Source organism: Streptomyces sp. NPDC027672, assembly GCF_055566335.1.
In genome coordinates this window covers 169,452-284,794 of record NZ_JBVHSO010000005.1, presented here as the reverse complement: position 1 = coordinate 284,794, position 115,343 = coordinate 169,452, and the positions used below count along the sequence as shown (strand labels likewise).

Sequence of the window (115,343 nt, the reverse complement as noted above, 5' to 3'; positions counted from 1 at the left end):
GAGTGGGCGACCTGATGGTGGACGTCGCGCGGGCGTCCGGCTCCGAGGAGTTCTGGGACGCGGCCGGGACCGTCGCCCAGCTCATCCTGAGCCGCAGCGGCGGCACTTGGTCCCGGCCCGTGTTCCCGGACACCGGGCTCGCCGGGCCGGGTGCCGGCTGGGCCGGCGGCTCCGCGGGCGTGCTGGCCTTCTTCCGGCGCCTGCACGACCGGGGCGGTCCGCGGCTCGGCGTCGTCGCCTGACCGCCGCCGGCGGCACGGCCGCCCCCGCCGCCCGCGGCGTACCGCGGCGTGCCCGGCGACCGGGCGCGGCCGGCCGGCAGCCGGCCGCGTCACCAGTCTGTCCGGACGGCACGCCTACACCGTGCCGTCCCCCGTGTCCCGGGCGGCGGCGCTCAGCGGCGCCACCGCCTGCCAGCCCACGGTCTCGTACAGCGCCCGGCCTTCGTCGGTGGCGCCCAGCACGGCCGCTCGCGCGCCCTGGCGGGCCCCGGCCTCGGCGAGCGTCCCCATCACCACGCGCCCCAGGCCCCGGCGCCGATGGGCCGGGTGCGTCTCCACCTGGTCGACCACGGCGGCCCGGCCGGTGACCGCGAGCTGCCCGCGCGCGGCGAAGGAGCCGTCGGCGGCGCGCACCACCACGCGCGTGACGTCGGCCCGGTCCCAGCCGAGCAGCCGGTAGCCGTCGGGGAGGCGCGGCGGGGCCTCGACGCCGCCCAGCTCGGCGGCCATGAGCACGGCGTGGCCGTCCAGTAGGGCCCAGCCCGGCGGGAGCCACGCCGCCAGGGTCCGCGCCGGCACGAACGCCTTGAGGGGGATGCGGGGGGCGGTGGTGTTCTCGGCCAGCTTGCGCACGGTCGCCTCGTCGGCGGCGGTCACGACGTGCCGGGCCACTTCGCCGGCCAGGCCCACGTCCACGGTGAACCCCCAGGGCCGGGGCGTCGGCCGGGCCGCGCCCCGCGACACGGCCCAGCCCTCGACCCACGTCCGCACCGCCTCGGCTGTGCTCCTGAACGGCACGACCCCTCCCCGGATGGTAATAAGCACTAGCTAGCTGTAGGCATTACAGCATGGGCGCCGGGGCGGTGGCGACCCCGTCCGGCCGGGGTCCGGTCGCCTCAGCCGTCGGACTCCGGCGACGGGAGGTAGGCACCGGGCACGTCGCGCGGTGCGTAGATCTTCTTCTCACCGGGGTAGGGCCGTGTCCAGTTGTGCGTCTGGTACCAGGTGAGGTGGTCCATCTGCGCGGGGTTGGCGAAGTCGGGCACGGCGTGGGGTCCGGTCAGGCGCTGCTTCGCCTTCCAGGTGTCCCACTCCGCCGCGAGAGACTTCCGTGCCGCCGGCACCTTCGCCGACGGCACTGCCGCGGCCTTGGGGTTCTGCGCCGCGGGGGTGTCCGGGCCGCAGGGCGGCGGGGTCTTCAGGCCGTCGGTCAGCGGGGTCCGGTTGGGCAGCGCGCTGAACGGCGTGTAGTCCGGGTGCCGGGTGAACACGCCCCGCATGGGAGTCGCCGCGCTGTCCTTCTGGTTCATCGGGTGGATCCCGAGGATCTGCTCGATGGTGCGGATCATCGTGATCTGCGTGTAGTAGTGGTCGTCTACGACACCGTGCCGGGCCCAGGGGCTGATGATCTGGACCGGGGCGCGGTGGCCGTCGACGTGGTCCAGGCCCGCCTGGGAGTCGTCCTCGACGACGAAGATCGCCGAGTCCTTCCAGTACGGGCTGTGGGAGATCTCGTCGACGATCCTGCCGGTGGCGAGGTCGTTGTCGGCGACCTGGGCCGCCGGACTCGCCGGGCCGCCGGTGTGGTCGCTGGAGAGCCAGAACATGTTCAGGTTCGCCGGGCCGTTCTTCTCGAAGTCCTGTTTCCAGATCTGCTGGCGGTAGACGTCCGGAACGCTGGTGTCGAACTTCGGGAAGCCGGGCACCGACACGCTGTTGAGCGACGGGATCGGTGACGAGGAGTTCAGCGGGTAGGCGGTGCCCTGCCCGGTCGCGTCCATGTTCTTGGCGTCGCAGTACAGGTTCTGCCAGCTCGCCCCGGCGGGCTTGGTCAGGAACTGCTGGAACTCGCCGAAGTTCCGCACGGTCTTGCCGGCCGCCTGCGCGCCCGTCCACAGGAAGCCGGTCTTCTGGTGGCCGAGGGCGTCGTCCTCGGTGTCGTAACTGCGCGCGTACGCGCCGGCCGAGGACTCCGTGTACTCCGGATTGTCGGCCTGCATCAGCCAGTTGTGGCCCTCGGCGGAGTTGGTGCCGATGTCGTAGGTGTTGTCGTACAGCCCGAACCGCTGCGCCAGCGCGTGCTGGTTCGGCGTCACGTTCTCACCGAACTGGGTCAGCGAAGGGTCGCCGTCACCCTGGGGCAGGTCGCCGAAGACCTGGTCGTAGGTGCGGTTCTCCTTGACGATGAGGAAGACGTGCTTGATGGTCGACGGGTCGCCGATGCGTGCCGGGACCGGCTGCGGCTTCCCGTGGCCCCCGCCCTTGGCCAGCGAGACCGAGCCGGCCTTCCAGCCGTTCTGGCGGAAGACCTCGGCGGTCCGGGAGCGGATGACGCCGTCACGGGGCAGGGTGAACCGGGTCAGGCTGGAGGTCGTGTCGTGGGTGCCGTGGCCGGTGCCGCCGGGCCGGCGGGCGTCGATGCCGCGGGTGTGGGAGACGATCACCTCGTGCCCCGCGGTGGCGATCTCGGCGGGGAAGTAGTCCGCCGGGAGGAGGCCGACGTAACCGACCGGCTCCTGCGGGGAGGAGTAGCGGTAGACGGCGACGGCGTTGGCACGGCCGAGCGTCACCAGCAGGTGGCCGTCGTCGGTGAGCGTCACGGCATCGGGTTCGTAGCCGACCGTCGCCTCCGGCCACGGCTGGGTGGAGATGGTCTGCACGACCTCGTCCTTGGCGGTGTCGATGACCGACACGCTGTTGTCGGCGGTGTTGGTGACGAACACCGCGCCGTGCCGTGCGTAGACCGCGGTCGGGTGCAGCCCGACGTCGATGGTCCGGACGGCGGCGGCGGGGTCGGCCAGGTCGATGACGCTGACCGTGCCCGTGGTGGTGGCGCCGGTGCGCGGGTCGGCCGGCACCTGGGTGCCATAGGAGTTGAGGGTGGAGTCACCGCTCCGCGCGGGCCGTCCGCCCTCGTTGCCGACGTAGAGCGTGCCGCCGACCCGGGCCAGGCCGCGCGGGGCGTTGCCCACCCGCCAGCTCCGCTGGACGGCCCCGGTCGCGGCGTCGAGGGCGACGACCCGGTTCTGGCCGTTGACGGCCGCGTACACGGTGGAGCCGTCGGCCGAGAACACGGCCGCGGCGGCCAGGGCGTGCTTGCCGCCCTCGGCGGGGATCTTCACGGTCACCGGGTCGGCGAGGGTGCCGTCCGCGGTGACCGTGAACTTGGTGTAGCCGTCGGTCTGGCCGAGCCATAGCTGGGTGCCGTCGGGTGAGTACGCGGGGCCTTCCTGGCCGACGGAGCCGGCGGCGATCCGCAGGTCGTCCGCGGCGGAGGTGCCCACGCGCTGCTGCACCCGCCCGGTGGCGAGGTCCACCACGACCAGCGAGGCGTCGCCGTCGGCGACCGAGGCGGCGAGGTGACTGCCGTCCGGGCTGACCGTCGACGACATGATCTTGCCGTCGTCGATGACGAGGCGGTCGCCGTACGGGGCGAGGTACTGGTCGGCGGAGACGACCCGGCCCTTGCCGGTGACCTGGCCGACCTGCTCGGTGCCGAAGTGGCGGGTGTCGGCGAGGGCGGTGCCGGCGGCCAGGGCGGCCGTGGTGATGCAGGCCCCGACCAGGATCGCCCGGCGGCTGACCCGTCTGCCCAGCAGGACGTGACAGTCCTCACGGTCCTGCCGGCGACGGCGCGTTATCTGCATGACGTCATCCCTTCGGGGAGGTGGAGAGGAGCTCGACGGTGCCGTCGAACTGCCACAGCGGGTTCGGTGCGTCGCCGGCCGGGGTCCGGACGAGGAAGTAGCCGTTGACTTCCTTCGGCCCGTCCCCGTCGGCGACGAACCGCCCGTCCGCGGTGATGTCGAGCTGGTAGACGGCCGATCCGGTGGCCTTGACGCCCGGCAGGTGCCAGGAGACGACGCACCGCCAGTCGTTGCCCGGGCCCTCGGCGCCGTCCTGGACACCGGCCTTGGCGCACGCCGCCGTGGTCCTCGACCGCGCCTCCGTGACGGGAGGGCGGTGGAGCTGCCGGGTCTGCATGCGGTACAGATGGGCGAACTCGGTGGCGAGCGCGTGCTCCACCTTGGTCTGCCCGATGCCGGAGCCCGTGGCCCCGGCCGTCGCCGCCACCACGGCGACCGTCGCGCCGAGCAGCCCCGCCAGCGGCAGGACGCCCAGGGTGAACGCGCGGCGCACCGATCCGTCGTCGGTGGGGTTGGTGAAGTCCCGCCGCAGGAACAGGAGACAGGCGAGCGCTGTCGCGGTCACGGCCCACAGCAGGCTCACCGCGACACCGATCAGGAGCGGGGTGAGCTGCGCCGGGCCGGTGAACAGTCCCTTCCAGTCGATGAAGGCGTCCCCGGGCAGGGCGAGACGCACGGCGGCGGGGAGCGGGAGCATCTGGGCGAGCTGCATCGCCAGCGCGACGAGCGCCGGCAGCAGCAGCCCCATCGGGGAGCGCCCCAGTGCGACCGAGCCGAGGAACCCGATGCCGGCCAGGGCCAGGGTCGGGGCGAGCGCGCAGGCCCAGGCGAGAAGGACCATGCCGGCCGCGTCGCCCGGCGCGAGCAGGTGGCCGTCGAGGCCGGTCAGCGGCCGGTTGCCGGCGGTCAGCAGCCCACCGGCCGTGGCGGAGGCGGCCAGCCCGGCCACGAGCAGCAGGATGACGGTGAGAGCGGCCAGTGCCTTCGCCACGAAGATCCGCCGGGGCGAGCGGACGACGACGAGGAGGTGACGCCAGGTGCCGAGCCGGTCCTCGGAGGCGAACACATCGCCGGCGACGACCGAGGTGAGCAGTGGAAGCGCCCAACTGCCGGCGAAGCCGAGGGTCACCAGCGGCCCGGCCCAGCCGGTGGCGTGCATCCACCGGCCGAAGAGGGTGTCCGTGGGCAGCGTGCTCTGCTCGCCGACCCCGGCCACGAACAGCGCCGGCGCGGTCCAGCAGGCCAGGAGCAGCAGGCGGATCCGCCATTGGGCGACCAGCTTGACTACTTCGAAGCGATAGGCCCGGGCGACGGAGACCCGGCCTGAGACGGCGCGGTGTGCGGGGGCGGCTGGGGTGACCCGGGTTTCGTGCGCGGCGGCCGGGGTTTCGTGCGCGGCGGCCGGGGTTTCGTGCGCGAGGGCTGCGGTGGCCGCCGTTTCATGCGCGGTGGCCGCCGTTTCGTGTGCGGTGGCCGCGGTCTCGCGCGCGGTGGCCGCCGTTTCGTGTGCGGTCATCAGCCGGCCTTCCGCTGGACGTCGGTCTGCTGCGGAGTGGCGGCATCGTCCTGCCGCGACCGGCCCTCGTGGGCGCGGGCCGCCGACGGCTCGGTCAGGGCGAGGAACGCCGCTTCCAACGGGGAGACGACGGGCGCGAGTTCGCGCAGCGCGAGGCCCGCCTGGACGAGCCGGACCACGAAGGCGTCCAGGGCGGGCACCTCCGCGCGCACCACGAGCGCCTCGCCGCCCCGGCGTCCCGCGGTGTCGTCGGCCGGGTGGATCCCGGGCGCGCCGACGGCCAGCCGGCGGGCTCGCGCGGGGTCCGACGTGACGATCCGGTAGGCGAGTTCCCGGTTGCCGGCGGCCAGTTCGCCCAGCGGTCCGGAGAAGACGACCCGGCCGGTCGTGAGGATGGTGACCTCGGAGCACAGGGCCTCCAGGTCGTCCATGCGGTGGCTGGACAGCACGACCGTGGTGCCCTCCCGCGCCAGCCGCGTGAGCACCACGTGGACGTGCGTCTTGCCGGCCGGGTCCAGCCCGTTGGAGGGCTCGTCCAGGACGAGCAGCCGCGGCCTGGTGAGCAGGGCCGCGGCGAGGCCGAGCCGTTGACGCATGCCGAGGGAGAAGCCGCGGACGCGATCGTCGGCGACATCCGTGAGTCCCACTTGATCGAGCACGCCGTCGATCCCCGCCGACCGCGGGTCGTCGCCGCGCAGGGCGGCGAGCGCGGCGAGGTTCTGCCGGGCGGTGAGCGAGGGGTACAGACCCGGCCCGTCCACGAAACCGGCGACTCCGCCGGCGTCTTCGAACGCCCGGCCGGCCGGGGCGCCGAGGAGGTCCAGGCTGCCGCTGTCGGCCACGGCCAGGCCCAGCAGCAGTCCGAGCAGCGTGGTCTTGCCGGCGCCGTTCGGTCCGACCAGACCGTGGATCCGTCCCCGGCCCACGTCCAGGTCGACGCCGTCGAGAGCGACGACCTCGCCGAAACACTTGGTGATGCCGCGAGCCCGGATCGCGAGCTGTGAGTCCATGAGCCCCTTCTTTCGCAAGCCTCATGGACCCTAGGCAGCGCACACGACACCCACAGGGATCGTCGGCTGAACGCTCAAGGAACGGAACCCCAAACGGGAGTCAACAGTCCGCCGCCGCGCCGGGATTCCGCCGTAGCCGCCGTGGACGACCCACCACCGCGCCCGCTCCCCCGCCTCCGCCGTGTCCGGGCACGGGCCGGGCGGCGCGTCGCGCGGGCGTCTCTCACGTCCGCCGGCGCGTGGTGACCACCGCGACCAGCCCGCTCAGGAGCACACCGGCGACGAGCGCGGGCGCCGGGGACCACGAGGCGGACAGTATGCCGGCGGCGGTGACGACGAACGGCACGCTCTCGGCCGTCCGTTTCTGGTGCGGCCGGAGGTGGACCGCCCACACGGTGCCCAGGAACACGGTGGCCGGGACGGTGACCGCCAGCGCGGCGCCCACGGCCGACATGCCCGTACGGCGGGTGAGGTGATCGGCGTAGGCGGCCAGGCCCGCGCCCTCGGCGGTGGCCGAGGCGAAGATCAGGTAGTGGCCGTAGGCCCAGGGGAAACGTCTGCGGTGCGCCTGGTGCGTGGTGGCGAGCAGGGTGTGGGCGGGCCGGGTGAAATACAGCCACCACATCGCGAAGGCCATCAGCAGACCGCCGCCGGCCAGGGCGTACAGCGCGCCGGTGCCGTGGTGCCGGTCGAACGCTCCCCGTACGGCGACCGTGGCGGCCGCGACGGACTCACCGAGCACGATGAGGGTGAACAACTCGTAGCGTTCGGCGATGTGGTGCGGATGCCAGGGCGTCATTCCGGCGGACTGCGCCCACACGGGAACCAGGACCTCCGCGAGGATCATGACGCCGATGCCCGGCAGGCGGGCCTGCGCCGGGAGGAACAGCAGTGTGACCCAGCCGAGCTGGCAGACGGTCACCCCGGTGGCGAAGCGGAGTGTCGTCCTGCGCCGGGCGGGGTCGGCGAGCCCGGCCCGCAGCCACAGGGCCGCCAGCGCCGTGCGCAGCACCACGTAGCCGAGCGTGATGACGAGCAGGTCCCCGTGGTCGAAGGCCCGGCCCACGCCGGCGGCGAGCACGAGGGACCCGGTGATCTGCACCAGCACCGTCAGACGGTAGGGGGTGTCGTCGGGGTCGTAGGCCGAGGCGAACCAGGTGAAGTTCATCCAGGCCCACCAGACGGTGAAGAAGACCAGGGCGAAGCGCAGGGCGCCCGAGGCGTAGTGTCCGTCCGCCAGCGCGTGGTGCAGACTGCTCGACGCCTGCGCCACGGCGACGACGAAGCACAGGTCGACGAAGAGTTCCAGCGGGGTGGCGGTCCGGTGCGCCTCCCCCGGATCACGGCCCGTCATGGTGTGCCGCCGGCGCGAGGCGAGGACCGTCCCGGGAAGACCCCCGCGGCTCAACGGAGGGCCCCCGCGACCGCTCCGGCCGTCACCCGGGGCGGCCCGGCCGGGCGTCGCGCCCTCCGGAAGGGACGTACCGTCACACTCATCACCGCTCCTCGCCCAGCCCGTCCGCCATCCGTCGACGCCTGCCGAGGCTAAGGCCCCGGACCGGCGGCAGGAGTCCGCGAGCGCACGGCTGCTTGCACGAGAGCGCATGCCCGCGGTGAGCGCGGGACACCGTGCGCCCGTTCTGACGCGCAACCATCGGGGCCGGTGGGGAGTCTCTTCTTCACCATGCATCGGGTGATCCGGCGGGCAGTCCGCGGGAGACCGGTGCGGATCGTGTTTCGGGTTCGCGGGTGCCGGTCGGCGCCCGCGGGTGTAGGAGGCTTTCGTGCGTAACTTAGTCCGGTTCGTCCTGGCAGCGGCCGTAGTGGCTTCCGTGACCGGCGGCCTGCCGGCCGTCTCGGCGGACCGTGCCGTCGCCGCTCCGGCCCGGCCGGCCGATGACTTCAACGGCGACGGCTACCGGGACCTGGCCGTCGGCATGCCGTCGAAGACGGTCGGCGGCAAGACGGAGGCCGGTGCCGTGCTCGTCACCTTCGGCTCGGCGCACGGCCTGACCGGCAAGCACGTCACCCTCACGCAGAACTCCCCCGGCGTCCCCGGCGCGCCCGGCTACCAGGACCATTTCGGCGGCAGCATCGCCAGTGGCGACCTGAACCGCGACGGCTACGCCGACCTGCTCGTCGGCGCCGAGGGAGACCGGACCGCCGGCACCTCGCTCAACGGCTCGGTGACCGTGCTGTGGGGCGGTCCCTCACCGTTGCGCGGCGGCCTCGCCCTGCCCCCGGGTCCGGCGTACCCCTCACGCATGTTCGGTGCCTCCCTCGCCGTGGGCGACTTCACGGGCGACTCCGCGCCGGACGTCGCCGTGAGCGGTCAGTCCTCGCTGCGGCTCTACTCCGGCACGTTCACCCGCACCAAGGCCCCGGCCGGCCGTGAGGTGACCGGCCCCGGCCCCACCTCCGGCGGGCACCTCGCGGCCGGGGACTTCACCGGCGACGGCAAGGACGAACTGGCCGTCGTCCAGCAGAAGGACACCTTCGTCTACGGCCAGGCCCCGGGCACCGGCGACCCGAGCTCCTTCACCGCGGAGGCCCGCCTGGCCGGCGGAGACACCGTCGCGGCCGGAGACCTCAACGGCGACGGCCGCGACGACCTCGCCGTCGCCCTGTCCGACCCCCGCCTCAACCCCAACGGACTGGCCGACCCCAGCCACGGCTCCGGCTACGTCACCGTCCGCTACGGCAGTCGCTCCCTCTCCGGCGGCCTGGCCCCCGCGGGCCGCGTCTACCACCAGGACACCGCCGGCATCCCCGGCACGGACGAGAAGGACGACGAGTTCGGCGCGGCGCTGTCCATCGCCGACATCACCGGTGATCACCGCGCCGAACTCGCCATCGGCGTCCCGTACGAGGCCCTCGGCCGCCACGGCCGCGCCGGTGACGTGCTGGTGCTGCGCGGCGGCGCCGGCGGGCTCACCACCACCGGCGCCGCCCGCTACTCACAGGACACCGCCGGTGTCCCCGGCAGCGCCGAGCACAACGACGTCTTCGGCTCCCGGGTCCGCCTCGCCGACTTCGACCGCGACGGCAGAGCGGACCTCGCCGTCACCGCCCCCGGCGAGGACGTCTACCGCAACCAGGGCAGCGGCGGCCTCTGGCAGTTCCGGGGCACCGGCGCCGGAGTGAGCACGAGTGGCGTCCGTGTCTTCGGCCCCGAGGACTACGGTGTCGCGCCCGGGTCCGCCATCGGTGAGACCCTCCTCGGCTGAGACCGGGACCGCGGAGCGCGCGGCGACGGGACGCGAGGTGAGCGGGAAGGCAACGCCTTCCCCGGTCGCCGGTGTCCGCCACCGGACGCGGGTGGCGGACACCGGCGACACCAGCCCGCGGAGCACCTGTTCGCCCCGCACGGGCGGTGGGTCTCAGGTGACCGGGCCGGGCCGGGCGGGCTGCGGGTCGTAGGCGCTTGTCCGGGCGATGGTGTGCAGGTGACGGGCGGCGGCGAGCAGGTGCCGGTGGGTGGTGTAGAGGGCGTTCACGCCGAAGCGCAGCAGGTCCGGGGCGCGCATGTCGATGATCACGCCGCGGTCCGCCAGCGCCTGGGTCAGGCCGTGGGCGTGGGGATGGCGCAGGGCGACGTGGCTGCCGCGGCGTGCGGGATCGGACGGGGTGACGGGTTCGAAGCCGAGGGGGGTGAGGAGTTCGGTGGCGCAGTGCAGGAAGAAGTCCGTCAGTGACAGGCTTTTGGCCCGGACCTGGGCCAGGTCGACGCCGTCGAAGACGGTGAGCGCGGCTTCGAGGGCGAGCAGGGACAGGATCGGCGGGGTGCCGATGCGGGCGCGGGCGATGCCCGGTGCGGGTGTGTAGTCGCGGTTCAGCCCGAAGGGGTCGGCGTGGCCGGTCCAGCCGGCCAGGGGGGTCCGGAGCGCCTCGTGGTGGCGGCGGGCCGCGTACAGGTACGCCGGTGCGCCCGGGCCGCCGTTGAGGAACTTGTAGCCGCAGCCGACGGCGAAGTCCACGCCGAGGGCGTCGAGGTGCAGGGGGAGCGCGCCTGCCGCGTGGCACAGGTCCCACAGGGCCAGCGCGCCGGCGCGGTGCGTGGCGTCGGTCAGCGCCCGCATGTCGTACAGCTCCCCTGTGCGGAAGTCGACGGGCGAGTAGCTGACCACGGCGACGCGCTCGCCTTCGGCGGCGAGGAACGGTGCCAGGTCGGCCGGGGCGATCCGCCGTACGTCGAGGCCCTGGAGGTCGGCCACCGACTGGGCCAGGTAGCGGTCGGTGGGGAAGTGGCCGGGGTCGGTGACGAGCAGGGTCCGGCCGGGGCGCAGCGCGGCGGCGGCGCTGAGCGCGGTGAACAGCTGCACGCTGGTGGAGTCCCCCGCCAGGGTCTGCCCCGGCGCCGCGCCGAGGAGGCGGCCGACGGCGTCACCCACCCGCAGGGGGGCGTCCCACCAGCCGTTGGTGTTCCAGGAGCGGATCAGGTCGGTGCCCCACTGCCGGGACACGGCGTCGCCCAGGGCCTGGGGGACGGCGGCGGGCAGGGGGCCCAGGGAGTTGCCGTCGAGGTAGACGAGGTCGTCCGGGAGCAGGAACCGCTCGCGGAGGGGGGCCAGGTGGTCGTCGGCGTCGAGCCGGGCGGCCTGTTCGTCGAGTGCGGCGAGGGTGGTCGTCACGTCTGTGGGGCCTTCCGGCTGTCGTGGTGCGGGCGCCGTGCGCCGAAGGCGGCCGACATCTCCCCCAGGGTGTCGGCGACCGCCCGGGCACCGGGCGCGCCCGGTTCGATGAGTGTGTAGTGGCCCGTGCCGGGCAGCACGATGGTTCTCAGGTCACGGTGTACGGCCGCGTAGTCGGCGAACTGGGTGAGCGGGACCTCCTCGTCGACGGCGCCGTGCAGCAGCACGGTGGGCACGCCGGTCGTGCCCGCCTCGCGCAGCAGGGTGAGGGGGTCGACCGAGGGCAGCCGTTCCTCGAACACGTCCTCGCCGCCGAGGAGTTGCAGGGCGGCGCCGTTGCTGAGGCCGTCGCGGCGGGTGGCGGCGAGGTCGGTGAGCGGGGCGAGCGCCAGGACGCCGGCCGGCAGGCCGGTGGTGTGCCAGCGCGAGCCGGGCGGCAGCAGGCCGCGGGCCGCGCACCACAGGGCGAGGTGGCCGCCCGAACAGTGCCCCGCCAGGAGGTACGGCCGTCCCTGGGGCAGGGTGTCCACGATCCGGGCGATGTCGTCGAACGTCTCGGGGTAGCCGCCGGCGCCCCCGGACCGGCGGAAGCCCGGCAGCAGGACGTCGAAGCCCTGCTCCCGGAGGTAGGCCGCGAAGGGGGTCAGGTGCATCCGGTCGTAGCGCCAGTAGCCGCCGTGCAGCAGGATCACCAGCGGGGTGCCGGGGTCCCGGGCGGGCCAGGCGTCGTAGACCTGGTGGGGGTGGTCGCCGTAGGAGCCGTGCACCGGTGCCAGTACCGGCTTCAGGCTCAGCACCCGTTTCTCTTCCTCGGCCGCGAAGGCGGAGACGGTCCTAGAGACCACCGCGCACCTCCCACAGCTCGGGGAAGACGGGGCGGCCGGCGCGCCGCTCCAGCCAGGCCAGTCCGGTGGAGCCGGCGCTGCCGGACTTCGTGCCCATGGCGCGGCGTACGACCATGACGTGGTCGAAGCGCCAGCGCGTGACGAGTTCGGCGATGTCGGTGAGCAGTTCGCCCAGCGCGAGCAGCGGGTGGTACTGCGGGCCGGTATACACCCGCCGCCATGCCTCGGCCACGCCCGGGTCCGGGGTGTACGGGGCGGTGACGTCCCGGTCCAGGACGTGCCCGGGGACGGGCAGGCCCTCCCGGTGCAGGAAGCGCAGCACCTCGTCGTAGAGGGACGGTTCGCGGTAGGTCCGTGCGAGTCCCTCGTGGACCGCGGCGTCGCCCTGGTGGAGGCGGAGCATCCCGGCGGACTTGTCGCCGAGGAGGAACTCCATGTGCCGGTACATGGCCGACTGGAAGCCGGACGCGCGGCCGAACGCGGCGCGGAACCCGTTGAACTGGGCGGGTGTCAGGGCGGCGATCGGCGCCCAGGCAGCGTTGAGGGCGGTCAGGACGCGGCGGCTGCGCACCAGGGCGTCCATGGCCGCGTGCAGGTCGTCCTTGGCGAAGGCGTTTGCGGCGGTGCGCCACTCGTGGACGGTCAGGGTGAACCACAGCTCCATCACCTGGGTGGTGACCAGGAAGCCCATCTCGTCGGGGGCCTCGGTGAGGGGGTGCTGGAGTGTGTTGAGGACGGACGCGCGCACGTAGGTGTCGTAGGGGCTCGCGCCGGGGAAGGGCTGGGTCAGCGGGTCGGGGTCGTCCGCGAGGGGCGGGGCGGCGGACGTGCTGTCGTTCACGGCGTCTCCTGGTGCTGCCATGGGCCGGGAGCAGGGTCGTGCGGCCGGGGCGGGCCGCCGGCCGTGGGGAACGGGAGCGGGGGCGGGGTGGCCGGACGGCTGTCTCATACGCCGAGGTGGACGCCGCCGGAGGCGTCGATCCACTGGCCGGTCACCCAGCGGGCGTCGTCGCTCGCCACGAAGGACACGACGTCGGCGATGTCCACAGGCCGGCCGAGCCGCCCGAACACGGAGGCGTCCGAGTACCTCTGCCGGATCTCCGGGATGCTCAGCGTGGGGTTGATCTCCGTCTCGGTGTAGCCGGGGGCGACGCTGTTCACGGTGATGCCCCGGGGGCCGAGTTCCTGCGCGAGGGAGAGGGTGAGGTAGTCCAGGGCGGCCTTGGTCATGGTGTAGGCGACGATCGCGGGGAAGGCGACGCGGGTGGCCACCGAGGAGACGTTCACGATCCTGCCGCCGTCGCGCAGCCGGTCCAGTGCGCGCTGGACGATGAAGAACGGTGCCTTGGTGTTGATGGCGAACACCCGGTCGTAGTCCGCCTCGGTCACGTCGGCGATCCGGCGCGGGAGGGTGACGCCGGCGTTGTTGACGAGGATGTCCACGCCGGGGTGCGCGTCCTGGCCGGCCAGGGCCCGGTCGAACGCCTCCCAGAGCGTGTCGGCGTCCCCGGGGACGCCGAGTTCGGCGTGGACGGCGAAGGCGCGGCCGCCGTCGTCCTGGATCTCCTCGACCGTGCGCTCGGCCGCCGCCTCGTCGTGCCCGTAGTGGACGGCCACGAGGGCGCCCTCCCGGGCCAGGCGCCGGCTGATGGCCCGGCCGATTCCGCGGCTGCCTCCGGTGACCAGGGCGGTTCTGCCCTCGTGCCGCAGGGTGGTGGTCAACGTCGTCTCCTTCGGGCGAGTGGGCGGGGAGCCTGGGCGCACGGGATGTGCGCCGGGTCAGGCGTCGAAGTCGAGGGTGAGTTCGGTGCCGAGCGGCCGGGCCCTGCACACGAGCGTGTAGCCCGCGGCGATGTCCTCGGCGTCGAGGGCGTACTGGGGTGCCGTCGTCACCCGGCCGGACAGGACGCGGGCACGGCAACTGCCGCACACGCCCTCACGGCAGGCGTAGGGCACGTCGGGGTGGGTGCGCAGCAGGGCGTCGAGGACCGTGTCGTCCTCGGGTCCGGCGGTCGCCGGGCGGCGGCGGCCGCCGAGCAGCGCGGTGACGCGGGTCCGGGTCTCCTGCGCGGCGGTCTCCGGCGGGTCGGGCGGCGCGCCGTGCGGCGGGGTGCCGGCGGGAGTGAACGTCTCCCAGCGGGTCAGGGCCGCGTCGGCGCCCCAGGCCGTGAGCGCCCGGCGCACCGCGGCGACCAGGCCGGCCGGGCCGCACAGGGCGAACGTGGTGCCGGGGCCGGGGCGGGCGTCGACCGCGCCGAGCAGGCGCGGCAGCGTCGCGCCGTCGATCCGCCGGCCCGGCAGCCCGCTGCCGTGCTCCTCGCGGGTCAGGACGTACAGGACGGTGAGGCGGTCGACGAACGCGTCCTTGAGTTCGGCCAGTTCGTCGGCGAGCAGGGCGTCGGCGGACGTCGGGACCGAGTGGACAAGGGAGACGCGGCAGGCGGGGTCCTCGCGCAGGGCGGTGGCGGCCATGGCGGCGAGCGGGGTGATGCCGGAGCCGCCGGCGATCAGGACGTGATGGCCGCCGGGCAGCTCGGGCAGCGCGAACGCGCCCGTGGGCGACGAGAGTTCGAGGAGGTCGCCCGGTGCCAGCGCGGTGGCGGCGTGGGCGCCGAAGCCGCCGGGTGCGCCGCGTTTGATCACCAGGCGCAGCGCGTCCGGGTCGCCGGGCGGGGGGCACACCGAGTAGCTGCGGCGCAGTTCCGCGCCGGCGACGCGGTGCCGGACCACGACGTGCTCGCCGGGCCGGTGGGTGAAGACCTCGCGCAGGGTCCCGGGCACCTCCAGGGTGACCGCGACGGCGTCCCCGGGCAGGTGCCGGACCTCGGTGGCCCTGAGCCGGTACCAGCCGGTGCGCCGGGGGCGGCCGAGGGGGCGCGAGGAGGCTGCGGGGGCGGAGGTGCCCGAGGAGTCGATGGTGTTCACGGTCCGCCTCACAGCGCGCTCAGGTGGGGGAACAGCTCTTGGCATGCCGTGCAGCGCAGTACCGACTGGCAGCGGGTCGGTCCGAAGGCGCTGTGCGGCCGGGTGGCCCGGGAGCCGCAGTGCGGACAGGGCACCCGGGCCAGTGCGACGGGGACCGGACCGCCGGCCGGGGCGGGTGCGGGCGGGGCGATGCCGTGGGCGGCGAGTTTCTCCCGGCCGGCCACGGTGACGCGCTCCGTCGTCCACGGCGGGGACAGCACCTGCCGCACCCGTCCCCCGGGGTGGCCGTTCGCGGCCAGCACCTCCCGGATCGCGGAGACGATGGCGGGCAGTGCCGGGCAGCCCAGGTAGGTCGGGGTGATCTCCACTTCGAGCACTCCGTCGGCGGCCGGGCCGACCGAGCGGATGATGCCGAGGTCGCCGAGGCTCACCATCGGCAGCTCCGGATCGGGCAGTGCCTCCACCAGGTCCCGGACCCGCGCCACCGCGCCGACGGGACGCGAGGGTACGCCGGACCCGGAGGCCTCCGGCACCGCCCGGGGCGGTGCCACAGGCGCCGCGGGGAGGTTCCGGCCGGTCACCAGCGGCCCCCCGGGAACTGGCGGTACACCGACTGCATCTCGGCGATCAGCGGTCCGAACTCCTCGGTGTGCAGCCCCGCCCGGCCGCCCCGGGCCTGCCAGTGCGGGACCGGCGGGGTCAGGCCGGCCCGGGTCACGACCGCGCCGACCCGCCGTTCCCACTCCGGGCGCAGCGGGGCCGGCGAGGGCACCGTGCCCGCCGCCACGAGGTGGCGCAGTACCTCGTCCTCGTCGAACAGCTCGGCGGTGTAGGGCCACACCCGCTCCAGGCCCCGCTGCATACGGCCGGAACTCTCGGGGGTGCCGAGTCCCAGCCGCAGCGTCCAGGTGTCGGCGTGCATCCGGTGGAAGGCGACCTCCCTGGCGGCCCGTTCGCCGAACCCGGCCAGCCGGGCGTCGGCGCAGCCGGCCAGGGCCTCGTAGTACAGGACCGCGTAGTGGGTGTAGGCGAGCTGCCGGGCGACGGTCGCCGCGAAATCCCCGTTCGCCAGTTCGGTCAGCAGGACGTTGGTGAACTCACGGTCGCTGCGGGTGAAGGCGAACTCGTCCTCGCTGCGGCCGGTTCCGTCGACCTGTCCGCTCAGGGTGAGCAGCGTGCGGGCGTGGCCGATCAGGTCGAGGGCGATGTTGGACAGCGCCATGTCCTCCTCGATGGCCGGCGCCCGCGTGATCCACTGGCACAGCCGTTGCCCGAGGACGAGGGCGTCATCGCCGAGGCGCAGCAGATGCACGGCGAGATGGGCGTCGGCCCGGCCGGCTCCGGTGGCCGTGGCGAGGTCAGTCGAGAGGGTCACCGTCGGGGCCTTCCTCGGTCAGTGGCGCGAACTGCTCCGGGTACCGGTAGGGCTTGTGGCGGGCGCCCGCGAAGAACGGATCGCGTTCGTCCGGGGAGGCCGCGTGCACGGCGTCCGAGCGGACCACCCACAGCGACAGCGGATCGCCGCGCCGGGTGTACAGATCCCGGGCCCGCAGCAGGGCGGTGTCCGCGTCGGCGGCGCGCACGGACCCCACGTGCTGGTGGGCGAGGCCCCGGCGGGGTCTGAGGAAGACCTCCCAGGACGCCGGGGCGCCCTCCCGCTGCCGGCTCATCCGCGCTCACCCGCCCGTTCCCGCACCCCGCGGGCCGCGTCGGCACGCGGGTCCGTGCCCGCGTCCGTGCCGGTCTCCGGGTCCGTGCCGGCGTCCGGGGGCAGGGGCGCGCCGTCGGTGCCGAAGCGCGCGGCGTACGCCGCGGACGCCTCCCGTACCCAGGCTCCGTCGTCGTGCGCCGCGCGCCGGTGTGCGACGCGCTGCCGCGACCAGTGCGTGTCGTCCCCGAGCGCCGCGCGGTAGACGTCCCAGTCGACCGGCGTGAAGTCGTAGTGCCCGCGCTCCTCGTTCCAGCGGACGGCCGGGTCCGGGAGGGTGAGCCCGAGGCGTTCGGCCTGCGGGGCGCAGACGTCGACGAAGCGCTGGCGCAGCTCGTCGTTGGTGTGCCGCTTGATGCCCCAGGCCATGGCGCGGCGGGAGACCGCGGCGCCGAGTGCCGCGGTACGGGCGTCGGCGCCGCCCGCCTCGGTGTCGGGCGGGCCGAACATCAGCGCCACGGCCGGCAGCCACCAGCGGTTCACCGCGTCCTGGGCCATCGCCTTCTGTTCGGGCGTGCCCTCGCACAGGGCGCGCATGAGGTCGTAGCCCTGCCGCACGTGGAAGGCCTCCTCCTGGCAGACGCGGCGCATCGCCCGGGCGTACGGCCCGTAGGACGTACGGCACAGGGGGGCCTGGTTGATGACGGCGGCGCCGTCCGTCAGCCAGGCGATGGCGCCGGTGTCCGCCCACGTCAGCGCGGGGTGGTTGAACGTCGCCGAGGCCCGCTGCCGGCCCCGGTGCAGGGCGTCGAGCAGGTCGGCCCGGTCCACGCCCAGGGTCTCGGCGGCGGAGTACAGGTACAGCCCGTGCCCGGCCTCGTCCTGGACCTTGGCGATGAGCACCGATTTGCGGTGCAGGGAGGGCGCCCGGGTGAGCCAGGCGCCCTCCGGCTGCATGCCGATGATCTCGGAGTGGGCGTGCTGCGCGATCTGGCGGATCACCATGCGGCGGTAGCCGTCGGGCATCCAGTCCCGGGGCTCGATCGTCTCCCCCGCGGCGATGAGGCCGTCGAAATGCGCGGCCAGCTCGTCGGGCGCGGGGGCGGCCGGTTGTGCGCTCACGCGGCGCCTCCGCGGCCGGTCTCCGCCACGGCGGTCACGTACCGGCCTGTGGACCGGACGTCTGGCCTGGGCACTGGCATCACTCCTTCGGCGATTCCCGGGGTGCGGCACACCCGGCGGGTGGTGGCGCCCGTTGCGCCGGGCGGGCCGGGGGCGCGGTCTCCGTCTCGGAAAGAGGTCCCGCACGGGCCCGGCTATCCCCGCGCCGACCGGTGCGGGCGCGTGACAAAGCTCACGCCGGGCCGTGGGGATCGCCGTGCGCGGGGCGGGCCTCTTGTTCGGGTGACACCGCACCCACGAAGAGCGCCCGGCGGCCACCGGCTGCGGCGGAAGGGGAGAACATGAGCACCATCAGGCAGTTGCTGGTCGAACTCACCGGGACCGAGGAGTTCGCCGACGCCGAGCGGATCGGTGACGACGTCGACCTCGCCGCGAGCGGCATCGACTCCGGCGACCTGGTGCGTCTGGTCCTGCTCGTCGAACAGCGGCTCGGGGTGGAGATCACCGCCGACGACATGGAGGGGCTGCGTTCGATCGCCGACTACGAGCGGTTCACGGCGGAGCGGTCCGCCGTCGGCGCCGGCGGTGCGTGATGTGGCTGACACAGCTGCTGGAGCGCAACCGCCAGTGCCGGCCCGACCGGCCGGCGCTGGTCGACGAGCGGCGCCGGCTCACGTGGTCGCAGCTGTACGACCGCACGCGTGAACTCGCCCTGGGCCTGGCCGAGCTGGGCATCGAGCGCGGGGACCGGGTCGCGGTGCTGTCCAAGGACCGCGTCGAGGTCCTGGAGGCCTACTTCGCGCTCGCCCGGCTCGGCGCGCTGTTCGTCCCGCTGAACCACAGTCTGGCCGCGCCGGAGGTCACCGGCATCATCGAGCGCGTCGGGGCGGTGGCCGTCCTCGGCGAGTCGGAGCTGCTGGACCGCCATCGCGAGCTGCCGGCGTCGGTGCGGATCAGGATGGCTCTGGACAAGCCGGCGTTCGAGGCCCTGGGCACCCTGGCCGCCGAGCGCGACCTGCCCGAGGTCGCCGACACCGACCCGATCGCCGTGCTGCACACCTCGGCGACGACCGGGCAGGCCAAGGGCGTCACGGTCGACAGCGCGTCGTTCCGTGCCATCGCCCTGGGCTGGCTGGTCATGGCACGGCCCACCGACGACATCGTCATGGTCAACTGCTGCCCCCTCTACCACGGCAGCATGGTGGTGTCCCTGACCTACCTGGCCGCCGGCGCCACCCTCGTGCTCATGCCCGGGTTCACCCCGCAGCGCGCCCTGGCGGCGGTGGAGGAGCACCGTGCCACCCACATGTGGCTGGTCCCGCAGATGCTCCGTTTCCTGCTCCAGGCCAAGGGCGCCGAGCGCGCCGGCCTGTCGTCGCTGCGGGAGATCCTCTACGGCGCCGCGCCCATGCCGCTGGACGTGTACGCCGCGGCCGTGGAGCGCCTGGGCTGCGGTTTCCGGCAGGTCTACGGCATGACGGAGGTCGGCGGTCCCTTCGTCACCCTCGGTCCCGACGAGCACCCGGCCCCCGGGGACGTCACCGCCCGCATCCCCTGCGGACGGGTGATCCCGGGCATGTCCGCCCGCGCGGTCGACGAGGCCGGGCGGGAGGTGCCCCGCGGGGCGATCGGTGAGATCGTGGTGCGCGGACCGGGTGTCATGCAGGGGTACTGGAACGACCCGGAGGCCACGCAGGAGATCAGCCGCGACGGCTGGATCAGCACCGGTGACCTGGGGTTCGTCGACGACGAGGGCCGTATCCACCTGGTGGACCGCACCAAGGACGTCATCATCCGGGCGGGGCAGAACGTGTACCCCTCGGAGATCGAGCGGGCCCTGATGTCCCACCCGGCGGTCCGGGACGCCGCGGTCGTCGGCATGCCCGACGAGGACTACGGCGAGGTACCGCTGGCGTACGTCGCCGCCGAGCCGGGCACCGGGGCCACGGAGCTGCTCGCCCACGTGGGACAGTTGCTCGCGCCGTACAAGCGTCCGCGGCGGGTGGAGTTCATCGAGCAGGTGCCCCGCAACCCGGCCGGGAAGATCGTCAAGAAACTGTTGCGGGCCTGACCGGTGCGCCCGTCCGACCGCCCGGCGCCGGCCGGCCGCCGCCCCGTGGGCACGCTCCCCCGCGCGGCGGCCGAGTCCGGTGCCGTGGTGACCGCCCGGCTCCGCCCGCTGCGGCCCGCGTGGGCGGCGGCCGGGCTCGGGCTGGGCATCGCCGTCGTCTCGGACCCGCGGGCAGTCGCCGCGGGGCCCGCCGAGGAGGCCGCCGCCGCTGCCATGCCGGAGCGGCGGCGGCTCGAGTTCCTGGCCGGCCGGCTCGCCGCACGGCGCGCGCTGCGCGCGGTGGGACTGGACTGCGGGCAGATCCCGCGGGAGGGCCGGCTGCCGCGGTTCCCTCCCGGACGGGCGGCCTCGATCACGCACAGTGCGGGGGTCGCGGTGGCCGTGGCCCGGGCCCCGGGCCGTGACCTCCCGCTCGGCTGTGATCTGGAATTGCGCGGACTGCCGGCCGCGGCGGCGCGGCTGGTCCTGTGCGAGGACGAGGCGGACCTGCTGCGCGTTCCCGGACCGGACGCGGTGCCGTGGTCGGTGACCTCGCTGTTCTCGGCGAAGGAAGCGGCGTGGAAGGCCCTGCACACCGGGCCGGAGGCGCTGCCCGCCGGGGTGCTCACCAGCCTGCGCGACCTGCGGGCGCGCCCCCTCGCCCGCGGACTGCGGATCGCGACCCGGCGCGGCCCGGCGCTCGCCGTGCGCGTCGAGGTGGTGGCGGTGGGCGCGGGCGTCTTCAGTACGGTCCTCGGCTGGGCCGGCCGCTGACCGGCGGCCACCACGGCCCCCGTCCCCCGCGTCGGCGCGCGGGACGGGGGCCGTCGGCGTACGCCGGTGCGCCCGGTGCCCGGGGACACGCCCGCTCTCTGCCGCCGCCACGCGGGTCCGCCCGTCGCGGGTGCGCGCGGACGGTCGAGGGCCGACGGGTGGGAGACGAGGACCGAGGCACCGCCGCGCGCGCCTCCACCGCCTCCCCGTCCATGCCGGCTCGGGTCGTGCTCCCCGCCCGGCCGGACGTCCCGCACCTGTGGGCAGTACCCCCGCGCCATGCCCGGAAGGCCGGCGCCGCCGAGGCGTGACTCCTCGGTGGCGCCGGCCTTCCGCCGGGCGGTGCATCACGTCGAGCGGTCCCGGGGGCTCGCGGACGGCCGCGCGCCCCCGGGACGGGGAAGGAGCCGTCAGCCGGCCGGCCCGCGCAGCGCCTTGGCGACCGCGGCGCCGATCAGCGCGATGGGCTCGGGCTCGGTCATCTCGTAGTGGCCGCAGGGCACCCGGTGGTCGTGCAGGGTCCCCTGGACGTGGGGCCGCCAGCTGTCGGCCTTGCCGGACAGCACGGCCAGGTCGCCGGGGAAGCCGGTGGCCTCCTCCCGCGCGGCGCTGAAGAACAGCACGTCCCCGCGGAAGACACCGGGCGTGAACTGGTGCGCGAGGCTCAGGTTGTTGCGCATGACCGCGGCGATGGCCTCGGCCTCGGCCCGGGTGACCGGCGAACTCGCCGGGTCGGCCGCCAGGCCGGCGTCGATGCGGGCGAGGACGGCCGCCACGTCCGGCGCGTCGGCCGCGCCCGGTGCCCCGGCCGGGCCGGTCACCCGCATCAGCAGGGAGGCCACCTGCCGCTCCACCGCCGGCTCGTCGTACCGCATGCCCTGCGGCTGCGGGGCGTCCAGCATGGCCAGCAGCTCCACCCGCTCCCCGCGTTCCTGAAGGGCGCAGGCCATCGCGTGCGCCACGAAACCTCCGTAGGACCAGCCCAGGAGCCGGTAGGGGCCGCGCGGCTGCACCTCGCGCACCATGTCGACGTAGGAGGCGACCATGGCTGCCGCGTCCGGGGCGGGCGGGCGGGTGCCGTCGAGGCCGGCGGCCTGGATGCCGTAGACCGGCTGGTCACCGCCGAGATGGGGCAGCAGCCCCGTGTACCGCCAGGACACGCCCGCCCCGGGGTGGACGCAGAACAGCGGGGCGGCGCCGCCCCGCGCCCGCAGCGGCAGGAGCGGAGCCAGCGCGTTCGAGCCGCCGCCGGACGCCTGCGCCGAGGTGTCGTCGGCCGCCGCGAGGAGACCGGACACGGTGGGCGCGGCCAGCAACGCGGCGGCGGGCACGTCGAGCACGTCGGCCTGCCGCAGCCGGCCCACGAGCACGACGGCGCGCATGGAGTCGCCGCCCAGGTCGAAGAAGTTGTCGTGGACGCCGATGCCGCCGATGCCGAGGGTCTCCTCCCACACCCGGGTCACCGCCTGCTCGCGCCCGGTGCGCGGGGGCACGTGCTCGGTCGTCAGGCGCGGCCGGGGGCCGAGGGCCGGACCGGTCTGCGCCGCGGTCCCGGTGTCCGGCGTGCCGGGGCCCGTGCGGGCGCCCGGGGCGTCGATCCAGTGCCGGTGCCGCGCGAAGGCGTAGGGGTGCAGCGGGACGCGCCGGGGCGTGCCCGGCACCGGGGGCAGCGCGGTGTCCACGCCCGCGCTCCACAACCGTCCCAGCGCCTCGGCGAGGACGAACCCGTCGTCCGCTTCGGCCTTGGCGTGCCGCATGGTGGTGACCGTCACCGGCGCCTCCTGGGCGAGCTGGGCGGCGGCCAGCCTGGTCAGCGTGTCCCCGGGCCCGATCTCGACCAGGACGGGCCGCGTGTCCCACAGCGCGGTGATGCCGTCGGCGAAGCGCACGGTGTCGCGGGTGTGGTCGATCCAGTGCCGGACCGAGGTCGTCTGCGCGTCGGTGATCCAGGTGCCGGTGACGTTGGTGACGAACGGGATGCGCGGCGGGCGCAGGGTGACACCGCGCAGGTGCGTCTCGTACGCCTCCAGTACGGGGTCCAGGACGTGGGAGTGGGCGGCCACCGGTATGCGCAGCCGGCGGAACGGGACGCCCCGGCGGCCGAGTTCCGCCTCGAAGCGCGCGACGGCGTCCTCGTGTCCGGCGACGGTGCAGGCGGCGGGCCCGTTCACCGCGGTGAGGGACAGGTCGGCGCCGAGCAGGGGCAGCACCTCCTCGGCGGGTGCCGCGACCCCGACGGTCGCTCCCCCGGCGGAGGTGATGAGCCGGGCCCGCTCGGTGACCAGGGGCAGCATCTCCTCCAGGTCGAGGACCCCGGCCAGGCAGGCGGCCGTGTACTCGCCCAGGGAGTGGCCGATGAGCGCGTCCGGGCGCACTCCCGCCGCCATGAGGGTGCGGGCGAGGGCGTACTCGGTGACCACCAGGGCGAGGAACATGGTCGTGCCGTCGGCCTCACGCCGCTCCAGCAGGGCCTCGCGGACGTCGCCGCCGAGGGCGGGGCGCAGGATACGCGCGCACGTGTCGACGGTGTCGCGGTAGACGTCGTACTCGCGGTACAGGCCCGCGCCCATGCCCGGGTACTGGGTGCCGCCGCCCGGCAGCAGGAACGCCACCCGGGCCGGCTCGTCCGCCACCGGCGGGGTGCCGGGCACGGCGGTGCGCAGGGCGGACAGGGCCTCCTCCCGGGAGGCGGCGGTCACGGTCAGGCGGTGGCGCAGCGCGGGCCGGTCGGCGCGCAGGGAGTGCGCCGTGTCGTCCAGGCGCAGGTCCGGTCGCTTCTCCAAGTGGCGGGCGAGTGCCTCGGCCTGGCCGCGCAGGGCGTCGGCCGTGCGCGCCGACAGCGGCAGCACCAGACGGCGGCCGTCCGCGGGCTCCCGGGGCGGCGCGGACGGGGCGGACGGCGCCTCCTCCAGGATGACGTGGGCGTTGGTGCCGCCGATGCCGAAGGCGCTGACGGCGGCCCGCCTGGGGTGTCCGTCCGCGTGCCAGTCCTCGAGGGTGGTGGGCACCCGGAACGGGCCGGAGGCGAAGTCGATGTGCGGGTTGGGCCGTTCGAAGTGCAGGTTCGGCGGGATCTGCCGGTGTTCCAGGGCCAGGACGGCCTTGATGAGCCCGGCGATGCCGGCGGCCGCCCCCAGGTGGCCGATGTTGGTCTTCACCGAGCCCAGGGCGCAGTACCCGCGGCGCCGCGTGGACTGGCGGAACGCCTCGGTCAGCGCGGCCACCTCGATGGGGTCGCCCAGGCGCGTGGCGGTGCCGTGTGCCTCGACCAGGCCGATGGTGGCGGGGTCGGTCATCGCCTGGGCCTGCGCCGCGAGGATGACCTCGGTCTGTCCGGCGGCGCTGGGCGCGCTGAAGCCGACCTTGCGACGCCCGTCGTTGTTGACGGCGCTGCCCCGGATGACGGCGCGGATGCGGTCGCCGTCCGCGAGGGCGTCCTCCAGCCGTTTGAGGACGACGGCGCCGACGCCGTCGCCGGAGGAGGTGCCGGCCGCGTCCGCGTCGAACGCGCGGCAGTGGCCGTCGGGTGAGAAGGGGCCGCCGGGCACGTGCCGGTAGCCGAGGAACGCGGAGGGATTGAGGGAGACGGCTGCGGCGAGCGCGGTGTCGCACCGGTAGTCGAGCAGGTCCTGGCAGGCGGTGTGCACCGCGACGAGCGCGGTGGAGCAGGCCGTCTGCAGGGACACGCTGGGACCGGTCAGCCCCAGTTCGTAGGAGACGCGGGTGGCGAGCGTGCCCAGGGAGTTGGCGGTGGCCGCGTGCACGAGTTCCACCGAGCCGGGCCGCCCGGCGTAGCGCGGGTACACGTGGGACGGGTAGTAGCGGCTGTCACCGCTGCCCGCGTACACGCCGAACGCGCCGGTCCCGGCGCCGGGGCCGAGGCACCCGGCGTCCTCCAGGGCGTGGTAGGCCGTCTCCAGCAGCAGCCGCTGCTGGGGGTCGACGACGGCGGCCTCGGCGGGGCTGTAGCCGAAGAACCCGGAGTCGAAGCGGTCGATGCCCTCGACCACGGACACCATGCGCACCAGTGTGGGGTCCGTGAGGTCGCGCTCGGTTCCGCCCGCGGCCAGGAATTCCTCGTCGGTGATGGGCCGTACCGACTCGCGGCCGGCGGCCAGGTTGTCCCAGAACGCGTCCAGGCCGTCCGCGCCGGGCAGGCGTGCCGCCATGCCGATCACGGCGACGGCCGGTACCTGTTCGTCCTGCGGTCCGGTGGTCTCAGGCATGGCCTTGGTCCTTCCCGTGCCGGGCGGAGCGGCGGGCGCGGGCCGCACGCTGCCGCTGGGCTCGTTCCTTGGCGCGGTCCAGGTCGTTCGGCCCGGTCGCGGGGGGCTCCGGCGGCGTCTGCGGGTCCGCCGGCGCCGGGGCGTCACCGGGCTCGGGTCCGGTCCGCGCCGACAGGTGGCGGGCCAGGTCGCGCACGGTGGGGTGGGCGAAGAGGTCGACGACCGTCAGCTCGCAGCCGAAGGTCCGGTTGACGGCGTTCTGGGCGGCGACCAGGAGCAGCGAGTTGCCGCCCAGGTCGAAGAAGTTCTCGTCCCGCCCGACCCGGTCGCGGCCCAGGACGTCGCACCACAGGCCGGCGAGCCGGCTCTCCAGGTCGCGCAGCCGCTCCTCCGTGCGGGAGGCGGTCGTCGGCTGCTCGGTGCCGCCGGCCGCGCGCAGCACCCAGTGGTCCCCGCCGGCGGCGTCGGCGGCGGCCCGGTGGAGCGCGCCGAGGTCGGCGCCCTCCTCCAGGGCGACGCGTCCGGCCAGTCGCCGCACCTGCCGGGCGGGTTCGAGGACGTGGCTGCGGACCCAGGGAGCGCTGCGGTCGGCGCCGATCAGCAGGTGGGGTTCGTCCAGGGTGCGGGCCAGGTCGAAGGAGCGCAGCGCGGCGGTGGTGTCCAGGACCCGGTAGCCGCGGGCCTCGGTGAGCGCGGTGAGCCGGTAGCCGCTGCTCATGCCGCGCTCGCGCCACATGCTCCAGGCCAGACTCTGTGCGGGCAGCCCCAGGGCGCGGCGGTGCAGGGCGAGCGCGTCGAGGTAGGCGTTGGCGGCGGCGTAGGCGGTGTTCAGGGCGCCGCCGAAGTAGCCGTTCACCGAGGAGAAGGTGACGAAGGAGCCGACCGGGTGGTCCGCGCTGACGCGGTGCAGGGTCCAGGCGCCGCGCACCTTGGCGTCCAGGGCCCCGGCCCAGGCGGCGGCGTCCAGTTCGCCGACGGGGCGTTCGTCGAACGTCCCGGCCAGGTGGAACACCGACACCAGGGGCGCGCCCCAGTGTTCGCCGGCCGCCTGGACGGCGTCCCGCACCTGCCGCTCGTCGGTGACGTCGGCGCACGCGTACCGGATCTCCCCGAGTTCGCACAGCCGCCGGTACGCCTCGATGCGGGCGGCCAGGGGTCCGGAGGCGGCCAGGTGCCGCGGCCAGGTGTCCTCCGCGGGCAGCGGGGTCCGGCCGAGGACGAGGAGCCGGGTGCCGGGCGTCCGCAGCAGGTGGGCGGCGACTTCGGTGCCGACCCCGCCCAGTCCCCCGCTGACCAGGTGGAAGCCGTCGGCGTGGGACGGTTCGGCGCGGGGTGCCGGCTCGGGCAGCGGGGCCAGCCGCCGTACGAGACGCCGTCCGCCGCGGCGGGCGACCTCGGTGTCGGCGGGGGTGCCGGTCACTTCGGCGAGCAGCAGGGGTACGGGGTCCTCGTCGCCGTGCGGGTCGAGGTCGAGGTGGACGCACCGCAGGCCGCCGGTCTCCTCCCGCAGGGACTTCAGTACGGCTCCGGCCAGGGCGTGCGCCGGTGCGGGCCGGTCCTCGGCGGTGACCGCCTGGGCGCCCGTCGTCACGTACAGCAGGTCCAGGGGGCGCTGCTCGCCGGGCCGGGCGGCGAGGGCCCGGGCGAGCGCGAGCAGCGGCGCGGTGCGGGCTCGGGCGGACGCCGGATCGGCGGCCTCGCCGGTGTGCAGCGCGCCGAGGTGCACGAGGGCGTCGACCGGTCGCCCGTCGTCGGCCAGGGCCCGCAGCAGCGCCGCGTGGTCGGCCTCGGCCGCGGACCGGACCAGGTAGTGGGCGGCGTCGGTACGGGCGTACGACTCTCCCTCGGTGACCTCGGTGCACAGTCCGCCGGCGGCGCGCACCGACCGTGCCAGGCGCCGGGCGAGGTCCTGGGCCCGCGGGTCGCCGCCCGCGAGGACGAGCACGTGCCGGCCGGCTGCCGCCGGGTGCGGGCGGTGGCGCTCGGCCCGCTGCCACACCGGCCGCAGGAACCAGTCGGGCAGGGTGGCGGCGGAGCCCAGCAGCAGCTGGGCCTCGCGGACCGCGTCGTCGAAGGCGCCCGCCTCGAAGCTCTTGCGCAGCCTGGTCCGCTGGATCTTGCCGATCTCGGTCTTCGGGATGGCGCCGGCGTCGACCGGGACGAGGAAGGCGGGGGTGACGCCGGTCTCCCGGGTCACCTTGCCGGCGATCTCCCGCAGCGCGGTGGCGGGGTCGTGCCCGGGTGCGAGGTGGACGAAGAGGGCGAGTTCGTCGGTCGTCGCCGAAGGGTCGGAGCGCACCGCGCAGGCGGCGGTGAAACTGCGGACGGCGTAGGGCAGTTCCTCGACGCAGGCCTCGATCTCGTGGCTGTAGTGGTTGACGCCGTTGACGATGATGACGTCCTTGGCGCGGCCGGTGATGTACAGCTCGCCGTCGCGCAGGAAAGCCAGGTCGCCGGTGTCGAACCAGCCGTCGTCGGTGAACGCCTCGGCGTTGGCGGCCGGGTTGTCGTGGTAGCCGCCGGTCACGGAGGTGCCGCGGACCTGGAGCCGGCCGACCTCGCCCTCGGCGAGCACGGTGTGGTGCTCGTCGACGATCCGCATGGCGAAGCCGGGGTAGGGCAGGCCGCAGCTGACGAAGGTCTCGTCGGTGCCCGGCGGTTCGGCCGGCAGCACGGCGTCGGTGACCACCGAGCAGGTCTCCGACATGCCCCAGCCGGGGTGCATCACGTCCTGCGGCAGACCGAACGGCTCCAGCGTGTGCAGGAACCGGCGGGCGGCCGCGGCCACCACGACCTCGCCCGCGTTCATCACCAGCCGCATCGGGGTCAGGTCCCACTCGCGGTCCCGGAAGCGGTCGGCCTGCCCGGCCAGGAGTCCGAAGGCGAAGTTGGGCGCCCAGGTGACGGTGACCCGGTGCCGGTGAGCGAGGTCCATCCAGCGCGGCGGATCCGCGAGGATCCAGGAGGTGGGCGCGTGGATCTGCCGGCATCCCAGGTACACGTCGCGCAGATGGAACATCACCACGCCGGTGACGTGGTCGAGCGGGATCCAGTTCAGGGAGACGTCCCGCTCGCCGAGCCCGTTCATGGCCGCGGTGGCGGCGGACCGGGTCAGCACGTTGCGGTGGGTCAGGCGCACGGCCTTGGGCAGGCCGGTGCTGCCGGACGTCATCAGCATCAGGACGAGGTCGTCGGGCCGGGCGGCGTACCAGTCGCGGTCCTCGGGCGCGTCACGCAGCGCGTCGGCGGTCGTCAGCCGCAGCCCGGGCCAGGCCTGGCGGGCCGCCAGGTCGCGCAGTCCGGATTCCAGCCCCGCCGAGCACACCATCCAGGGCCGGCCGAGCATCCGCCAGATGCCCTCCAGCTTGGTCAGCGCCGCCGAGGCGGTGGCGTAGGAGGAGGGGACGGTCAGCGGGACCGCGACGAAACCGCCGAGGAGGCAGCCCCACAGCACGGCGAGGAAGTCCTCGGTGGCGTCGCACTGGAGGATCACCTGGTCACCGGGGCGCAGCCCGGCCCGCCGCAGTCCGGCGAGCACCCGGGAGGCCTCCGTGACCAGGGAGGCGTAGCTGCGCCGCGTCTCGCTGCCGTCGGCGTGCACGTGCACGATGTCGCCGTGGTCCCGCTCGGCGGCGCGGACGAGGGCCTGCGCCCAGCCGGACACGGCCGGTTCGGCCAGTTCCGGGCCCTCGCTCAGCGCCGGGACGGTCCCGGCCGCCGTGCGGGGGCCGCCGGCCGCCTGCGGCTCGGCGGTGCGGCGCGGGAGTCCGGCGTGCCGGCGGCCCAGTTCCCCGGGGGCGGCCTCCGCCACGGCCTCGGCCGTGCGCACGCCGGGAACCCGGGCGAGGTGCTGCCGCCAGGACTCGGCGGTGGCGCGGTCGGCCAGGGGCAGGGCGCGCAGCGCGTCGGTGTCGAGCGCGCCGTCGCCGGTGCGGGGCAGGGCGTTGACCGCCGTGACGTGGACGGTCCCGTGACCGGCCTCGTCGAGGACCTGTTCGACGCGTTCGGCGGCGTCCGCGCGGCCGGGCACCACGTACAGGTGCGGCGGCGTGCCGTCGGAGCCGGGCAGGACGGCCGCGTCGCGGATGCCGGGCACGGACAGGGCCGCGTCGGCCAGCTCGGCGGTGCCGGCCCCGCGGGGCGCGGCCGGGGTGCGCCGGGGCGGCGCGGGCAGGTCGCCGATCCTGCGGTCCGGGTCCGCGCTCACCGCGCGCAGTGCTTCCCGCAGGGCGCCGGCGAAGCCTTCGGCGGTGGCGGCGTCGTACAGGTCCGTGGCGTACTCGAGGTGCAGGTCGAGCCCGTCGGGCGTGCCGTCGGCGCCGTGCCGTTCGAGGACGTCGACGAAGAGGTCGAACTTGGCGGTGCCGGTGGCGGTGGGCCGCAGCGGCGCCTCGCGGCCGTCCAGCCGCAGGACGGCGGGTTCGTTGTTCTGCAGGGCGAGCATGACCTGGAACAGGGGATGGCGGCCGGGGCGGCGGGGCGGGTTGAGTTCGTCCACGAGCCGGTCGAAGGGCAGGTCCTGGTGGTCCAGGGCCGCCAGGTCGCGCGGGCGCACCCGGGCGAGCAGTTCCCGGAAGGCGGGGTCGCCGGAGGTGTCGGCGCGCAGGACGACCGTGTTGGTGAACAGGCCGATCAGGTCGTCCAGGGCGGGTTCGGAGCGTCCCGCGACGGGGGTGCCGACGACGATGTCCTCGCCGGCGCCGCAGCGGGTCAGCAGGGCGCTCACCACGGCGTGCAGCACCATGAACAGGCTGGTGCCCTCCCGGTCGGCCAGGCCGAGCAGGTCCCGGTGGAGGGCGGCGTCCACGGTCCGGGTGACATGGGCGCCGGCACCGCGCGGTGTCCGGGGGCGGGGCCGGTCGCCGGGCAGCGTGCACTCCTCGGGCAGCCCGGCCAGTGCACCGCGCCAGTGCGCGGTCAGCCGTTCGAGGCGTCCCGGACCGTCGGGTCCGGGGGCGAGCAGGGCGCGTTGCCAGACGGCGTAGTCGGCGTACTGCGCCGGCAGCGGTTCCCAGGCCGGGGCGCGGCCCGCCCGGCGGGCCGCGTAGGCGGCGGTCAGGTCGTCGGCGAGAGGGCGCAGCGACCAGCCGTCGGCCGCGCCGTGGTGCAGCACCAGCAGCAGCGTCCGCTCCTCCCCGGTCCCGAACAGCCAGGCGGCGAGGGGGCTTTCGCCGGTGAGGTCGAAGCGGTGCCGGCAGGCCGCGGTGATGTGCGCGGCGACCTCGTCGGCCGGGCAGTCCACCGTGCGCAGCCGGGGACACAGTTCCCCCGGTGGCAGGATCCGCTGGTGGGGGGCGCCGTCCCGCTCGGCGAACACCGTCCGCAGGCTCTCGTGCCGGCCGGCGAGGTCGCCGAGCGCCGCGCGCAGCGCCTCGGCGTCCACGGCGGAGCCGATCGGCACCACCAGGGGGATGTTGTAGGTGGCCGCCGAGCCGTCGAGCCGGTTGAGGAACCACATGCGTTCCTGGGCGTACGACAGCGGGACGCGCTCCGGGCGGCCGGCGGCGCCGAGGGCGGGGCGGGCGGGAGCGGCGGCGGGCCCGGTGGGGAGCCGCCGGGCGAGCGCGGCCGGTGTGGGGCCGTCGAACAGGGCGGTGATGGGCACCTCGGCGCCGTTCTCGTGCCGCAGGCGGGCCAGCAGGCGGGTGGCGAGCAGGGAGTCGCCGCCCAGGTCGAAGAAGTTGGCGTCGGCACCGACGGTGTCGCGGGGCAGCCGCAGCACGTCCTCGAACAGGCGGCACAGCAGCGCCTCCTCGGGGGTGCGGGGGCGGGCGCCGGCCGCGGCGGCGGTGAAGTCGGGTGCGGGCAGGGCGGCGGTGTCCAGCTTGCCGTTGGCGGTCAGCGGGAGCGTGTCGACGCTCACGCAGGCCGCCGGGACCATGTGGTCGGGCAGGTGCGCGGCGGCGTGGGCGCGCAGCTCGGCCGGGGCCGGCGGCTTCGGCCCGGCGGGCACCGTGTAGGCGACGAGCTGCCGGGCGCCGTTGTCGGCGCGGCGGACGACGACGGCGGCCCGGGCGACGTGCGGGTGGGCGGCGAGGACGGCCTCGATCTCGCCGGGTTCGACGCGGAAGCCACGCAGCTGCACCTGCTGGTCGGCGCGGCCCAGGTACTCCAGGGTGCCGTCCGCGCGGCGGCGCGCCAGGTCGCCGGAGCGGTACATCCGGCTGCCGGGCGGGCCGTAGGGGTCGTCGAGGAAGCGTTCGGCGGTCAGCTCCGGCCGGCCGAGGTATCCGCCGGTCACGCCCGCGCCGGCCACGTGCATCTCCCCGACGGCGCCCGGCGGCACCGGCCGGCCCGCGGCGTCCAGCAGGTGCACCCGCAGGTCCGCCAGGGGTCTGCCGATGATGCTCGTGCGGCGGGGGTCGCTCAGGTCGGCCGGGACGACGCGGTGGTGGGTGACGTGCACGGTGGTCTCGGTGATGCCGTACATGTTCACCAGCGCGGGGCTGTCCAGCCCGTGCCGGTCGGCCCACGGCCGCAGCCGGGCGGGGTGCAGTGCCTCGCCTCCGAAGATGACGTAACGCAAGGCGCCCGTCGGCTCCGGGGAGCTGCCCGTCGTCTGTTCGGCGTCCGCGTCCATGAGCTGTTCGAAGGCGGACGGCGTCTGGCTGAGGACGGTCACGCCCTCCTGGTGCAGCAGCCGCAGGAAGTCGCGGGGCGAACGGCTGACGGCGTACGGGACGACGACGAGCCGGCCGCCGTGCAGCAGGGCGCCCCAGATCTCCCACACCGAGAAGTCGAAGGCGTAGGAGTGGAACAGCGTCCACACGTCGTCCTCGCCGAGGTCGAAGTGCTCGGCCGCGGCGGCGAAGAGGCGGACGACGTTGGCGTGCGCCACGGGCACGCCCTTGGGCCGGCCGGTGGAGCCGGAGGTGTGGATGATGTACGCGATGTCCGACGGGCCGGTCGCGCCCCGGCGGTCGGCGTCGGTGAGCCCGCCGGCCGGCCGCGCGGCGAGGTCCGCCTCGACGGCGGGGTCGTCCAGGACGACGGCGGGGACACCGCCGGTGAAGCGCGGGGCGAGAGCGGTCTCGGTGACGAGGAGGACGGGGTCCGCGTCGTCCATGACCAGCCGCAGCCGCTGTGCCGGATGGCCGGGGTCCAGGGGGAGGTAGGCGGCACCGGTCTTGAGGACGGCCAGCAGGGCGGGCAGCAGCCCGAGGCCCCGGTGCAGGGCGAGGGCCACCACCCGGCCCGGACCCGCCCCGCGCTCGGCCAGCAGCCGGGCCAGGCGGTTGGCCCGGGCGTCGAGCTCGGCGTAGGTGAGCCGTTCGCCCTCGTACGACACCGCGACGCGTTCCGGCCAGGCTTTCGCCTGCCGCTCGAACAGGTCGGTGAGGGTCGCGGTGACCGGGAAGTCCCGCACCGGGAGGCCGCGCGGATGCTCGCCGGGCAGCAGCAGGTCCAGGTCCCCCACCGGTGTCGTGGGCCCGGCGTCCGCCAGCCGCCGCAGCAGGGTCAGGAACCGGTCGCGGTGCAGGGTGAGTTCGGCCTCGTCGTACAGGGCCGGGTTGGCGTCGAAGGCCAGCCAGAGGTCCCCGGGCCGGGTGCCGGGCCGGACGTTGATCTGGAGGTCGTCGACGGCGCCGCCGGACAGGTGGTGCCAGGTGGCGGGGTGGCCGCCGAAGTCGAGGGACTCGGTGAACGGGACGATGTTCAGCACCGGCCCGTACAGCCGGCGCCCGGTCCCCAGCAGGTTCAGGTCCCGGCGGATGAACTCGCCGCGGTACTGCTGGTGCCGGCGCAGTTGCCGCACTTCCCCGGCGACCGCCCGGACCAGGTCGGCGACCGTTGTCGCGGAGCCGGCGGCCACGCGCAGCGGCAGCACGTCGGAGGCGGTGCCCGGGGTCCGCAGGGCCGCGCTGCCCAGCCGGCTCATCGTGGCCATGCCCAGCACCAGGTCGTCGACGCCGGTCATGCGGTGCAGGTAGACGGCGACGGCGGCGGTCAGCAGATCGGTGCGCGTGACGTCGAGCCGGGCGGCCGCGTCCGTCAGGGCCCGGGCGTCGGCGCCCGCAAGCTCCGCGGTGCGCCGCAGGAACGGGGCGACGGGCGCGGCGGTACGGCGGGTGAGCCGCGCGGGCTCCGGCGCTCCGGCCAGCCGCCGCGTCCAGTGCTCCCGGTCGCGGACGCGGCGCTCGGAGGCGAGGTAGGCCGCCTCTTCCGTCTGGAGCCGGCGCACGGGCGCGAAGACGCCCGGGGCAGGCTCGCGCCCCTCGGCCAGCGCGTTGTAGGTGTCGGCGAGACGGCGGCCGAGGAGCTTGTAGCTGTATCCGTCGAGCAGGATGTGGTGGGCCCGCAGCAGCCAGAGGTGCCGGTCGGGGGCGAGGGTGAGCAGGGTGTGCGAGAACAGCGGCCCCTTGTCCAGGTCCACCGGCGTCGCGAGGTCCGTGCGGACCAGTTCCCAGGCGGCGGCCCCGGGGTCGGCGGCGGCGCTGACGTCGATCCGCCGCAGCGTCCAGTCGTCCGCGTCCGGTGCCCGGTGGCAGCGGGGGCCGTCGTCCGTGTCGACGAAGCGCAGGGCGAACGTGTCGGCCTCGTCCACGGTCCGGCGCAGGGCCGTCTCGAACAGGCCGGTGTCGAGGACGCCGTGGATCTCCACCGCCTCCGCGGTGTTGTACGCGGCGCTGTCGGACGCGAGCCGTCCGGCGTACCAGAGTCCCTCCTGGGCTCCGGACAGTGGCCGGTGGTCGTTCTCGCTGAGTGACTCCTCGTGGAGTGACATGGCACAACCCTCACGTGGCAAGTCGTGATGTCCCGGCCGGAACGGCCCGGCCGGACGGACGGGGGTGCGGCCTCGGCCCGCGTAACGGGGAAGGTGCGGTCGCACGCCGAAGGCGTGGGGCCTTCGCGGCCCCACCGCCGGTCCTGCAAGTGCCCCCAGGGTGCGGCGGGACGGCGGCGCCGATCAAGCCGGGGCGGGGTCCGCGCCGGTGATTCAGGTGTTTCCCTGAAGAACGCCGGGGCCGGGATAGCGCCGGACCCGGCGGGTTCTAAGGAATTCCCGCAACTTTCCCCCGGCCCCCCGTCGCAGGTGGATTCGCCGGCCCACGGCGTTGCACTCTCGAACGGGCCGCGGGCATCCGCACCCCGGCGGTGACGACCCGTCACCGAGCCGTGCGATCAGGCAGACATACCCAGGGAAAGAGGTCTGGCGGCATGCACCGTCCGTTGTGTCCGGTCGAGACGCTGTACGTCGGGCAGCGAAGCAGAGCGGTGCTCTCGTGCACCCTGCGCGGACAGGTCGACGCCGGGGCGCTGTCCGCGGCGTTCGACGCCGTCACGCGGAGCCACCCGACACTGCGCGCGCGTATCGCGCCGGACGGCCAGGGCTTCGCGCTGCGTCTCCTCGGCGAGGACGAACGGCCCCGGCTGGTCACCCGCACCGGCGGCGAGGAGGTGTACGCGACGGAGCTGAACACCCCGCTGCCGGTCGGGGGCCCGCTCAGCCGCGCGGTCCTGGTGAGCTCGCCCGACGGCGACCGCCATCTGTTCGTCCTCGTCATCGACCACACGATCACGGACGGACACAGCAGCATCGCCCTGCACAACGCCATCTGGGATCACTACCGGACCTTGGTCGAGGGCGGCGGGGCCGAAGAGCGGCCGGCCGCGGCCGGCTCGGCCACCGGTTCCCCGGAGGAAGGCGGCGCCTCCCCGCACTGGCCCCAGCCCGTCAGCCGGTCGCTGCCCGACGCCGACCCCGCGGCCACCGCCGCCTACCTGGAGCAGCGCATCGAAGCGACACGACGGCACCCCGTCGAACTCGTGCGCTACGACGTGCCGCGGCCGGCCGACGCCGGACCGGGTGCGGAGCCGGCTCCCGAGGGCCGCATCGAGGTGTGCCGGCTCGCCCTCGACGAGGAGCACACCACACGGCTGCGGCGGACCGCACGCCAGGCCGGCGTGTCCGTACACTCCCTCGTAGCCGCCGCGCTGCTGACGACGGCACGGCGCCGCCTGGAGGGTGACGGCCCCCGCACCCTGGGCTGCCTGTCCCCCGTCGACCTGCGGTCCCGGCTGTCCCCGCCGCTGCCCGCCCTGCTGATGGTGCCGGCGGTCACCACCCATCTGCAGACCCTCGACGTCGCGGCGGACACCGGCCCGATGACGCTGGCGCGTACCGTCCACACCCGGCTGCGCGACTTCCTCGCCCGGGCGGACCAGTACCACGAGATGCGCGTCACGCCCGAGATCCCCCGCAACCCGGCGTTGCAGCTGGCCACCGTGATCGCCACGAACATGGGTGTCGTCCCCGGCCCCCGGCTGCCGGCCGGACTGCGTGCCACCGACGTCCGGCTGGTGCCCGCTCGCGAACAGTACTTCCCGCAGGCGGGCCGCAGCCCGGTCATGGCCTGCGTCGTCTCCTTCGAGGGGCGGCTCGCCATCGAGTTCCCGCACTTCACCGCCTGCTTCAGCCCCTCCTTCATGCGGGCGTTCCGCGACGACGTCCGCGCCGGACTCCTCGCCTTCACGGACGTCGCCGCACCCCTGCCCGCACCCGCACGGTGAGGACGGCCACCCCGGCCCACCGCGCCCTACCGCACCGGCTGCCACAAGGAGCACTTCCCCACATGAGCACCGTCGGCCCCGTCCCCACTCCCCTCGCGTTGCTGCCCCGGGCCCAGGCCGGTGACGAGCAGGCGATGAACCGCCTGCTGACCGCGATCACCCCGTATGTCGCCCGCCTGTGCCGGTCCGTCACCCACGACGACGGCGCCGACGCCACCCAGGAGGCGCTCCTCGCCATCTACCGCGGCCTGCCCACCCTGCGCGAACCGGCCGCGTTCTACGGCTGGGTGCGCTCGGTGACGGTCCGCGAGGCCGTCCGCACCGCGAAACGGGCGGGCGAGGAAGGCCCCTACGTCCACGTCGACGCCGACCAGGACGCGAACCCGCTCGACGCCGTGCACATCAGTGATGTGCTGGAACGGCTCTCCGCCTCCCACCGTCAGGTGCTCACCCTGCGCGCCTACGGGCTCAACGAGGAGGAGATGGCCCAGGTCCTCTCCCTGCCGGTGGGGACGGTCCGGTCCCGTCTGCACCGGGCCCGCCGCCGCTTCCGGGAGGCCTGGCTGCCCTCGGCGGCGTAGATCCGGTCCCGGGCGGGTCGGCGCCGCGCACGGGCAGACCGCGGACGGCGTGCGCGCCGTCCGCGGTCGCCGCGGCGGGAGCGAGGGGGCGTGTGGCGGCTACTCGACGAAATCCGGCAGGACGCGCGGCGGCCACTGTCCCACGGCGAACATCCCCAGTCCGTGGGCGCGCGCCACGAGCGCGGGGCGGTTGGGCGCGTCGAACCTGCGCAGCAGCCGCCCCACGCGGTACTCGACTCCTTGGCGGCTCATGTACAGGCGACTGGCCAGTTGCACCGTCGACGCACCGCTCGCGACCCCCTCGAGCACGCGTGCGTCGAGTGCGCTGAGCGTGTGTCCGCTTCGGTGTTCCCACAGGTCGTGGTCGCCGGTGTGGCTGAGCAGGATGACGAGTCCGGCGGGGCCGTCCGGGCCGGCCACCGCTATGGCGGTCAAGGTGGCGCGGAAGGTCCGGCCGGTGCCGTCCCGGCCGGTCACCTGCTCGGTGAACCAGTTCGACCGGCCTTCGCAGACGTCGGCGAACCGGTGCCGCAGGTTCGCGGGCAGCCGCGCGAGGAGGAGGTCGCACAGGTCACGGCCGCATATCTCGCCCGGACTGAGCCCGAAGGCTCCGGCGAACTCCGTCTCCGCCGCGGTGACGGTCGTGTCCCGGGCGGAGACGTGGGCCGTGTACGTACGACGTCTGCAGTCCCTGCCCTCGGTGTCCGGCGGAACGGATCCGAAAGCGGAGACGGCGCCGGCCTTCGCGCCGTCGGAAGAGGAAGGAGAAGCGAGAGAGGAGGCGGTGCTCATGGTGGCCACGGACGTACCCTCTTTTCTGTGCATGGGGGGTTGAGATGCGCCACGTCCTTCGGACAACGTTGTCGGGGCTCCTCTTCCCCGATGTCGTCCGCTCGGGATCCGCCGGACCACCGCTACGCCCGCCAGGGCCGCCGCAGCGGCGCCGGCAGGGCTGAACCCTCTGCCGGCGCACGGGAAGCGGCTGCCGCACCCTTCCGCGCGGCCTGCTTCCACGACGAGCCCGACAGGACGCGAGGGAGCACGGGGACCTCCGGAGACGAGGGCGAGATCGCATCAGGTCGGCACCTTGGAGGCTAAGGCGGGGCAATGCCCTTGGCAAGGGTTTGCCTGACCGGATCGAGAGGTTGTCAACTCCTCTTGTCCAGGCCGTTTTTGGCCGTCCACCACCACTGCCCGGAGCGACGGAAAGGCGGCGAAGAGGGAAACAACAGTGGATGACCGGCGGCTTTCACGATCACAACTGTGTTGCCGGTGCTGTCGGTGGTTCGTAGAGTATGGACAACTTCCGCACGCTGTCGACGGACGCGCGGAAGGAAGCGGACTCACGAAGACCTCGGGGGATCAGAGGGTGGGAATGCTCGAGCAGCCGCACTTCGGGCGACGGCTGAGGAAACTCCGGCTCGAACGAGGGCTGAGCCAGGCGGCGGTCGTCGGTGAGGGCATGTCGACGGGGTACCTGTCACGGCTGGAGTCCGGTGAGCGCCGGCCCACCCCGCGCGCCGCCGCCTACCTGGCCCAGCGGCTCGGCGTCGACGTGTCCGCGCTGAGCGAGCCGCTGGGCTGCGATTCCCTCAGCCACGCGCTGGCGTCCGCGTCCTCGGCTCCCCCGGGCACCGACAGCACCGTCGCCCTGCTCCACGCGCTGCGGGACGACGAACGCGCGGACCCCGCCAGCCGCTGGCAGGCGCTGTGGCTGCTCAGCCGCATCGACGACCGCAACGGCGACTACGAGGAGGAACGCGGCCGGCTGCGCGAACTCATCGATCTGAGCGAGCTGTTGGCGGTGCCGGAACTGCGGGTGCGGGCGCATGTCCAGTACGCGCGGTGCCTGCGGGCCCTGGGTGACCTGGGGACGGCGGAGGCGGCGGCCGTGACCGCGCTGGCCATCGCGCGCGAGGAGGAGCTCCAGGCTGCCGACACCATGACCGCGCTCGTGATGCTGATCGGTGTCGAGACCGAACTGGGCAGGCTCGACGCGGCCGGCCGGCACGTCCACGAACTGGAGCGGGACCTGCTTCCCTCGGCCACCGCGCCCCAGGCGGCCGAGGCCCTGTGGACCGCGTCCGTAGTCAGCCATCGTCAGGGGGACCACACCGCCGCCCACCATCGTCTGGAGACCGCCCTCGGCCTGCTCCAGGGCGGGGACGACCTGGAGTTGTGGACGCGGCTGCGCACCGCCGCGACCGCCGCCGCGCTGGAGACGTCCCCGCCCCGGCTGGAGGCGGCCCGGCGCTGGCTGGGCGAGGCCGAGGCGCTCGTCGAGCTGACCGGCATACCACTGCACGGCCAGGAGCTGCAGGCGCTGCGTGCCCAACTGGCCTTCCACGAAGGACGGTTCGACGAGGCCCGGGCGCTGTGCCGTGCCCTGCCGCGCGGCGACGAGCTGCGGCTGCCCTATCGGGACCGGGTGCGGCTGGCCGTCCTCGAAGGCCGGCTGACCATCCTGGACGGCCGCGTGGAGGAGGGCATAGCGGCCTTGCAACGCCTCGGTCACCAGGCGGCGGACGCACGGAACCTGGACCTGGCCGCCCATGTCTGGCAGTCCCTGGCCACGACCCTGGCCCAGGTCCGCACACCGGCGGGGTCCGAGGCGGTGGTCTCCGCCTGCGGCCGCCGGTGACCGTTTCCGCTCGGCTGCGCGTCGCCGCGTCCACCCGGTCACAGGAGGCGCCGGGTGGCGCGCACGGCCGCTCGCGTGCCATACGAACGGCCGGTTCCGGTCGTCGGCTGACGAACCCGTCGTGGAGACCACGCGGCCGCCAGCTCGTCAGCCTGTTCACGCTGCCGCTCGCCTTCCTGTCCGAGCGGGAGGCCGCCTGACGCGACGGCCGCGCCACCGGTACGACTCCGGTGGCACCGGCCGCACGGCCCGGACCCGGCGCGGGACTCTCCGGCCGTCGGCAGGCGTCCGTGGCCGCTCCGGCGGCCTCTAGGGTGTTGCCCACACACGCCCGCCCACCGGCCCGGAGATGCCATGCCCGCGCAGATGAAGCTGCTCGCGATCACGCTCGACTGCCCCGACCCGCCGGCTCTGGCGGCGTTCTACCAGCAGGCCACCGGCCTCGAACCGCACCCGGAGTCGGACGCCGGGTTCGCGGGTCTCCACGGCGAGCACGGACTGTTCATCGGCTTCCAGCGCGTCGACGACTACCGGGCTCCGAACTGGCCCGGCCAGATCGTTCCCCAGCAGCTTCACCTCTGCTTCAAGGTCGAGGGAACCCTGGACGAGGCCGAGGCCCGGCTGCTGGAGCTGGGCGCGGGCAAGCCGGACCACCAGCCACACGGGGACGGGGCGCGGGTCCTCACCGATCCGGCCGGGCACCCCTTCTGCATCAGCACCCGCTGAACACGGCGCGGCGCCGGCCACCGGGCGAGGGCGTCACGACGGCGCCGCGTAGCAGTGGACGGCCACCGTCTGGTGCGGACTCCACCGCTGCTCGACCGTGGCCATCAGCTCCCAGCCCAGCCGCTCGTACAGGGCGGTCGCCGCGGTGTCGGACGCGACGACGTCGAGCACGGGATGCAGACCGCGCCGCCGCGCCTCCTGCACCGCCCGGCCGATCAGCAGGGCACCGATCCGGTGCCCCCTCGCCCGCGGGGCGACGAACAGCCTGCCGACCACGGCGGTGCTGCCCCGCTCCGCCCCGGTCCGCTCGCTGAACAGCGCCGGGGCCAGATCGTCTTCACCGCCTCGCGACAGGCTGACGTGCCCCGCCAGGGCGCCGTGGAGTCCGGCGACCCAGGAGCCCAGCACGGGACCGCGTGACAGCCACTCGCCGGGCCGGTCCGGCCAGTTCACCGGATAGCCGTCGCGCGCGTGGACCTCCGCGAGGATCCGCACGCACTCCTCGACATCGCCGTCGGCCCGCTGCCGGACCCAGCGGCCGGGCCCCTCCGCACGCAGCGCGGTGCTCTCGCTGTTCATCCGGGCATGGAAACACAGGCCGCACCGTCACGACCAGCCACTTTCGATGCGGTGGGCATCTGCCGCCGCCTCAGGCGGGCTCCACCCCGGCGGTGTTGTCCGGCCGTTCAGGTCTGCTCCGCCGCCAGCGCGCACAGTTGTGAGCGGTTGGGCAGTCCCGTCTTGGCGATCAGGCTGGCGATGTGCTTCTCGACGGTGCGCGGGGAGATGTAGAGCCGGGCCGCGATCTCCTTGTTGCTGGGGCGGTCGGCGAGCAGTTGGAAGATCTCGTACTCGCGGACCGTCATGCCCTTCAGCCGCAGCTCGGGCGGTATCCGGTCGCTGCCGGTGCGGTACTGGCGCACCGGTGCGCCGATCGCGCGGAGCAGGGTGCGGCAGGCGCCGGCCACTGCCGTGGCGGAGGTCTCTCGGAAGTGGTGCTCGGCTTCCCGCAGCCATCGTTCTGGTTCGCCCCAGCCGAGCGCGTGGGCCTCCTCCGCGACCAGCCGCTGCCCCAGGTGGCGGGCGGTGGGGTAGGGCGCGCCCGCGTCCTGGGCGAGGAGTGCCGTGCGGCCGGCCGCCTCGGGCCGGCCCTCCCGGCCGAGCAGGACGGCCTCGGCGAGCAGGACGAAGTGACGGTTCCACCGCATCCGGCCCGGGGCGCCGGCGGCCACCCGGTCGAGGCGGGCACGGCCGGTCCGGCCGGCCAGGACGTCGAGCAGCAGGCCGAGGCCGTGCCGTCCGCTCAGATGGAAGGTGCTCGGGTTCTCGGTCTCCAGCGCCTGGAGGTCGGCCATGACCCGGTCCGCCTGTTCCCGGTCCTCCTCCAGCAGCGCGCAGAAGACCCGGGCCAGGCCGAGGACCAGCGGCTCCTCGGGCGAACCGCTCCCGTCCCAGCGCCCGAAGTCGGTCAGGGCCTCCTCCATGGCGGCCCGGTCGCCCTGGTGGGCCGCCAGCACCGAGCGGGTCATCAGCAGGTAGCGGGCCACCGACGTCAGTTTCAGGCGGGCCGCCATGGTCAGCGTCTCGTCGCCCAGCGCCCGGGCCGCGCCGAACCGTCCGGACAGCACGTCGTGCAGGGTGAGGATGCCGTCGATGTCGTAGACGATGGTGACCGCGCCCAGCCGCCGGGCCTCCGTGCGGGCCTCCTCGAGGGTGGCGGTGCCGCCGTCGTCCAGCCACCGGATGCCGCCGAGCCGGGTGAGCGCGTACATCCGCTGCAACGGCAGGCTGTGCCGCTCGGCGGTGCTCATCGCCCGTTCCAGGTAGGTGCTGGCCTCCGACAGGTCGCGTTCGCGGGCGACCACGCCCAGCAGCTCCCACGCCTGGCAGGCGACCAGGGGCAGGCCGTGCCGCTCGGCGGTGCCGAGGGCTGCCCGGGCCAGCCGCTCCGCCCGCTGGGTGCGGTCCTGTCCGGGCGTGTCGAGGCACAGGTACGCCTCCACCACGTCGGTCAGCGCGGCGTGCGCCTCGTCCGGCGCCGTCCCCAGCAGGGCGCGCGCCCGCTCGATCTGGTTGTTGCCGTCGGCCCAGCGGCCCGCCATGTACGCCACGTGCGCGAGGCGGGTGTGCAGGGCGGCCAGCCGGGCCGCGCCCAGGCCGGCACCGACGAGTTCGCGCAGGCTCCCGGCGAGACTGAGCGCGCGGGTCAGGTCCCCGGTCTCCGCGAGCGCCGGCAGCAGCGCCTCCAGGGCCTCGGCGCGGGCGGTGGAGTCGCCGCCGCCCGCCAGCAGCCGTTCGGCGCGGTCGAGCAGCGCGACCGCGGAGCCGACCGCGCCGTCGGCGAGGGCCCGGCGCCCGGCCTCGGTGAACAGTTGGCCGGCCCGGACGGGGTCGCCGGCGTCGGCGCGCAGGGTGGCCGCCAGGGGGCACCAGTCGCCGGGCAGGCCGGGGTTGAGGGTTTCGATCGCGTTCGCGCCCTGGTGGGACAGGGCGGCCCGGGCGGTCGGGGTGAGCTGCGCGAGCAGTGCCTCGGCGGTCAGCGGATGCTGGAAGGCGTACCAGTCGGGGGCGGGTTCGTCGGCCGCGACCAGCCGGGCCGCCACGCTCGCGTGCAGATGGCTGAGCAGGCTCCGGTCGTCGAACCCGGTCATCGCCTGGAGCACCGACAGGGGGAAGCGCCGGCCCAGTACGGCGGCGGCGCTGAGCAGGGTGCGCCCCTGCGGGCCGAGTTGGTCGATGCGGTGGATGGCGCCTTCCAGCAGCGCCCTCGGCATGTTGCGGCGCAGGTCGCCGGCGACCCGCCAGGCGGTGCCCTCGCGGACGAGCGCGCCGCCGGCGACCGCGCCCTGGAGGAGTTCCTCGACCAGGTACGGGATGCCCGCGCTGTCCTCCGAGAGCTGGACGAGCACCTCGGCCGGCATCGAGCCGGGGTCGGTGTCCAGGCAGGAGGCGATCATGCGGCCGACCTCGTCGGCGTCCAGCGGTGCCAGCCGGAACAGCGTCGCGCTGTGCCGGCGGCCGGCGGACTCGGCGAGCCGCAGGGCCTCGCCGGGCTCCGACCGGACGGTGGCCACCAGCATGAGCGGCTGCTGTCCGAGGTTGTCCACCAGGTACTCGACGACGGCGAGGGTCTCGGTGTCGGCGTCGTGCAGGTCCTCCAGCACCAGCAGACAGCCGTTGTCGCGGCCGGCGGAGGCGAGCAGCCGCAGCACCGCCTCGGCGAGCACCACCGTCGAGCCCTGGTCGGGGGCGCCGGTGCTCCAGCCCGGGATGAGCCGGCCGAGGACCGGGCGGTACGGCCCGAGGCTCGCCTCGTCCGGGGTCACCCCGCCGCGGGACAGCGGCATCAGGGCCTCGGTGAGGGGCCGGAGCGGCACCATCGGCCCGATGGTGCTGCTCCGGCCCTTCAGGACCCGGACCCCGGCGTCCAGCGCCGACCCGATCAGCTCGGCGACCAGCCGGGACTTGCCGATGCCGCCCTCCCCGACCAGGAACGCCGTGGCCCCGCGCGAGCGCTCCAGATCCCCCAACAACTCGCCGAGCTCGTTGACTTCGGCCGCACGGCCAATGAGATGAGCTGCCCGAAGACGCATACCTCCGGATAGTAGTCACTCCTCCCCCGAAGGTCGCACGTCTGCTCGGTTACACCGTGCGTGACGGCAGGTCAGCCGGGCACCGACACGGTGGTGATGGTGGCGGAGGCCAGCTCGACCACCAGGCCGCTGCCGAGGCTCATCCCGGCCAGCGCCCGGGTCCGGGCGCACGCCCCGTTCCAGCGGACCAGTCGGATCTCGCCGGCCGGGTCGGTGACCGCCGTGGACGCGCCCGTGGCCTCGCCGTGGACGGAACCGTTCTGCGGGAAGTGGGACATGGGGCTTCCTTTCCGTGGGGACCGGTCCGCTCCGGGACCGTTCTTCGGGTGACTGTCGCGCTGTTCGATCGACGAGGTGGTCAGGGCGCCCCCTGCGGGCACCGGGTCGTACCGGGCCCTCAGCCCCGTCCGCCGTCCCGGGCGGCGCCCAGCAGCAGGACCGAGGGCACGGTGTCGGCGAAGCCCAGCCGGAGCAGGGCGTAGCCGATGCCCGACAGCCCGGTGAGCAGGCCGGGCGTCGGTATGTGACCGGGGGTCCCGCAGCGGGGCCCCCAGTCCTGGAGCAGTCCGAGGACCAGGCCGGTCCGGCCGGTCAGGCTGCTCCGGGCCTCGGCGTGGCCGCGTCCGGCGAGGGCGGCCAGCGCCTCCGTCACGCCCAGTTCGCCGTGGCACGGGCTGAGGTCGGCCACCGGCGGGTGCCCGGTGAGCCGGCAACTCGCGTCGCGGGCCGGGCCCTCGCCCGCCCGCGGACAGAGCCCGGCGTCGGCCGCCGCCAGCACCACGCCGGCCGTACCGGAGCACCAGCCGGCGTCGAGCCGGTCCGCCGCCGCGAGTGCGGCGGTCAGCCGGGCCCGGCCGGCCGCGCCGGCCCGCTCGGCCAGCGGGCCGCCGGCGAACCGGGCGTGCCGGGCGAGCGCCCAGCCGATCCCGGCCTCGCCGAAGGCGAAGCCGGGGCGTTCCGGTGCCCCGTCGCCGGCCGGGGGCAGCCGCAGCAGCCGTTCGGCGATCCGGTCGGCGAGGCCGGCCGCCTGCGGCAGCCCGCGCTCGTGGTGCACCGCGTGCAGGGCGGCGAGCGCCCCGGCCAGACCGGCCGACACGTCCGGCGGGGCGTCGTCGCCGTCAGCCGCCAGGGCGAGGGCGTCCAGCGCCGTGGGCAGGCATGCGGCGAGGTCGTCGTCGACCAGGGTGGCCACCCGGGCGAGGGCGTAGCAGATCCCGCCCAGGCCGTCGAAGCCGCCCGGGCCCACGGCCCGGCTCAGCGCCGGGTCGGCGGCCATCGCGGCGACGAGTTCGGGCACGGGGGCGAGGGCCGCCCGGGCCAGCTCGGTGTGCCGGGCGGAGCCGGTGAGCGCGCCGAGCTGGGCCAGGAACAGGGCGACCCCGCTGTAGCCCTGGGCCAGTCCGGCGCCCATGGGCAGCACCGTCCAGCGGTCGTCGACCGCCTCCAGGCCGATCCAGTTGGCCCGCCCGTGCCCGTGGACGGCCCGGCCGGCGATCTCGTCGGCGAGCCCGGAGGCGGCGGCCAGCAGCGCGGAGGGTTCCGGCAGGGCGGCCGGGGCGGGCCGGGCCCGGCGGCCCGCGCGGTGGCGGGGTCCGGCGGCGTCCGGCTCGGTGGACGCCAGGGTGGCCGAGATGATCCATTCCTGGGCGTGGCGGTCGACGGTGCTCATCGCGGCCAGCTTCGCCCGCGCCGAGGCGAGGCCGGAGGTGCCGAGGACGCCGGGCACCGGGCTGCCGTCCGAGGCGAGGACCTCCGGCGAGCCGGGCCGGTGGAAGAAGACGGGGACGTCGCCGTCCCACAGGTCGGCGATCTCGTACTCGATCAGGGACTGGCGGGCCGGGTCGCCGTCCGACTCGGCCCACAGCACCGCGAACATGGCGTCCCGGTCGAGCCCGTCGCGCAGCAACTGCGGATGGGTCGCCTCCTCCAGGAGGGTGGCGTACAGCTTCGTCGGGCGGACCACGAGCCGGCCGACCGCGTCCGCGCCGGCGGCCAGCGGCCCGCCCGGGCCGGAGAGTTCGTCGCGGTGCCGGACGACGGCGTCATACCCGGTGCGGAACCCCGCCAGGACCGCGGCGAGCCGGTCGGCGCTCCGGGGCGCCGCCGCGGGGCCGTAGGGCCGGTTCAGCGCGCCGGTGAACGGTGCCGGGCGGCGCACCAGGCGCATCTCGTCGGTGCCGGCGTCCTCCCAGACCATCCGGGTGTCGGGGGACTGCCCGCCCGGTGCGCCGCCCAGCGCGGAGACGTCGACGGCGCCGAGTTCGCCCATCAGGAGCTGCGGCAGCAGGCAGGTGCGGTGCACCGAGGAGGCGTGTGCCGCGGCGGCCGGATCGGGCCGGGTGGTCCTGCTCTCGCGCAGGATGGGGTGCAGCAGTGTCTCCACGTCGACGAGCACGGGCTGGTCGCCGTGGGCGAGGAGGTTCTCGCAGTGCAGGTCGACCCCTTCGAGGGTGTAGGCCAGCGCGATCAGCGCGCCCTGCCGGCGGTGGAACCGGTCGATCTCGGGCAGCGAACGGCAGGTCCGGTGGTCGATGTACTCCAGCCACCCGTAGCCGTCCCCGGCCACCCAGCGCGGGGTGCGCAGCCCCAGGCCCGGTACCTTCGCGTCCAGCCAGCCGGCCATGTGGTCCAGCAGGGCGTGCTGGTCGACCGGCCGGGGCTTGTAGACGGCGCTGCCGCCGCCGGCGAACCGGAGCACCGCCACGGACCGGCCCTGCTGGTGCAGGTCGCCGAGTCCCAGTTCGACGGTCGCCAGCGGGCCCGGGTCCCGCCCGCCGAAGAAGGTGTCGACCAGCTCCGGCCGGTCGGCGGCAAGCCGCGCCAGCAGTTCGGCGCCGGACCGGGCGGTGTGCCGGCAGGTCAGGGCCAGCAGCCGGGCGAGCACCGGATAGCCGGTGAACAGCCGGATGAGGCCCGCCCGGGTGCCGGCCCGGGCGGCGAAGCCGGCGAAGCGGTCCGCCGCGGTGGCGCCCGGCAGGTCTCCCGCGGTCCGCGCGGCGGCGAGTTCGACGACCAGGGTCCGGGCCGCCGCCTTGGCCAGCCGTCGTGCCAGCCAGCGCGCGTACTGCCGGGCGAACACCGCCGTCTCGCCGGGTTCGGCGCCGCCCGCCGCGGCCTGCCCGGCCAGTTCGGCGACGGCCGCCGCCACCAGCGGGCGCAGCACCGGTTCGAACACGGCCGCCCCGTCCGCCGCGTCGGCGGGCGCGGTGACCGCCGCGCCGGGGACCTCCGCGGGTGTCTCCGGGGCCGCGGCGACCGCGCCTTCCACGAACGCCGCCCACCGCGGCTTGGCGAGCCGGCCGGCCAGCCGGGCCGGGGGTTCGGCGGCGAGTGCCGCCACCAGCCGGGCGTCGGCGCCCAGCCGGGCGGAGCGCACGGACTCGCAGGCCAGCTCGACCACCGAGCGGGTGCGCAGCCGGGCGGCCGGGCCCGCGGCCGGCGCCGCCGGCGGGTGCGGGGCCGACAGCCGTTCGCGCAGTGTCGCGGCCGGCGCCCACCAGGAGGGCGGGGCCTGCGTGGCGGGGCCGGCGGTGTCGGTCGTGGTCACGTCCGCCACTCTGGCAGCGCTGTCACCCGCCCGTACAGGGGAGCACTACCCGTACATTCCTCGGCGGACTACCCATTCGAGGTCGCCACCGCGCCCGCCTTCGCGCCGCCGGCGGGGCGAGGGCGGCCCGGGGGGCGGGCGGGGGCGGGCTTGGGAGCGGGCCCGGGTGCGGCTCGGGAGCGGGCTGAGGGCAGGCGGGGGCGGGTCTACGAGCGGGCCCGACGGGTCCGCGTCCGTGGCGGCCGGGCCCCCGGCGGCACCGGCCGCCCGGCGGTGCCCGGCCGGGCGCGGTGCGGTCGCCGGTGCGCGGCCCGGGGGCGTTGAGGCGGGTACGGGAATGTGGGTGATCGCGCCCCATGCGGCGCGGCGCGCGGGTTGCCGAGACTCCTCGCCGTGAGGTTCGTTCCACGCTGACCGAGGAGTGCACATGGGCAGCCCCCTGCCGCTTTGCGTCGTGGCCCTGGACCCGGTACTCGAAGCCGGCGCCGTCAGCGCCCTGTCCGGCAACCCGGACATCACCCTGGTCCCGCCGGGCGAGAAGGCCGACGTGGCCATCGTGATCTCCGACCGGGTGGCCCGTCAGGAACTCGATCTGGTGAACGCGACCGGGGCCGGCCCGCACCGGCCCGCCGTCATCGTGATCGCGTCCGACCTGTCCCCGGCCGAGGCCGCGGACGCCATCAACGCCGGGGCGCGCGGCCTCCTGCGCCGGCACGAGGTCAACGCCGAGCGGCTGGCGCGGACCGTGGCCACGGTGGCCGGCGGCGACTGCACCGTGCCGCCCGACCTGATCGACGGTCTCCTCGACCAGGGCCCCGAGGCCGGCCCCCATCCCGAGGCGCGGGGGCAGGTGCCGGGCTGGGGCCTGGACGAGCGGGAACGCGCGGTGCTGCGGATGGTGGCCGACGGCCGGGAGACCGACGAGATCGCCAAGGAACTCTGCTACTCCGCGCGGACCGTGACCACCGTGGTCCGCGACATCACCCAGCGGTTCCGGCTGCGCAACCGTGCCCACGCGGTGGCCTACGCCCTGCGGACGGGCCTGCTGTGACCGGCCTCGTCCTGGAGGCGGCGCCGGAGGCCGGCCGGCGCGACGGCCGGCTGCGCGTGCACCTCGGCCCGGCGGGCGGGGCGGCCCGCGACACGGTGGCCGCCGGCCTGCGCCGGGCCGGCATCGAGGTGGCGGCCGTACGGTCCGACGGGGCCGTCCGGGTGGCCGCCGGCCGGACGCCCGGTGCGGCCCTCGACGGCTGGCCCGAACCCGGCGGCGGCCCCCTCCTGCTGGTCGCCGACACCTTCACCGCCGCGGGGGTGCGGCTGGCCGTCCGGGCCGGGGCGGTGGTCTTGCTGCAGACCGCCGAGGCCACGCCGGAGCGCCTGCTCGCCGCCGTCCGCGGTGCCCGGTACGGCGAGGGCAGGATGCCCTACGGCGTCCTGGTCCGCCTCCTCGGCGAGGCGGGCGGCGAGGAGGCGGAGCGTCGGCACCCCGCCCCCGGCTCGCCGCTGACGGCCCGGCAGCGGACGGTGCTCACGCTGGTCGCCGAGGGGCACGGCAACGCGGCCATCGCCCGGCGGCTCTCCTGCTCCCAGCACACCGTGAAGAACGTCATGTACGACCTGATGACCCGCCTCCAGGTCCGCAACCGGGCCCACGCGGTAGCCCACGGCGTCCGCACCGGCCTGATCTGACCCGACCCCGCCGCCGGCCCCGACGGCGCCCGATCCCCTGGGCTCCGGCCCCGGTGCCGACTCCGTCACCGTCTCGGCGGGTGACTCCCTCCGGGAGCGAGAAGCGTTACCGTGTCAGCCGGTGTTCCCGGCCCTGCCAGCGTCGGCGCAGCCAGCGGTCATGGCTGGCCACGACGATCGCGCCGGGGCCTGGGCCCAGGGCGGCCTCCAGTTCGTCGCACAGGGCTGGGGAGAGGTGGTTGGTGGGCTCGTCGAGCAGGAGTAGCCGGGGTGGGCGGGCCACCAGGAGGGCCAAGGCCAGGCGCCTGCGCTGGCCCGCCGACAACTGCCCGGCCGGCTTGTCCAGGTCCGCCTCGGACAGCAGGCCGAGCGAGCCCAGGGGCACCTTCTCCGCCCGCCGCGCGCCCAGCGCCCGCTCATAGGTGTCGCGGGCCGTGCGGTCGGGCCGCTCGAAGACCGTGTCCTGTGTGAGCAGACCCACCGACAGCCGGCGCCGCCGGATCACCTCGCCCTCGGCCGGCAGTTGCCCGGCGAGTACGGCGAGCAGCGTCGACTTGCCCGCCCCGTTGCCGCCCGTGACGAGCAGCCGGTCGGTCGGCGACACCTCCAGACCGTCCAGGGTGAGCCGGCCCGGCACCCGTACCCCGTGGAGAGCGACCAGGGGGCGTGAATCCTCCTCGCTGCGCGCGGCCAGTTCCCCGGCCGCGAACCGCAGCGGGCGGGGCGGCTCGGGGACCCGGGTCCGGTCCAGCTCCTCCAGGCGCCGGGTGGCGTTGCGGACCCGGCGGGAGATCTGGCGCTGCACCCGGCCCGCCCGGCGGCCGTACCCCATCTTCTCGTTGTCGGTACGGCCGCGGTCCGGCGCGACCCGGTGCGCGGTCACGCCGGCGGACTCCCGCAGCGCTTCCAGTTCCTCCTGCTCCGCGGCGAACTGCCGCTCCCAGCGCTCGCGTCGGGCCAGCTTCTCCGCGAGGTAGGTGCTGTAGCCGCCGCCGTAGCGGACGGGGCCGTCCACCGCCGGGTCGAGGTCGATCAGGTCGGTGCAGACGGCGTCGAGGAACGCCCGGTCGTGGCTGGCGACGACGACCGTGCCGGGCATACCGCGGACCTGCTCCTCCAGGAAGGCGGCGGCACCGTCGTCGAGGTGGTTGGTCGGCTCGTCGAGGAGCAGCGCCGACGGCCGGCGGACGAGGAGAGCGGCCAGGGCGAGGCGGCCGCGCTGGCCACCGGAGAGCGAGCCGAGGGTGCGCTCGCGGCCGAACGCGCCGAGGCCGAGCCCGTCCAGGACCAGGGTCGCGCGGCGGTCGGCGTCCCAGGACTCCCGGTCCTGGGCCTGCTCCAGGCGGCGGCCGTAGGTGTCGAGGAGGGCCCGGTCCTCCGGGGTGCGGGCGAGCTCCTGGCCGAGGCGGTCCAGTTCGGCGAGATCCTCGCGGGCCTCGCGCAGCGCCTCGTCCAGTACCGCGGCGAGGGTGGCGTCGGCGTCGTACGGCATCTCCTGCTGGAGGAAGCCCAGGTCGGCGGGGCGGGTGACGCTGCCCGCGTCGGGGTCGTCGATGCCCGCGAGGACTCGCAGCAGGGTGGACTTGCCCACCCCGTTCTCCCCGATGAGGCCGATGCGGTGGCCGGGGGAGGCGGTCAGGGAGATGCCGTCGAGGACGCGGCGCTCGCCGAGGGTGCGGACGAGGTCGTGAGCGATCAGTGCGGACACAGGGGTCCCCCAAGGGTGAGCGGTGGACGGCCCGCCGGGCGTACGGCGCCTCGGACGCGGGCCATGGCACACGTCAACCGCTCACACCTCGGGCGCCCCCGTCTCCTTGAGCGTGCCCTCGGCCAGCCGCAGCCAGCGGTTCACACCGATCTCGGCGAGGAACCTTTCGTCGTGACTGACCACCATGAAGGCGCCCTGGTAGGAGTCGAGGGCGCTCTCCAACTGGCCCGCGCTGACCAGGTCGAGGTTGTTGGTCGGTTCGTCCAGCAGCAGCAGGTGCGGGGCCGGTTCGGCGCACAGGATGCAGGCGAGCGTGGCGCGCAGGCGTTCGCCACCGGAGAGGACGCCGGCCGGGAGGTGGGCGCGGGCGCCGCGGAAGAGGAAGCGGGCGAGCAGGTTCATGCGCTCGGCCTCGGGGCGCTTGGGGGCGAACGCGGCGAAGTTCTCGGCGACCGTGCGGTCCAGGTCAAGGAGGTCCAGGCGTTGGGACAGGTACGCGATGCGGCCGTCGTTGCGCTTGATCTCCCCGCCGTCCGGGGCGAGTTCGCCGGTGACCAGGCGCATGAGGGTGGTCTTGCCGGCGCCGTTGGCACCGATGAGCGCGATGCGCTCGGGGCCGCGGATGGTCAGGTCGACGCCGCCCGGGGCGAACATCTCCCGGTCCCCGAGGCTGACTTGCATGCCCTCGCCGAGGAAGAGGTTGCGGCCCGCGGGCACTTGGGTGTCGGGGAGCTCCAAGGTGAGACGCTGCTCGTCGCGCAGTGCACGCCCGGCCTCGTCGAGGCGGGCCTTGGCCTCGCTGACCCGGGAGGCGTGCATGGTGCCGGACTTGCCCGCGGCCTCCTGGGCGCCGCGCTTCATGGTGCCGGCGAAGATCTTGGGCAGCCCGGCGTTCTTGAGGTTCTTGGAGGCGTTGCTCATCCGGCGCTCGGCGCGTTCGCGGGCCTGCTGCATCTCGCGCTTCTCGCGCTTCAGCTCCTGCTCGGCGTTGCGGACGTTCTTCTCGGCGACCTCCCGCTCGGTGCGCACGGCCTCTTCGTACTCGGTGAAGTTGCCGCCGTACAGGCGCAGTTCGTCGCTGCCCAGCTCGGCGATGCGTTCCATGCGGTCCAGGAGCGCGCGGTCGTGGCTGACCAGGAGCAGGGTGCCGGTGAAGTCCGACAGCACGTCGTAGAGCTTGTGCCGGGCTTCGACGTCGAGGTTGTTGGTCGGCTCGTCGAGCAGGAGGACATCGGGGCGCTTGAGGAGCTGGGCGGCGAGGCCGAGCGAGACGACCTGGCCACCGCTGAGGGTGCTCAGGCTGCGGTCCAGGGTGAGGTCGGCCAGGCCCAGCCGGTCGAGCTGGGCGCGGGTGCGCTCCTCGATGTCCCAGTCGTCGCCGATGGTGGCGAAGTGCTCCTCGGCGACATCGCCGGACTCCACGGCGTCCAGGGCGCGGATGACGGCGGCGACGCCGAGCACCTCGGCGACGGTGAGGTTGCCGACGAGGGGGAGGCTCTGCGGGAGGTAGCCGAGGGTGCCGCTGACGGACACCGAACCCGTGGCGGGCTTGAGTTCGCCGGCGATGAGCTTGAGCAGGGTGGACTTGCCGGAACCGTTGGGGGCGACCAGGCCGGTGCGGCCGGGGGCCACGGTGAAGGACAGGTCCTGGAAGACGGGGGTGCCGTCGGGCCAGGCGAAGGAGAGGTTCGAGCAGACGATCGCGGCGTCGGACATGGAGGCGACCTCGAAGGGGCGGGGCAACGCGCTTGAGCCGCTGCCCGGGGCAGACGTGGGAAAAGGGGTACGACGAAACGGACCACCTCGGCAGCGCTCCTGAGCGCCGGCCGGTGGCCGTCAGATCCGGATCTCACCCGGAGATGTCGTCGTCACCCACCACGTCTGCCACTCCTCGATACACGGTCTACGTCCCGCTCAGCTTAACAAGTCGGCGCAGCGCCCGGCCCGCCTGACTCGTAACGCTCGATGGGGGGTCCGCAGGGGCACCGCGTACGGCGGGGGCAGGGCACCGCCTCTGCTGCTCACCCGGTACGGCTGCTGGGCCGTCGGTGCCGTGGTCCTGGTCGTCGCCCGTCCCTCGGCCGGCCAGCGCCTCCGTCCCCGTCCCCGTCCCCGTCCCCGTCCCCGTCCCCAATGACGGTCCCCGTCCCGGTGGTGGCCGGGGTGGTCCGGCGCGGTCACGGGGCCGGTGTCGTGGGGGCGGCCAGAGACATTGACGCAGGAAAAGCCGCGGGAGGCGCTGCCGCTCCTTCCCTACTGCGCCGCCGGTCCCGACCGGCAAGCTCCGGACATGCCCCGGTCTCCCGGGGCACGCGACGACCTACCCGACTTCCTGGAGGTGAGCCGGTGGACCGCGGTGACGGCCGGACGACGTCCTTCTCGCAGCAACGGCTGTGGTTCCTCGACCAACTGCGGCCCGGCACGGCGGACCATCTGCTGCCGCTGGCGCTGCGCCTGCGCGGCACCCTCGACACGGAGGCCCTGGCCGCCGCCCTGGCCGACGTGACCGACCGGCACGAGGTGCTGCGCACCCGGTACTCGGCCGGCGACGGCGAGCCGCTGGCCCACGTGATGCCGCGGGCCGAGGTGCCGCTGGACAGGGTGGAGGCGCCCGCCGGCGCGGACGGCGTCGCCGCGGTCCTCGACCGGGCGCTGCGCCGGCCGGTCGACCTGGCGGCCGGGCCGCCGCTGCGGGCCACCCTGGCGCGGCTCGCGCCCGACGACCACCTGCTGGTCGTCGTGGTGCACCACATCGCCTTCGACTTCTCCTCCTGGAACATCCTCACCCGCGACCTGGCCGCGGCCTACCGCGCCAGGACCACCGGTGTCCCGCACGCGCTCCCGGCGCTTCCCCTCCAGTACGCCGACCTCGCGGCCCGGCAGCGCGAGCGGGCGGCCGGGCCCCGGCTGGCCCGCAGTCTCGACCACTGGCGCTCGCGGCTGGCGGGCCTGCCGCCGCTGGACCTGCCGACCGACCGGCCCCGCCCCGCCGAGTTCGACGGCACCGCCGACGTGGTCCGGTTCGACCTCCCGGCCGATCTGGTGGCAGGAGCCGACCGGCTGGCCCGGTCCCGCCGCGCCACCCGGTTCATGGTGCTGCTCGCGGCGTTCCAGGCCCAGTTGGGCCGCTACAGCGGACAGAGCGACTTCGCCGTGGGCACCCCGGTCGCCGGCCGCGGCCAGGCCGCCGCCCGGGATCTCATCGGCCCGTTCGTCAACACGGTGGTCCTGCGCGCCGACCTGTCCGGCCGGCCCAGCTTCGGCGAGCTGGTGGACCGGGTCCGGGACGCGTCCCTGGCCGACCTCACGCACGCCGACACGCCGTTCGAGCGCGTGGTCGGCGAGCTGGCGCCGCCCCGCGACCTCAGCCGCAATCCCCTCTTCCAGGTCTCCTTCCTCACCCTGGACGCCGAGGCCGCACCGCCCGACCTGCCCGGCCTGGCGGTCGAGGTGGTGCCCACCCCGGTCGCCGGGACACCGTTCGACCTGGCGCTCGACCTGCTGGGACGCCCCGACGGCAGCATGCGGCTGCGGCTGCAGTACGCCACCGCGCTGTTCACGCCCGCGACGGCCGCCCGCCTCACCGGGGACTACGTCCGGCTGCTGCGCGGCCTGCTCGCCGACCCGGACGAGCCGCTGGTCCACGTCACCGCCGAACTCGAACCGCTGCCCGGCGGTGAGCGCCGCCGCCGGCTCGCGCTCGGCCTCGGTCCCACCCGCCCCGTGCCCGAGGAGACCGTCACCGGCCTGTTCGAACGGCAGGCACGCCGTACCCCGGACGCCGTCGCCGTCCGCTCCGGGGACGGCGAGCTGAGCTACGCGGCACTCGACGCGCGGGCCGACGGGCTGGCGTACCGGCTGCGCGCCCTCGGTGTCGGCCGCGGCACCCGGGTGGGCGTCCTGCTGGAGCGCGGCACCGGGCTGCTCGTCGCCCTGCTCGGCGTCCTCAAGGCGGACGCCGCCTACGTGCCGCTCGACCCGCTGCACCCGGCGCGGCGGATCGGCCACCTGATCGAGGACACCAGGGCCGCCGTGGTCGTCACCACCGGCGCGCTGGCCGACCGGGTGGCCGGCACTCAGGCGCGGACCCTGCTGCTCGACGGCGCGCCGCCGTCCGGCCCGGCGCACCGGCCCGGCCGCTCCACCGGCCCGGACGACCTCGCGTACGTCTTCCACACCTCCGGTTCGACCGGGACGCCGAAGGGCGTGCAGATCCCGCACCGCGCCCTGGCCAACTTCCTGCACGCGATGGCGGACCGGCTGCGGCCGGGACCGGGGACCACCGTCCTCGGGGTCACCACCGCCTCCTTCGACCCCTCGATGCTGGAGCTGTGCCTGCCGCTGCTGGCCGGCGCCCGGCTGGTGCTGGCCGACGCCGAGCAGGCCCGCGATCCGGAGCGCCTGATCCGGCTGATCGGCGAGGCCCGCCCGGATCTGCTCCAGGCCACCCCGTCGACGCTGCGGATGCTGGTCGACACCGGCTGGACCCCCGGCCCCGGCCTCACCGTGCTGTCCGGCGGCGAGAAGCTGCACACCGACCTGGCCGCGGCGCTCGCGGCCGGCGGCGCCGCGGTCCAGGACCTCTACGGGCCGACCGAGGCCACGATCTGGACCAGCGCGGCCCGGCACGGCGCCGACGGGCGGGTACGGCGGTGGACCGCGCTGGACAACACCACCGTCCGGGTGCTCGACGACCGGCTGGAGCCGGTGGCCGAGGGCGTCACCGGGCAGGTCTGCATCGGCGGCGAGGGGCTCGCCTGGGGCTACCGGGGGCGGCCCGCGCAGACCGCCGGCGTCTTCCTCCCCGACCCGCACGCCACCGCGCCCGGCGGCCGGCTCTACGCCACCGGCGATCTCGGCCGGTTCCGCCCGGACGGCTCGCTGGAGATCCTCGGCCGCAGCGACCACCAGGTGAAGATCCGCGGCCACCGGATCGAACCGGGCGAGATCGAGGCCGCGCTGCTCGCTCTCGACGGTGTCCGCGCGGCCGTGGTGCACCCGACGCCGGACGCCGGCGGCGGCCGGCAGCTCACCGCCTACCTGGTCGCGGAGGACGCCGCGCGCCCTCCCACGGCCGACGCCCTGCGCGCCGGGCTGCTCGACGCCCTGCCCCACCATCTGGTCCCGGCCGCCTTCGTCCTGCTGGACGCCCTCCCGACCGCGGTCAGCGGAAAGGTCGACCGCCACGCGCTGCCGGTGCCGGTGCCGCAGGCGGCCGGTCCGGCCGCCGCCCCGCGCACCCCGCGGGAGCGGTCCGTGGCCGCGGTCTGGGAGGAGGTCCTCGGAACCGCCGGGGTCGGCGCCCACGACGACTTCTTCCTGCTCGGCGGGCATTCGCTGCTCGCCACCCGGGTGTCCGTGCGGCTGCGCGCCGCCCTCGGGGTGGACGTACCCGTGCGGGCCCTGTTCGACCACCCCACCGTCGCCGCCCTCGCCGCGGCCCTGGACGGCTACCCGCGGCTGGCCGCCGACGGCCCCCTGCCACGGCTGACCGCCCGCCCGCGCGGCGGCCGCGCGGCCGTCGGCCGCTGACCCCCGTCCGCCCTCTCGCCCAAGGACCGCCATGACCCTCACCGCGACCAGCGACACCTCCGTCTTCGAGAAGACCGAGTCGGAGGTGCGCATGTACTGCCGCACCTTCCCCGTGGTGTTCCAGCACGCCAAGGGCGCGCTGCTGCACACCGACGACGGCCGGGCCTTCATCGACTTCTTCTGCGGCGCCGGCAGCCTGAACTACGGGCACAACCACGACGCCGTCAAGCGGCGCATCCTCGACTACCTCGCCGAGGACGGCCTCATGCACGGCCTCGACCTGCACACCGTCGCCAAGCGCGACTTCCTCACCCGGTTCACCGAGGTCGTGCTGCGGCCCCGCGGCCTGGACTTCAAGGTGCAGTTCACGGGTCCGACCGGGACCGACGCGGTGGAGGCCGCCCTCAAGCTGGCCCGCCGGGCGACCGGCCGCACCGGTCTGACCGCCTTCACCGGCGCCTACCACGGCATGTCGCGCGGTTCGCTGGAGATCACCGGCAGCCGCCGGGCCCGCCGCGCCGGCGCCGTCACCGGCGGGGACACCACCTTCGTCCCCTTCGAGGACGGACCGCACGGCCCGTTCGACTCGATCGGCCTGCTGGAGCGGCTGTGGGCCGACCCGTCCTCCGGCACCGAACCGCCCGCGGCGGTCGTCGTCGAACCGGTGCAGATGGAGGGCGGTGTCTACCCGGCGAGCCGGGAGTGGCTGCGCCGGCTGCGCGAGGTCACCGAACGGTACGGGGTGCTGCTCGTGCTGGACGAGATCCAGACCGGCTGCGGCCGTACCGGCACGTTCTTCGGTTTCGAGGACGCCGGGATCGTGCCGGACATCGTCACCGTCTCCAAGTCCCTCAGCGGCTACGGGCTGCCGCTGTCGCTGACGCTGTTCCGCCGCGAGCTGGACCTGTGGCAGCCCGGCGAGCACACCGGCACGTTCCGCGGCAACCAGCTCGCCTTCGTCGCGGCCACCGCGGCGTGCGAACTCTGGCAGCGGGACGACTTCCTGACCGGGCTGGAGCGGGGCACGGAACGCCTCACCCGGTTCCGGGCCGAGGCGGCGGCGCTGGACCCCGGCCTGGTGCTGCGCGGCCGGGGCATGGTGCTCGGCATCGACACCTCCCGGGCCGGCGGCGCCGACCGGGCCGAGCGCGTCCAGCGCCACGCCTTCGAGCACGGTCTGATCGTCGAGCGCTGCGGCCGCTACGACGAGGTGCTGAAGGTGATGCCCCCGCTGAGCATCACGCCCGGCCTGCTCGACGAGGGGCTCGGCATCCTGCGCGACGCCCTGAGCGCGAACTGACGGACTGCCACCCGAGGAGGAACGTCCCCCATGGCCCGACCCGACCGCCACCACCTGATCTCCGTCGACGACCTGACCGACCGGGAGCTGCGCTGGCTCGTGCACCGCGGCGCCCAGTACGCCGCCGGTGAGTGCGACGGCGCCCGGCCGCTCGCCGACGCCGTGGTCGGTGTGCTGTTCCGCAAGACGTCCACCCGCACCCGGACCGCGTTCTCGGCCGGCGCGCTCCGGCTCGGCGGCCGGCTGATCACCTACGGTCCCGACGACCTCCAGGAGAACACCGGGGAGAGCGCCGAGGACACCGGCGAGGTGCTCTCCCGCATGCTCGACGTGCTGGTGGCGCGCACCACCGGCAGCACCGAGGAGCTGCGTGCCTACGCCGCCCAGCGGCGGATGGCCGTGGTCAACGCGATGAGCGCCGCCGAGCACCCCACCCAGGCGCTCACCGACCTCACCACGATGCTCGGCCGGTTCGGGCGGATCGAGGGGCTGCGGGTGCTGTACGCCGGCGAGGGCAACAACACCGCATCGGCGCTCGCCCTGGCCCTCAGCCGGTTTCCCGGCACCGAGCTGCATCTGCGCACCCCGGCCGGCTACGGCCTCGACCCGGACTACCTCGACCGGGCCCGGCGCCACGCCAAGGAGTCCGGGGCGCTGGTCGAGGAACGGCACGACATGGCCGGCCTGCCGGAGGCCGACGTCGTCTACACCACGCGCTGGGAGACGACCGGCACGGCCAAGGCCGACCCCGGCTGGCGGCGCGTGTTCGCCCCGTTCCGGGTGGACGCGGCCGTACTGGCGGCCTGTCCCGGCGCCGTCTTCATGCACGACCTGCCCGCGCACCGCGGCGACGAGGTGACCGGCGAGGTGCTGGACGGCCCGGCGAGCATCGCGTTCGACCAGGCCGAGAACAAGTACCACAGCGCCCGCGCCGTTCTGGAGTGGTGCCTCGGCGGCATCCCGGCAGAGCTGGCCTGACGACCGGCCGGCCGCCGGCCCGGCGCACGTTTCCCAGGGAGGTAGCACAGCAATGTCCGACACCATACGCATGCCCGGCGACGGGTGGCGCCTGTGGCCGCAGTTCGCGCTCCGCGGGCCCGGCTTCCCCGCGGCGGGGGTGCTCCGGCTGGCCCCCGAGGGCCTGGCCGCGGCCGCCGACAAGTTCGCCGCCGGGGAGGTGGGGGCGGGGGCGGACTGGGAGGCGTTCGAGGAGGCCTTCTCCGCCGCCGCGGTGCGGACCGCGCGCGAACTCCAGGAGATCGCCGCCTCGGCGCCGTTCCGGGCCGCGGTCGCCTGGCAGAACCGTGCGGTGCTCAGCACCGGCATCAAGCCGTTCCTGGCCTGGACGCCGGCCGCGGGGAGCCGCAGCAGCATGCCCCGTCAGCGCGAGGAGCTGGTCGCGCACTACTGGCAGCGGTTCTGCGTCAAGAACGACACCATCGGCTTCTTCGGACCGGTCGGCTGGGGCAGCTTCGACACCGGCAGGCGCGGTGTCGAGGTGCATCCGGGCACGGGTCTGGTCGCCGAGTCCCGGGTCTACTTCTCCAGTTGGTCGATGGACGCCCTCGCCAAGGCGATCGACCGGGACCCGCGGGTGCGCTGGTGGACCCCGCCGCGCCAGGTCCCGTTCGTCCGGGTGGCCGACGCCGCGGTGCACCTCCCCGGCCGCCGGCCGCAGCCGGTCGCCGAGCCCGCGCTCACCGTGCTGCGGCTGTGCGACGGGCGCCGGACGCCCGCCGAGATCGCCGCGTCGGCCGCCCGGGAGCTGGGCCGGGACCTGCCGGACCAGGAGGTGACCGGGGCCCTGGAGTGGCTGGTGTCCCGGCGTCTGATCGGCTGGAAGCTGGACGTGCCCGCCGGCACCTACCCCGAGCGGGAACTGCGCACCCTGCTGGAGCGCATCGGCGACCCGGCCGTACGGGAGCCCGCCCTGGCCGCGCTGGCGGTGCTGGAAGCCGGCCGCGACCGGGTCGAGCGGGCCGGCACCGACCCCGAGGAGCTGACCGCCGCGCTCGCCGCCCTGGAGAGCGACTTCGCCGGGATCACCGAGGTCGCGGCGGTCCGCGAGAAGGGGGCCCGGACCGCACCCAACCGCGCCCTGGTGTACGCCGACTGCCGCCGCTCAGCGACGGCGACCGTGGGCGCCGCCGTCCTGGAGCAGCTCGCGCCGCTGGAGCTGTGCCTGACCGCCGCCCGCTGGATGACCCGCCGGTACGCGGAGGCCGTCGGCGCCCGCATCCACGAGGCCTACCGCGCGCTGCGGGAGCGGCACGGGCAGGTCGACCTCGGCTCGCTCTGGTTCGCCTGCCTGCCCGCCCCGCACCCGCAGTCCTTCGCCGACGCCGAGCGCGTCCAGGCCGAGCTGCGCGAGCGCTGGGGGCGGATCATCGACGCCCCGGCCGGTGCCCGGCGGGTGTCGCTCTCCAGTGCCGACATCGCCGGCCGGGTGCGCGAGGCGTTTCCCGAGGGCGGGCCCGGCTGGTCGCTCAGCCGGTACGTCAGCCCCGACCTGATGATCGTCGCCGAGGACCTGGACGGCGTCGAGCGCGGCGAGTTCCAGCTCGTCATCGGCGAACTGCACGTCGCGATGAACACCCTCGCCCAGTCGCTCTTCGTCCACCAGCACCCCGACCGCGGGCAGCTCATCGACGAGACCACCCGCGACTTCCCCGGCCCACGGCTGCTCCCCATGCTGCCCAAGGAGCTTCCGCTGAAGTGGTCCGCGCGCAGCCGGCAGTCCCTGGACCGCCCGGAGGACCACTACGTCGCGCTCGCCGACCACAGCGCCGACCCGCACCGCCCGCGTACCGTCCGCTCCGCCGACGTACGGGTGGAGGAGCGCGAGGGCGGGCTGTCGGCGGTGCTGCCCGACGGCTCGGTCTTCGACGTGCTCGACGTGTTCTGCCACGCGCTCACCAACCGCGTGATGGACCGCTTCACCCTGCGCGCGGACGGCGACCACTCGCCCCGGATCACCATCGACTCCACCGTGGTCGCCCGGGAGACGTGGCGGTTCACCGGGTCCGCGCTGGACTTCGCCGACGACAAGAGCGAGGCCCGCCGGTTCGTACGGGCCCGGCACTGGCGCGACACCCACGAACTGCCCCGCTTCGTCTTCGTCGTCTCCCCCACCGAACCACGCCCCTTCTTCGTCGACTTCGACAGCCCCGTCTACGTCAACATCCTCGCCAAAGCCGCCCGCCGGCTCGCCCGCAAAGACCCCGACGCCCGCCTCACCGTCACCGAAATGCTCCCCACCCCCGAACAAGCCTGGCTCACCGACGACCAAGGCCACCGCTACACCTCCGAACTCCGCCTCGTCGCCGTCGACCGGAGCACCGCCCCCGGGGAGCCGGAATGACTGCCCCCGTACGGACGGCCTTCGTCGACGACATCCGCGCGCACGCCGAGCGCGCCCCGCACTCCCCCGCCCTGCTGACCGCCGACGGCCCGACCGGCTACGGCGAACTCGCCGCCCGGATCGACCGGCTCGCCGCACAGCTCGCCGCCCACGGCGTGGGCCCGGAGCGGGTCTGCGCGGTGGCGCTGCCTCCCGGCGTCGACGCCGTGGTGGCGATCGCCGCGGTCGTCCGGGCCGGCGGGGCGTTCCTCGCCCTGGACACCGGCCTGCCCGACCGGCGGCTCGCCGCGCTCGCCGCCGGCGGCGGCGCGGCCCGCCTGCTCACCCGCGCCGACCTCGCCGAGCGCCTCGGGCCGCTGGTGGACGCGCCCGCCGTCCTGCTCGACCGGCTGCCCGCCGCCGGCCCACCGCCGGCCGCCTTCCCCGTCCCCCATCCGCGCCAGCTCGCCTACGTCAGCCACACCTCGGGCTCCACCGGCGCCCCCAACCCCGTCCTGATCGAGCACGGCGGCCTGGACAGGTACCTGCGCGCGATGGTCCGCGACAACGCCCTCGGGCCCGGCACCGTCGCCCTCCAGCTCGCGCCGCCCGGCTACGACGCGTCCATCCGGGACACCTTCGCCCCGCTGGTCGCGGGCGGCTGCGTCGTCCTGGCCGACCGCGCGCGCCTGCTGGGCGCCGAGGCGTTCGCCGCCACGGTCGCCGCGTACGGCGTCGACACCGTCCTGAGCACCACGCCCTCCTTCCTGAGCTTCCTCGCCCAGTCCCCCGGCGCGGCCGGACGGCTGCGCGCCCTGCGCCTGGTCTGCTCCAGCGGCGAGTCGCTGCGTCCCTTCCTCGCCGCCGGCGGCCGCGCCCTGCTCGGCGGCCGGCTGGTCAACCAGTACGGGCCCACCGAGTGCACCATGACCTCCACCCGGTACGACGTGCCGGCCGCCCCGGACACCTCCGCCGACCTGGTCGGCACCGCCATCGACGGCACCGTGGTACGCCTGCTGGACCCGCGGGGGCGGGAAGTCCCGGACGGGTCGGCCGGCGAGGTGCACATCGGCGGCGCGGGCGTGGCGCGCGGTTACGGCGGGCAGCCCGCTCTGACCGCCGACCGGTTCCCGCCCGACCCGTACGGGCCGCCCGGCGCCCGGCTGTACCGGACCGGCGACCTCGCCCGGCGCACCGCCGACGGCACCCTGGAGTACCTCGGCCGCGCCGACCGCCAGATCAAGGTCCGCGGCCACCGGGTGGACCCGGCCGAGATCGAGGGCGCCCTGCTCGCCCACCCCCACGTCACCGGCGCCGTGGTGACCGCCGGGACCGACGACCGGGGCCGGACCTGGCTCGGCGCCCATGTCACCGGCCCGCTGGACGGCACCACCGACGCCGAGCTGCGCGCGCACCTGGCCCGTACCCTGCCGCCGCACATGATGCCCCGGCGGTTCACCCGGCTGGCGCGGCTGCCCGTCACGCACAGCGGCAAGGCCGACCGGCGGGCACTGCGCGCCGCCGCGCCGGAGCCGGTGTCATGACGGCCACCGGCACCCGGGTCGGACCGGCCGCCGTGCCGGCCGCCGCCGACCGCATCGCCCCGCACGTCCGGCACACCCCGCTGCTGCGCCGCGACCTGCTGCCCGGACTGCTGGTCAAGGCCGAACACCTCCAGCACAGCGGGTCGTTCAAGCTGCGCGGCGCGGCCAACGCGATGCTCGCGCTCGGCGCCGGGGAGGTGGTCGCCGGCTCGTCCGGCAACCACGGCATCGCGGTGGCCACGCTCGGCCGCACCCTCGGCGTCCGGGTCACCGTGGTGATGGCGGCCGGCGCGGCCGAGGCCAAGGAACGGGTCATCCGGGCGCTCGGCGGCCGGGTCGTCCGGGTGCCCGGCGGGGTCACCGAACGCGACCGGTACGCCAAGGACCTGGCCGCCCGCACCGGGGCCGCGCTGGTGCCCTCCTCCGACCACGAACTCGTGGTGGCCGGGCAGGGCACCGTCGCTCTGGAGGTGCTCCGGGACGCGCCCGACCTCGACGCGATCTTCGTACCGGTGGGCGGCGGCGGCCTGCTGGCCGGCGTCTGCCTCGCCGCCGCCCATCTGCGCAGCACGGTCCGGATCGTCGGCGTGGAACCCGACCGGGCCCGGCGCTACGCCCGCTCGGTCGCCGCCGGCCGCCCGGTCGAACTGCCGCCCTGCGACTCGGTGGCGGACGGGCTGCGCGGCCAGCGGCCCGGCGAGGTGATCCTGCCGATCGTCCGGCACCGGGTCGACGAACTGATCGGGGTCGGCGACCGGGCCGTGCTCCGCGCGATGGACCTGCTGCACCGGGCCGGCATCCCGGCCGAGCCGAGCGGCGCCGCCGCCCTGGCCGGCGCCCTCCGGCTGGGACTTCCCGGCCGCAGCGCCGTCGTCGTCTCCGGCGGCAACGGCGCCGCGGCCCTGGCCGCCGCGCGGTCCGCGTCCGCCGGCACCGGCCGCTGACCGGCGGCCGGGCCGTCCACGGCCCGCGCCGCCCCGTACGCCTTGTGCGCCCGTATCCCCACCACTCACCGAAGGACAGGTCATGACCATCGACACCGCCGGACTCACCGGGCTGATCACCGGCTACTACCGCGAGACGCTCGGCGACGACACCCTCGACGCCACGAGCGACTTCTTCGAGGCGGGCGGCGACTCGCTCGCCGCCTTCCAGATCGTCGACCGGCTCCAGGAACTGCTCGACGCCGAGATCGCCGTCGCCCTGGTCTTCACCTACCCGTCCCCGGCCGAGCTGGCGGAGGTCGTCGTCGACGACCTGTCCCTCGCCGCCGCGTCGGCTTAGGGGGCACCGGGATGCAGGAGGGATCCGTCTCTCTGAGCGGCCGCTGGCGGCTGTGGGACCAGGTCGCGGTGCGCGGCACGGGGTTCCCGGCGGACGGGGTGCTCCGGCTGGCTCCGGCGGGCCTGGCCGCGGCCGCGGACAAGTTCGGGCCCGGGGACGCCCTGTCCGGCGCGGCCTGGCAGGACTTCGAGGCAGAGTTCACCGGGGCCGCCGTGCGGGCGGCGCAGAGCGCGCAGGAGATCGCCGCCTCCGGACGGTTCCGGGCGGCGGTCGCCTGGCAGAACCGGGGGGTGCTCGACTCGGCGATCCGGCCGTTCCTCAACTGGTCGCCGGCGACCGGGGGCCGGACCTTCAAGCAGCGCCAGCGCGAGGAGCTGGTCGCGCACTACTGGCAGCGGTTCTGCGTCAAGAACGACACCATCGGCTTCTTCGGACCGGTCGGCTGGGGCGTCTTCGACACCGGCCGGCCCGGCGTGTCCGTCGAGCCGGGCACCGGGCTGACCGCGTCCTCGGAGGTCTTCTGGTCCAGCTGGTCGGTCGACGCCCTGGCCCGGGAGATCGACGCCGACCCGGAGTCGCACGCCTGGGCGGCGCCCCGCCGGGTGCCGTTCGTACGGCTGGAGGAGGACGCCGTACGGCTGCCCGCCAGGCCCCCGCAGCCGGTGCCGCCGCAGACGCTGCGGCTGCTGCGCCTGTGCGACGGCACCCGTTCCGTGCCGGACCTCCAGCGGGAAGCCGGACCGGACACGGACGTGCCGGCCCTGCTCGGCGAACTGGTCCGGCGGCGCTGGATCACCTGGCGGCTCGACGTGCCCGCCGGCATCCGGCCCGACCGCGGGCTGCGCGCCTGTCTGGAGCGGATCGGCGAGCCGGGGCCGCGCGCCGCGGCCCTCGCCCGGCTGGACGCGCTGCACGGCGCGGTGGAGGCCGTCCGAGCGGCGGGCGAGGACCCGGAGCGGCTGGTCGCGGCCCTCACCCTCGTCGAGGAGACGTTCCAGCGGGTGACCGACGCGGCCGCCAAACGGGAGAAGAGCGCCACCACGGCGCCCGGCCGCGCCGTGGTGTACTCGGACAGCCGCCGTGCCGCCCGGGTGACGCTCGGCGACCCCGTGCTGGCCGCGCTCGCCCCGCTGGACCTGCTGATGTCCGGGACCGCCTGGCTCACCTCGGCCCTGGCCGCCCGCGTGACCGAGCGCGTCACCGAGGTCTACGAGCGGCTGCGCGCCGGCACCGGGACCGGCCGGCCGGTGGACCTCGCCGCCTTCTGGTTCGCCTGCATGCCGGTCCTGCACGGGGCCGCGGTCGCCGACGCCGTCGGCCTCCAGGCGGAGTTCGAGCGCCGCTGGCAGCGGATCCTCCCGGCGTCGCAGGGGGTGCGGCGGGTCACGGTGGCCGGCGCGGACATCGCCGGCCGGGTGGCGGAGGTCTTCGGGCCGGCCGCCGCACCGGGCTGGACCGCGGCCCGGTACGTCAGCCCGGACGTGATGATCGCCGCGGCGGACGCCGCCGACGTCGAGCGCGGCGAGTTCCACCTCGTCCTCGGCGAACTGCACCTGGCCGCCAACACGCTCGGCAACGAACTCTTCGTCAACCAGCACCCCGATCCCGGCCGGCTCTTCGAGCGGACCGACCGGGACCACCCGGCGCCACGGCTCATGCCGCTGCTGCCGAAGGAGCACAAGTCCCGTCTCTCCGCCCGGATCCGGCACGCGCTGGTCCGGCCGCAGGACTACCAGGTCGCCCTGCTCGACAACACGGCCGACCCGCACCGCGACCGGACGGTGCCGAGCGCCGACGCGGTGGTGGAGCGCCGGGACGGCCGGCTCTGCGTGGTGCTGCCCGACGGGGCGGTGTTCCCGGCCGTCGAGGTCTTCGCGCACGTGCTGACCACGCTGGTGACGGACCGGTTCCGGCTGCTGCCGGAAGCCGACCACTCGCCCCGCATCACGATCGACCGGATGACGGTGGCCCGGGAGACGTGGCGGTTCACCGGGTCCGCGCTGGACTTCGCCGACGACAAGAGCGAGGCCCGCCGGTTCGTACGGGCCCGGCACTGGCGCGACACCCACGAACTGCCCCGCTTCGTCTTCGTCGTCTCCCCCACCGAACCACGCCCCTTCTTCGTCGACTTCGACAGCCCCGTCTACGTCAACATCCTCGCCAAAGCCGCCCGCCGGCTCGCCCGCAAGGACCCCGACGCCCGCCTCACCGTCACCGAAATGCTCCCCACCCCCGAACAAGCCTGGCTCACCGACGACCAAGGCCACCGCTACAGCTCGGAGATCCGCCTCGTCGCCGTCACCGACTGACCCCTTCCGGCCCGGACCCGCGCTCGCGGGCCAGGGCCACCCCGCGCCACCGCACCGGGCCGGGCTCCCGAGGGAGCCCGGCCCGGCCGCGTGCGGTGCGGTGCTGTTCGCGGTGCCGACTGGTTCCTACTCCTCGGGCTCCCAGGCGATCAGCTGCTCGAACACCTGCGGGTCGCCCTCGATCTTCAGGTCGCTCAGCGTGAGGCGGCCCCAGACGAAGAGGAGCAGTTGCTCGGCCGTGCCCGTGGCCGAAGCGGTGGCGGGCGGGGCGTCGTCGGTGAGGGGTGCGGGCCAGGCGCCGGTGCCGTCCAGCGCGAGGAGCCAGGAGCGGCCCTCGGTGGCGTGGTAGTGGAGGGTGGCGGGCTCGTGCGGCCAGGGCGCCGGGGTGGAGTTGCAGGTGTCGAGGAACTCGGCCACGCCGTCGAGCGCGAGGTCCGCCGGCATCGGCCGCACGGTGCCTGCGGCGAGCTGGGCGTCGTAGGTGTGCACCAGCACCTCGTGCACCCGGCGCCGGGCGACGCCCCAGGCGTTCGCCGGCGACACGCCGGCGCTCCACCACGTCCAGCACGCGCGTTCCGGACCCGCCTCGCGCAGCGCGCTCAGCAGCAGCTCGTTGGACTCGGCGTACCAGGCCAGCAGCGCCTGAAGTCCGCGCGGCACCTCCGCGGCGTCCTTGGCCGGCGGAGCCTCGGCCGGGCCCGCGGCGACGATCGCGGCCCACCAGCGCTGGCCCGTGCCCAGGTGCCGCACCAGATCGGACACCGTCCACTCGGGGCAGGAGGGCACCGGCGCGTCCGGGCCGGGCGCGGCGGCGACCGCAGTCCGGAACGCGGCCGACCGCTCGTCGATCAGTTGCAGCAGGGCGGAAAACCCCAGGCTCTCTGTCACCTCGCCTGCCTATCACCCCGGCTCGGCCGACCGCACCCTATTAACCAGGCCGTCGGCTGCGGGAGTCGGATCACTTGATGGAAAGCCGGAAGGGCGGGGGCGCTTCGCGCGTCCCCGCCCTTCCTGGCCGTCCCGGGTGCCGGTGTCAGCCGGCGTCCTCGCTGCTCGCGTCGGCGAGGATGCCGGTGAGGGCCTCGGCGAGCCGGGCGAGGTGCGGCGGCTTCATCACACCGAAGTGGTCGCCGGGGATCCGGTGCAGCGTCACGTCCCCGGTCAGCTCGCGCCAGCGGGCGAGGTAGTCGGCGAAGGACTGCCCGGAGGCCACCTCGTGCTCGCCGTCCGCGAGTTCGTCACTGGCGATCAGGTGCAGCCGGCCCGGGTAGGGGCGGTGCCGGTAGGACAGGCACATCTCCATGACCTCCCGCCACATCTTCGCGGAGGGCAGCCAGACGTCGCCGGCGCCGTGCTCCGGCAGCGTGATCCCCACCTCCGGGTCGACGTCGTCCACGAGGTGTTCGAGGAGCGCCAGGGCCTCCGCCCGCAGCACCGAGGTGTCCTGCCCGGGCGGCGCGGCGGCCAGCTCGGTCAGTTTCGCCACGCAGCTCTCGATCAGCCAGTACTCCCGCCACAACTGGAGCCGCTCGTGGTTGTCCAGCCCCGGGTCGAGCAGGACGAAGGTGACGTCCTCGCCCTCGGCGGTGAGCCGGTGCGCCAGCTCGCTCGCGATGCCGCTGCCGCCGCACCAGCCGAACAGCCGGTACGGGCCGTGCGGTGCCGCCGCCCGCAGTTCGGCCAGATAGCGCTCCGCCATCTGCTCCGTGGAGGGGACGGGACCGTCCTCCGCCTGGAGGCCGGGCCAGGCGAAGGCCGCGACCGGCTGGTCGGGGTGGAGGTAGGGCACCAGCGGGCGGTACCAGTGGGCGCTGCCGCCGCCGGGGTGCACGCAGAACAGCGGCGGCCGGGTGCCCTCGCGCCGCAGCCAGACCAGTGCCCTGGCCGCCGTCGTGCCCGCCTCGGCGGCCGCGGCGAGCCCGGCCACGGTGGGGTGCTCCAGGAACGAGCGGACGGTCAGCTCGATGCCGTGCCGCTCGCGCAGCAGGGCGGCGATGCGCAGGACGGCCAGCGAGTGCCCGCCGAGGGCGTGGAAGTCGTCGTCGACGCCGACCCGCTCCACGCCGAGCACCTCGGCCCACACCTCGGCCACGGCCCGCTCGGCGGGCGTGCGCGGGGCGGTGAAGGCGGACGTCACGGCGGGCCCGGCGGGCTCGGGCAGCGCGGCCCGGTCGATCTTGCCGTGGGCGGTGAGCGGGAGGGCGGGCAGCTCCACCCACGCCCCGGGCACCAGGTAGTCGGGCACCCGGCGCCGCAGCCGCTCGCGCAGCGCCGTGACGTCCAGCGGACCGTGTCCGGGTTCGAGGACGACGTAGCCGGTCAGCCGCTTGTGGCCGTCCGGTCCGGGGTGCACGGCGGCGGCGGCCGCCCGGACCGACGGCAGGCCGCCGAGCGCGGCCTCCACCTCGGCCAGTTCGATCCGGTGACCGCGGATCTTCACCTGGCCGTCGCGCCGGCCCATGAAGTGCAGCGTGCCGTCGGCGTCGCGGCGGGTGATGTCCCCGGTGCGGTACAGGCGGGCGCCGGGGACGGTTCCGGAGGGGTCCGGCACGAAGCGGTCCGCGGTCAGATCGGGGCGGCCGAGGTAGCCGCGGGCGAGCCCGGGGCCGCCGACGAGGAGTTCGCCGGGCACCGCGCACGGCACCGGGTCGAGGTCGTCGTCGACGACGAGCACCCGGGTGTCGGTGATCGGCGTGCCGATCGGCACGCCGCGATCGGCGTCGGCCTCGGTCACCCCGCGCAGCGCGGTGCTGAAGGTGGTGCACTCCGTGGGGCCGTAGCCGTTGGTCAGCGCCACGCCGTGGGCCAGCGCGGTGCGGACGTGCGCGGGCGAGAGCGCGTCGCCGCCGGCGAGCACCTGCCGTACGCCGGCCAGGCAGTCCGGGCGGGTCTCGACCATGTGCTGGAACAGGCCGGCGGTGAGCCAGAGCACCGTCACGCCGTGCCGGCGTACCACCTCGGCCAGTTCGTCGGCGGTGGTCGCGCCGGGCGGGCAGACGGCGAGCCGGGCGCCGTTGGCCAGCGCTCCCCACACCTCCAGGGTGGAGGCGTCGAAGGCGAGCGGGGCGTGCAGCAGCAGCACCTGGTCCGGGCCGAGGTCGGCGTAGTTCGCGTCGTGCACCAGCCGGACGATCGCCCGGTGCGTGATCTGTACGCCCTTGGGCCGGCCGGTGGAGCCGGAGGTGTAGGTGACGTAGGCCAGGTTGTCGGGGCCGGTGCCCGCCTCGACGGGTGTCTCGGGCATCCCGTCCAGGACGGCCCACCCGGCGTCCAGGGCGACGCCGCGGACGCCGGGGAACGCGGCCAGGCGGGTGGTGTCCCGCGGGTGGCACAGGACCACGTCGGCCCGGACGTCGTCCAGGACGTAGCCGATGCGCGCGTCCGGGTAGGCGGGGTCGAGCGGCACGTAGTACCCGCCGGCCTTGAGGACGGCGAGCATGGCCAGCACCGCTTCGATGCCGCGGTCCAGGCAGAGCGCGACCGGTTTCTCCGGGCCGACGCCGAGCCCGCGCAGCAGGTGGGCCAACTGGTTGGAGCGGGCGTCGAGTTCCCGGTAGGTCACGCGGCGCCGCCCGTCGTCCAGCGCGGTCGCGCCGGGGCGGGCGCGGGCGGCGAGCAGTTCGGGCACGCAGACCTCGGGCAGCGGCCGGGTGCCGGCCGGTGTCCCGTCCGTCTGTTCCAGGCCGGGCGCGCGGAAGGCGCGCGGGTCGGCGTCGGCGTCGTCGGCCATCGCGGTGAGGACGCCCAGGAAGGCTTCGCCGATCGCCGCCAGCCGCTCCCGGCCGGCCCAGCCGGGCCGGCAGGTCATCCGCAGTTCGCCGGGGAAGGTCCACACGTCGAGGGTGAACTCGTTCGGGCTGTGGTCGTCAACCGTGCCGATGTCGGCGCGCTGCCCGTCCAGGACGTGGAAGTCCAGGTAGGCGAAGACCACCTCGACGAGGGGTGCGCCGCCGCCCCACGCGCGCTGCATGGCGGGCAGCGGGTAGCGCCGGTGCGGCCACAGGGCCAGTTCCTCCGCGAACACCGACCGCACCAGCTCGCGCCAGCTCGGTGCCCGCAGGTCGACGGCGAACGGGACCGTGTTGAGGTACATGCCGCGTACCCGGTCGCCGCCCGGCAGTTCGGGGCGGCCGTTGGTGACGGCGCCGGCGAGGAACCGGTGCTGGCCGCTGATCAGGCCGAGCACCTTGAGGTGGGCGGTGTACAGGACGCTCTTGAGCGAGGTCTGGGTGTCGGCGGCCAGCCGGCGCAGCCGGGGTTCCAGGTCCGCCCAGGGCAGCCGTACCTCGGGGGCGGGCAGGTCCGCCTCGGCGGGGGCGCTGTCGGCGGGCAGCCGGAGCCGGTCGTGGCCGGTGATCCGTCCTTCCCAGAACTCCCGGTCCGCCGCGGAGCCCAGGGCCTGCTTCTCCAGCCGGACGAAGTCGGCGTAGCGGACCCGGGGCGGCGCGGCGGGCGGGGCCGGGGTGCCCCGGGACAGGTCGCGGTAGGCAGCGCGCAGCTCGCCGATGACCGAGTGGTGGCTCCAGCCGTCCAGGATGGCGTGGCACTCGACGTGGGTCAGCAGCCATTCCCGGTCGCCGACCAGGTGGGCGTGGTAGCGCAGCAGCGGAGCGCGGCCGATGTCGAACGGGGTGCGCTGGGCCGCGGCGCGGAACTCCCTTACCCGCTCCCGCTGTTCGGCGGCGGGCAGGCCGCGCAGGTCGGTGACGCCGACGTCCGCCTCCAGGTGGTCCGCGGCGTGCACGAGCTGGAGCGGTTCGGAGTACCCGGACAGGTCGAAGGAGGTGCGCAGGATCTCGTGCCGTTCGATCAGCAGCCGGACCGCGCCGGTGAACGCCTCGGCGGAGAACGGGCCGTCGTCCACGATCTGGAAGGTGCTGACGTTCTGGTAGGTGTTGCGCGCGGGGTCGGCGAGCATCTCGTAGACCATGCCCACCTGGACCTGGCCCATGGGGTAGGCGTCGACCAGTCCTTCGGGGAGCCGGTCCCGGTCGTCCGGGGCCAGCAGTGCGAAGGGGCGGGTCAGGGCGGTCTCCTGCGGCTCGGCCGCGGGCCGGGCGGCCGCCACCGGGGCCAGCTCGGCGACGGTCTGCCGGGCGAAGACGTCCTGCACGGAGAGGGCCAGTCCCTGGTCGCGCAGGGTGCCGACGGCCCGGATGGCGCGCATGGAGTCCCCGCCGAGCTGGAAGAAGCCGTCGTGCACCCCGACCTTGTCGACGCCGAGGGCCGTGGCGAAGGCGTCCGCGAGGGTCTGCTCGATCGGGGTGCGCGGGGCGGTGAACGTGCCGGTCAGGCCGGAGCGGGCCCGGTCGGGCGCGGGCAGTGCCTTGCGGTCGGTCTTGCCGCTGGGTGTCAGGGGCAGCGCCTGGAGCAGGGTCCAGTGCACGGGCCGCATGTGTTCCGGCAGCCGTGCGCGCAGGTGCTCGCGGGCCGCTTCGACGTCGGCCGAGGGCGGCACGAGGTAGCCCACGAGCTGTGCGTCGTGGACGGCGACGGCCGCGGCGGCGACGCCGGGGGCCTGGGCCAGCACCGCCTCGATCTCGCCGAGTTCGACCCGCTGGCCGCGGATCTTCACCTGGTGGTCGAGCCGGCCGAGGTACTCGATGGCGCCGTCCGCGCGGTAGCGGGCCAGGTCGCCGGTGCGGTAGAGCCGTCCGCCGGGCTCGGTGGCGAAGGGGTCGGGCACGAAGCGGTCGGCGGTGAGCCCGGGGCGGTTGAGGTAGCCACGGGCGAGCTGGACGCCGCCGAGCAGGAGTTCGCCGGGCACGCCGATCGGGACCGGCCGCCGGGCGGCGTCCAGGATGTAGGTGCGGGTGTTGGCGACCGGGCGGCCGATGGTGACGGGCAGGCCCGGCTCGCACCGGACGGCGGTGACGTCGACCGCGGCCTCGGTCGGCCCGTACAGGTTGTGCAGCTCGCAGCCGATCCGCTCGTGCACGGCGGTGACCAGGTCGGCGGGCAGTGCCTCGCCGCTGCACATCATGCGGCGCAGCGAGGGCAGGCGCGGCAGCGGTTCGGCGAGGAAGGCGCGCAGCATCGACGGTACGAAGTGGACGGTGGTGATCGCCTCGGTGCCGATCAGCGCGGCCAGGTAGGCGGGGTCGCGGTGGCCGCCGGGGCGGGCGAGCACCAGGGTGGCACCGGTGATCAGCGGCCAGAAGAACTCCCACACCGAGACGTCGAAGCTGTACGGCGTCTTCTGCAGCACCCGGTCGTCGGCGGTGAGTCCGTATGTCTCCTGCATCCAGTGCAGCCGGTTGACGATCGCCCGGTGCTCGATCAGCACGCCCTTGGGGCGGCCGGTGGAGCCCGAGGTGTAGATCAGGTACGCCGGGTGTTCCGGGGCCGCCGCCACGGCCGGGGCGTGGTCCGGGGTGCCGGGGAGGTCGCCGGTGATGTCGACCAGGTGCGGCGCGCGGCCGCGCACCAGGGGGGCGAGTGCGGGGTCGGTGATCACGGCGCGGGCGCCGGAGTCCCCCAGCATGAAGGCGAGCCGTTCGGCCGGATAGTCCGGGTCGAGCGGCAGATAGGCGCCGCCGGCCTTGAGCACCGCGAGCAGCGCCACCACGAGGTCGGGGCCCCGGTGCAGGCAGACGCCGACCACGGATTCGGGTCCGACGCCGAGGGTGCGCAGGTGGCGGGCGAGCCGGCCGGCCCGGTCGGCCAGCTCCCGGTAGTCGAGGCCGGCGCCCTCGAAGCGCACCGCCTCGGCGTCGGGGGTGCGGGCGGCCTGGGCCTCGAACAGGGACGGGAGGGTGCCGGCCGGGTAGCTCCGGCCGGTGGCGTTCCAGTCGTGGAGCTGGCGGTCGCGCTCCGCGGCGGGCAGGATCTCCAGCTCGTCCACCGGGGTGCCGGGCGAGGCGACCGCGCTGTCCAGCAGGCGGGCGAACTGCGCGGCGAACCGCTCGGCCGTCGCCTGGTCGAACAGGGCCGAGGCGTAGTTGACGCCGCCGGACAGCGAGCCGTCCGGCCGCTCGGCGAGGCCCACGGTGAGGTCGAACTTGGCGGTGCTCTCACCGACCGGCAGCCGTTCGACCGTCAGGGCGCCCATCGCGGCCGGCGCCGGCGTGCCGGCCGCGTCCTGCCACAGCAGCATGGAGGAGAACAGCGGCGTGCGGGACGGGTCCCGCTCCGGTGCCAGCTCCTCGACCAGCCGCTCGAAGGGCAGTTCCTGGTGGGCGTAGGCGTCGAGTGCGCTCTCGCGGACCTGCCGCAGCAGGTCCGCGAACGACGGCGTCCCGGACAGGTCGACCCGTACCACCAGCGTGTTGAGGAAGAGACCGACCAGGTCCTGGAGCTGCGCGCGGTCCCGCCCGGCGACCGGGAAGCCCACGGCGACGTCGCGCTGCCCGCTCCAGCGGCCGAGCAGGACGGCGTGCGCGGCGAGCAGGGCCATGAACGGGGTGGCGCCGTGCTCCCGGGCGAGCGCGGTGAGCCGCCGGGCGGTGCCGGCCGGCACGGTGAGCGGCGCCAGCCCGCCCGCCGTGTCGCGTACGGCGGGACGGGGCCGGTCGGTGGGCAGTTCCAGGGGCGGCAGCCCGGCCAGCCGCTCGCGCCCGTGGTCGAGCGGGCGGCGCAGGGCCGCGCCGGAGAGCCGTTCGCGCTGCCACAGGGCGAAGTCGGCGTACTGGACGGGCGGTTCGGGCGAGCGGTCGGGCCGGCCGGCGACCGCGTCCGCGTAGCGTTCGGTGAGTTCGCGGACCAGGATGTCCTCGGACCGGCCGTCGCAGGCGATGTGATGGACGGTCAGCAGGAGGGCGTGCTCCTCGGGTGCCAGCCGGGCCAGCACGGCGGAGAACACCGGTCCGTCGGCGAGGTCGACCGGCCGGCGCGCGCCGGTGGCCAGGGCGGCGATCCGGGCGTCCGCGGCCGCCCGGTCAAGCGCGCCGAGGTCCTCCTCGGCCAGGGGGACGCTGCCGGGCGCGTCGACGACCTGTACGGGCTCGCCGTCGACCACCGGGTAGCGGGTCCGCAGCACCTCGTGCCGGCGCGGGAGCGCGTCCAGCGCGGTGCGCAGCGCGGCCCGGTCGAGGGGGCCGCGCAGCCGCAGCGCCACGGTCATCAGGTATTCGGTGCCGCCGGGCCGGAGCCGGTCGAGGATCCACAGGCGGCGCTGGGCGAAGGAGAGCGGGAGCGGGCCGCCGCGCGGCGCCCGGGCGATGCCGTCCTGCGGGGCGGGGGCCGCCCGGCCGGCGAGGCGCCGGCGCAGCAGTTCCTGCCTCAGCCGCTCGCGGTCTTTGGTGTCGGTCATCGGAGGCCTTCCTCGGCGAGCAGGCCCGCCACCTCGTGGTCGGTGAGCGCGGCGATGTCGGCCTCCACGGCCTCGGACACCGCCGCGGAGAGCCGGGCCACGGTGGTGGCCTCGAACAGCAGGCGCAGCGGCAGCTCGACGGCGAACGTCTCACGGAGCCGGGCCAGCACCCGGGTGGCCAGCAGCGAGTGCCCGCCCAGGGCGAAGAAGTCGTCGTGGACGCCGATCCGCGCCACGTCCAGGACCTCGGACCAGATCGCGGCGACGGCCTCCTCGGCGGGGTCGCGCGGGGCGAGGTGCTCGCGGGCGCCGCCGGCCAGGGCGGCCGAGGCGTCCGGCAGGGCCTTGCGGTCGATCTTCTTGCTGGCCGTCAGCGGGAACGCGTCGAGCGGCACCCACGCCGAGGGGATCATGTACTCGGGCAGCAGCGCGCCCAGGTGTCCGCGCAGCTCGGCCACGTCGGGCAGCGGGCTGCCGGGACGCGCCACCAGGTAGGCGACGAGCCGCCGTTCGCCCGGGGCCGTCTGCGGGGCGGTGACCACCGCCTCCTGGAGGGCGGGGTGCCGGGCGAGCGCCGCCTCGATCTCGCCGAGTTCGATGCGCAGGCCGCGGACCTTGACCTGGTGGTCGATCCGGCCGAGGAACTCGATGGTGCCGTCCGGCCGGTGGCGGGTCAGGTCGCCGGTGCGGTAGAGGCGCCGGCCGGGCTCGGTGGCGAAGGGGTCGGGCACGAACCGGTCCGCGGTGAGGTCCGGCCGCCGGTGGTAGCCGCGGGCCAGCCGGACGCCGCCGAGGTACAGCTCGCCGGGCACGCCGACCGGGACGGGCCGCAGGTCCGCGTCCAGGATGTAAGCGCGGGTGCCGGGCACGGGCCGGCCGAGCGGCAGGGCGCCGGCCGCGTCCTGGGCCTCGGGCGCCTGCGGGACGGGGTGCAGCAGGCAGGTGACGGTGGCCTCGGTCGGGCCGTAGTTGCACAGGAAGCGGGCGGGCAGGCCGGTCTGCGCCCAGCGCCGCGCGTCCAGGCCGGTGACCACGTCGCTGCCGACGTTCATCAGCTTCAGCGAGCCCAGCAGGGGCAGGTCGGGCGACTCCAGGACGGCCCGGTAGTAGGACGGGGTGATCTCCAGGACGGTGACGCCGTGCTCGGCGAGCCGGGCGGGCAGTTCGGCCGGGGTCCAGAACACCGGGTCGGCGACCACGACGGTGGCGCCGGCCACCAGGGTCGCCGCGATCTGGTCCATCGCCACGTCGAAGGTGAGCGCGGACAGCAGCGCCACCCGTTCGCCGGGGGCGATGCCGTACGCGTCGGCGATCACCCGGCAGTGGTGGGCGTAGCTGCGGTGCTCGATCATCACGCCCTTGGGACGGCCGGTGGAGCCGGAGGTGTAGATGACGTAGGCGAGGTTCTCCGGCCGGACCGGGGCGGGCACCGGGTCCGCGGGGGCGGTGCCGGGTGCGTCCTGGGCGTAGACGTCGGCGTCGGAGTCGGCGTCGGCCAGAACCACCCGGTGTGCGCCGGTCAGCCGGCCGGCGAACGCGCGGGTGGTGACCACGAGTTCCGGGCCGGCGTCGGCGAGCATGAGGTCCAGCCGCTCGGCGGGGTGCCGCGGGTCGAACGGCACGTACACGCCGCCGGCCTTGAGTACGGCGAGCAGCACCACCACCGCTTCGACGCCGCGTTCCAGGCAGGAGCCGACGACGGTCTCGGCGGTGACGCCGAGGGAGCGCAGCCGGGCGGCGAACCGGTCGGCGCGCGCGTCGAGTTCGGCGTAGCTGAGCCGCTGGTCGCCGAAGACGACGGCGAGGGCGTCGGGGGTCCGGCGGACCTGCCGGGCGAAGAGTTCCGGTACGCACATCCCGTGTTCGGCGGCCGGGTCGAGCAGGGCGGCCCGGTCGGCCTCCGGTTCGGCCCAGGCGGTGAGGGCACGGTGCCGCTCGTCCTCGGTGAGCATGCCGAGGTCGTCGATCCGCGTGCCGGGGCCGGCCGTGACGCTGCCGACGAGGGTCAGGTAGTGGCCCGCCAGCCGCTCGACGGTCTCCCGGTCGAAGAGCGCGGTCGCGTACTCGAACCAGCAGTACATGCGCCCGCCGCGTTCCTTGACGGTCACGGTGAGGTCGAACTTGGCGGTCTCCAGTCCGGCGCGGACCGGCTCCACGGCGACCGTGCCGAGCCGGTCGGGGACGCCCGCCAGGTGCTGGTGTTCGAACATGATCTGGAACAGCGGGTTGCGGGACAGGTCCCGTTCCGGGCGCAGCGCGTCGACGAGGTGCTCGAACGGCAGGTCCTGGTGGGCGAAGGCGTCGAGCACCGTGCCGCGTACCTGCTCCAGCAGCTCGGTGAAGGCCGGGTTGCCGCCGAGGTCGCTGCGGATCACCAGGTTGTTGGTGAAGAACCCGACCAGGTCCTCCGTCTCCTGGCGGGTCCGCCCGGCGACCGGGGTGCCCACCGCGAGGTCGTCGCGGCCGGTCCAGCGCCGCAGCAGCACCTGGAACGCGGCGAGCATCACCATGAACGGGGTCGCGCCGTGCCGGCCGGCCAGTTCGGCGACGGCCCGGGCGGTCTCCGGGGCCACCTCGACGACGACGTTGCCGCCCCGGGCGTCGCGGACCGCCGAGCGGACCCGGTCGGCGGGCAGTTCGACGGGGGTGAGGCCGTCGAGGCGGTCGCGCCAGTAGGCAAGCTGGCCGTCCAGCCGGCCGGCCCGCTGCTGCTCCCGCTGCCAGACCGCGAAGTCCGCGTAGTGGACCGGCTGCGGGGCGTGCGGCGACGGCTCGCCCGCGGTGCAGGCCCGGTAGGCGGTGTCCAGGTCGCGCAGGTAGACGTGGGTCGACCAGGCGTCGAAGGCGATGTGGTGCAGGGTCAGGACGAGGAGGTGGTCCTCGGGGGCGGTGCGGATCAGGGTGGCCCGCAGCGGGTGGCCGTGCGCGAGGTCGAAGGGCCGGCGGGCCAGCTCGTCGACCAGGTCCCGGGCCCGGGTCCCGGGGTCGGGTGCGTCCGTCAGGTCGGTGAGGGTGAAGTCGACCGGCCCGGCGGGGTCGACGAGCTGGACGGGCTCGCCGCCCTCGGACCGGTATCTGGTCCGCAGGATCTCGTGCCGTTCGGACAGCGCGTCCAGCGCGTGGCGCAGCGCCACGGTGTCGAGCGGTCCGGTCAGCCGCAGCGCCAGCGGGACGACGTACTCGTGGCTGCCGGGCTCCAGTTGGTCGAGGAACCACATCCGCTGCTGGCCGAACGAGAGGGGCAGCGGGCGGTCCCGGCCGGCCGGCCGGACGGCGTCCGGGTCGGAGTCCGGGGCGGCGCCGGCCTCGGTGATCCGGGCGGCCAGCGCGGCGACCGTCCGCGCCTGGAACAGCTCGCCCACGGTCAGTTCGGCGCCGAAGGCGCGGCGCAGCCGCAGCACCAGCTTGATCGCGAGCAGGGAGTGGCCGCCGAGCAGGAAGAAGTCGTCTGCGGCGCCGACCCGTTCGACGCCGAGGACCTCGGCCATCAGACCGGCGACGGTGTGCTCGGCGGCGGTGCGCGGGGCCTGCCAGGCCGCGGCGGCGGGCCCGTCGGGTGCGGCGGGGGGCGGCAGCCGGCGGCGGTCCGCCTTGCCGTTCGGGGTGAGCGGCAGCTCGGCGAGCGGGACGTAGGCGGCGGGCAGCATCGCCTCGGGCAGCGCGGCGGCCAGGTGGGCGCGCAGCGCCTCCGGGTCGATCCGCTCCCCCGCGACGGGCACCGCGTACGCGGTCAGCCGCGCGTCGCCGGCGTCGGACCGGTGGACGGCCACCACGGCGGCGGCCACCGACGGGTGGGCGGCCAGCAGCACCTCGATCTCGCCGGGCTCGATGCGCACGCCGCCGATCTTGACCTGGTCGTCGACGCGTCCGACGTACTCCAGCGCGCCGTCCGCGCGGCGCCGTACCAGGTCGCCGGTGCGGTACCGGCGCGCGCCGGGCACGGTCGCGTCCGGGTCGGGGACGAACCGGTCGGCGGTGAGGTCGCCGCGGCCCGCGTACCCGCGGGCGAGCCCGAGGCCGCCGACGTGCAGTTCGCCGGTCACCCCGACGGGCACCTGCCGGCCCTCGTCGTCCACCACGTAGGTGCGCACGTTGGGCAGCGGCAGGCCGATCGGCACCAGGTCGCCGGGCTCGTCCGGGTCGAACGGCCAGGCGGTGGAGTCCACGGCGCACTCGGTGGGGCCGTAGGTGTTGACCACCTCGGCGCCGAGCGTGCGGCGCAGCCGGGCGGCCAGGCCGGCGGGCAGCGGCTCGCCCGCCGAGCAGACCAGGCGCAGCGCGGCGCAGCCGGCCAGGTCCGGTTCGTCCAGCAGCAGGCGCAGCATGGAGGGCACGCCCTGGAGCACGGTGACGCGGTGGTCGGCCATGGCCCGGACGATCACCCGCGGGTCGCGGTGGGCGTCGCGCGGGCCCGTCACCACCGCGGCGCCGCACACCAGCGGGGAGAGGAACTCCCACAGGGCGGCGTCGAAACCGATGGTGGTCTTCTGCAGCACCCGGTCGCCGGGGCCCAGGCCGAAGCGCTCGACCGTCCAGAGCACGCGGTTGCGGATCGCGGCTTCCGGTACGACGACCCCCTTGGGCCGGCCCGTGGAACCGGAGGTGTACATCACGTACGCGGCCTCCGTGCCGGTCACGCCCGCCGGTTCCAGGGGCGGCGCCTCGGCTTCCCCGGCGGGCCGGGCGGCGTCGAGCACCAGGGTGTTCGGATGGTCCGGGAGCCGTCCGCGCAGCGCCTCCTCGGTGACCAGGAGGGTGACGCGGGCGTCGGCTGCCAGGTGGGCCAGCCGGTCCGCCGGGTGTTCGGGGGCCAGCGGCACGTACACCCCGCCCGCGGTGAGCACGGCGAGGAGGGTGGCGACCAGGTCGGTGCCGCGGTGCAGCGCGACGCCCACCGCGCTCTCCGGGCCGACGCCGCGCGAGCGCAGCAGTCCGGCCAGCCGCCGGACCCGGCCGGCGAGGTCGGCGTAGCCGGTCTCCTGCCCGCCGGACACCACGGCCACCGCGTCCGGGGTGGCCAGGGCCTGGGCGAAGAACAGTTCGGCGAGCGATTGCCGGGGGCGTTCGGTCTCGGTGCGGTTCCAGCGCCGGAAGGCCGCCAGTTCCGTGTCGGGGACGGTCTCCAGCGCGTGGGCGGCGGTGTCCGGGCGCTCGGCGATGTCCGTGAGCAGCCGCAGCAGGCTCGCCGCCATCCGCTCGATCCGCGCGCGGTCGAACAGCGCGGTGGGGTAGATCAGCCGGGCCGCCAGCGAGCCGTCGGCGAGTTCGGACAGGTGCAGCGACAGGTCGAAGGCCGCGTGTTCGGTGGCCGTCTCGACCTTCGCGACGTCGAGTCCGGGCAGTCGCAGCGGGCGGCGCTCGGCGTTGTGCAGGGCGAAGCCGACCTGGAAGACCGGGTTGCGGGACGGGTCGCGCTCGGGCGCGAGGTCGGCCACCACCGAGCCGAACGGCACGTCCTGGTGCTCGTAGGCGTCCACGGTGGTCTCCCGGACCCGGGCCAGCAGGCCGGGGAACGAGGGCCGGCCGGACAGGTCGGTCCGCAGGACCACGGTGTTGAGGAACAGGCCGATGAGCGGTTCCAGTTCGGCCTCGGTGCGGTCCGAGACCGACACGCCGACCGCCACGTCGGTCCGGCCGGACCAGCGGGCGAGCAGGAGCTGGAACGCGGCCAGGTGCACCATGAACGGGGTGGCGCCCGCGTCCCGGCCGAGCGCGGCCAGCCGCCGGGCCAGCGGCGCGGGCACCGTGAAGGCGACGCTGTCGCCGGCCGGGTCCCAGTGCGCCGGGCGGCGGCGGTCGGCGGGCAGTTCCAGCGGCTCCAGGCCCGCCAGCCGCTCCCGCCAGTAGCCGCGCCGCCGTTCGGCCCGCTCGGGGGCGGCGGCCCGGGTGTCGCGCTGCCACTGGGCGAAGTCCGCGTACTGCACGGGCACCGGTTCCAGCGGCGAGGGCCGGCCGGCGGCGAACGCGGTGCACAGTTCGTGCAGTTCCCGGGCGAGGACGCCCCAGGACCACCCGTCGAAGGCGATGTGGTGGACGGTCACCAGCAGGGCGGCGTCCTCCTCGGCGAACCGGACCAGGGTGAGCCGCCAGGGTGCGTGCTCGCGCAGGTCGACCGGCGTGCGCAGCTCGGCGGCGTGCAGCTCGCGCAGCCGCGCCTCACGGTCCGCGGGCGCCGTGCCGGTCAGGTCCACCCGCACCAGGGGTACGGGGCCGGGCTCGTCCACGAACTGGACCCCGGCGCCGTCGGCGGTGCCGTAGCGGGTGCGCAGCACCTCGTGCCGCGCCGCGATCTCGGTGAACGCCGCCTCCAGCAGCCGCGGGTCGAGCGGGCCGCGGATGCGGAACACCTCGCACATCAGGTACTCGGTGGCGGCGCCGGAGCGCAACTGGTCCAGGAACCACAGCTGTTCCTGGGCGAAGGAGAGCGGGTGGCCGCTGTCACCGGCGGGCATCGGGCACCTCCGCGGACGAGTCGGAACGTACGGCCGCCGAGTAGGTCTCGGCCATCGCCACGGCGATCCGGCGCGGCCCGGTGAAGGGCTCGCGGGCGTGCGCCGCCAGCATGTTGTCGACGATCAGCACGTCGTCCCGCTGCCAGTCGAAGCGCCGCTGCTCGGCGCGGTAGCAGGACCGCAGGTGCGCGACGACCTCGTCCGGGATCGGCCGGCCGTCGCCGTAGTAGGTGTTGGTCGGCAGCCGCGCGTCGTCGTACATCTCCCGCAGCGCGCCGCACACCTCCTCGGCCAGCGTGGTCACGTGGAAGAAGGTGAGGTGGTTGAACCAGACCGTCTCCCCGGTCACCGGGTGGCGGTGCACCGCCCGGCGGCGCGCACGGGTCCGCAGGCCGTCCGCGGTCCACTCGGTCTCGACGCCGTTGCGGGCGCAGTACGCCTCCACCTGGCCGCGGTCGGCGGTGTTGAAGGCCTGCTGCCACGGCACGCCGAAGCCGTCGGAGAAGTTGCGCACCACCATCCAGCCCCGGGCGGCGAACTCCTCCCGGACGGCCGGGTCGATCGCCTGGTACACGCGCCGGGTGTCGGCGAGCGGGGTGGCGCCCAGGGTGTCCGGTGGCCGCACGCAGTGGAAGAACAGGTTCAGCGGCCAGTCCGCCTGGTACGAGTTCTCGTTGTGGAGGAAGATCTCCTCGTCCGGCGGATAGTCGGTCGAGGTGTACACCTGGCCCTTGATCGTGCTGCGCGGCGAGGACCGCTCCGCGTAGGGCAGCGGCGCGCCGGACACCGCCCGCACCGCGGCCTCGAAGCCGTCCACGCCGCCGACGTCGAACCCGCGCAGCAGCACCGCGCCGTGTTCGAGCAGCCGGGCGCGGACGAGCGGCCGGGCGGCCGAGAGGTACTCGGACAGGGGCGTACCGGGGGACTCGGCCGGCACCGTCAGGGGCAGGGCGGGGTGCGCGTCGCGCTCCCGGGCGCGGTCGGCCGGCGCGGGCCGGAGGGAGGGGGTCGCAGTCATGCGCCTCAGCGTCGCCGCCGGGCCGTCGCGGCTCGCAGAGAACAACCGGCAGTCACACCGGCAGCGTTGACGTCACGGTGTCTGCGCCTCCTTCTCTGCGGCCGGGCCGGGCGGCTGCGGCAGGCTCTTCGGCGCCGCCACCGGTCACGTGAGGTGCGTGACGCGGCAGTCGACCCGAGGGAGGGCCCGCCGTGGCCGAGGAAGACACCGACGAGCGTACGTACCGCGTCGTCCGCAACGACGAGGAGCAGTACTCCGTCTGGCTCGCCGACCGCGAGCTGCCGCTCGGCTGGCACGCCGAGGGCACCGAGGGCACCCGTGCCGAGTGCCTGGCGCACATCGGCACCGTCTGGACCGACATGCGCCCGCTCAGTCTGCGCCGGCAGATGGAGCGGGCGGAGCGCGGCTAGCGTCCGGCCCGGCCGGACGAGGAGGGTGACAGATGACGAGCCCCGACACGAGGACGCCGGCGGGTGCGCCGCCGCCGGGCGCGGCGGACGCCGGTCCACTGGTCCCGCTGCACCGCAACCGCGACTTCCTGCTGCTGTGGGGCGGCTCGGCGGTCTCCCTGCTCGGGTCGACGGCGACCACCATCGCCTACCCGCTGCTGGTCCTGGCCCTCACCGGCTCGCCGTTCGCCGCCGGGCTGGCCGGCTTCGTGGCGCTGCTGCCCGCGCTGCTCCTGCCGCTGCCGGCCGGCGCCCTGGTGGACCGCTGGCCGCGGCGGCGGCTGATGATCTGGTGTGACGCGCTGCGCGCGCTCGGCGCGGCGGCCATCGCGGTCGCGGCCGCACTCGGCGTCCTCGGCCTGCCGCTCGTGCTGGCCGTGGGCTTCACCGAGGGCGCGCTCACGGTGTTCCACGGGCTCGCCGCGCACGCGGCCGTCCCGAACGTCGTACCGCCGGCGCAGCTCTCGCTGGCGCTGTCCCGCAACGAGGCGCGGGGCCGGGCCGCGGTCATGCTCGGGACACCGCTCGGCGGTGCCCTGTTCGGTCTCGGCCGGGCCGTGCCGTTCCTCGCCGACGCGCTGACCTACCTGGTCTCGCTGACCGGACTGCTGCTCATCCGCAAGGAGTTCGAGGCCGAGCGGTCCGCCCGCACCGGCAGCATGGGCGAGCAGGTCCGCGAGGGCCTGCGGTGGCTGTGGCGACAGCCCTTCCTGCGCACCTCCGCCCTGCTGGTGGCCGGCAGCAACCTGATGTTCCGGGCGCTGTTCCTGGTCGCCATCGTGCTGGCCACCGACGTCGGCGCGTCCTCGGCGGGGGTGGGCCTGATGGTCGGCTTCGCGGGGGCCGGGGGCGTCCTCGGCTCGCTGGTGGCGCCGTGGTGCGCCCGCCGGGTCGCTCTGGGCGCCCTGGTGATCGGGGCGAACTGGGCGTGGGCGGTGCTGATGGCCGTGATCGCCCTCAGCCGCGATCCCTTCACGCTCGCCGCCGCCTACGCCGCGATGTGGTTCGTCGGACCGCTGTGGAACGTGGCGCTCGGCAGCTACCAGTTGAGCATCACCCCGGACCGGCTGCGCGGCCGGGTGCTCGCGGCGATGAGCACGCTGTCCAACGGGGTGCTGCCGATCGGCTCGCTGCTCGGCGGCCTGCTGCTCGACTCGGGCGGCGCGCGGACCGCCGCGCTGGCCCTGGCGGGCTGGATGGTGCTGGTCGCCGTCGCCGCCTCGGCCGCACCCTCCGTACGCACCACGCCCGGCGCACCGGCGCGGTGACCCGCCGGACCGGCCGCACGCCCGTGCGCGGCGGCGGCCGTACCACCCCTCGATCCAGTGCTGACAGGAGGAACTAGCGTGTTCCGCACCATGTTCGGGCCGTGCCCCGATCCGACGGGGCGAGGCCACCATGCCGGAACCTGACGACGGGCCGGCCGGTGTGCTCGGCACGATCGGCGGCACCCCGCTGGTCGAACTCGCCAAGCTGGCCCCGGGGCGGCACTTCACCACCTACGCCAAGCTGGAGGCGTTCAACCCCGGCGGCAGCATGAAGGACCGCTCGGCCCTGGAGATGCTGCGCGAGCCGATCCGGTGCGGCACCGTCGTGCCCGGCCGCTCGGTGGTCGTCGAATCGAGTTCCGGCAACCTCGGCATCGGGCTGGCCCAGGTCTGCGCGTACTACGGGCTCCGGTTCATCTGCGTGGTGGACCCCCGCACCAACCGGCAGAACATCGCCGTCATGCGAGCCCTGGGCGCGGAGGTCGAGGTGGTGAGCGAGTGCGACCCGGGCACCGGCGAGTACCTGCCCGCCCGGATCCGCCGGGTCAGCGCCCTGGTCGCCCGCATCCCGGGCGCCTACTGGCCCAACCAGTACGCCAACCCGCTCAACCCCCAGGCGCACCGGCAGACGATGCGCGAGATCCTCCAGGCGGCGCCGGGCGGGATCGACTACCTGTTCTGCGCGACGAGTTCGTGCGGCACGCTGCGCGGCTGCGCGGAGTACGTCCGCGACCGGGGGCTGCCGGTGACCGTGGTCGCGGTGGACGCCCTGGGCAGCGCCATCTTCGGCGGCGTCCCGGCGTCCCGGCTGATCCCGGGCCACGGCGCGGCCGTCCGCCCGGCGCTCTACCGCGACGGGCTCGCCGACGAGGTCGTCCACGTGACCGACCTCGACTGCGTGGTCGGCTGCCGGCGGCTCGCCGCACGGGAGGCCGTCCTCGCGGGCGGCTCCTCCGGGGCGCTGGTGGCGGCGGTGGACCAGTTGGCCGACCGCATCCCGGCGGGCGCGCGGTGCGCGCTGGTCCTGCCCGACCGCGGGGAGCGGTACCTCGACACGATCTACGACGACGCGTGGGTCGCCCGCCACTTCGGCGACGTGTCCCACCTGTGGAAGGAGAAGAAGCCGGCGATGAAGGGGGCACCATGCTGATCCTGGGATCCGGGGAGGTCCGCCAGGTCCTCGACGGCGCCGAGGACGAGGTCCTCGCAGCGGTGCGCCGCGCGTACCTGCTGCACGAGCGGGGCCGGACGGCCCTGCCGCACTCGGTGTTCCTCCGCTTCCCCGACGACCCGCGCAACCGCATCATCGGCCTGCCGGCCTACCTCGGCGAGGACGAGCCGGTGGCGGGCATCAAGTGGATCGCCTCGTTCCCCGGCAACACCGCGTCCGGCCTGGAGCGCGCCTCCGCCGCGGTGATCCTCAACTCGATGGCCACCGGGCAGCCGGAAGCCCTGCTGGAGGGCTCGGTGATCTCGGCCCGGCGTACCGCGGCGAGCGCCGCCCTCGCGGCGGCGGTGCTGGGCTCGTCCGTCCCCGACACCGGGGTCTCCCTGATCGGCTGCGGCGTGATCGGCTTCGAGATCCTGGCCTGCCTCCGGGCCGTCCTGCCCGGCCTCGCCGCCGTCACCGTGTCCGACCTGGACCGCTCCCGGGCGGAAGTCTTCGCCGCCCGCTGCCGGGACCGCTGGCCGGGGCTGAGGATCGAGGTCGCCGGGAGCGCCGAGGAGGCGCTCGCCGCCCACCGGCTGGTCTGCCTGGCGACCACCGCCGCCGCCCCGCACCTGACCACCGACGCCTGCCGGCCCGGCACGTTGGTCCTGCACGTGTCCCTGCGCGACCTGGCACCGCGGAGCATCCTGGCCGCCGTCAACGTGGTCGACGACGCGGACCACGTGTGCCGCGAGTCGACCTCCCTGCACCTGGCCGAACAGCTCAGCGGGAACCGGGACTTCATCTCCGCCTCGATCGGCTCCGTCCTGGACTCCGGAACACCCTTCCGGCGCCCCGGGGACCGCGTCACCGTCTTCTCCCCGTTCGGCCTGGGCACCCTCGACCTCGCCCTCGCCGACCTCGTCCGCCGCCGGGCCGGCTCCCTGGGACTGGGCACCTGGGTACCGGACTTCCTGCCGGCCGGCGCCGGGGCGGTGTCCGGCTGACCGGCGGCGGCCGGGGCGGGCCCCGGCGCCGCGGCCTGCCCGGTACGCGGACACGCGGGCCGCGGACACGGGCCGCGAGCGGTCCGGCGGGAGCACCTGTGCCGGAGGGACGGGTGAGGCCCGTCCGTCACCGCCTCGTCCAGTCCCGGGTGGGCAGGGCGGGCAGCCCGGACGAGGCGGTCCAGGGCATCACGCGCGCCAACTCGCGGTGTATGCGGTCGGCTTCGCCGCGCACCTGGGCGGGGATGTCACCGCGCTCGGCGACGAGACGGCTGAAGATGGGGGTTTCCTGGAACACGGTGCGGTCTGCTTTCTACGGGGCGGCCGGCCGCGGAGGCCGGGCCGTGCGGGTACTTACAGGTGCGGGTAGGACTGGACTCGGGTGCGGGTAGGACTGGACTCGATCATCACGTCGGTGAACAGTCTCCCTCAACCCAAGTGCTCCGCACGCGCGGGCCGGTGTCCACGTCCGGGGCCGAGCGCACGGGCGCCGGAGGGCTCCGGGGCCCGTACGTCCCGAAGCGGTGCCCGTACTGCGGATGCCGGCCGGCGCGGCATGGGGCAGGCTGGAGAGGTGCCTCTCACGTCGAAGCTGTTCCGCGACGACCCGGCGCTGCAGCGGTGCCTGGTGTCCGACGCCGGTCATGTCACGCCCGGCGCCCAGGGCGAGCACGTCACCAGGATCCAGGCGGCGCTCGTCACGCTGGGTGCCGGCGTGATCGCCCCCGACGAGGTCGAGAGCAGCCGCTACGGCCCGACGACGGCGCAATCCGTCCTGGCCTTCAAGGGACCGCCACGCGACATCCTGGGTCCCGGCCAGACGACGCCCGACGACATCGTCGGGAAGAAGACGATCGCCGCGCTCGACCACGAGATCGTGGCGTTCGAGAACCGGCCGCCGCCCGCCGTGGACAGCCTGTTCGTCTCGCTGACCCACGAAGGAGCCCCGCACGACCACGGCACATGCCCGCTGGACCGCAGCGGGCACCTGGTCGACCACATGGCCACGCCGGTCAACCCGGGTCCCGGACGGAAAGTGAACATCGGCGGCGAAGGGGAGTCCCGGTACCAGGGCTTCGAGGACTTCGTCACGAACACCGGCGTCGTCGGTGGGCCGCCTCGCCCGCTGACCGACACCATCGCGAGCGACACGGCCACGGACATCGCGCTGCGGTACGCGCCCATCACCACGCGCGGGGAGGGCGAGATCCGCCGGATCGCGGCGTCCGGCGCCCGCCTCACCATCGCCACGAACTCGTTCACGCTGCCGGCGATGGAGCAGATCGTGCAGCGGCTCGGCGGGGTCGTCATCGAACGCATCTCGCTGCCGGACCCCACGGTCGCCGACGGACTCGGCTACCAGATCCTGGTCGTCGTCCTCCCGGTCAAGTTCTGAGACGGCGGTTCCTACTCGAAGAACTTCAGGCTCCAGCCGGTGTTCGTGTTGGCTCCCGGGACGTTCGCGCGGCTGTAGGTGGTGTCACCCCACCAGCAGAAGGTGCCGGTGTACCAGTAGCGGTTCTCCCAGGTGTACGGCGTGCCCTTGGGGACCGCGTGGTACATCAGCGGGAACCTCGGGCCGGCGGGCGGGCTCGTGCCGATGTCGCCGTCGAGGAGCACGAAGCTGTGGTGACCGGGTCCGTCGACATACAGAGTGGGGTCCCAGCCGGCCATCATCGTGGCCCGGTTCGAGCCGAACAGGCAGCCGTTGGACTTGTACCAGTCCCAGACGTACGCCGGGTCGCCGCCGGCCCGCAGCCGCAGCTCGCCCAGACAGTACTGGTCGCTCCAACTGCCGTTCGCGGAGTAGACGATGTGCAGCTGCCCGTTCGGATCCCTGACGGGCTCGGGGCCCTCGTTGATGAACGGGCTCCCGACCACCCGCTCCCAGCTCTCCCGGGGCTGCGAGATGACGCTGCGCGCGCCGGTCGGCGTGGTGGGGCCGCTCATCCGGGCGATGTACAGGTTCTGTTCGACGTTGGTGTCACCGGCCCAGCCGGACCAGACGAACCAGCGTTGCCCGTTGAAGGTGAACAGGGTGCCGTCGATGGCCCACTTGTCGTCCGGGAGGGCCAGTTTCGTCTCGCCGGTGTAGCCGCTGTCCGGGGCGGCGGAGCTGATGACGTACATGCGGTGGGCCGATCCGCGGCCGGCCGAGAAATAGATGTAGTAGCGGCCCGTGTCGCGCACGATCTCGGGGGCCCAGACCTCGCCGAGGCCACGGGTGTCCGACCAGACCCGCCGGGCGGTCGCTGAGGCGAGCGCGTCCGTCGAGGGGGCCTGCCGCACGAGGATGCCGTCACCGGCGGACTGCACCGCGATGTAGGTGCCGCCGACCCTGAGCACGCTCGGGTCGGCGGCCCGCAGACCCGTCTGGCCGGCCCGGGCGGGCGCGGCGGACACGAGGGCCAGCACGGCGGTCAGCAGGCCGGACAGCAGGAGGGCGGCGGCGCCCGTCAGACAGCGAGGTGGCTTCATCGTCCCGTTTCCTGGTCGTGTCCTGGTCGTCCGCGCTTCGGCACCGGGCCGACGGCATGACGGCGGTGTGCGGACGGCGTCCGGTCGCGACCGCCTCGGTGAGGACGCGTGGCACTCCTGACCGCCCGGCACCGGCCTTCGTGCCGGCCCTCTTCACATCGACTTACCTCGACAGAACCTGTGTCCTCAGGATTGCGAGGGGTGTTGAACATGTCAACGCCGCGTAGCGTCCGAATCGCCGAGGAGGCGCCGCCTGCCTTCCCGGCACCGCCGACGGCGGTGCCGGGGTGTTGCTCACGGTGGGGCTTTCCCGGGTTACCCCTGGTCCGCCGCGAAGGAGGCCATGCGGGCCAGGGCCGCGTTCCAGTTGATCGCGGTCTCGTTGGTCGACCAGGACTGGATGTCGTCGATGTAGCAGAACTGGCCGACGCAGCCCGTGAGCTTGGACTGGGCGTACGGGTCCTGGATGCTCGAGTTGGGGCCGCCGGCGAGGGTGCCGGACGGCGGGTTCGGCAGGCTCGGGTCGAGCTCGTGGGCGTACCAGCGGCTGTGCTGGTTGTGGGAGCTGACCTCGCCGTAGCCGGTGACGTAGGAGATGTTCAGGGCGTTGCGCCCGAGGATGTAGTCCATGGCCTGCAGTGCCCCGTCGCGGTACTTGCGGGCGCCGGTGAGGTCGTAGGCGGTGGCGAGGACCACGGCGTTGTTGAGGACCTGGTGGCTGGAGCCCCAGTCGTAGCCGTTGCCGGCAGGGGCGTACGGCATGCCGTACGGGTGGGCGGTCAGCGTGGCGAGGTAGGTGTCGGCGCCCTGGATCACCGAGCGGCGCACCTGGTCGCGGCCGGGCAGCCGGCTGGGGACGAGGGCGAGGTCGAGCCGGCCGGCGGCGGCCGTACGGCCCCAGTCGAAGCCGGTCGGGCCGAAGATGTCGGCGGTGTGCTCCGGGGAGCCGAGGACGTGGCCGGCGAACTGCCGCTCCCCCGTGGTCAGGTACAGCTCGGCCGCGGCCCAGTAGAACTCGTCGGTGACGTCGTCGTCGCCGTAGGCGCCGCCGCCGGTGCCGTCAGCGGGGTCCGCGTAGCGGTCGGGGTGGGCGAGGGCGGCGTTCCACGCCGTGCGGGCGGCCGTCAGCGCCCTCGCGGCGAACGCCTTGTCGTAGGGCCGGTACAGACGGGCGGCCTGCGCGGCCGTCGCGGCCAGGTTGAGGGTCGCCGCGGTGGTCGGCGGGTGCAGTTCCCGCTTCTGCGGGTCCTGGCCGGGCAGCAGGGGCAGTCCGGTCCACTGCTCGTCGTGGACCTTGTGGTGGACCATCCCGGCCAGCGGCTGCCCGGCGGGCACCTGCATCTTCAGCAGGAACTCCAGCTCCCAGCGGGCCTCGTCGAGGATGTCCGGCACCTTGTTGCCGCTCTCGGGCAGCGCGAGGCTGCCGTCGCCGAGCGCGGCGGGGTGTCCGGTGCGGGTCAGCAGCGACCGCTCGTAGGTGCTCAGCAGCTCCCAGGTGGCGATGCCGCCGTTCACGACGTACTTGCCGTGGTCGCCGGCGTCGTACCAGCCCCCGGTGACGTCGGCGGTGTAGTCGCACACGCCCGGCTGGCAGGGGACGTTCGCGTCGCCCTGGTTGGGGGCGACGTTCAGGTGTCCGGCCGCGCGGCCGTAGCCGGGCCGCAGGTCGTCGCGGATCGCGATGCCGCTGCGCTGCGTGTAGTAGTACTTCACGGAGTCCAGCCGCAGCCTGCGGTAGGCCGCCGCGTCGATGTCGAACGGGTGGCTGGTCTCGCCGTCGGCGACGAGGGTGTAGCCGGTTCCGTGCCCGCCGTAGGAGCCGAAGTCGATCGAGTGGACGTTCTGCCCGGAGGAGGCGTCGACGCCCCGCGGCACGGTCAGGCCCCGGGCGACCGTCGTGCCCTCGGCGTTCCTCAGCTGCCAGGGCAGCCGGGCGGTGCCGTCGGTGACGAGGGTGGCGTTCTTCGGTCCGGCGGGCAGGTAGGCGACCTGGTTGACGCGCACCCGGGGCCCGGTGTCCGGCTCGTAGACCTCCGGGGGCACCCCGCCGAGCAACGAGACGTCGTCCACGCAGAAGCGCCAGGCGTCGGCGCTGCCGCCGACCTGGAAGGCGACCTGGCCCTGGGTGGTGTCGACGGGCGCGGTGAAGGTGTAGGAGTACGAACCGCCGGCCTCGGTGAGGAGGGGGCTCGCCTCCTGCCAGGTGTCGTACGGCGACACGGCCAGGCCCACGATCGCCCGCACGGCGTGCCCCTCGGGGACGCCGGAGGCGTCGAAGGAGAACCGGTACGTCTCCCCCTTGACCAGCGTGATGTCGTTCTGGCCGATCGCGGAGTCCCAGCGGTTGGTGGTGCCGCCGGGCACGTCCGCGCACAGCCGGCCGTCGCTCAGGCCCGCGGTGACGTTGCTGGTCCACCAGGGGTCGGTGGCGGTGTCGAAGGTGCCGTTCCTGACCTGCTCGACCTCCTCGGCACCGGCCTGCTGGACGGGCAGCGCGGTGAGCGCCGTGCCCAGCAGGGCGGTGAGGGTCAACAAGGCGGTTGTGCGTCGTTTCACGTCTGGGCTCCTCGGGACGTGCGGGTGCGCCAGGTGCGTGGGAGCGCTCCCAAAATGCGGACGCCGGCCATGCTTGCCGCGGTCATGACACTTCGTCAACGGTCCGGACACGACGGATTGCGTGCGGACCGCAGCCCGCACGGACTCAAGAGGTCAACTCCGCACGGCGCGGCGCGTGTTGCGGCGCGTCGCGGCGGGAGCGTCGGTGCGCGGGCGGGTGAGCGGCACCGGGAGGCGTTCGAGGTCACCATGCGCCTGGATCGAAGTTCGTCAAGATAGAAGAATGTCGAATCAAGGGCTGGCCGTGCCGGGCCAGGACGCGGGTGCTGCCCGACCCTGCTGGCCGTGCCCGTGGACGAGGACCGGGCCGTCGAGCATGCTCGATGCTGTTCGTCTGCGTCCACAACGCCGGCCGCTCGCAGATGGCCGCCGCCTGGCTCGCGAGGTCCGCTCCGCCGGCTCCGCGCCGGCCGGCACGGTGAACCCGGCCGCCGTCGCGGCCATGGCCGAAGCCGGCATCGACATCTCCGCCGAGATCCCGAAGATCCTCACCGCCGGCGCCGTACGGGCGTCCGACGTGGTGATCACGATGGGCTGCGGCGACACCTGCCCCGTCTTCCCCGGCAAGCGCTACCTCGACTGGGCGCTGGACGACCCGGCCGGGCAGGGCCTGGACGCCGTCCGGCCGATCCGCGACGAGATCGGCCGGCGCGTCCAGGCCCTCGTGGCCGAACTCCTGCCCGGCGGCGCCTGAGCCGCCGGGCGGCGCGGGGCTCCTTCACCGCACGGGTCGGCTCCCGGGGACCCGGCGGACCGTCCTCACCCGTCGGCCCGGGAGGCTCCCGCCCCGCCCGCCGGACGTGCCCGGCGCGGTGCGGTGGGCGGGCCCCCGGTCAGCTCAGCCACCCGTCACCACGCCGGTCAGCCACCCGTCGCCACGCGGTAGAAGGCCGCGAGGGCGGCGTCGATGGGATGGGGCCGCGGTGTGCCCGAGGCGTCCAGCCTGTTCCACCTCTGCGCGTTCACCGCGACGCACAGCTGCCGCTCGCCGTCGGCCCGGGTCATGGCCAGCGCCCCGCCACCCCACACCGTGCCGCCGTGGCCCCAGTAGGTGCCCTGGCCGGGGATCTCCACGGGGTGCAGGCCGAGGCCGTAGTCGATCGTCCGTCCCTCCTGGGAGACGACCGGCACGGTGTGCCGCATCTGCGCCAGCGACCACGGACTGACGATCTCCCCGGCGAGCAGCAGGCGGTAGAAGCGGTTGAGGTCCGCGACGGTCGATATCAGCGAGGCGGCCGGTCCCACCCATGACATGTCGAAGACGCTGTAGTCGCGCGGTGGGTCGATCATGCCGAACCACTCCTCGTAGAGCCGCGAGTGCGGTCCGTCGACGTACGGTCCGGCGGGGAGTGCGGTGTCCTGGAGCCCGGCGCGTTCGATGACGTTCCGGGTGATGCACTCCTCGGCCGTGGCGCCGGTCACCTCCTCCAACAGCGCGCCGAGAAGCAGGTAATTGGTGTTGGAGTACACACCCGGAGTGCCGCCCGGGGCGCCGGCGGCGGGCGCGGCGACCCCCATCTCGATCAGTTCGGTGGGGTGAAACCGGGTGAACCGGTTGTCATCCAGGCTCTCGGGTCCGGTGTCCGCGAAGACGGGGAACCCCTTGAGGGAGGGGTAGGCGTAGGGGAGGTACTCGGCGAGGCCGCTGGTGTGGTTGAGCAGCATCCGGACCGTGACGGCCTGGCCGCGTGCTCCGGGAACCAGCCTCGGGAGGTACCGGCCGATCGGCGTGTCGAGACCGATGCGGCCGCTTTCGACCTGCTGGAGCACCGCGGCGGCGGTGAAGGTCTTGGTGATGCTGCCGACGCGGTGGCGCATCCCGGCGGTGACGGGGCGGCGGGTGGCGACGTCGGCGACCCCGGCGGCGCCGCGCCAGGTCCGGTCGCCGTCCCGCACCTCGGCGAACACGCCCGGCATCCCGGCGCGGTGGACGTTTTCGAGGGCGGTGCTCAGTTCCGCGGGGTCCGGTAATTTCCGCACGACAGGCGTCCTTTCGTCTTCCACGGGAGGAACTCCACGTCGGCGCGCCCGCCTTGGGCAGGGCGGCACGAGTGGACACGTCGGCCGGCTCCTTGCGGGACCGTCCGGCACACGCATGTCCTCATTATGCACGCGGTGCGTGCAGCACCAAGTGCACGGATAGACTGGACTCCGTCGAGAGGAGCGAGATGGCAGGGCGAAGGCGCTGGTCGACCGAGGAGATCCTGGACGCGGCGGCGGAGCTGCTGCGCACGGGCGACACCGAGTCGTTCAGCGTGCGCAAGCTGGCCGCGACGCTGGGGACCGATTCCTCCAGCCTCTACCGGCACTTCCGCAGCAAGACCGAACTGCTGCGCGCGGTCGCCGACCGGATCCTCCTGGCCGCCATGGACGACTACCGGCCCGACGGCGACTGGAAGCAGCGCATCACCGCCCTCGCCCTGCGCGTGCGCGAGGCCTTCGGGCAGCAGCCCCAGCTCGCCGCGGTCTGGGGGCGCTACGCGTCGAGCGGCACCGGTTCCCGGCTCGTCATGGAAGAGGTGCTCCAGGCCCTGCGCGCCTCGGGACTGCCCGACGAGGAGATCCCGGAGCGCTACCACCGCATCGCGGTCCTCATCGCCGCGTTGACCGCCTCCGAGGCCGGGGTCACCGCCCTCACCTCCGAGGAGTACGAACAGGGCATGGAGCTGTTCCGTGTCGCGGTGCTCGGCGCCGACCCCGACCGCTTTCCAGCCCTGGCGCACTTCGCCCGCGAGGTCCGCCCCCTCGGAGCGGACCGCCGCGCCGCGTTCGAGGAGATCCTCGCCGCCCAACTCGCCCGCATCGAGGCCGCGATCCCTCCGGGCTAGCGGTCTCGGGGTTTCGGTCTCGGGGCGTCGCGCCGTTACCGCGGAGGTAATGGCGCCGGTCCGCCGGCGGCGGTGAGAATGCGACGCACCGTGTCAGTCGTGACGCGGAGACCGGATCGGAGTGATGCGTCATGTCCCCAGCCGCACCCGCTGCCACCCGCGCCGTCGTGGACGAGCTGCTGCGCCGGATCGGCGAGGGCGATCCGGAGCGGATCGCCGAGATGTACGCCGTGCGGGCCGACTGGAAGCTGGACTGGCCGGAGGCCGAGCACGGCCGGGCCGCCACCCCGTGGATCCGTCACCGTTCCACCCGTGCCGATGCCGCCGCCCACTACCGCGCACTCGCCGAGCACCACGTCCCCGGGCAGGCGGCGACCGAGATCGAGCGCATCCTCGTCGACGGCCACGACGCGGTCGTGCTCGGTGAGATCCGGCAGACCGCCCGCTCCACCGGACGTGCCTACCGTGCCCGGTTCGCTCTGCACCTCACCGTCGAAGACGGCCTCGTCACCCGGCACCACGTCTACGAGGACAGCCTTGCCGTCGCCCAGGCGTTCGCCACGACGGCGCCGGGCGAGGCCCGCTGAGGCGTCCGGCGACGGCCCCCGGGCCGCTCCCTGCGCCGTACGCGCCGGTGGCTTCAGCGGATCTCGAGGTCCGCGAAGTCCGGGTGGCGCAGGGAGCGCCACACCTCGGCGGCCGAGAGGGGGCACTGGGTCGCCGTGCGGTCCCGTTCCGTCCAGTAGTAGTTGCGGGCCCGGGGATCGCTCCAGGTCTTGCCGAGGTTGCGCCGGTCGACCTCTTCGTTGTACCGCCGGTACGGCTCCTCCCGCACGGTGACCGCCTTCTTGCCGTCGAGGATCAGCCGCTCGACGCATTCGAGGGCGTGGACGGTGATCAGCTCGTGGTAGGTCGGGATGTTGAGCATGCTGCTGGTGTTCGGGCCGTAGATGGTCCACAGGTTCGGGAAGCCCGGCATCATGCAGCCCTTGTAGGCCCGCGCCCCGCCCTCGCTCCACAGTTCGTCCAGTGTCAGTCCGCCGCGACCGGTGATCTTCATGGGGAACAGGTAGTCCCCGGCGCGGAAGCCGGTGGCGTAGACGATCGCGTCCAGGTCGTGCTGTGTGCCCTCGCTGGTCTCGATCCCGGTCCGGTTGATGCGGCGGATGCCGTCGGTGACGAGTGTGACGTCGTCCCGCTGAAGGGCGTCGAGGACGCTGTACTCGGGGTCCACCAGGACCGGCCGCGCCGAGAGCACCGGGTGCGGCGGGGTCATCTTCCGCACGAGTTCCGGGTCGTCGAGTTTGTGTGCGAGGAAGGCCAGGGCGGCGTCCCGGGCCGCCTTGTTGGCGGCGCTCAGGGAGTGCGGGTCGTGGAAGCCGGGGTCGATCTCGGTCGCCGTGGCCAGGCCGTTGGTCGCGTAGGTCGCCCGGAACCGGGTGAAGTTGGTGTGGTACGGCAGGTTCCGGTCGAGCCAGGTGACCTGCTCGGGGAAGGGCGAACGGTAGCCGGGCACCGGGAACAGCCATTGCGGGGTGCGCTGGAAGACGGTGACGTGCCCGGCTTCCAGGGCCAGTTCGGGGATGAGCTGGTAGCCGGTGCAGCCCGTTCCGACGACCGCCACCCGCCGGCCCTTCAGGTCGGCCCCGTCCGGCCACCGGGCCGTGTGCCAGGACGGACCGGCGAACTCCTCGGCCCCCTCGATCGGCGGAACGTGCGGGCGGTTCAGGAAACCCACGGCGGAGATGACCGCGTTCGAGCGGACCGTGTACGCGCCCCGCGGGCCCGTGACGTGGACCGCCCAGGTCCCGGAGTCCTCGTCCCAGTCCATGGCGCGCACTTCGGTGTCGAACACGATGTCGGCGCGGACATCGAACTCGTCGGCGACCCAGTCCAGGTACTCGGCGTTCTTCTCCGCCGGGCAGAACGGGTACGGAAGGCTGAAGCCGGCACCGTACAGGTGTGTGTAGGCGCGGCTCGGGGAGTCGACGCGGCAGCCCGGGTACCGGTTCTCCCACCAGGTGCCGCCGGCGCCGGAGTTCTTCTCGATCACCGTGTACGGGATGCCGGCCCGCTTGAGCTGGACGGCGGCGTTGAGGCCGCCGAGTCCGGCGCCGACGACCGTGACGTGGAAGCCGTCCAGCCGCTCGCGGGGCGGCGGGGCCTGCCACCGCAGGGCGCGGGCCCACGGGTCCAGGGCGAGGTCCTCCAGCCAGAGTCCCAGGTCTTCTGCGGGGATGTCCTGGCCGGCGGCCAGTGCCAGGCTGACGGGCAGGCGTCCGGCCGGGCCGGGCCCGATGTCTGGGGCCCCCGCGGCGCGGTAGTCCTTCAGGAACCTGGCGGCCTTGTCCTGGAGCAGCGCGGTGTCCTCGTCCCGGGACGGCACGCACATGTCGAGGGCGCCGGCCCGCACGGTCTTCACCCGGGTCGCGGCGACCTCCTCGTCCGCGGTCAACTGGTAGAGCAGGCCCCGCAGCACCATCGGGTCGGCGTACCGGACGGCGTCCTCGATGGTCTCGTCGCTCGCGTCGGGCAACTCCGTGCGGGGCACGCCAAGTGCCGCCATGGGGCGTTCCTTTCGGTAGGGGTGTGTGCGGTGCGGGCAGCGTCGCCGGGTCGCCCGCCGCCCCGGCCCGGGAGCGGTCCGGCCGGGAGCCGGCGTGCCGCTCGGGCCGGGGCGGGGGATGACCCGGGGGTTGCTCAGCCGTAGCGGCGTTCGCCGTCGGCTCCCAGCGGGGACCACCACTGGTCGTAGTTGGTCGCGCCGTCGCCGAAGAAGCCGGCGCGGCCCTCGACGATCCGGCCGTCCTCCCAGCGGAACACCTGCACGCCGTGGGCGTCCAGGACGTCGAAGGGCGAGGTGCTGCCCGCCGGGGCGCCGGGGCGGACGGCGTGGACCTTCACCACGTCCATGTTCTCGTTCCCGCTGATCATGGAGGTGACCAGCTCGACCTCGAAGTTGCCGCCCGCGGTTTCCGCGAGCGCGCGCCGGAAGGCGAGGAGGGCGTCGAGGCCCACGTGCCAGCCCGCCTGCGCGTGGCGGCCGGGGACCGAGAAGCGGACGTCCTCCGACCAGTACTCGGCGGCCTCCTCCCGGTCCAGGGCGACGAGAGCGACGTACGCCTTCTCGACCAGTTCGGGGGTTACCTCGGTCATGTCATGCGCTCCTGTACGTCGGGTGTCGGTCCGTCCGGCCCGTGAGCCAGGCGTGGACGGCTTGTGCGGTGGCACCGGCGTGCTCCTCGAGGAGGGAGAAGTGGTCGCCGGGGGTCTCGTGCGCGGTGGCGTCCGCGGCCCAGGCCGGATGCGGTCCGGCCTCGGTGCCGGGCAGCGCGTCGGCGGCCCGCACGAAGAGGGTGGGCACACCGGTGCGGGTGGGGGTCCATTCCTCGAACACGCGGAAGTAGGCGCCCATCGCGGTCAGTGAGCGGGAGTCGACGGGCGCCCCGGCCTGCTGCCGGTCGAACAGTCCGTCGGTGAAGGCGGTGGCCAGGGTGTCGCTCGTCTCGCTCTGGAGATAGGTGTCGAGCAGGACCAGGGCCTGCGGGGCCTCCCCCGCCGCGGCGAGGGACGCGGCCACGGCGTGGGCGATCCAGCCGCCCGACGAGTAGCCGAGCAGGGCGACGGGCGCACCGGCCGCGTACCGCCGTACCGTCGCGGTCTGTGCCTCGACCACGGCCCGCCAGTCGGCGGGGAGGGGTTCGCCGGGCAGGAATCCGGGCTGCGGCACCGCGACGACCTCGCGCCGGCCGCGCAGCGCGCCCGCGAGCCGGGCGAACTGGTGCGGGCCGGACAGGGCGACCACCGCGGGGAAGCAGACCAGCGCGGGTGCCGTGCCGTCGCCGCCCGCCAGCCGGACGGGCTCGGGCCGCTCGCCCAGTTCGGCGGCGCCGCTGAAGGACGGCAGGAGCCGCGAGGCCGTGCGGAGCAGTGCGATGCCGTCCAGGGTGCGGCCCGCGGCGCGGGCCCGCCGGAACAGGGCTCCGACGCCGTCGTCCTCGGGCGGCACGGCCGCCGTGCCGGGGCCGGCCGCGAGTTCGGTCCGCAGGTGGCGGACGAGGGCGGGGACGGTGGGGTGGTCGAAGACCACGGTCGCCGCCAGGCGCAGGCCGGTGGCCCGCTCCAGCCGGTTGCGCAGTTCCACCGCGATGAGCGAGTCCATGCCCAGCTCGGGCAGGGACCGGTCGTCGTCCACGTCGCCGGGCGAGGTGAAGCCGAGGACGGCCGCCGCCGCGGTCCGGACGGCGGAGCGCAGCGCGGTCTCCAGTTCGGCCCCGCGCAGCGCGGCCAGGTGTGCCGGGGGCGGTTCGGCGGCGGGGTGCCCTACCGCCGCCGGGTGTGCGGGCCGTGCCGGCTGGGCGGGGTGCCGGGCCAGGAGCCGCAGCGGTTCGGGCAGTGCCGGGTCGCCAGCCAGGGCGCGCAGCTGCTCCTGGTCGGTGGCGAGCGGGGCCAGGACCGGGTCGGGCGCGACGGCGCCGACGGCGGCGTCGAACAGCGCGAGCCCCCGCTCGGGTGTCAGCGCCTCGATGCCGGCGCGGGCCGTGCGGCGCAGTTCCGGGGCGCCCGCCATGCCCTCGCCGCCTTGGTCCCACGGTCCCCAGGCCAGGCTCAGCGCGGCCAGGCCGTGTGCCCTGCGGTGCTGGGCCAGGGCGTCGAGGAAGGTGTTGGCGGCGGCGTAGTTGGCCTGTCCGGGGGCGCCGAGCAGACCGGCGGCGGAGGAGAACAGCACGAAGGCGGTCAGGCCGGCGTCCTTGGTCAGGTCGTGCAGGTGCCAGGCCGAGGCCGCCTTGGCGCGCAGCACGCGCTCCAGCCGGTGCGGGGTCAGGGAGGCCACGACCGTGTCGTCCAGGACGCCGGCGCAGTGCACGACCGCGGTGAGCGGACGGTCCGCCGGGATGCCGGCCAGCACCGCGGCCAGGGCGTCGCGGTCGCCGACGTCGCAGCCGGCGGCCGTGGCCGCGCCGCCGAGCCGTTCGATCTCGGTGGCCAGCGCGGCCAGCCGGGGGTCGTCGGCGCGCCGGCCGACGAGCAGGACGTGCCGTACCCCGTGCGCGGCGACCAGATGGCGGGCCGTCGCCCCGCCCAGCGCGCCCGCGGCGCCGGTGACCAGGACCGTGCCGTCGGGTCCGAAGGCGGACGCGCCGGGAGTGAGCGCCGAGGGAACGAGCCGGGGCGTGCGCGGTGTGCCGCCGCGCAGCGCCACCTGGGCCAGGCGCGAGGCCACGGCGGCCGGCAGGGCGTCCCAGGACGCCTGCTCGCCGTCCACGTCCACCACGGCGAACCGGCCGGGGTGTTCGGAGGCCGCGGAGCGCAGCAGTCCCCACAGCGGGGCGTGGGCGAGGTCGGGCACGTCGTCGTCCGGTGCGGCCGCCACCGCGCGGCGGGTGACGGCCACGAGCCGGGACCGCGTCCACCGGGCGTCGGACAGCCAGGTCCGGATCAGCTCCAGCGCCCGGTGGGCGGGCCGGGGGTCGAGCGGGTCGTGCGGTGTGAGGAACGGTGCGAGGACGGTGTCGGTGCCGTCCGGGAGCAGTGCCAGGGCGTCGGCGCGGGGCAGGGAGCCGATCGGGGTGGGGCCGAGGACGGCCCACGAGCGGGTGCCGGGGTCGGCGGCGGGCGCCGGGTGGTCCGCGGGTGTCCACTCGACGCGCAGCAGCGGCCGGGCGGGGTCGGGCGGCGCGGACACCGGGCGCAGGGCCAGGGCCGCGACGGAGGCGACCGGGGCGCCCTCGGGGCCGGTCAGTTCCAGGCTCACGGTGCCGGGGTCGCCGGCCGGTGTGAGGCGTACCCGCAGGGTCCGCGCCCCGGTGCCGTGGAGCCGTACGCCGCGCCAGGAGAACGGCAGGACGGGCGGCGCGGGCCGGTCGTCCTCGCCGAGGGCCAGGGGGTGCAGGGCCGCGTCCAGCAGGGCGGGGTGCACGCCGAAGGCGTCCGGGTCCGTGCCGTCCGGGAGGGCGACCTCGGCGAGGAGCGCGTCGCCGTCGCGCCACACGGCCCGCAGGCCCCGGAACGTCTCGCCGTACGACAGGCCCGCCTCGGCCATCCGGTCGTAGACGCCGGTGAGGTCGACGGCCGCGGCCCCCGCGGGCGGCCACGGCCCGGTGGTGGCCGGCGGGTCCTGGCGGGCGGCGGACAGGGTGCCGACGGCGTGCCGGGTCCAGGTGTCCCCGGCCCGCGCGTAGACGCCGAAGGACCGCCGTCCGTCGGCGTCCGGTTCCTGCACGGACAGCCGCAGGGGCAGGACCGTGTCGTCGGGGACGGGCAGCGGGGCCTGGAGGACCAGGTCCTCGACGGTCGGGCAGCCCAGTTCGGCGCCCGCGCGCAGGGCCAGCTCCGCGAGGGCCGCGCCGGGCAGGACGGCCGTACCGGCGACGCGGTGCCCGGCCAGCCAGGGCCGGGCCCGCGTGTCCAGGTCGCCCGCGAACACGGAGCCCTGGATGTCCGGCGCGGACACGGCCGGGCCCAGCACCGGGTGTTCCCTCGCCGTCCGCCGGGGGCCGGCCGCGAGCCAGTACCGGCGGCGCTGGAAGGGGTAGGTCGGCAGGTCGACGCGGTGCGCGCCGGTGTCCGCGAAGTACGCGGCCCAGTCCACGCCCACGCCGTGGACGTGCGCCTCGGCGAGCGCGGTGGTCAGCGCGCGGGTCTCGGGGAGGCCGGGGCGCAGCAGGGGCACCACGGGGCGGGCGCGGTCGGCGAGGCTGTCCCGGGCCGCCGCGGTGAGCGTGGTGCCGGGGCCGATCTCGACGAAGACGGCCGCGCCGTCGGCCTCCAGCCGCGCCACGGCGTCCCGGAACCGCACCGGCTCCCGCAACTGGCGCACCCAGTACTCCGGCGCGCACAGCTCGGCGGCCGGGGCGGGCCGGCCGGTGGTCGCGGAGACGACCGGCAGTGCCGGTTCCCGGAAGGACACCTCCCGCGCGATCCGCCGGAACTCGTCGAGCATGCCGTCCATGTGGGCGGAGTGGAAGGCGTGGCTGACGCGCAGCCGCCGGGTCCGGCGGCCGGCCGCGGCGAGCCGGGCGGTCAGCGCGTCCACCGCGTCGGCGTCGCCGGACACCACCACGGAGCCGGCGCCGTTGACGGCGGCGAGCGTGACCCGGTCCGTCAGCAGCGCCACGACCTCCTCTTCCGGGGCCTGGACGGCCGCCATCGCGCCGTGGACCGGCAGGGCCTGCATCAGCCGGCCGCGCGCCGCGACCAGCGTGGCCGCGTCCTGGAGGCCGAGGACGCCCGCGATGTGCGCGGCGGTCAGCTCGCCGAGGGAGTGCCCGGCGACCACGTCGGGGCGTACGCCCCAGGAGCGGAGCCGGTACGCCAGCGCGGTCTCCAGGGCGAACAGGGCCGGCTGGGTGTAGTCGGTCCGGTCCAGCAGCGCGGCGTCCGCGGTGCCCGGCTCGGCGAACAGGATCTCGCGCAGGGGCCGGTCGAGGAGCGGGTCGAGGTACCCGCAGACCTCGTCCAGGGCCTTGGCGAAGACGGGGTCGGCGGCGGCCAGTTCGCGCCCCGTGCCGGGCCGCTGGCTGCCCTGGCCGCTGAAGAGGAAGGCGACCGTGCCGTCGGCGGCGCGCCCGGTCAGGGCGCCGGGCCCGGGCAGCCCGGTGCCGGCGAGACGTTCCAGGGCGGCCGTACGGTCCTTTCCGACGACGGCGACGACGGCGGCGCGGTGGCGGAGCGCGGAGCGCGTGGTGGCGAGGCTGAAGGCGAGGTCGGCGGCGGGGGTCTCCGGCCGGGCGCGCAGCCGCGTCAGCAGGCGCCGCGCCTGGTCGCGCAGGGCCGCCGGGTCCGCGGCGGACAGCAGCCAGGGCGCGCCGTCGTCCGCGGGCTGCCGGGCGGGGTCCGCCGGCCCGTCGTCCGGGACGGGAGCGGCCAGGTCGTCGGGGGCCTGTTCGATGATGGCGTGGGCGTTGGTGCCGCTGATCCCGAAGGACGAGATCCCCGCCCGGCGCGGCTCTCCGGTGGCGGGCCAGGCGACGGCGTCGGTCAGCAGCCGCATCCCGCCGGCCGACCAGTCGACGTGGGGCGTGGGACGGTCGACGTGCAGGGTGCGCGGCAGTGTGCCGTGGCGGATCGCCTGCACCATCTTGATCACGCCGCCGACGCCGGCCGCGGCCTGGGTGTGGCCGATGTTCGACTTGAGCGAGCCGAGCCACAGGGGCCGGTCCGGGCCGTGCTCGCCGCCGTACGTCTCCAGCAGGGCCTGCGCCTCGATGGGGTCGCCCAGCACCGTGCCGGTGCCGTGGGCCTCGACGCCGTCGACCTGGCGGGCCGTCAGTCCGGCGGCGGCCAGCGCCTGCCGGATGACCCGCTGCTGCGCCGGTCCGCTGGGCGCGGTCAGCCCGTTGCTGGCGCCGTCCTGGTTGACCGCGCTGCCGCGCAGCACCGCGAGGACGCGGCGCCCGTTGCGGCGGGCGTCCGAGAGCCGTTCCACGAGGAGGACGGCGACGCCCTCGCCCCAGCCGGTGCCGTCCGCGCCGGCCGCGAACGACTTGCACCGGCCGTCCGGGGCGAGGCCCCGCTGACGGCTGAACTCGATGAACGGCCCCGGCGTCGCCATGACGGTGGCGCCTCCGGCGAGGGCGAGGGAGCACTCGCCGGCGCGCAGCGCCTGGGCGGCGAGGTGCAGGGCCACCAGCGAGGACGAGCAGGCGGTGTCCACGGTGACGGCCGGGCCCTCCAGCCCGAGCGCGTAGGCGATCCGGCCGGAGGCGACGCTGCCCGCGGTGCCCGAGCCGAGATAGCCTTCCACGTCGTCGGGGGTGTCCGCGGCCCACGATCCGTAGTCGTGGTACATGACGCCGGCGAAGACGCCCGTGTCGCTGCCGCGCGCCGACTGCGGGTCCAGGCCCGCCCGTTCGAACGCCTCCCACGACACTTCCAGCAGCAGCCGCTGCTGCGGGTCCATGGCGAGGGCCTCGCGCGGGCTGATGCCGAAGAAGCCGGGGTCGAAGTCGGCGGCACCGTCCAGGAATCCGCCGTGGCGGGTGGAGAAGGTGCCGCGCCGGCCGGGTCCCGGTCCGGGGTCGTAGCGGCCGTCGATGTCCCAGCCCCGGTCGCGGGGCATCTCGCGGACGGCGTCGCGGCCGGACAGCACGAGGTCCCACAGGTCTTCGGGGGAGGTCACGCCGCCGGGGTAGCGGCAGGCCATGCCGATGATGGCGATCGGCTCGTCGGCGGGCGCCGCCGGGCCGCGCGCGGGCGCGGCGGTGGCCGCCGTGCTGCCGAGCAGCAGTCCGCGCAGGTGCCCGGCGAGGTGGGCGGGGGTCGGGTGGTCGAAGACCAGGGTCGTCGGCAGCCGCAGCCCGGTGTGGGTGCCGAGCCGGTTGCGCAGGCCGATCGCGGCGAGCGAGTCGAAGCCGGCCTCGGCGAACGTGCGGTCCTCGGGCACCTCGAGCGGACTGTCGTGGCCCAGGATCGCCGCGGCCTCGGCCCGTACCAGTTCGGTCAGCTCGCGCAGCCGCTCGGCCTCGGGCAGGGCGGCCAGGCGCTGGGCGAGACCGGTGCCGTCGGGCCGCGCGGGGGCCGCGGTGGCGCTCCGCCGCGGCGCGGGCCGCACCAGGGCGCGCAGCAGCGCGGGCGCGGTGCCGGCGTCGAGCCGGCGCGGGTCCAGGTGCAGCGGTGCCACCAGCGGCTCGGTCCCGGCGAGGGCGGCGTCGAACAGGGCCAGGCCGTCCGCCGCGGGGATCGGCCGCATGCCGAGCCCGGCCAGCCGGTGCCGCGCCGGGCCGTCGAGTCCGCCGACCATGCCCGTGGTGCCTTCCCACAGGCCCCAGGCCAGGGACAGGGCGGGCAGTCCGAGCGAGCGGCGGTGCAGGGCCAGGGCGTCGAGGAAGCCGTTGGCCGCGGCGTAGTTGGCCTGTCCGGGGGCGCCGAGCAGGCCGGCCGCCGAGGAGAACAGGACGAAGGCGGTCAGGCCGGCGTCCTTGGTCAGGTCGTGCAGGTGCCAGGCGGCGCCGGCCTTCGGGGCCATGACGCGGCGGACCCTGTCCGGGGTCAGCGTCTGCACGGTGCCGTCGTCGAGGACGCCGGCCGTGTGGACGACGGCGGTCAGCGGCCGGTCCTGCGGTATCGCGGCCAGCAGCCCGGCCAGGGACTCCCGGTCGGCGGCGTCGCACGCGGTGACGGTGACCCGCGCGCCCAGCGCGCCCAGCGCGTCGGCGAGTTCCGGGGCGCCGTCGGCGGCCGGGCCGCTGCGGCTGGTCAGCAGCAGGTGGCGCACGCCGTGCTCGGCGACGAGGTGCCGGGCCAGGAGTCCGCCGAGGGCGCCGGTGCCGCCGGTGATCAGGACGGTGCCGTCCGGGTCGAACGCCGGGGCCCGGCCGGGCGGGGCGCCGGCCGGCACGAGCCGGGGCAGGCGCGGCCGGCCGGCCCGCAGGGCGAGGGCCGGCTCGTCCGTGGCGAGCACGGCGGGCAGGTCCCGGGGCAGGTCCTCGGGGGCGTCGGTGTCCACCAGGACGATCCGGCCCGGGTGCTCCGACTGCGCCGACCGCAGCAGCCCCAGGGCGGCGGCGCCCGCCAGGTCGGTGACGTCCTCCTCGGGTCCGGCGGCCACGGCCCCGCTCGTGACGGCGACCAGGCGCGTGGCGGCGAACCGGTCGTCGGCGAGCCAGGCCCGCACCTGTTCCAGGGCGTCGGCGGCGCACTCCCCCGCCGCGCGGTCCGGCCGGGCGTCGCGCGGGGTGCCGGTCAGGGGCAGCAGCAGTATGCCGGGCGGCGGTTCGGCGGAGTCCAGCGCGTCGGCGAGGGCGGCCGTGGCACCGTACGGCGCCGGTACGGCCGGTGTCCGCGGCGGTGTCCAGGTGAGGTGGAGCAGCGGCTCGCGGGTGCCGGCGCCCGCGGTGATCCGGCCGGCCGGGCGCAGGGCCAGCGCGTCGACCGCGAGGACCGGCCGTCCCGTCGGGTCGGTCACGTCGATGGCGACGGTGCCGGGTCCGTTCGGGGCGAGCCGGACCCGGGCGGTGGCGGCACCGGCCGCGAACAGGGACACGCCGTGCCAGGAGAACGGCAGGGCCGCGGTGCCGGCCACGTCCGGGAGCGTGCCGAGGCCCAGGGCGTGCAGCGCGGCGTCCAGCAGCGCGGGATGCAGGCCGAACGAGCGGGCGCCGTCGTGCTGTTCGTCGTCCAGGGCGACCTCGGCGAACAGTTCCCGCCCGCGCTGCCACACCGCGCGCAGCCCCTGGAACGCGGGGCCGTAGTGCAGTCCTTCGGCGGCGAGGCGGTCGTAGAGCCCGTCCAGGCCGAGGGCGGTCGCGCCGGCCGGGGGCCAGGCCGCGGGGTCCTCGTCCCGGGGCGGGTGCGGGGCGGCGGACAGCGTGCCGGTGGCGTGGCGGACCCAGGGCTGTCCGGGCAGGGCGTCCTCGTCGCGGGCGTACACCTCGACCGCCCGCCGGCCGTCCTCGCCGGGCGCGCCGACCCGGATCTGCAGGACCACCGCCCGGTCGTCCGGTATCACCAGCGGGGCGGTGAGGGTCAGTTCCTCGACGCGGTCGCAGTCCGCGTGCCGGCCCGCGCGCAGCGCCAGCTCCAGGAACGCGGTGCCCGGCAGCAGCACGGAGCCGCCCACGGCGTGGTCGGCCAGCCAGGGCTGGGCGACGGGTGTCAGCCGGCCGGTGAACAGGTACTCCTCGGAGTCGGCCATGAGCACGCTCGCGCCGAGCAGCGGGTGGTCGGGGAAGCCGAGGCCGGCCGCGGAGACGTCGACCCGGTCGCGGACCGGTGCCCGCAGCCAGTGGCGCCGGCGCTGGAAGGCGTACGTCGGCAGGCCGACCCGGCGCGCGTGCGTGCCCTGGAAGAACGCCTCCCAGTCGACGGCGGTGCCGCGCGCGTGGAGGTGGCCGGCGGCGGCGGTCACCGCGGCGGTCTCCGGGCGGTCGGCGCGCTGCGCGGGGACGGCGGCACAGGCGGCGGTCAGGCAGGCCTCGGCCATGGGCGTGAGGGCCGCTTCGGGCCCGAGTTCGAGGAAGGTCCGCACCCCGGCGGCTTCCAGATGGCGTACGGCGTCGGCGAACCGGACGGGCTGGCGGGCGTTGCGCACCCAGTACTCGGGGGTGCACAGCTCGGTGGCGTCCGCCGGTCGTCCGGTGACCGTGGAGACGAAGCCGATGCGGGGCGGCCGGAACTCCAGATGGGCGGCGACCTGCCGGAGTTCGTCCAGCATGGGGGTGACGCGAGCGGAGTGCGAGGCGTAACTGACGTTCAGCCGACGGGTCTTGCGGCCCTGCCGGGCGAAGTGGGCGGCGAGCGCGGTGACGGGCTGCTCGTCCCCCGTGAGCACCACCGCGCCGGGGCTGTTGACCGCCGCGATCTCGGCGCCGTCGGCCAGCAGGGGGCGGACCTCGTCCTCGGCGGCGGCGACCGCCACCATGACCCCGCCCGGGGACAGTTCCCCGGTGAGTCTGCCGCGCGCGGCGACCAGGGCCGCCGCGTCGGCGACGGAGAGCACGCCGGCGACGTGGGCCGCCGCCAGCTCGCCGCCCGAGTGGCCGAGGACGTGGTCGGGTTCGACGCCCCAGGAGCCGAACAGCCGGAACAGCGCGACCTCGACGGCGAACAGGGCGGGCTGGGCGAAGGCCTGCCCGGCGAGCAGGGCGTGGCCGTCCTCGTCCGGCCCGGCGAAGACGACGGGACGCAGCGGGGCGGGCAGGTGCCGGTCCAGTTCCGCGCACACCTCGTCGAACGCGTCGGCGAAGGCGGGGAACGCCTCGTACAGGCCGCGGCCCATGCGGGGGCGCTGGCTGCCGCCGCCGGTGAACATCATCGCGAGGCCGCCGGGGGCGGTACGGCCGTGCAGCAGCGCGGACGCGGGCCGGCCGGCGGCGAACGCCTCGACGGCGCGGAGCAGTTCCTCGGGGTCGTCGCCGGTGAGGACCGCCCGGTGCTCCAGGGGGGCGCGGGTGGTGAGCAGGGAGTAGCCGACGTCGTGCGGGCGGAGGCCGGGGTGGCGCCGCAGGTGCTCCGACAGGCGGGCGGCCTGGGCGCGCAGGGCCGGTTCCGAGGCGGCCGTCAGGGCCCACAGGGCGGTGGTCCGCGGGGTGCCGGCCGGCGCGGGGGCCGCGTCGGGCGCGGGCCGGGGTTCCTCGGCCGGGGGTTCCTCGATGACGACGTGGGCGTTGGTGCCGCTGAACCCGAAGGAGGAGACGCCGGCGCGGCGCGGGGCCTCGCCGCGGGGCCACGGGCGGGGTTCGGTGAGGAGTTCGACGGCGCCGGCGGACCAGTCGACGTGCGGGGTGGGCTCGTCGACGTGGAGGGTCCTGGGCAGCAGTTGCTCGCGCAGGGCGAGGACCATCTTGATGACGCCGCCCACGCCCGCGGCGGCCTGGGTGTGGCCGATGTTCGACTTCAGGGAGCCCAGCCGCAGGGGCTGTCCGGGGGCGCGGCCCTGTCCGTAGGCGGCCAGCAGGGCCTGGGCCTCGATGGGGTCGCCGAGCGTGGTGCCGGTGCCGTGTGCCTCGACGGCGTCCACGTCGGCGGGGCCGAGGCCGGCGTCGGCGAGGGCCTGCCGGATCACGCGCCGTTGGGCGGGCCCGTTGGGGGCGGTCAGGCCGTTGCTCGCGCCGTCCTGGTTGACGGCGCTGCCGCGGACGACGGCGAGGACGCGGTGGCCGTTGCGGCGGGCGTCGGAGAGCCGCTCCAGCAGCAGCATGCCGGCGCCCTCCGCCCAGCCGGTGCCGTCGGCGGCGGCCGCGAAGGACTTGCACCGGCCGTCCGACGCGAGGCCCTCCTGCCGGCTGAAGTCCACGAAGGGCAGCGGGGACGCCATCACGGTGGCTCCGCCGGCCATGGCGAGGGAGCACTCGCCCTTGCGCAGCGCGGTGACGGCGAGGTGCAGGGCGACCAGGGAGGAGGAGCAGGCGGTGTCGATGGTGACCGCGGGGCCCTCCAGGCCGAAGGTGTAGGCGACGCGGCCGGAGGCGATGCTGCCGGAGGTGCCGGTGCCGAGGTAGCCCATGACCTCCTCGGGCAGTTCCTTCAGCCGGGCGGCGTAGTCGTGGTACATGATCCCGGCGTAGACACCGGTCCGGCTGCCCCGCAGGGCCGACGGGTCGATGCCGGCGTGCTCGAAGGTCTCCCAGGCCGTCTCCAGCAGCAGGCGCTGCTGGGGGTCCATGGCCGTCGCCTCGCGCGGGCTGATCCCGAAGGGTGCCGGGTCGAAGTCGGCGACGTCGTACAGGAAGCCGCCCGCCTGGGCGTGGCTGGTGCCGGCGTCCCCGGCCTGCGGGCCGTGCAGGGCGCCGAGGTCCCAGTCGCGGTCGGTGGGGAAGGCGGACACGGCGTCCCGGCCGCCGGCGACGAGCCGCCAGAGGTCCTCGGGGCTGCGGACGCCGCCGGGGTAGCGGCAGGCCATGCCGATGATGGCGACGGGTTCGCGGGCCGCGTCCTCGGCCTCCCGCAGCCGCTTGCGGGTCTGGCGCAGTTCGGCGGTGAGCCGCTTGAGGGAGTCCAGGACCTTGTCGGTGGGCGGTGTCCGGTCGGTGCCCGTCATCAGGCGTTCCCCAGTTCTTCGTCGATGATGTCGAGCAGTTCGCCGAGGTCGGCGGCGTCCAGCGCGTCGTCGTCCGCGGTGTCGTCCGCCGCGTCGGCGGGGGCGGTGGCCTCGTCCCAGGCGGCGAGCAGGCCCTTCAGCCGCAGCCGGATCTGCGCGGCGGCCTCGGGGTCGCCGGACAGCGGCGGGAGGGTGTCGCGGAGCCGGTCGAGGTCGGCGAGGGCGGCGTCGGCCGGGCGGGCCGGGGCGGGCACGAGGGTGTCCTTCAGGTGGGTGGCGAGAGCGGCGGGCGTGGGGTGGTCGAAGACCACGGTCGCCGGGAGGCGGACGCCGGTGGCGGCGTCGAGCCGGCCGCGGATCTCCACCGCCGCGAGCGAGTCGAGTCCGGACTCGGTGAAGGGCCGGTCCGCCGGGACGGCGCGGGGCGAGCTGTGCCCGAGCACCGCCGCCGCCTGGGTCAGGACGAGTTCGAGCAGCAGGCTCTCCCGGCCGGCGTCGTCCAGCGGGAGCAGCCGGTCGGCGAGCGGCGGGCCGTCGCCGGCCGCGGGGGCGGCGGGGGCGGCGGCCGACGGGATGCGGGCCGGTGGCACCAGGCCCCTGAGCACCGGCGGGAAGTCGGGGTTCTGGGCGCGCGGGCGCAGCAGCGGCAGGTCGAACCGGGCGGCGACGAGGACCGGGTCCGGCCGCCGCAGCGCGGCGTCGAACAGGGCGAGTCCGGCGGCGGGCTCGATCGCGCCGAAGCCGGCGCGGGTGATGCGGTCGCGTTCCGCCTCGGTCAGCCCGCCCGCCATCCCGCCCCGCTCCTGGTGCCACAGGCCCCAGGCGAGCGAGGTCGCGGGCAGCCCGGCGGCCCGGCGGTGTACGGCGAGTCCGTCGAGGTAGCTGTTGGCGGCGGCGTAGCCGCCCTGCCCGGCGGAGCCGAGGACGCCGGACGCCGAGGAGAACAGGACGAAGGCGGACAGCGGCAGGTCCCGGGTCAGCTCGTGCAGATGCCGGGCCGCGACCGCCTTCGGCGCCATGACGCCGGCCAGGCGCTGCGGGGTGAGGGAGCCGAGCACGCCGTCGTCCAGGACGCCGGCGGCGTGCACGACCGCGGTCAGCGGCCGGTCGGCCGGGATGGCGGCGAGCAGCGCGGCGAGCGCGTCACGGTCGGCCGCGTCGCAGGCGGCCACGGTGACGTCGGCGCCTTCCGCGCGCAGGGCGGCGGCGAGTTCGGCCGCGCCCTCGGCGGCCGGCCCGCGACGGCTGGTCAGCAGCAGGCGGCGGGCACCGTGCGCGGTGACGAGGTGCCGGGCCACGAGCGCGCCCAGGTCGCCGGTCCCACCGGTGATCAGCACCGTACCGGCCGGGTCTAGGCCACCGGCGGATCCGGGGCCCGCGGCGGGCCCGGTGCCCGCGGTGGCTGCGGTATCCAGAGCAGGGCCAGTCTCTGCGGTGGGTCCGGTGTCCGCGGCGCGTTCCAGTCGGGGGACGAGTATCTGGTCGCCGCGCAGGGCGAGTTGGGGTTCGCCCGTGGCGAGGGCGGCGGGCAGGGCGGCCCAGGCGGCGGCGCTGCCGTCCAGGTCGGCCACGACCACCCGGCCGGGGTATTCGGCCTGGGCGGCGCGGGCCAGCCCCCACACCGCCGACCGCGCGGGGTCGTCCACCGCCTCGTGCGGGGTGCAGGCGACGGCTCCCGTGGTGAGCAGCACGAGCCGGCCGCGCGCGGACCGCTCGGCATCGGCCAGCCACGACCGCAGCGCGGCGAGGGCCTGCGCCGCCGGAGCGTCCGGGGCGCCGTCACCGCCGGCCGTGACCGGTACGAGGGTGCAGTCGGCGCCCGCACCGGACCGGACGCCGGCCCGGCCGACGAGTTCGTGGAGTGCGGTGGGCGGGTGGTCCGTGCCGGTCCAGGTGAGGGTGGGTGGTTCGGCGGGCTCGGTGGCGGGGCCCGGCACCCAGGCGAGGCGGTACAGCTCCGCCGGCTCGGAAGCGGGCCCGGAAGCGGGCCCGGCGCCGATGTGCCGCGCGGACGCGCGCCGCGCCGTCAGGCGGGCGACGCCGGCCACCGGGTCGCCCCGGCCGTCGGCGATCTCCATGGTGACGGTGTCCTCACCGGCCGGCGCGATCCGCACCCGCAGGCGCGTGGCCCCGCCGGCGTGCAGCCGCACCCCGGCCCAGGAGAACGGCACCGCCGCGCCCGAGCCGGAGCCCAGTCCGTCCATCGCGGCCAGGTGCTGGGCGGCATCCCACAGGGCGGGGTGCAGGGCGAAGGCGCCGGTGCCGGTGCCGTCCGGGAGGGCGACCTCGGCGTAGAGCACGTCGCCGTCGCGCCAGGCGGACCGCACACCCCGGAACAGCGGGCCGTAGCGCACACCCTGCGCGGCGAAGTCCTCGTACAGGCCGTCGACCCGGACGGGGACGGCGCCCTCGGGGGGCCAGACCCGCAGGCCGGGCCCGGGTGCCGGGTCCTCGTCGGCGAGGGCGCCGCTCGCGTGCAGGGTCCAGCGGCCCGCGTCCGTGCCGTCGTACGGGCGGGCGTACAGGCGCAGGGGCCTGCCGCCGGCGGCGTCCGGCTCGTCCAGCAATAGCTGGAGTTCGAGGTCGTCGTCGGGGCCGAGGACGACGGGCGCGTGCAGGGTCAGTTCCCGCACCTGGGCGCTGCCCACGGCCTCCGCGGCCTGCACGGCCAGTTCCAGGGGCAGGGTGCCGGGCACGACGGTCGCGCCGAACACCTCGTGCTCGGGGAGCCACGGCACGGCGGCCGTCGAGAGCCGGCCCGTGGCCAGGTACCGGTCGCTGTCCCCGAGCCGTACCACCGGGCCGAGCACGGGGTGCCCGGTGCCGGGGCCGGTGCCGCGGGTGACGGCGCGCCGCGGCCAGTAGCGGCTGCGCTGGAAGGCGTACGTGGGCAGCGGTACGGTCCGCGCGCCGCGTCCGGCGAGGACGGCGGGCCAGTCCACCGGGGCGCCGTGGGCGTGCAGGGCGGCGACGGCGTGCAGCAGCGCGACCTCCTGCGGCCGGTCCCGGCGCTGCGCCGTCACGACGGTGCCGCGTCCGGCCAGGCAGTCGGCGGTCATCGGGCTGAGCGCGCCGAGGCCCAGCTCGACGTAGAGGGTCGCCCCGGCCTCGTCCAGGGAGCGTACGGCGTCGTGGAAGAGCACGGTGTCCCGGACGTGGCGGACCCAGTGGGCGGGCGAGCACAGGTCCTCGGCGGTCGCGGGGCGCCCGGTGAGGGCGGAGACGACGGGGACGCGCGGCGGGCGGTAGGCCAGCCCCCGCGCGACCCGCTCGAACTCGGCGAGCATCGGGTCCATGAGCGGGGAGTGGAAGGCGTGGCTGACCCGGAGCCAGGAGACGCGCCGGGCCCGTTCCTTCAGTACGGCGACCACCTCGGCCACCGCGTCGCGCTCCCCGGACAGCACGGTCGCCCGGGGCCCGTTGACCGCGGCGACCGCGACCCGGCCGCCGGCCGCGGCGAGCAGATCGGTGAGCTCCTCCGGTCCGGCCTCCACGGCGGCCATGGCGCCGCCCTCCGGCAGTGCCTGCATGAGCCGGCCGCGGGCCGCGACCAGCGCGGCGGCGTCGGTGAGGGAGAGCACTCCCGCCACGTGCGCGGCGGTGATCTCGCCCACCGAGTGCCCGGCGAGGAGGTCCGGGACGATGCCCCAGGACTCCAGCAGCCGGAAGAGCGCCACCTCGAACGCGAACAGCGCCGGCTGCGCGTACTCGGTGCGGTCGAGCAGCGCGGCGGCCGCGGGGCCGTCCTCGGCGAACACGATCTCGCCCAGGGGCCGGGGCAGGTGCGGGTCGAGGGCGGCGCACACCGCGTCGAAGGCGTCGGCGTAGACGGGGTGGACGGCGTGCAGGTCCCGGCCCATGCCGACGGCCTGGCTGCCCTGGCCCGCGAAGAGGAACGCGGTCTTGTGGTCCTCGCGCGCCTGTGCGCGGACGACGCCGGGAGCGTCCTGGCCGGCGGCGACGGCGGCGAGCGCCTCGGCCGCCTGCCCGGCGTGGTCCACCAGGACGACGGCCCGGTGGCGCAGGGCGGCTCGGGTGGTGGCGAGGGACCAGGCGACGTCCAGCGGGCGGGGCGCGGGTCCGCCGGCCGCCAGGTGCGCGGCCAGCTCCCGGGCCTGCCCGCGCAGTGCCTCCGGGCTCCTGGCGGACAGCGGCCACGGCACCGGGCGGCCGTCCGGCCCGGCCGGGGTGTCGGGTTCGGGGGCGGCGGGGGGTTCCTCGATGATGACGTGCGCGTTGGTACCGCTGATCCCGAAGGAGGACACCCCGGCCCGGCGCGGACGCCCGGAGCGGCGCCAGTCACGGGCCGCGACCAGCAGCTCCACCGCCCCGGCCGACCAGTCGACGTGCGGGGTCGGCTCGGTCACGTGCAGGGTCCGCGGCAGCCGTTCGTGGCGCATCGCCTCGACCAGCTTGATGATCCCGGCGACCCCGGAGGCGGCCTGGGTGTGGCCGATGTTCGACTTCAGGGAGCCCAGCAGCAGCGGGGCGCCGTCGGGGCGGTGCTGCCCGTAGGTGGCGAGCAGCGCCTGCGCCTCGACGGGGTCGCCGAGTCTCGTGCCGGTGCCGTGCGCCTCCACGGCGTCGATGTCGGCGGGGGTCAGGCCGGCGTCGGCGAGCGCGCCGCGCACGACCCGTTCCTGGGCGGGGCCGTTGGGCGCGGTCAGGCCGTTGCTGGCGCCGTCGGAGTTGACGGCGGAACCGCGCACCACGGCCAGCACCCGGTGGCCGCGGCGCCGCGCCTCGGACAGCCGCTCCACGAGCAGGACGCCGACGCCCTCGCTCCAGCTCGTGCCGTCCGCGTCGGCGGAGAACGACCGGCACCTGCCGCCCGGGGACAGCACCTTCTGCCGGTTGAACTCCGTGAACAGCAGCGGGCTGGTCATCAGCGTGACGCCGCCCACCAGCGCGAGCGAGCACTCGCCCCGGCGCAGCGCCTGCGCGGCCCAGTGCAGCGCCACCAGGGAGGAGGAGCAGGCGGTGTCGACCGTGACGGCCGGGCCGCCGAAGCCGAACGCGTACGCGAGGCGGCCGGCCAGGACGCTGGCGGCGTTGCCGGTTCCGACGTAGCCCTCCAGGTCGTCCTTGCCGGTGGCCAGCACCCTCGGGTAGTCCTGCCCGTTGGTGCCGACGAAGACGCCGACCTGGCCGGGGGCCGCCTTGGTGGGATCGATGCCGCCGCGTTCGAACGCCTCCCAGGTGGTCTCCAGCAGCAGCCGCTGCTGGGGGTCCATGGCCAGGGCCTCGCGCGGCGAGATCCCGAAGAAGTCCGCGTCGAAGTCGGCGACGGTGTCGAGGAAGCCGCCCTGGCGGGCGTAGGTCGTGCCGGGCCGGTCCGGGTCGGGGTGGTGGAGTTCGGCGAAATTCCAGCCGCGGTCGGCGGGGAAGTCGCCGATGACGTCGGCCCCGGTGTCCAGCAGCTGCCAGAGCTGTTCCGGCGAGTGCGCGCCGCCCGGGAAGCGGCAGCTCATGGCGACGATCGCGATGGGGTCGTCGTCCGGGGCGGGCCGGTCCCCGGAGTGCGCGGACGCGCCGTCGGCGGACCGCGCGGGCGGGCCGCCGGGGTGCGCGGAGGCGGCGTCGGCGGGCCGCTCGCCGGCGCGGGCGAGGACGTGTGCGGCGACCGCCCGGGGTGTGGGGTGGTCGAAGACGAGGGTCGCCGCCAGCCGCAGTCCGGTCGCCGCGCGCACCCGGTTGCGTAGCTGTACCGCGGTGAGCGAGTCGAGCCCGAGTTCCTGGAAGTTCTGGTCGTACCCGATCGCCCGCGCGTCGTCGTGGCCGAGGACCGCGGCGACCTCCGTACGGACGAGGTCCAGTACGAACGCGCGGCGGGCGTCCGGGTCCAGCTCGCGCAGCGCGGTGGACAGCGCGGCGGACGGGGCGGCGGGGCCGGGGCGGTCGGGCGGGGGCAGGACGAGGACGGCCTGTCCGGCGTGCCGGTCGGCGGCGAGCCGGTCCAGCGCCTCGGCGGCCCGGTCGGCGTCCCAGACGGGTACGGACGGCGGGGGCAGCGTTCCGTCGGCGAACAGCGCGGCCAGCTCGGTCAGGGCCGCCCGGACGCGGTCCGGTCCGGTGTCGGCCAGGTCGGCCACCAGATAGGCGACGCCGGGGTGGCCGGCGGCGACCCGGCCGGCGTCGCGGACGTCCGTGCGGCCGGTCTCCACGAACCGCCCGCCGTGCGGCAGCAGCCGCAGGGTGGCGTCGGTGAACTCCCCCGTCAGGCAGTTGACCACGACGTCGGCGCCGTGGCCGCCGGTGGCGTCGAGGAGCGGGGCGACGAAGTCGGGGGTGGCCGAGGAGGCCAGTTGTTCCGCGGGCAGTCCGAGGGCGCGCAGGGCGGTGCGGTGGTCGGGGGTGTCGGTGGCGAGCACCCGGGCGCCGTGGTGCAGGGCGAGCTGGACGGCCGCGCGTCCGGTGCCGCCGCTCGCGGCGTGGACCAGGACCGTCTCGCCGGGGCGCAGCGCGGCGAGCGTGAACAGGGCGTGGTGGGCGGTCAGGTAGGCCAGCGGGGCCGCCGCGGCCTGGGCGAAGGTCCACCCGTCGGGGACCGGGACGGTGAAGCGGTGGTCGGTGACCGCGACGGGGCCGGCGGCGCCCCGGGGGAACAGGCCCATCACCGCCTCGCCCACGGCGACGCCCGTGACGCCGGCTCCGGTCTCCAGGACCACACCGGCGGCCTCGGTGCCCGGCGCCGTGCCGCCCGCTCCCTGCGGGGCGAGGCCCAGGCCGGCGAGTACGTCCCCGAAGTGCAGCCCGGTGGCGCGGACGCCGACGCGGATCTCGTGCGGCGCCAGTACGTCCCGCGCGTCGGGCGCGGGTACCGGGGCGAAGCTGGCGAGGTCGCCGGGCTCCGTCACCTGGAGCCGCCACGGTGTGCCGGGCGGGTACACGGCGGCGGTGCGCGGCGCCGGGGCGTCGGCCGGCAGCCAGAACCGGGTGCGGCGGAAGGCGTAGGTGGGCAGGTCGACGTGGCGCGCGGCGCCGAAGTACCGGTCGGCGTCCAGGCGTGCTCCGCCCGCCACCGCCTCGGCGACCGCGGCGGCGAACCGGCGTGGCGCGGTGGCGTCGTCCTGGGCCGGCATGCCCACGACGACGGCGGCGGTATCGGCGGCATCCGTGGCGTCGGTGCCGCCGGTGGCACCGGCCACGGTCTCGCGCAGGGCCTCGGCGAGGACGGGGTGCGGGGCGCACTCGATGAACAGGTCGAAGCCGTCGGCGAGCATGGCCCGCGCCGCCTGCTCGAACCGTGCCGGCTGCCGCAGGCCGCGGTACCAGAACGCACCGTCCTGGGCGGCCGGTTCCACGAGCCCGCCGGTGGCCGCGGAGTACACGGGCAGCCGTCCGGCCCGCGGCACCACCGGGGCGAGCGCGGCGGCGAGTTCCTCGCGGACCTCCTCGATCCGCGGCGAGTGGGCGGCGGCGTGGGACAGCGGGACGCGCCGCGCCGGGACGCCCTCGGCCGCGCACCGCGCGCGCAGCGCGTCGAGGTCCTCGTCGGGTCCGGCGACGGTGACGGACCGGGGCCCGTCGACCGCCGCGAGGGTCAGGAAACCGCCGGCCTCATCGAGCCACCCGCGTACGTCGTCGGGTGCCGCGGACACGGACAACAGACCGCCGCCGCCCCCGAGGGAGCCGAGCGCCCGGTTCCGCAGCACCACCACGCGGGCGGCGTCCGGCAGCGACAGGGAGCCGCTGACGGCGGCGGCGGCCAGGTCGCCCAGCGAGTGGCCCAGCACCGCGGACACGGTGACGCCGGCGGCCTCCCAGAGGGCGGCCAGGGAGACCATGACGGCCCACAGCACGGGCGGGCCGGCCTCGGTGTCGTCCGGCGCCGGCGCCCCGGGCACGCCGCGCAGCACGTCGGCCGGCGACCAGCCGGTGTACGGGCGCAGCGCCTCGGCGCACTCCGCGAACCGCGCGGCGAACACCGTCGAGGCGTCCAGCAGGTCACCGGCCGGGCCGGCCCACCCGCTGCCGGTGCCGGGGAAGACGAGGGCGGCCCGGCCGGTGCCGGCCGGAGCCCGGAGGCCGCCGGGTTCCGGGCCGGCGGCCAGCGCGTCGAGGGCCGTGAGCAGTTCCCCGCGGTCGGCGCCCACGACGGCGGTGCGGTACGGGAACGCCGTGCGGGTGCGGACGAGCGACCAGCCGATGTCGGCGGGCCGCAGCTCGGGGCGGGCGCGTACGTGGGCGGCGAGCCGCGCGGCCTGGGCGGGCAGCGCCTCGGGGCTCTTCGCGGACAGCGTCCACAGCGGGGGCAGTTCCGGCACCGCACGGACGGCCGGCGCCCGGCCGGCCGGGTCGAGGGCGGCCGGCGCCCGGTCGGCCTGCTCAAGGCCGGTCGGCTCGGGGGCGGTCGCCTCGGTGCCGGCCGGCTCGGGCTCCGCGGCCGGCGCCTGTTCGAGCAGGACGTGCGCGTTGGTGCCGCT

The 115,343-nt window shown here is 75.5% G+C and carries 61 protein-coding genes and 1 pseudogene (2 of these 62 cut by a window edge); 27 read left to right on the top strand and 35 right to left on the bottom strand.

Annotated features, from left to right (window positions below):
- A protein-coding gene (lanL, locus tag ACZ4SV_RS14835) for a class IV lanthionine synthetase LanL (protein WP_468004458.1) crosses the window boundary here: on the top strand, positions 1-242 show its 3' end. It extends 2,287 nt beyond the left edge of the window; only the last 242 of its 2,529 coding nucleotides appear in the window; its start codon lies beyond the left edge, outside the window; the stop codon is at positions 240-242.
- 114 nt (positions 243-356) lie between these two features.
- Here lanL and ACZ4SV_RS14830 read toward each other — a convergent pair whose 3' ends face one another.
- The 5 genes from ACZ4SV_RS14830 to ACZ4SV_RS14810 form a co-directional block, all read right to left on the bottom strand.
- Positions 357-1,019 carry a GNAT family N-acetyltransferase gene (locus tag ACZ4SV_RS14830; protein WP_468004456.1) on the bottom strand — a complete coding sequence of 221 codons (663 nt, stop codon included), beginning with the start codon at positions 1,017-1,019 and terminating at the stop codon, positions 357-359.
- A gap of 98 nt (positions 1,020-1,117) precedes the next feature.
- Entirely contained in the window at positions 1,118-3,868 is a 2,751-nt protein-coding gene (locus ACZ4SV_RS14825) for an alkaline phosphatase family protein (RefSeq protein WP_468004454.1), read from the bottom strand.
- Between the two features lie 4 nt (positions 3,869-3,872).
- Positions 3,873-5,384 carry an ABC transporter permease gene (locus ACZ4SV_RS14820; RefSeq protein WP_468004452.1) on the bottom strand — a complete coding sequence of 504 codons (1,512 nt, stop codon included), beginning with the start codon at positions 5,382-5,384 and terminating at the stop codon, positions 3,873-3,875.
- Positions 5,384-6,394 (bottom strand): ABC transporter ATP-binding protein, encoded by a 1,011-nt coding sequence (locus ACZ4SV_RS14815; protein ID WP_468004450.1) that lies wholly within the window; start codon positions 6,392-6,394, stop codon positions 5,384-5,386. The genes ACZ4SV_RS14820 and ACZ4SV_RS14815 overlap by 1 nt, the downstream gene beginning before the upstream one ends.
- A gap of 223 nt (positions 6,395-6,617) precedes the next feature.
- Positions 6,618-7,748: a low temperature requirement protein A gene (locus ACZ4SV_RS14810; RefSeq protein ID WP_468004448.1), complete on the bottom strand. Its 1,131-nt coding sequence runs from the start codon at positions 7,746-7,748 to the stop codon at positions 6,618-6,620.
- A 430-nt stretch (positions 7,749-8,178) separates the two neighbouring features.
- Here ACZ4SV_RS14810 and ACZ4SV_RS14805 point away from each other — a divergent pair, with 430 nt between their 5' ends.
- Entirely contained in the window at positions 8,179-9,621 is a 1,443-nt protein-coding gene (locus tag ACZ4SV_RS14805) for an FG-GAP-like repeat-containing protein (protein WP_468004446.1), read from the top strand.
- A 153-nt stretch (positions 9,622-9,774) separates the two neighbouring features.
- On the opposite strand, the gene kynU is transcribed toward ACZ4SV_RS14805, so the two are convergent.
- The 9 genes from kynU to paaA all read right to left on the bottom strand — a co-directional run bounded on the left by kynU (position 9,775) and on the right by paaA (position 17,565).
- Positions 9,775-11,025: a kynureninase gene (gene kynU / locus ACZ4SV_RS14800; RefSeq protein ID WP_468004444.1), complete on the bottom strand. Its 1,251-nt coding sequence runs from the start codon at positions 11,023-11,025 to the stop codon at positions 9,775-9,777.
- On the bottom strand, positions 11,022-11,870 hold the full coding sequence (locus ACZ4SV_RS14795) for an alpha/beta hydrolase (protein ID WP_468004442.1): 849 nt from the start codon (positions 11,868-11,870) through the stop codon (positions 11,022-11,024). The genes kynU and ACZ4SV_RS14795 overlap by 4 nt, the downstream gene beginning before the upstream one ends.
- Positions 11,860-12,711 (bottom strand): tryptophan 2,3-dioxygenase, encoded by an 852-nt coding sequence (locus ACZ4SV_RS14790; protein WP_365881812.1) that lies wholly within the window; start codon positions 12,709-12,711, stop codon positions 11,860-11,862. The genes ACZ4SV_RS14795 and ACZ4SV_RS14790 overlap by 11 nt, the downstream gene beginning before the upstream one ends.
- A gap of 104 nt (positions 12,712-12,815) precedes the next feature.
- Positions 12,816-13,592, bottom strand: a complete 777-nt coding sequence (locus ACZ4SV_RS14785) for an SDR family oxidoreductase (protein WP_468004440.1) — start codon at positions 13,590-13,592, stop codon at positions 12,816-12,818.
- Positions 13,593-13,649: 57 nt separating this feature from the next.
- Positions 13,650-14,795 carry a 2Fe-2S iron-sulfur cluster-binding protein gene (locus ACZ4SV_RS14780; protein ID WP_468004438.1) on the bottom strand — a complete coding sequence of 382 codons (1,146 nt, stop codon included), beginning with the start codon at positions 14,793-14,795 and terminating at the stop codon, positions 13,650-13,652.
- 8 nt (positions 14,796-14,803) lie between these two features.
- A complete protein-coding gene (gene paaD, locus ACZ4SV_RS14775; protein WP_397946365.1) occupies positions 14,804-15,280 on the bottom strand; it encodes a 1,2-phenylacetyl-CoA epoxidase subunit PaaD in 477 nt (158 codons plus the stop codon).
- A 92-nt stretch (positions 15,281-15,372) separates the two neighbouring features.
- Positions 15,373-16,170, bottom strand: coding sequence for a 1,2-phenylacetyl-CoA epoxidase subunit PaaC (gene paaC, locus ACZ4SV_RS14770; RefSeq protein WP_468004436.1), 798 nt, complete (start codon positions 16,168-16,170; stop codon positions 15,373-15,375).
- The gene (gene paaB / locus ACZ4SV_RS14765) at positions 16,154-16,465 is read right to left on the bottom strand and encodes a 1,2-phenylacetyl-CoA epoxidase subunit PaaB (RefSeq protein WP_365881802.1); all 312 of its coding nucleotides are present in this window, start codon (positions 16,463-16,465) and stop codon (positions 16,154-16,156) included. The genes paaC and paaB overlap by 17 nt, the downstream gene beginning before the upstream one ends.
- A complete protein-coding gene (gene paaA / locus ACZ4SV_RS14760) occupies positions 16,462-17,565 on the bottom strand; it encodes a 1,2-phenylacetyl-CoA epoxidase subunit PaaA (RefSeq protein WP_468004433.1) in 1,104 nt (367 codons plus the stop codon). Before paaA ends, paaB begins: the two co-directional genes overlap by 4 nt.
- A gap of 341 nt (positions 17,566-17,906) precedes the next feature.
- Between paaA and ACZ4SV_RS14755 the strand changes: the two genes are divergently transcribed.
- From ACZ4SV_RS14755 to ACZ4SV_RS14745, 3 genes are read left to right on the top strand one after another with little or no spacing between them, the layout of a single operon-like run.
- Positions 17,907-18,158 (top strand): acyl carrier protein, encoded by a 252-nt coding sequence (locus ACZ4SV_RS14755; RefSeq protein ID WP_365881798.1) that lies wholly within the window; start codon positions 17,907-17,909, stop codon positions 18,156-18,158.
- Positions 18,158-19,636: a class I adenylate-forming enzyme family protein gene (locus ACZ4SV_RS14750; RefSeq protein ID WP_468004431.1), complete on the top strand. Its 1,479-nt coding sequence runs from the start codon at positions 18,158-18,160 to the stop codon at positions 19,634-19,636. The genes ACZ4SV_RS14755 and ACZ4SV_RS14750 overlap by 1 nt, the downstream gene beginning before the upstream one ends.
- 45 nt (positions 19,637-19,681) lie before the next feature.
- Complete coding sequence (locus ACZ4SV_RS14745) at positions 19,682-20,389, top strand: 4'-phosphopantetheinyl transferase (protein WP_468004429.1); 708 nt, start codon at positions 19,682-19,684, stop codon at positions 20,387-20,389.
- Between the two features lie 410 nt (positions 20,390-20,799).
- Here the strand turns inward: ACZ4SV_RS14745 and ACZ4SV_RS14740 are convergent, their stop codons facing one another.
- Entirely contained in the window at positions 20,800-24,615 is a 3,816-nt protein-coding gene (locus ACZ4SV_RS14740; RefSeq protein WP_468004427.1) for a type I polyketide synthase, read from the bottom strand.
- The gene (locus tag ACZ4SV_RS14735) at positions 24,608-33,340 is read right to left on the bottom strand and encodes an amino acid adenylation domain-containing protein (RefSeq protein WP_468004425.1); all 8,733 of its coding nucleotides are present in this window, start codon (positions 33,338-33,340) and stop codon (positions 24,608-24,610) included. Before ACZ4SV_RS14735 ends, ACZ4SV_RS14740 begins: the two co-directional genes overlap by 8 nt.
- 434 nt (positions 33,341-33,774) lie before the next feature.
- On the opposite strand from ACZ4SV_RS14735, the gene ACZ4SV_RS14730 reads away from it, so the two are divergent.
- Entirely contained in the window at positions 33,775-35,127 is a 1,353-nt protein-coding gene (locus ACZ4SV_RS14730) for a phthiocerol/phthiodiolone dimycocerosyl transferase family protein (protein WP_468004423.1), read from the top strand.
- 62 nt (positions 35,128-35,189) lie between these two features.
- Complete coding sequence (locus ACZ4SV_RS14725) at positions 35,190-35,708, top strand: RNA polymerase sigma factor (RefSeq protein WP_468004421.1); 519 nt, start codon at positions 35,190-35,192, stop codon at positions 35,706-35,708.
- Between the two features lie 99 nt (positions 35,709-35,807).
- Here ACZ4SV_RS14725 and ACZ4SV_RS14720 read toward each other — a convergent pair whose 3' ends face one another.
- On the bottom strand, positions 35,808-36,500 hold the full coding sequence (locus ACZ4SV_RS14720) for a PAS domain-containing protein (protein ID WP_468004794.1): 693 nt from the start codon (positions 36,498-36,500) through the stop codon (positions 35,808-35,810).
- A gap of 583 nt (positions 36,501-37,083) precedes the next feature.
- Here ACZ4SV_RS14720 and ACZ4SV_RS14715 point away from each other — a divergent pair.
- Together ACZ4SV_RS14715 and ACZ4SV_RS14710 are read left to right on the top strand one after the other, a co-directional pair.
- Positions 37,084-38,349, top strand: coding sequence for a helix-turn-helix domain-containing protein (locus ACZ4SV_RS14715; RefSeq protein WP_468004792.1), 1,266 nt, complete (start codon positions 37,084-37,086; stop codon positions 38,347-38,349).
- Between the two features lie 354 nt (positions 38,350-38,703).
- On the top strand, positions 38,704-39,075 hold the full coding sequence (locus ACZ4SV_RS14710) for a VOC family protein (protein ID WP_365884081.1): 372 nt from the start codon (positions 38,704-38,706) through the stop codon (positions 39,073-39,075).
- 33 nt (positions 39,076-39,108) lie between these two features.
- Here ACZ4SV_RS14710 and ACZ4SV_RS14705 read toward each other — a convergent pair whose 3' ends face one another.
- From ACZ4SV_RS14705 to ACZ4SV_RS14690, 4 genes are all read right to left on the bottom strand, one after another.
- Positions 39,109-39,654 (bottom strand): GNAT family N-acetyltransferase, encoded by a 546-nt coding sequence (locus tag ACZ4SV_RS14705; protein WP_468004418.1) that lies wholly within the window; start codon positions 39,652-39,654, stop codon positions 39,109-39,111.
- A 107-nt stretch (positions 39,655-39,761) separates the two neighbouring features.
- Positions 39,762-42,668 (bottom strand): helix-turn-helix transcriptional regulator, encoded by a 2,907-nt coding sequence (locus tag ACZ4SV_RS14700; protein ID WP_468004416.1) that lies wholly within the window; start codon positions 42,666-42,668, stop codon positions 39,762-39,764.
- Positions 42,669-42,739: 71 nt separating this feature from the next.
- Positions 42,740-42,946: a hypothetical protein gene (locus ACZ4SV_RS14695; RefSeq protein ID WP_365882692.1), complete on the bottom strand. Its 207-nt coding sequence runs from the start codon at positions 42,944-42,946 to the stop codon at positions 42,740-42,742.
- A 119-nt stretch (positions 42,947-43,065) separates the two neighbouring features.
- Entirely contained in the window at positions 43,066-46,215 is a 3,150-nt protein-coding gene (locus ACZ4SV_RS14690) for a type 2 lanthipeptide synthetase LanM family protein (RefSeq protein ID WP_468004413.1), read from the bottom strand.
- A 427-nt stretch (positions 46,216-46,642) separates the two neighbouring features.
- Here ACZ4SV_RS14690 and ACZ4SV_RS14685 point away from each other — a divergent pair, with 427 nt between their 5' ends.
- On the top strand, positions 46,643-47,266 hold the full coding sequence (locus ACZ4SV_RS14685) for a helix-turn-helix transcriptional regulator (RefSeq protein ID WP_468004411.1): 624 nt from the start codon (positions 46,643-46,645) through the stop codon (positions 47,264-47,266).
- Positions 47,263-47,904, top strand: coding sequence for a helix-turn-helix transcriptional regulator (locus ACZ4SV_RS14680; protein WP_468004409.1), 642 nt, complete (start codon positions 47,263-47,265; stop codon positions 47,902-47,904). The genes ACZ4SV_RS14685 and ACZ4SV_RS14680 overlap by 4 nt, the downstream gene beginning before the upstream one ends.
- A 106-nt stretch (positions 47,905-48,010) precedes the next feature.
- Here ACZ4SV_RS14680 and ACZ4SV_RS14675 read toward each other — a convergent pair whose 3' ends face one another.
- A complete protein-coding gene (locus tag ACZ4SV_RS14675; RefSeq protein WP_468004407.1) occupies positions 48,011-49,612 on the bottom strand; it encodes an ABC-F family ATP-binding cassette domain-containing protein in 1,602 nt (533 codons plus the stop codon).
- Positions 49,613-49,693: 81 nt separating this feature from the next.
- The gene (gene abc-f / locus ACZ4SV_RS14670) at positions 49,694-51,328 is read right to left on the bottom strand and encodes a ribosomal protection-like ABC-F family protein (protein ID WP_468004405.1); all 1,635 of its coding nucleotides are present in this window, start codon (positions 51,326-51,328) and stop codon (positions 49,694-49,696) included.
- A 630-nt stretch (positions 51,329-51,958) separates the two neighbouring features.
- Between abc-f and ACZ4SV_RS14665 the strand changes: the two genes are divergently transcribed.
- The 8 genes from ACZ4SV_RS14665 to ACZ4SV_RS14630 all read left to right on the top strand — a co-directional run bounded on the left by ACZ4SV_RS14665 (position 51,959) and on the right by ACZ4SV_RS14630 (position 64,921).
- A complete protein-coding gene (locus ACZ4SV_RS14665; protein WP_468004403.1) occupies positions 51,959-55,144 on the top strand; it encodes an amino acid adenylation domain-containing protein in 3,186 nt (1,061 codons plus the stop codon).
- Between the two features lie 31 nt (positions 55,145-55,175).
- A complete protein-coding gene (locus ACZ4SV_RS14660; RefSeq protein WP_468004401.1) occupies positions 55,176-56,444 on the top strand; it encodes a diaminobutyrate--2-oxoglutarate transaminase in 1,269 nt (422 codons plus the stop codon).
- A 30-nt stretch (positions 56,445-56,474) separates the two neighbouring features.
- Positions 56,475-57,422, top strand: coding sequence for an ornithine carbamoyltransferase (locus tag ACZ4SV_RS14655; RefSeq protein ID WP_398214060.1), 948 nt, complete (start codon positions 56,475-56,477; stop codon positions 57,420-57,422).
- Between the two features lie 52 nt (positions 57,423-57,474).
- Entirely contained in the window at positions 57,475-59,805 is a 2,331-nt protein-coding gene (locus ACZ4SV_RS14650; protein WP_468004399.1) for a lantibiotic dehydratase, read from the top strand.
- Entirely contained in the window at positions 59,802-61,328 is a 1,527-nt protein-coding gene (locus ACZ4SV_RS14645; RefSeq protein WP_468004397.1) for an amino acid adenylation domain-containing protein, read from the top strand. The genes ACZ4SV_RS14650 and ACZ4SV_RS14645 overlap by 4 nt, the downstream gene beginning before the upstream one ends.
- Positions 61,325-62,272, top strand: a complete 948-nt coding sequence (locus ACZ4SV_RS14640) for a threonine ammonia-lyase (protein ID WP_468004395.1) — start codon at positions 61,325-61,327, stop codon at positions 62,270-62,272. Before ACZ4SV_RS14645 ends, ACZ4SV_RS14640 begins: the two co-directional genes overlap by 4 nt.
- Before the next feature lie 82 nt (positions 62,273-62,354).
- Entirely contained in the window at positions 62,355-62,612 is a 258-nt protein-coding gene (locus tag ACZ4SV_RS14635; RefSeq protein WP_365876121.1) for an acyl carrier protein, read from the top strand.
- An 11-nt stretch (positions 62,613-62,623) separates the two neighbouring features.
- Positions 62,624-64,921 carry a lantibiotic dehydratase gene (locus ACZ4SV_RS14630; protein WP_468004393.1) on the top strand — a complete coding sequence of 766 codons (2,298 nt, stop codon included), beginning with the start codon at positions 62,624-62,626 and terminating at the stop codon, positions 64,919-64,921.
- A gap of 126 nt (positions 64,922-65,047) precedes the next feature.
- Here the strand turns inward: ACZ4SV_RS14630 and ACZ4SV_RS14625 are convergent, their stop codons facing one another.
- From ACZ4SV_RS14625 to ACZ4SV_RS14610, 4 genes are all read right to left on the bottom strand, one after another.
- A complete protein-coding gene (locus ACZ4SV_RS14625) occupies positions 65,048-65,809 on the bottom strand; it encodes a maleylpyruvate isomerase family mycothiol-dependent enzyme (protein WP_468004391.1) in 762 nt (253 codons plus the stop codon).
- A gap of 145 nt (positions 65,810-65,954) precedes the next feature.
- Positions 65,955-73,172 carry an amino acid adenylation domain-containing protein gene (locus ACZ4SV_RS14620; RefSeq protein WP_468004389.1) on the bottom strand — a complete coding sequence of 2,406 codons (7,218 nt, stop codon included), beginning with the start codon at positions 73,170-73,172 and terminating at the stop codon, positions 65,955-65,957.
- Entirely contained in the window at positions 73,169-79,624 is a 6,456-nt protein-coding gene (locus tag ACZ4SV_RS14615; RefSeq protein ID WP_468004387.1) for an amino acid adenylation domain-containing protein, read from the bottom strand. The genes ACZ4SV_RS14620 and ACZ4SV_RS14615 overlap by 4 nt, the downstream gene beginning before the upstream one ends.
- Positions 79,611-80,642, bottom strand: coding sequence for a TauD/TfdA family dioxygenase (locus tag ACZ4SV_RS14610; RefSeq protein WP_468004385.1), 1,032 nt, complete (start codon positions 80,640-80,642; stop codon positions 79,611-79,613). Before ACZ4SV_RS14610 ends, ACZ4SV_RS14615 begins: the two co-directional genes overlap by 14 nt.
- Positions 80,643-80,833: 191 nt before the next feature.
- On the opposite strand from ACZ4SV_RS14610, the gene ACZ4SV_RS14605 reads away from it, so the two are divergent.
- The 4 genes from ACZ4SV_RS14605 to sbnB all read left to right on the top strand — a co-directional run bounded on the left by ACZ4SV_RS14605 (position 80,834) and on the right by sbnB (position 84,516).
- A complete protein-coding gene (locus ACZ4SV_RS14605; protein WP_365877907.1) occupies positions 80,834-81,052 on the top strand; it encodes an MbtH family protein in 219 nt (72 codons plus the stop codon).
- 32 nt (positions 81,053-81,084) lie between these two features.
- Positions 81,085-82,359, top strand: coding sequence for an MFS transporter (locus ACZ4SV_RS14600; protein WP_468004382.1), 1,275 nt, complete (start codon positions 81,085-81,087; stop codon positions 82,357-82,359).
- Between the two features lie 130 nt (positions 82,360-82,489).
- A complete protein-coding gene (gene sbnA / locus ACZ4SV_RS14595) occupies positions 82,490-83,509 on the top strand; it encodes a 2,3-diaminopropionate biosynthesis protein SbnA (protein ID WP_365877911.1) in 1,020 nt (339 codons plus the stop codon).
- Positions 83,503-84,516: a 2,3-diaminopropionate biosynthesis protein SbnB gene (sbnB, locus tag ACZ4SV_RS14590; protein WP_468004380.1), complete on the top strand. Its 1,014-nt coding sequence runs from the start codon at positions 83,503-83,505 to the stop codon at positions 84,514-84,516. The genes sbnA and sbnB overlap by 7 nt, the downstream gene beginning before the upstream one ends.
- A gap of 127 nt (positions 84,517-84,643) precedes the next feature.
- Here the strand turns inward: sbnB and ACZ4SV_RS14585 are convergent, their stop codons facing one another.
- Positions 84,644-84,814 carry a hypothetical protein gene (locus tag ACZ4SV_RS14585; protein ID WP_365877915.1) on the bottom strand — a complete coding sequence of 57 codons (171 nt, stop codon included), beginning with the start codon at positions 84,812-84,814 and terminating at the stop codon, positions 84,644-84,646.
- Between the two features lie 276 nt (positions 84,815-85,090).
- Here ACZ4SV_RS14585 and ACZ4SV_RS14580 point away from each other — a divergent pair, with 276 nt between their 5' ends.
- A complete protein-coding gene (locus tag ACZ4SV_RS14580; protein WP_468004377.1) occupies positions 85,091-85,912 on the top strand; it encodes a hypothetical protein in 822 nt (273 codons plus the stop codon).
- A gap of 11 nt (positions 85,913-85,923) precedes the next feature.
- On the opposite strand, the gene ACZ4SV_RS14575 is transcribed toward ACZ4SV_RS14580, so the two are convergent.
- On the bottom strand, positions 85,924-86,994 hold the full coding sequence (locus tag ACZ4SV_RS14575) for a glycoside hydrolase family 43 protein (RefSeq protein ID WP_468004375.1): 1,071 nt from the start codon (positions 86,992-86,994) through the stop codon (positions 85,924-85,926).
- A 315-nt stretch (positions 86,995-87,309) separates the two neighbouring features.
- A complete protein-coding gene (locus tag ACZ4SV_RS14570) occupies positions 87,310-89,550 on the bottom strand; it encodes a glycoside hydrolase family 9 protein (protein WP_468004373.1) in 2,241 nt (746 codons plus the stop codon).
- 383 nt (positions 89,551-89,933) lie between these two features.
- Between ACZ4SV_RS14570 and ACZ4SV_RS14565 the strand changes: the two are divergent.
- Positions 89,934-90,304: pseudogene (locus ACZ4SV_RS14565) on the top strand (arsenate reductase/protein-tyrosine-phosphatase family protein).
- A gap of 167 nt (positions 90,305-90,471) precedes the next feature.
- Here the strand turns inward: ACZ4SV_RS14565 and ACZ4SV_RS14560 are convergent.
- On the bottom strand, positions 90,472-91,527 hold the full coding sequence (locus ACZ4SV_RS14560; protein WP_468004790.1) for a serine hydrolase domain-containing protein: 1,056 nt from the start codon (positions 91,525-91,527) through the stop codon (positions 90,472-90,474).
- 251 nt (positions 91,528-91,778) lie between these two features.
- Between ACZ4SV_RS14560 and ACZ4SV_RS14555 the strand changes: the two genes are divergently transcribed.
- Together ACZ4SV_RS14555 and ACZ4SV_RS14550 are read left to right on the top strand one after the other, a co-directional pair.
- A complete protein-coding gene (locus tag ACZ4SV_RS14555) occupies positions 91,779-92,438 on the top strand; it encodes a TetR/AcrR family transcriptional regulator (RefSeq protein ID WP_468004371.1) in 660 nt (219 codons plus the stop codon).
- Between the two features lie 131 nt (positions 92,439-92,569).
- On the top strand, positions 92,570-93,025 hold the full coding sequence (locus ACZ4SV_RS14550) for a nuclear transport factor 2 family protein (RefSeq protein WP_468004369.1): 456 nt from the start codon (positions 92,570-92,572) through the stop codon (positions 93,023-93,025).
- 53 nt (positions 93,026-93,078) lie between these two features.
- Here the strand turns inward: ACZ4SV_RS14550 and ACZ4SV_RS14545 are convergent, their stop codons facing one another.
- The 4 genes from ACZ4SV_RS14545 to ACZ4SV_RS14530 all read right to left on the bottom strand — a co-directional run.
- Complete coding sequence (locus tag ACZ4SV_RS14545; RefSeq protein ID WP_468004367.1) at positions 93,079-95,004, bottom strand: flavin-containing monooxygenase; 1,926 nt, start codon at positions 95,002-95,004, stop codon at positions 93,079-93,081.
- Between the two features lie 134 nt (positions 95,005-95,138).
- Complete coding sequence (locus ACZ4SV_RS14540; RefSeq protein ID WP_468004365.1) at positions 95,139-95,594, bottom strand: nuclear transport factor 2 family protein; 456 nt, start codon at positions 95,592-95,594, stop codon at positions 95,139-95,141.
- Position 95,595: 1 nt separating this feature from the next.
- Positions 95,596-106,917: an SDR family NAD(P)-dependent oxidoreductase gene (locus ACZ4SV_RS14535; RefSeq protein ID WP_468004363.1), complete on the bottom strand. Its 11,322-nt coding sequence runs from the start codon at positions 106,915-106,917 to the stop codon at positions 95,596-95,598.
- Positions 106,917-115,343 carry the 3' portion of a type I polyketide synthase gene (locus tag ACZ4SV_RS14530; protein WP_468004361.1) on the bottom strand. 1,344 nt of this gene lie beyond the right edge of the window, so the window shows 8,427 of its 9,771 coding nt (coding positions 1,345-9,771); its start codon lies off the right edge, out of view; the stop codon is at positions 106,917-106,919. Before ACZ4SV_RS14530 ends, ACZ4SV_RS14535 begins: the two co-directional genes overlap by 1 nt.

Coding starts and splice junctions, on each gene's coding strand:
- ACZ4SV_RS14655 (WP_398214060.1), top strand. CDS start 56,475: ATGGCCCGACCCGACCGCCACCACCTGATCTCCGTCGACGACCTGACC.
- ACZ4SV_RS14620 (WP_468004389.1), bottom strand. CDS start 73,172: ATGACCGACACCAAAGACCGCGAGCGGCTGAGGCAGGAACTGCTGCGC.
- ACZ4SV_RS14610 (WP_468004385.1), bottom strand. CDS start 80,642: ATGACTGCGACCCCCTCCCTCCGGCCCGCGCCGGCCGACCGCGCCCGG.
- sbnB (WP_468004380.1), top strand. CDS start 83,503: ATGCTGATCCTGGGATCCGGGGAGGTCCGCCAGGTCCTCGACGGCGCC.
- ACZ4SV_RS14815 (WP_468004450.1), bottom strand. CDS start 6,394: ATGGACTCACAGCTCGCGATCCGGGCTCGCGGCATCACCAAGTGTTTC.
- ACZ4SV_RS14630 (WP_468004393.1), top strand. CDS start 62,624: ATGCAGGAGGGATCCGTCTCTCTGAGCGGCCGCTGGCGGCTGTGGGAC.
- ACZ4SV_RS14635 (WP_365876121.1), top strand. CDS start 62,355: ATGACCATCGACACCGCCGGACTCACCGGGCTGATCACCGGCTACTAC.
- sbnA (WP_365877911.1), top strand. CDS start 82,490: ATGCCGGAACCTGACGACGGGCCGGCCGGTGTGCTCGGCACGATCGGC.
- ACZ4SV_RS14695 (WP_365882692.1), bottom strand. CDS start 42,946: ATGTCCCACTTCCCGCAGAACGGTTCCGTCCACGGCGAGGCCACGGGC.
- ACZ4SV_RS14715 (WP_468004792.1), top strand. CDS start 37,084: ATGCTCGAGCAGCCGCACTTCGGGCGACGGCTGAGGAAACTCCGGCTC.
- ACZ4SV_RS14705 (WP_468004418.1), bottom strand. CDS start 39,654: ATGAACAGCGAGAGCACCGCGCTGCGTGCGGAGGGGCCCGGCCGCTGG.
- ACZ4SV_RS14820 (WP_468004452.1), bottom strand. CDS start 5,384: ATGACCGCACACGAAACGGCGGCCACCGCGCGCGAGACCGCGGCCACC.
- ACZ4SV_RS14645 (WP_468004397.1), top strand. CDS start 59,802: ATGACTGCCCCCGTACGGACGGCCTTCGTCGACGACATCCGCGCGCAC.
- ACZ4SV_RS14550 (WP_468004369.1), top strand. CDS start 92,570: ATGTCCCCAGCCGCACCCGCTGCCACCCGCGCCGTCGTGGACGAGCTG.
- ACZ4SV_RS14545 (WP_468004367.1), bottom strand. CDS start 95,004: ATGGCGGCACTTGGCGTGCCCCGCACGGAGTTGCCCGACGCGAGCGAC.
- ACZ4SV_RS14710 (WP_365884081.1), top strand. CDS start 38,704: ATGCCCGCGCAGATGAAGCTGCTCGCGATCACGCTCGACTGCCCCGAC.
- ACZ4SV_RS14740 (WP_468004427.1), bottom strand. CDS start 24,615: ATGCCTGAGACCACCGGACCGCAGGACGAACAGGTACCGGCCGTCGCC.
- ACZ4SV_RS14660 (WP_468004401.1), top strand. CDS start 55,176: ATGACCCTCACCGCGACCAGCGACACCTCCGTCTTCGAGAAGACCGAG.
- ACZ4SV_RS14575 (WP_468004375.1), bottom strand. CDS start 86,994: ATGAAGCCACCTCGCTGTCTGACGGGCGCCGCCGCCCTCCTGCTGTCC.
- ACZ4SV_RS14650 (WP_468004399.1), top strand. CDS start 57,475: ATGTCCGACACCATACGCATGCCCGGCGACGGGTGGCGCCTGTGGCCG.
- paaB (WP_365881802.1), bottom strand. CDS start 16,465: ATGAGCCGGCAGCGGGAGGGCGCCCCGGCGTCCTGGGAGGTCTTCCTC.
- ACZ4SV_RS14615 (WP_468004387.1), bottom strand. CDS start 79,624: ATGCCCGCCGGTGACAGCGGCCACCCGCTCTCCTTCGCCCAGGAACAG.
- ACZ4SV_RS14720 (WP_468004794.1), bottom strand. CDS start 36,500: ATGAGCACCGCCTCCTCTCTCGCTTCTCCTTCCTCTTCCGACGGCGCG.
- abc-f (WP_468004405.1), bottom strand. CDS start 51,328: ATGTCCGACGCCGCGATCGTCTGCTCGAACCTCTCCTTCGCCTGGCCC.
- ACZ4SV_RS14735 (WP_468004425.1), bottom strand. CDS start 33,340: ATGTCACTCCACGAGGAGTCACTCAGCGAGAACGACCACCGGCCACTG.
- ACZ4SV_RS14755 (WP_365881798.1), top strand. CDS start 17,907: ATGAGCACCATCAGGCAGTTGCTGGTCGAACTCACCGGGACCGAGGAG.
- ACZ4SV_RS14730 (WP_468004423.1), top strand. CDS start 33,775: ATGCACCGTCCGTTGTGTCCGGTCGAGACGCTGTACGTCGGGCAGCGA.
- ACZ4SV_RS14810 (WP_468004448.1), bottom strand. CDS start 7,748: ATGACGGGCCGTGATCCGGGGGAGGCGCACCGGACCGCCACCCCGCTG.
- ACZ4SV_RS14540 (WP_468004365.1), bottom strand. CDS start 95,594: ATGACCGAGGTAACCCCCGAACTGGTCGAGAAGGCGTACGTCGCTCTC.
- ACZ4SV_RS14560 (WP_468004790.1), bottom strand. CDS start 91,527: ATGCCGGGCGTGTTCGCCGAGGTGCGGGACGGCGACCGGACCTGGCGC.
- ACZ4SV_RS14535 (WP_468004363.1), bottom strand. CDS start 106,917: ATGACGGGCACCGACCGGACACCGCCCACCGACAAGGTCCTGGACTCC.
- ACZ4SV_RS14725 (WP_468004421.1), top strand. CDS start 35,190: ATGAGCACCGTCGGCCCCGTCCCCACTCCCCTCGCGTTGCTGCCCCGG.
- ACZ4SV_RS14600 (WP_468004382.1), top strand. CDS start 81,085: ATGACGAGCCCCGACACGAGGACGCCGGCGGGTGCGCCGCCGCCGGGC.
- ACZ4SV_RS14555 (WP_468004371.1), top strand. CDS start 91,779: ATGGCAGGGCGAAGGCGCTGGTCGACCGAGGAGATCCTGGACGCGGCG.
- ACZ4SV_RS14750 (WP_468004431.1), top strand. CDS start 18,158: ATGTGGCTGACACAGCTGCTGGAGCGCAACCGCCAGTGCCGGCCCGAC.
- ACZ4SV_RS14685 (WP_468004411.1), top strand. CDS start 46,643: ATGGGCAGCCCCCTGCCGCTTTGCGTCGTGGCCCTGGACCCGGTACTC.
- ACZ4SV_RS14825 (WP_468004454.1), bottom strand. CDS start 3,868: ATGCAGATAACGCGCCGTCGCCGGCAGGACCGTGAGGACTGTCACGTC.
- ACZ4SV_RS14640 (WP_468004395.1), top strand. CDS start 61,325: ATGACGGCCACCGGCACCCGGGTCGGACCGGCCGCCGTGCCGGCCGCC.
- ACZ4SV_RS14700 (WP_468004416.1), bottom strand. CDS start 42,668: ATGCGTCTTCGGGCAGCTCATCTCATTGGCCGTGCGGCCGAAGTCAAC.